This window comes from Shewanella sp. S1-58-MNA-CIBAN-0166 (assembly GCF_040310085.1).
Taxonomy (GTDB): Bacteria; Pseudomonadota; Gammaproteobacteria; order Enterobacterales; family Shewanellaceae; genus Shewanella.
In genome coordinates, this window is record NZ_JBEOPN010000025.1 from 1 (window position 1) to 89,127 (window position 89,127).

Annotated in this window: 69 protein-coding genes, 3 tRNA genes and 1 other RNA gene; 39 read left to right on the forward strand and 34 right to left on the reverse strand. The window is 41.9% G+C overall.

What is annotated here, in order from left to right:
• Nucleotides 1–239: 239 nt before the first annotated feature.
• The 11 genes from AAEY99_RS14935 to AAEY99_RS14985 all read right to left on the reverse strand — a co-directional run bounded on the left by AAEY99_RS14935 (nt 240) and on the right by AAEY99_RS14985 (nt 15,186).
• Nucleotides 240–518 (reverse strand): peptidylprolyl isomerase, encoded by a 279-nt coding sequence (locus AAEY99_RS14935; protein ID WP_101087820.1) that lies wholly within the window; start codon nt 516–518, stop codon nt 240–242.
• 95 nt (nt 519–613) lie between these two features.
• Nucleotides 614–2,443, reverse strand: coding sequence for a DUF885 domain-containing protein (locus AAEY99_RS14940; protein ID WP_351011019.1), 1,830 nt, complete (start codon nt 2,441–2,443; stop codon nt 614–616).
• Between the two features lie 789 nt (nt 2,444–3,232).
• On the reverse strand, nt 3,233–4,480 hold the full coding sequence (locus AAEY99_RS14945; RefSeq protein ID WP_162022715.1) for a tetratricopeptide repeat protein: 1,248 nt from the start codon (nt 4,478–4,480) through the stop codon (nt 3,233–3,235).
• The gene (locus tag AAEY99_RS14950) at nt 4,480–5,100 is read right to left on the reverse strand and encodes an energy transducer TonB (protein ID WP_101087814.1); all 621 of its coding nucleotides are present in this window, start codon (nt 5,098–5,100) and stop codon (nt 4,480–4,482) included. Before AAEY99_RS14950 ends, AAEY99_RS14945 begins: the two co-directional genes overlap by 1 nt.
• A gap of 1 nt (nt 5,101) precedes the next feature.
• The gene (locus AAEY99_RS14955; protein WP_011638073.1) at nt 5,102–5,506 is read right to left on the reverse strand and encodes an ExbD/TolR family protein; all 405 of its coding nucleotides are present in this window, start codon (nt 5,504–5,506) and stop codon (nt 5,102–5,104) included.
• Between the two features lie 13 nt (nt 5,507–5,519).
• Entirely contained in the window at nt 5,520–6,047 is a 528-nt protein-coding gene (locus tag AAEY99_RS14960) for a MotA/TolQ/ExbB proton channel family protein (protein ID WP_011638074.1), read from the reverse strand.
• Nucleotides 6,047–7,402, reverse strand: coding sequence for a MotA/TolQ/ExbB proton channel family protein (locus tag AAEY99_RS14965; RefSeq protein WP_101087812.1), 1,356 nt, complete (start codon nt 7,400–7,402; stop codon nt 6,047–6,049). Before AAEY99_RS14965 ends, AAEY99_RS14960 begins: the two co-directional genes overlap by 1 nt.
• Nucleotides 7,402–8,184, reverse strand: a complete 783-nt coding sequence (locus tag AAEY99_RS14970) for a DUF3450 domain-containing protein (RefSeq protein ID WP_162022714.1) — start codon at nt 8,182–8,184, stop codon at nt 7,402–7,404. The genes AAEY99_RS14965 and AAEY99_RS14970 overlap by 1 nt, the downstream gene beginning before the upstream one ends.
• Nucleotides 8,185–8,568: 384 nt before the next feature.
• Complete coding sequence (locus tag AAEY99_RS14975) at nt 8,569–9,528, reverse strand: class I SAM-dependent methyltransferase (protein WP_351011021.1); 960 nt, start codon at nt 9,526–9,528, stop codon at nt 8,569–8,571.
• A gap of 101 nt (nt 9,529–9,629) precedes the next feature.
• Entirely contained in the window at nt 9,630–12,191 is a 2,562-nt protein-coding gene (locus AAEY99_RS14980) for a TonB-dependent receptor plug domain-containing protein (protein ID WP_351011023.1), read from the reverse strand.
• Nucleotides 12,192–12,765: 574 nt separating this feature from the next.
• On the reverse strand, nt 12,766–15,186 hold the full coding sequence (locus AAEY99_RS14985; RefSeq protein WP_351011025.1) for a DNA polymerase II: 2,421 nt from the start codon (nt 15,184–15,186) through the stop codon (nt 12,766–12,768).
• A gap of 93 nt (nt 15,187–15,279) precedes the next feature.
• Here AAEY99_RS14985 and dinG point away from each other — a divergent pair, with 93 nt between their 5' ends.
• From dinG to AAEY99_RS15015, 6 genes are all read left to right on the forward strand, one after another.
• Entirely contained in the window at nt 15,280–17,355 is a 2,076-nt protein-coding gene (dinG, locus tag AAEY99_RS14990) for an ATP-dependent DNA helicase DinG (protein ID WP_351011027.1), read from the forward strand.
• A gap of 8 nt (nt 17,356–17,363) precedes the next feature.
• A complete protein-coding gene (locus AAEY99_RS14995) occupies nt 17,364–18,137 on the forward strand; it encodes a TSUP family transporter (RefSeq protein WP_162022710.1) in 774 nt (257 codons plus the stop codon).
• Nucleotides 18,134–18,796, forward strand: coding sequence for a primosomal replication protein (locus tag AAEY99_RS15000; RefSeq protein WP_101087800.1), 663 nt, complete (start codon nt 18,134–18,136; stop codon nt 18,794–18,796). Before AAEY99_RS14995 ends, AAEY99_RS15000 begins: the two co-directional genes overlap by 4 nt.
• 9 nt (nt 18,797–18,805) lie before the next feature.
• Nucleotides 18,806–19,516 (forward strand): DUF2057 domain-containing protein, encoded by a 711-nt coding sequence (locus AAEY99_RS15005; RefSeq protein WP_101087798.1) that lies wholly within the window; start codon nt 18,806–18,808, stop codon nt 19,514–19,516.
• Nucleotides 19,516–20,457 carry a histone deacetylase family protein gene (locus tag AAEY99_RS15010; RefSeq protein WP_351011029.1) on the forward strand — a complete coding sequence of 314 codons (942 nt, stop codon included), beginning with the start codon at nt 19,516–19,518 and terminating at the stop codon, nt 20,455–20,457. The genes AAEY99_RS15005 and AAEY99_RS15010 overlap by 1 nt, the downstream gene beginning before the upstream one ends.
• Nucleotides 20,458–20,537: 80 nt before the next feature.
• Complete coding sequence (locus tag AAEY99_RS15015; protein ID WP_101087795.1) at nt 20,538–20,840, forward strand: late competence development ComFB family protein; 303 nt, start codon at nt 20,538–20,540, stop codon at nt 20,838–20,840.
• Between the two features lie 214 nt (nt 20,841–21,054).
• Here the strand turns inward: AAEY99_RS15015 and ffs are convergent.
• An RNA gene (gene ffs, locus AAEY99_RS15020) (signal recognition particle sRNA small type) lies at nt 21,055–21,151 on the reverse strand.
• Between the two features lie 607 nt (nt 21,152–21,758).
• Here ffs and AAEY99_RS15025 point away from each other — a divergent pair.
• The 8 genes from AAEY99_RS15025 (at nt 21,759) to panP (ending at nt 35,447) form a co-directional block, all read left to right on the forward strand.
• Nucleotides 21,759–23,933, forward strand: coding sequence for an OmcA/MtrC family decaheme c-type cytochrome (locus AAEY99_RS15025; RefSeq protein WP_351011031.1), 2,175 nt, complete (start codon nt 21,759–21,761; stop codon nt 23,931–23,933).
• 287 nt (nt 23,934–24,220) lie between these two features.
• Nucleotides 24,221–26,182 carry an OmcA/MtrC family decaheme c-type cytochrome gene (locus AAEY99_RS15030; protein ID WP_351011033.1) on the forward strand — a complete coding sequence of 654 codons (1,962 nt, stop codon included), beginning with the start codon at nt 24,221–24,223 and terminating at the stop codon, nt 26,180–26,182.
• Nucleotides 26,183–26,279: 97 nt separating this feature from the next.
• Complete coding sequence (locus AAEY99_RS15035) at nt 26,280–27,269, forward strand: DmsE family decaheme c-type cytochrome (RefSeq protein WP_101087790.1); 990 nt, start codon at nt 26,280–26,282, stop codon at nt 27,267–27,269.
• A gap of 12 nt (nt 27,270–27,281) precedes the next feature.
• Nucleotides 27,282–29,369 carry an MtrB/PioB family decaheme-associated outer membrane protein gene (locus tag AAEY99_RS15040; RefSeq protein ID WP_351011034.1) on the forward strand — a complete coding sequence of 696 codons (2,088 nt, stop codon included), beginning with the start codon at nt 27,282–27,284 and terminating at the stop codon, nt 29,367–29,369.
• A 370-nt stretch (nt 29,370–29,739) separates the two neighbouring features.
• The gene (locus AAEY99_RS15045; protein ID WP_192116013.1) at nt 29,740–30,897 is read left to right on the forward strand and encodes a sugar diacid recognition domain-containing protein; all 1,158 of its coding nucleotides are present in this window, start codon (nt 29,740–29,742) and stop codon (nt 30,895–30,897) included.
• A 130-nt stretch (nt 30,898–31,027) separates the two neighbouring features.
• The gene (locus tag AAEY99_RS15050) at nt 31,028–32,386 is read left to right on the forward strand and encodes a GntP family permease (RefSeq protein WP_162022704.1); all 1,359 of its coding nucleotides are present in this window, start codon (nt 31,028–31,030) and stop codon (nt 32,384–32,386) included.
• A 20-nt stretch (nt 32,387–32,406) separates the two neighbouring features.
• Nucleotides 32,407–33,576, forward strand: a complete 1,170-nt coding sequence (locus AAEY99_RS15055) for a glycerate kinase (protein ID WP_192116014.1) — start codon at nt 32,407–32,409, stop codon at nt 33,574–33,576.
• 230 nt (nt 33,577–33,806) lie between these two features.
• Complete coding sequence (gene panP, locus AAEY99_RS15060) at nt 33,807–35,447, forward strand: pyridoxal-dependent aspartate 1-decarboxylase PanP (RefSeq protein ID WP_351011036.1); 1,641 nt, start codon at nt 33,807–33,809, stop codon at nt 35,445–35,447.
• 278 nt (nt 35,448–35,725) lie between these two features.
• Here the strand turns inward: panP and AAEY99_RS15065 are convergent.
• The 9 genes from AAEY99_RS15065 to AAEY99_RS15105 all read right to left on the reverse strand — a co-directional run bounded on the left by AAEY99_RS15065 (nt 35,726) and on the right by AAEY99_RS15105 (nt 42,314).
• Nucleotides 35,726–35,811, reverse strand: a tRNA-Leu gene (locus tag AAEY99_RS15065).
• A gap of 49 nt (nt 35,812–35,860) precedes the next feature.
• Nucleotides 35,861–35,934, reverse strand: a tRNA-Cys gene (locus AAEY99_RS15070).
• A gap of 41 nt (nt 35,935–35,975) precedes the next feature.
• A tRNA-Gly gene (locus tag AAEY99_RS15075) sits at nt 35,976–36,051 on the reverse strand.
• A 316-nt stretch (nt 36,052–36,367) separates the two neighbouring features.
• The gene (pgsA, locus tag AAEY99_RS15080; protein WP_011638096.1) at nt 36,368–36,916 is read right to left on the reverse strand and encodes a CDP-diacylglycerol--glycerol-3-phosphate 3-phosphatidyltransferase; all 549 of its coding nucleotides are present in this window, start codon (nt 36,914–36,916) and stop codon (nt 36,368–36,370) included.
• A 44-nt stretch (nt 36,917–36,960) separates the two neighbouring features.
• Nucleotides 36,961–38,793 carry an excinuclease ABC subunit UvrC gene (uvrC, locus tag AAEY99_RS15085; RefSeq protein WP_101087778.1) on the reverse strand — a complete coding sequence of 611 codons (1,833 nt, stop codon included), beginning with the start codon at nt 38,791–38,793 and terminating at the stop codon, nt 36,961–36,963.
• A 44-nt stretch (nt 38,794–38,837) separates the two neighbouring features.
• Nucleotides 38,838–39,482 carry a UvrY/SirA/GacA family response regulator transcription factor gene (uvrY, locus tag AAEY99_RS15090; protein ID WP_011638098.1) on the reverse strand — a complete coding sequence of 215 codons (645 nt, stop codon included), beginning with the start codon at nt 39,480–39,482 and terminating at the stop codon, nt 38,838–38,840.
• Nucleotides 39,483–39,732: 250 nt separating this feature from the next.
• Nucleotides 39,733–40,152 (reverse strand): secondary thiamine-phosphate synthase enzyme YjbQ, encoded by a 420-nt coding sequence (locus AAEY99_RS15095; RefSeq protein ID WP_101087777.1) that lies wholly within the window; start codon nt 40,150–40,152, stop codon nt 39,733–39,735.
• Nucleotides 40,153–41,306: 1,154 nt separating this feature from the next.
• Complete coding sequence (locus AAEY99_RS15100; RefSeq protein WP_351011037.1) at nt 41,307–41,615, reverse strand: Mpo1-like protein; 309 nt, start codon at nt 41,613–41,615, stop codon at nt 41,307–41,309.
• Nucleotides 41,616–41,684: 69 nt separating this feature from the next.
• Nucleotides 41,685–42,314 (reverse strand): GNAT family N-acetyltransferase, encoded by a 630-nt coding sequence (locus AAEY99_RS15105; protein WP_351011038.1) that lies wholly within the window; start codon nt 42,312–42,314, stop codon nt 41,685–41,687.
• Nucleotides 42,315–42,487: 173 nt separating this feature from the next.
• On the opposite strand from AAEY99_RS15105, the gene AAEY99_RS15110 reads away from it, so the two are divergent.
• Complete coding sequence (locus AAEY99_RS15110; protein ID WP_101087772.1) at nt 42,488–42,724, forward strand: DUF2789 domain-containing protein; 237 nt, start codon at nt 42,488–42,490, stop codon at nt 42,722–42,724.
• Between the two features lie 34 nt (nt 42,725–42,758).
• On the opposite strand, the gene AAEY99_RS15115 is transcribed toward AAEY99_RS15110, so the two are convergent.
• Nucleotides 42,759–43,142 carry a DUF3192 domain-containing protein gene (locus AAEY99_RS15115; protein ID WP_101087771.1) on the reverse strand — a complete coding sequence of 128 codons (384 nt, stop codon included), beginning with the start codon at nt 43,140–43,142 and terminating at the stop codon, nt 42,759–42,761.
• A 159-nt stretch (nt 43,143–43,301) separates the two neighbouring features.
• On the opposite strand from AAEY99_RS15115, the gene AAEY99_RS15120 reads away from it, so the two are divergent.
• From AAEY99_RS15120 to AAEY99_RS15130, 3 genes are all read left to right on the forward strand, one after another.
• Nucleotides 43,302–43,667, forward strand: a complete 366-nt coding sequence (locus tag AAEY99_RS15120; RefSeq protein ID WP_350976482.1) for a hypothetical protein — start codon at nt 43,302–43,304, stop codon at nt 43,665–43,667.
• Complete coding sequence (locus AAEY99_RS15125; protein ID WP_101087769.1) at nt 43,668–44,441, forward strand: Zn-ribbon-containing protein; 774 nt, start codon at nt 43,668–43,670, stop codon at nt 44,439–44,441.
• An 89-nt stretch (nt 44,442–44,530) separates the two neighbouring features.
• The gene (locus AAEY99_RS15130) at nt 44,531–47,170 is read left to right on the forward strand and encodes a DEAD/DEAH box helicase (RefSeq protein WP_351011040.1); all 2,640 of its coding nucleotides are present in this window, start codon (nt 44,531–44,533) and stop codon (nt 47,168–47,170) included.
• Between the two features lie 113 nt (nt 47,171–47,283).
• Here the strand turns inward: AAEY99_RS15130 and syd are convergent, their stop codons facing one another.
• The gene (gene syd / locus AAEY99_RS15135; RefSeq protein WP_101087767.1) at nt 47,284–47,934 is read right to left on the reverse strand and encodes a SecY-interacting protein; all 651 of its coding nucleotides are present in this window, start codon (nt 47,932–47,934) and stop codon (nt 47,284–47,286) included.
• 54 nt (nt 47,935–47,988) lie between these two features.
• Here syd and queF point away from each other — a divergent pair, with 54 nt between their 5' ends.
• Nucleotides 47,989–48,846, forward strand: a complete 858-nt coding sequence (gene queF / locus AAEY99_RS15140; protein ID WP_162022696.1) for an NADPH-dependent 7-cyano-7-deazaguanine reductase QueF — start codon at nt 47,989–47,991, stop codon at nt 48,844–48,846.
• A gap of 74 nt (nt 48,847–48,920) precedes the next feature.
• Here queF and AAEY99_RS15145 read toward each other — a convergent pair whose 3' ends face one another.
• A complete protein-coding gene (locus AAEY99_RS15145; protein ID WP_162022695.1) occupies nt 48,921–49,856 on the reverse strand; it encodes a LysR family transcriptional regulator in 936 nt (311 codons plus the stop codon).
• 139 nt (nt 49,857–49,995) lie between these two features.
• Between AAEY99_RS15145 and AAEY99_RS15150 the strand changes: the two genes are divergently transcribed.
• Entirely contained in the window at nt 49,996–51,987 is a 1,992-nt protein-coding gene (locus AAEY99_RS15150; RefSeq protein WP_351011041.1) for an alkyl/aryl-sulfatase, read from the forward strand.
• A gap of 92 nt (nt 51,988–52,079) precedes the next feature.
• On the opposite strand, the gene AAEY99_RS15155 is transcribed toward AAEY99_RS15150, so the two are convergent.
• The gene (locus AAEY99_RS15155) at nt 52,080–53,051 is read right to left on the reverse strand and encodes a 4'-phosphopantetheinyl transferase family protein (RefSeq protein ID WP_351011043.1); all 972 of its coding nucleotides are present in this window, start codon (nt 53,049–53,051) and stop codon (nt 52,080–52,082) included.
• 224 nt (nt 53,052–53,275) lie between these two features.
• Here AAEY99_RS15155 and AAEY99_RS15160 point away from each other — a divergent pair, with 224 nt between their 5' ends.
• The gene (locus AAEY99_RS15160; protein WP_351011045.1) at nt 53,276–54,259 is read left to right on the forward strand and encodes an FAD:protein FMN transferase; all 984 of its coding nucleotides are present in this window, start codon (nt 53,276–53,278) and stop codon (nt 54,257–54,259) included.
• 256 nt (nt 54,260–54,515) lie between these two features.
• Here AAEY99_RS15160 and AAEY99_RS15165 read toward each other — a convergent pair whose 3' ends face one another.
• From AAEY99_RS15165 to AAEY99_RS15180, 4 genes are all read right to left on the reverse strand, one after another.
• Nucleotides 54,516–54,995: a hypothetical protein gene (locus AAEY99_RS15165; protein WP_123777028.1), complete on the reverse strand. Its 480-nt coding sequence runs from the start codon at nt 54,993–54,995 to the stop codon at nt 54,516–54,518.
• Between the two features lie 137 nt (nt 54,996–55,132).
• The gene (locus tag AAEY99_RS15170) at nt 55,133–55,486 is read right to left on the reverse strand and encodes a hypothetical protein (protein WP_335690369.1); all 354 of its coding nucleotides are present in this window, start codon (nt 55,484–55,486) and stop codon (nt 55,133–55,135) included.
• Between the two features lie 717 nt (nt 55,487–56,203).
• The gene (locus tag AAEY99_RS15175) at nt 56,204–57,181 is read right to left on the reverse strand and encodes a transposase (RefSeq protein WP_351011046.1); all 978 of its coding nucleotides are present in this window, start codon (nt 57,179–57,181) and stop codon (nt 56,204–56,206) included.
• Between the two features lie 384 nt (nt 57,182–57,565).
• Entirely contained in the window at nt 57,566–57,916 is a 351-nt protein-coding gene (locus AAEY99_RS15180) for a hypothetical protein (RefSeq protein WP_351011048.1), read from the reverse strand.
• A gap of 479 nt (nt 57,917–58,395) precedes the next feature.
• On the opposite strand from AAEY99_RS15180, the gene AAEY99_RS15185 reads away from it, so the two are divergent.
• Nucleotides 58,396–59,439 carry an IS110-like element ISShfr7 family transposase gene (locus AAEY99_RS15185; protein ID WP_351011050.1) on the forward strand — a complete coding sequence of 348 codons (1,044 nt, stop codon included), beginning with the start codon at nt 58,396–58,398 and terminating at the stop codon, nt 59,437–59,439.
• A 496-nt stretch (nt 59,440–59,935) separates the two neighbouring features.
• On the opposite strand, the gene AAEY99_RS15190 is transcribed toward AAEY99_RS15185, so the two are convergent.
• The 5 genes from AAEY99_RS15190 to AAEY99_RS15210 all read right to left on the reverse strand — a co-directional run bounded on the left by AAEY99_RS15190 (nt 59,936) and on the right by AAEY99_RS15210 (nt 67,123).
• A complete protein-coding gene (locus AAEY99_RS15190; RefSeq protein ID WP_182743842.1) occupies nt 59,936–60,259 on the reverse strand; it encodes a low molecular weight protein tyrosine phosphatase family protein in 324 nt (107 codons plus the stop codon).
• Between the two features lie 111 nt (nt 60,260–60,370).
• Nucleotides 60,371–60,727: a hypothetical protein gene (locus tag AAEY99_RS15195; RefSeq protein ID WP_182743843.1), complete on the reverse strand. Its 357-nt coding sequence runs from the start codon at nt 60,725–60,727 to the stop codon at nt 60,371–60,373.
• A gap of 965 nt (nt 60,728–61,692) precedes the next feature.
• A complete protein-coding gene (locus AAEY99_RS15200) occupies nt 61,693–63,270 on the reverse strand; it encodes a general secretion pathway protein GspF (protein WP_182743844.1) in 1,578 nt (525 codons plus the stop codon).
• A 143-nt stretch (nt 63,271–63,413) separates the two neighbouring features.
• Nucleotides 63,414–65,852 (reverse strand): LamG domain-containing protein, encoded by a 2,439-nt coding sequence (locus tag AAEY99_RS15205; protein ID WP_351011052.1) that lies wholly within the window; start codon nt 65,850–65,852, stop codon nt 63,414–63,416.
• A 2-nt stretch (nt 65,853–65,854) separates the two neighbouring features.
• A complete protein-coding gene (locus AAEY99_RS15210) occupies nt 65,855–67,123 on the reverse strand; it encodes a hypothetical protein (protein ID WP_350996312.1) in 1,269 nt (422 codons plus the stop codon).
• A 304-nt stretch (nt 67,124–67,427) separates the two neighbouring features.
• Between AAEY99_RS15210 and AAEY99_RS15215 the strand changes: the two genes are divergently transcribed.
• From AAEY99_RS15215 to AAEY99_RS15295, 17 genes are all read left to right on the forward strand, one after another.
• The gene (locus AAEY99_RS15215) at nt 67,428–70,085 is read left to right on the forward strand and encodes an HzsA-related protein (protein ID WP_351011053.1); all 2,658 of its coding nucleotides are present in this window, start codon (nt 67,428–67,430) and stop codon (nt 70,083–70,085) included.
• 57 nt (nt 70,086–70,142) lie between these two features.
• Entirely contained in the window at nt 70,143–70,883 is a 741-nt protein-coding gene (locus tag AAEY99_RS15220) for an outer membrane beta-barrel protein (protein WP_162022689.1), read from the forward strand.
• Complete coding sequence (locus tag AAEY99_RS15225) at nt 70,853–71,515, forward strand: outer membrane beta-barrel domain-containing protein (RefSeq protein WP_194956126.1); 663 nt, start codon at nt 70,853–70,855, stop codon at nt 71,513–71,515. The genes AAEY99_RS15220 and AAEY99_RS15225 overlap by 31 nt, the downstream gene beginning before the upstream one ends.
• 77 nt (nt 71,516–71,592) lie before the next feature.
• Nucleotides 71,593–72,096, forward strand: a complete 504-nt coding sequence (locus AAEY99_RS15230; RefSeq protein WP_101087756.1) for a TlpA family protein disulfide reductase — start codon at nt 71,593–71,595, stop codon at nt 72,094–72,096.
• A gap of 4 nt (nt 72,097–72,100) precedes the next feature.
• Complete coding sequence (locus AAEY99_RS15235; protein ID WP_137226525.1) at nt 72,101–72,361, forward strand: DUF4266 domain-containing protein; 261 nt, start codon at nt 72,101–72,103, stop codon at nt 72,359–72,361.
• Nucleotides 72,348–73,502: a DUF3570 domain-containing protein gene (locus AAEY99_RS15240; protein ID WP_351011055.1), complete on the forward strand. Its 1,155-nt coding sequence runs from the start codon at nt 72,348–72,350 to the stop codon at nt 73,500–73,502. The genes AAEY99_RS15235 and AAEY99_RS15240 overlap by 14 nt, the downstream gene beginning before the upstream one ends.
• Before the next feature lie 54 nt (nt 73,503–73,556).
• A complete protein-coding gene (locus AAEY99_RS15245; RefSeq protein ID WP_351011057.1) occupies nt 73,557–74,117 on the forward strand; it encodes an AraC family transcriptional regulator in 561 nt (186 codons plus the stop codon).
• A gap of 6 nt (nt 74,118–74,123) precedes the next feature.
• The gene (locus AAEY99_RS15250; RefSeq protein ID WP_351011059.1) at nt 74,124–76,355 is read left to right on the forward strand and encodes a tetratricopeptide repeat protein; all 2,232 of its coding nucleotides are present in this window, start codon (nt 74,124–74,126) and stop codon (nt 76,353–76,355) included.
• On the forward strand, nt 76,355–79,405 hold the full coding sequence (locus AAEY99_RS15255; protein WP_351011060.1) for a tetratricopeptide repeat protein: 3,051 nt from the start codon (nt 76,355–76,357) through the stop codon (nt 79,403–79,405). The genes AAEY99_RS15250 and AAEY99_RS15255 overlap by 1 nt, the downstream gene beginning before the upstream one ends.
• Nucleotides 79,392–80,186, forward strand: a complete 795-nt coding sequence (locus tag AAEY99_RS15260; protein ID WP_351011062.1) for a tetratricopeptide repeat protein — start codon at nt 79,392–79,394, stop codon at nt 80,184–80,186. Before AAEY99_RS15255 ends, AAEY99_RS15260 begins: the two co-directional genes overlap by 14 nt.
• 1 nt (nt 80,187) lies before the next feature.
• Nucleotides 80,188–80,541 carry a hypothetical protein gene (locus AAEY99_RS15265; RefSeq protein ID WP_351011064.1) on the forward strand — a complete coding sequence of 118 codons (354 nt, stop codon included), beginning with the start codon at nt 80,188–80,190 and terminating at the stop codon, nt 80,539–80,541.
• A 153-nt stretch (nt 80,542–80,694) separates the two neighbouring features.
• Nucleotides 80,695–81,348: a MotA/TolQ/ExbB proton channel family protein gene (locus AAEY99_RS15270; protein WP_162022681.1), complete on the forward strand. Its 654-nt coding sequence runs from the start codon at nt 80,695–80,697 to the stop codon at nt 81,346–81,348.
• Complete coding sequence (locus AAEY99_RS15275) at nt 81,348–81,920, forward strand: biopolymer transporter ExbD (RefSeq protein WP_351011066.1); 573 nt, start codon at nt 81,348–81,350, stop codon at nt 81,918–81,920. Before AAEY99_RS15270 ends, AAEY99_RS15275 begins: the two co-directional genes overlap by 1 nt.
• On the forward strand, nt 81,917–82,450 hold the full coding sequence (locus AAEY99_RS15280) for an ExbD/TolR family protein (protein WP_351011068.1): 534 nt from the start codon (nt 81,917–81,919) through the stop codon (nt 82,448–82,450). Before AAEY99_RS15275 ends, AAEY99_RS15280 begins: the two co-directional genes overlap by 4 nt.
• 1 nt (nt 82,451) lies before the next feature.
• On the forward strand, nt 82,452–83,450 hold the full coding sequence (locus AAEY99_RS15285) for an AgmX/PglI C-terminal domain-containing protein (RefSeq protein WP_351011070.1): 999 nt from the start codon (nt 82,452–82,454) through the stop codon (nt 83,448–83,450).
• A gap of 376 nt (nt 83,451–83,826) precedes the next feature.
• Entirely contained in the window at nt 83,827–84,708 is an 882-nt protein-coding gene (locus tag AAEY99_RS15290) for a COG3415 family protein (protein WP_101087745.1), read from the forward strand.
• Nucleotides 84,692–89,127 (forward strand): beta-ketoacyl synthase N-terminal-like domain-containing protein (locus tag AAEY99_RS15295; protein WP_351011071.1); only part of this gene is annotated, 4,436 nt, incomplete at its 3' end. The genes AAEY99_RS15290 and AAEY99_RS15295, both read left to right, overlap by 17 nt.

Below are 89,127 nucleotides of genomic sequence, written 5' to 3' on the forward strand. Positions count from 1 at the left end.
TAATTCACTTGCTGTAACTTACCGCTCCCTGTTTATTTGTAAATTAATTGAGGCGACAACTATCCTGACACAGGGGGCCTTTATCAAGATGTAAACGTAAAAAAAATGCCCAATCTCTACTGTGCAAATTTCGTAATTTCAGCCGATCACTATAAAGATTTATGTCCATATACCCTCTAGTTTTTTTCAATAAAAATGGCAGCCTAAGCTGCCATTATTTATCACGGACTCAATAATGACTAGCCGCGACTGGTCACTTCAAGTAAATGAAAACCAAATTGAGTTTTTACTGGGCCTTGAACAACATTTAATGGTGCACTAAATACCACTTCGTCAAATTCTTTAACCATCATGCCTGGTCCAAAAGAACCTAACTCGCCACCCTGCGCACCAGATGGGCAAGAAGAATTTGCCTTGGCTACGTCAGCAAAATCAGCACCAGCTTCGATCTGTTGCTTGAGTGATTCGCATTGTTCCTGAGTGCTTACGAGTAAGTGTCTAGCAGTTGCTTGTACCATAATTTGGCTCCTAAAATATAATATAAAATAAAAATGTAACACTAACATAATGACAGAACGATGACATACATAAGTCACCGTCCTTTTTACGGCATTTATTTGGCTAGTTCAGCTTTTATCCAATCAGCAATTTTGTTTTCCATCACCGCCATTGGTAATGATCCTGACGTGAGTAATTGATCATGAAAACCTTTTAAATCAAATTTTTCACCCAAGGCCTTTTCTGCATCCGCTCGTAAGCGCAAAATAGTTAACTGACCGACTTTGTAAGATAGTGCTTGGCCTGGTATGGCCATGTAACGCTCCACTTCTGCAACAATATCAGACTCCGCCATTGGAGAATTGTCTTTCATGTATTGAATAGCTTGTTCACGACTCCAGCCTTTCGCATGAAGTCCTGTATCTACGACTAAGCGCATTGCTCTTAACATTTCATCAGATAACTTGCCGAAATACTGATATGGGTCGTTAAATACGCCCATCTCAATCCCTAAGTACTCTGCATACAACGCCCAACCTTCTTCAAATGCAGTGTAACCCTGGAAGCGCTGAAACTGTGGAACATCAGTTAACTCTTGCTTAATGGCAATCTGAAAATGATGACCGGGAGCAGCTTCGTGCAATGACAAGGTTGTCATACCCCATTTGGGTTGTGCTTTTAAGTTGTAAGTATTGATATAAAAAACACCTGGGCGTGAACCGTCAACTGCTGGTGATTCATACGATGCGCCAGCGGCAGATTTCTCACGAAAACTCTCTACAGGCTTAACAATATAATCAGCTTTGGGCATCACATTAAAATACCGAGGCAATACTTGATTTATATGCTCTTTAATCGTCATATAGCCATCAATTAAATCTTGTCGGTCAGTAAAAAAGTACTGCGGCTCTGAAGATAAAGAAGCAAAAAATGCAGTTAAATCACCTTTAAAACCAACTTGTTCTCTGACCTTGTCCATCTCAGATAGAATGCGTGCAACCTCAGAAAGACCAATTTGATGAATTTCATCCACTGACAAAGTTGTTGTTGTATGGCTATTAGCTAAATGTTGATACCAATCTTTACCATTTGGCAGTCCCCACCAACCATCTGAAGCACGAGAATTGGGTAAATAGACATCTTTTACATAGTCTCGTAACTGAGTCAATGCAGGTAATAGTTCAGAATCAATAAGTTGCGAGTATTCAGTGGTTAATTGTGTTTTTTGCTCAGCAGTAAAGCTTTCTGGCAGTAAATTAATTGGGGAATAAAACAAACTACTCTGTGCATCTGTAACAAGTTGAGCGTCTAACTGAGGAATAATCCGCTCGACAAGCACTCGAGGTAGTACAACTTTACTTGCTATACCTTCATCCATACGTTGCTGTGCAAGTTTAGTCCAGTTAATAAACCCACGTAAGCGGCCTAACCAATTTTGATAATCTTCAACAGTCTTAAATGGTTGAGCACTTTCACCACTGCCCAACTGGACCATAGTAAATACTGTGCTATAAAACTGATTAATAGGTAAGAAGTACTCTGGATAAGTTTCGCCAATAAGCTCCATATTACGATCATAAATAAACATGTCGTAACTCAACTTAAGTGATGCAGGAAGCTTATCAACATCAATCGTTTTAGCTTGACTAAAGTAACGGCTATTTAAATTATGACGAGCCTTTAAATACTCTTCAGTTAATGCTCCACCGAATTGGTCGTTATAGTCATTAACTCCCACAAAGGTGGCGTAAATCGGCTCAAGCTTTAATTGATCATTAAAAAAATTATCAACCATTGTCAAATACTGCTCTGAGGCAGATTGAGGCATAACGGCAGCACTAGGTTCGGCGGGGGTTTCAGGCGTAGATGAGACAGTAGTCGCTTCAGAACAACCTTGAGCGACCAATAATAAGGACACAGTCAATGCCAGCAATGTTTTATTCATTTTTATTATTCCTTAACACAATTTAACTCACGCCTTATTAGCGTGTCGATTTATCTCGATGTAACTCACCTGAGCTCAGGATAAAAACAGTTATCAAACGCTCCTTGTCTGGCTAACTGTTTTATATCGACTTGCAATAGACTAGCTATTGACGCGTCAATACACCTTGTTAGCAAAACAAATGACCAGTTTGATATGACATAGGACAAATGTTGTCATTTTGCCTTACTTATCCAATCTCTTAACCCGAGTCGAGGTTAACTATTTAATCTCGATAAAAATATGATTTAGTTATTACGCTTAAAAAAAACAGGATATGGGGGTTTCATTACCACGTATGAGTATCCTAATTAGAAGTGAATTTATCTCACGCCCAATCACCACTACTCTACACCTGAGCATATTATTAGATAGCACAACATAAGCTCTCACTAACAATGCCCGACCTTGTCTACTTAAGTGTATAAAATACACTTACAATCAGGCTTACTCGTTCTGGATAACGTATTTCTAATATGTAATATCGTTACTATATGCCATACATGACTAAGCAGACATCATCATTTCACTTATTGTATCTTTGCATGGCGGTACATGAAACTAAACTTCATCAAATACACACTATCTAACAATTTATTGATTTCGAATATCAGTCAATACGTTAATTCAATAAGATTCGAGCCATTAATACAGCAAAATTAATAGCCTAAATACAATAAGAATGATGAGAGCATTTTCATGAGAAAATAAAAAAGCCCCTAAAAAGGGGCTTTTTAAATCAAGCTTAGATTAAAGCGTTACGTTGTGAATCCGAGCTTTTTCTTTGATATAAGAAATATAGCTCTTAGCACTGCGTTCAGTCTTTTTATCATTAGCGGCAAGAACTGCACGGTTATAAGCAGACTTATACTTTTTAAGGCTCAAGTATGCTAAAGCTAGCTCAAATTGAGCTTCACCCGGGTTATCAATACCAGCATCAAGTGCTTTTTTAAGCACCGGAATAGCTTCATTGTATTTTTGTTCTAAAGCAAGAATACGACCTTGTTTTAAATACAGTTCACCCTTATTACTAACTGCAGCAGCTTTGCCATAATAGTAAGCAGCTTCTTTTAGCTCTTTAGCATTATGATAAAAACCAGCGAGTGTAGTTAAACTCTTCTCGCTTTCAACAACTAAACCAGACTTCATGTGCTTTTCAAAAATGGTAGCAGCTTTATAAGGCGAACCTTTTTGCGCTAACAATTGAGCCAAACGAGTAATATTACTGTCCGTCTCTAAAAAGCCATTTTTATATGCTAAATCATATGTTGCTAGTGATTTATCATAGTCTTCAGTCATCAAGTAAAACTGAGCTAACTGAACCCAGAGACGTTTATCGTCTTGGAACAAAGGCACCATAGTTTCTAACACTTTTACGGCTTCTTTGTACTTTTTCTGGTTGAAGAAAGCGGTTAACTTCATTTGATACAAGCCTTTATCAGGCGATTCAGCTAAAGTTAAACCTTTGTCAGCAACTTGCAGTACTTTATTCCAATCTTTTAACTCAGTGTAGGCAATACCAATTCGACGATACATTTGCGCATCAGCCTTACAGGTAAAATCCATCCACTTGTAATAATATGGAATCGCTTCTTTAAACTGTTTCTCTTGTAATAACAAATCAGCATACAAACGCATTGTTGCAGCATGATCTGTACCACCAAGAATGTCAGCATCAACAGCAGTCTTTAAATATTTGATTGCTGTCTTCATCTGACCTTTTTCAGCATAGAAGTTACCTAACATACGATCGACATACGCTTTGTCGAAATCGTTTTTAGCATTAGCCTCAAGCAAAATTGCAATCGCTTGGTCTAAATTCCCTTCGGTATATGCTTCAAAAGATTTTTGAACTTTTTTTGCAGCGCTTTCGCCAACAGCACGAGATTGACGTTTGTCAATCTCACACTTTTCCGCAGCAACTACAGAGCTAGACAATAATGCACTTCCGCAGACTGAAAGTAATAACGCTGTAGCGATACTAGTAACTTTACGCATTATCTACCTCCCTTCTCTAGTGTGAAGTCCAGTTGTACTGTCATACCACTTTGTCTTAATGGCTTGCCATCGACAATCTTTGGTTTGTATTTCCATTTTTTCAATGCGCGAATCGCTTCACGATCGAATAAACGCTTAGGTTCAGCTTTGATAACAGAAACGTCATCAACACCACCTAGTTCGTTAATTGTAAAGGTAAGTTGAACCCAACCCTCTTTACCATCACGAGCAGCAGCAATTGGATACTGGGGCTCAATACGAACGATAGGGGTAGCATCACCATCACGGGTCATCATGTTACCAAGCTTGAAACCAGTACTTGGTCCACCAGATTCGATTCCACCCATATTGAACGCCATATTAGTGTCAATATTAGATGATGAATCAGGCGGAGTAGTATCCGGCTTCGGTGGCTGCTCCGGTGGTGGAGGTGGCTTAGGTGTAACCCTTGGTTTTTTCTGTGCCTTCGAATCCTGTTTATCCATCGTAATTTCAATAACAGGGGATTCCACTGAGTCGCCGTTGCGTTGTGCGCCGCCGCCGACCAGGAAAGCCATGAAAGCAAACAGCCCAAAAGTCACTGCAGCACCAATGATTATTGATACGAGTGCTCTTAGCATATTACTCATTCCCCGCTGATACTGAAATTTTATCGATACCTGCAGCTTTAACGTTATCAAGCACTTTAACGACTAAACCATGTAAAGCGTCTTTGTCTGCTTGAATCAGTACGGCTGCTTCAGGTGCTTCCGCCAACATACGTTCTACGTTTGCAGTTACACGTTCGATATCAACCTGACGGTTTTCCATCATAATGACACCAGTTTTACTGATACCAATAAAGATGTTCGCCGAAGGTTTAGACGTAGCCTGTGACGCTTTAGGCTTGTTGTAGTCTAAGCCTGATGGCTTAACAAACGATGTTGTTACAATAAAGAAGATCAGCATGATAAACACGATGTCTAGCATCGGGGTCATATCAATTTGCGCTTCCTCTTCCATAGTGGAATGCTTCTTACGTGCCATGTTCAATCTCTCTCTAGTGGTGAGGCATGCTGTCTTTTAGCTTTTCTAAACTGATTCTCATTTTTGAGTCTAAACGTGTGCTAAAGAAAACACCCGATAGAGCTGCAACCATTCCTGCCATTGTCGGCATTGTGGCCATAGAGATACCAGCGGCCATTAAACGAGCATTACTCGTCCCCTGAACTGCCATCACATCGAATACTGAAATCATACCGGTTACAGTACCTAATAGACCAATCATTGGACAAATGGCTACTAGGGTTTTGATTAACAGCATACGTGCATTCAAATCTTGCTTCGCTTGGGATACCCAAGCTTCACGGATACGGTGAGCATGCCAAGAAGTTGTTTCTTCTCTTGCTTCCCATGAGGCGATAACGGCTTGATGTTGTTTTGGAGATATCCAATTTAGATACCAATAACGTTCAAGCATTAACACCCACATTAGGAATAGCACTGCTGCAACCAGCCAGAGGACATCGCCTCCGGAGGCCATGAAGCCCCTGACGGAATCCCATACGTCCATCAGGATTAGCATCATTAGTCAGCCCTCTTCTCAGCATGTTCTGCAATGATACCGGCACTTTGTTCTTCAAGAACTTGAACAATAGACTTACTACGAGCAACTACGATTGCATGTAATAACATTAGAGGCAATGCAGCGATAAGACCTTGAACAGTCGTAATAAGCGCCATAGAAATACCACCAGCCATCAATTTAGGGTCACCAGTACCGAATAATTGAATAGATTGGAAGGTTGCGATCATACCGGTAACCGTACCCAGTAGACCCATCATAGGAGCGATAGCTGCAATAACTTTGATGATTGAAATACGAGCTTCTAAAGCTGGTGTTTCTTTTAAGATAGCTTCATCAAGTTTTAGCTCAAGCGTTTCAACATCAACATCTTTATTTGACTGGTATACTTTTAGAATACGACCTAAAGCGTTGTTACCAGGGTTTTCGATGTTTTTACGTTGGCTATTAACTTTAGTACCAATGATAGTCAGAGTCACTAAACGCTCAACCGCAATCAACATACCTAATGCTAACAATGCAAGAATGATGTAACCAATCGTTCCACCGGCTTCTAAACGATCTTCTAAACTAGCTTTGTTAGTAAAGATGTTTAGTAACACGCCACGAGCTGGATCGATATAGAAAGGAGCAACACCTGAAGTAGTATTTTCCCACGTATCAACGGCACTAACCTGGTAGCCTTCTGGTTGCTGTGATAATTGTTGAATTAAACCAAGTTCAGGTTTGTAAACAACATATTTACCTTCAGCAGTTAAGTTGAAAGGACCTACACGGTGAATTGCAGTATTTACTACATTGCCATCGATAGCAGTAACATCACCATCAAATTTAACAACTTTACCTGACTCAACCATTTCAAATAACTGTGCTTCCCAAAATTGTTCTAACTCTTCAATTTTAGGCAGTGATTTACGTGCACCCAATTCAGCAATAAAGGTGTCACGACCAGGAAACTGAGCACTGATGTTAGACGCAGCTAACTTACCAGCGAAATCACCGGCTTCACCTTTAACAACACCAAACATTTCACCCAAGTCACCTTGAGCAGTTTTTAAGTCTTCTTCTAACTGAGCAATTTTACGCTCGTTGTCCAAGAATGCTTGGTTCAAATCTTTGCCACGTTGCTTTTCAGCAGACAGGGCATTTTTTTCACGCTTAAGTAATTCAGCTTTATCGCCACGTTCCGCTTGAAACTCTCTTTCACGCTTAGCGTTTGTCTTACCTTCGTTAGCTCGGTCGGCTTTAACTTGCTGTAACAGTTGACCGATAGTTTTTGGTGCATCTGCAGCAGAAACCATACCAGCTGTTAAAGAGAAAGTTGCAGCTACTAGCACTGATGTAATTAACTTCTTCATTATTGTGCAGTCTCCGCAGCAGGGATTGGTAATGCGAATAGGTCTAGAGCGCCTTGCTTACGAGCAATGCGGATACCTTTAGTAATATCACGTAGGTAGCTATCGTCTAACTTATTCCAAGACTTCGCATCTGCGTCGTACATCCATGCTATTTTCTGATCCAAGCTCTGTGCATAAAGTGCAACGCGGCCTAAATTGAAGAAATCAACTAGCACTTCTTTACCGTCTAGATTTAACTTACCGGTATGAACTGCTACAAAGCTACCATACTCACGCTCAATGCTATAAGCATCAAGGATTAGACGGTATTTTTCTGCCAATGTAACTTCAGCAGTATCAAGGATATCTTTTAAATTCTTAACACGATTCTGACGAGTCTCAATGTTAAATGGTAAATCTAAATTTACGAACTGCTCTAAAGCGTCAACCATTTTAAACATTAATGGCACAACACCCTGACGAAGTTTATCCACGCCGTTGATATCAGTTTGAATTAAATCAAGTGAATTTTGTTGATCAGCTACCAAGCCTGCAACGTAATCATTATATGCTTTCAATGACTCACGCTCATCAGCTACGCTGCCATACTCAAAAAGCATGTCTTGTGCTTGGTCAAAATATTTGTCGACTTTCTGTTGTGACGCAGCTGAAGCAGCATTAAGGCTGCTATCTGCTTTTTGAACGTCAGCTAGAGGATCTGCAACAACGAAGTTGCTACCAGCTAAAGCCAGAGCGCCAACAAGTGCAGTAGCGATTTTTGTTCTATTGCTTACCTTGGACATAGTTCCCAACCAATTTGAAGTGAATTAAAAAGTTCAACTTTGCAAAATAACGATGATCTAAAATTGTTAATCAATGTTACTTCAACTAAGCACGTCTTTTTCTTGTGATTGTTAGTTTTTCTTCCCTTTTCTACACCTATTAAAGCGTAGACCCGTTGGCATCATTTCACAAAATGTTGACCTATGTCAACATTTGCAAAGTTTAAAAACTTGTGGAAAGAGCTGTTAGAGGCGTTAATGTTGTCGAAAGGTTAATAAATAAACGTCTTCAACATAAATGTGTCGTAATTTAATGCTAAGAGAAAAATATTACTTGTTTTTATTCAATTAGTTATAAAACGTTGTCAATTCAATAATACAATGTATTTAGCCTTTTCCTCATTACTAAATAAATTTTGAACCATGTAAATACCAACCTAAGACTTCATTTTGTTCATTATTTAATACTTTGAGTTCATTTAATATCATATTATTTTGGTGAAATTTAGCTATAAATGTTGCCAATTTAGTTTCATCAAATGAAGCGTTCACTAACTCAGCTAACCGTAGTCTTAACGTATCCATTTGTATTGTAATAAATTCAATAAATTCTAACTTTTTTGCAACAGGCCAAAATAATCCAGCTTTAAAAAACTGAGCCACGAAACGCATTAAATCACAATCCTGAGCGGCCGACTCATCAAACATGACTAATAATTTAATCAAGCGATTAATTTCTGCTCTAATTTGCTCACATTGAAGGTCTTTCTTAATTCGCTCAACATCTTCTTGATTGCTGATATTGCCCATGGCATTTGCCATTTTAGCTAAACAATTAATTAATAAATTGACTTCTGCTTTATCAATTAACGTCAAAATCCTTCTATTACGGTTAAGGATCATTGAACGTTTATGATGACAAACAATAACAAATTGGCCATCGTCCTTTAATACTCTAGCCGCTTCTTCAAGTGACTGCTCGACATTTGAATACTCAAAACCAAATTGAGATATATAAAGGTCAACGGAGTTGGGTTCAAAAGGAAGTTGTTCGCAGCGAGTATTAGACATTAAGGCTATGTCTATATTTTGATTGTTGTTACTTACTGAGTTGGCTAAAGTAACCTCTGCTAAATCAACACCAATAACCTTACCCGTTAGCTCACCTTTTGATAACCCATCTCGTAATAACAGCGGTAACGAACCATTACCCGTGCCAACATCAACTACCAAAAAGCCTTCTGTAAGAGCGCTAAATACCGGTTGCCAAATATTTTTCAATATACCCTGATAATTACCTGGTAACGCCTCACCGAATGAAGTTGTGTGTCCTTGCTGCCAATATTCACTCCAGTGACTATTCATTTACACTCCCCTCTTAACAACAACATATTGCTACATAATATACCAAGTAAAAAGGCTCCCGAGGGAGCCTTTCTTATATCTAATTAATAACTAATCAGAATTTAGAACTTAAGTGTATAACTTGCACGATATTCACGACCGTAGTTGTTATACAGGTCAGGATTATCAAATGTACCTACAGAACTTAACACAGGATCTTCATCTGTTAGGTTGTTGATACCTAGTAGTAATTGGCCATAGTTACCAGCATCATCTTCATAAGTAGACGATGTATAGTTCATGTTCCAAGATACTCTATGGTCGCCCATACTGTAATTAGTTGTAAATACAGACTTGTAGTCTGGTTGACCATTCCAACCTGAAGTATCTACAGAATCAGAACCACCTTCAACTTCTTCGATATAATCTAGCACAAAACTGTTGTTCCAGTTAAAGCCGATATCACCGATTGCAGTTTCAAACTTTGCGTTTAAAGCAACATCAATACCAGTAATTTCTAGCTTATCACCGTTACCGTAACCAGTACCAACTTCTAGTGCACGACCTAATGAACCATCTGCGCCATTTGGAGCACGTTCAACATAGAAGGTATCACTTGTTGCTAGGTCACCTTTAGCTATACCACGCATTACATTTGTGATACTACGACGGCTAATTACGTCATCAATATTTAAGTTATAGTAATCAACCTTAATACCGATATCATCAACGATATCCCATGCAACACCTAAGTTAATATATTCAGATGTTTCAGGGCCTAACTCTTTGTTGGCACTGATATAAGTATCATATTGTTTTTCACTACAATCAAGGTCTGAAATTGCTGGTATAGCGGATTGACAGAATGGGTAATCGGTACCATCGTCAGCACTGAATGTAGTAGCTGCGTACAACTGATCTAATGATGGTGCACGGAATGCTTCTGAGTAAGACGCACGCACAACAACGTTCTCTAGCGCTTGCCAACGAACTGATGCTTTAGGCGCAACATTGTCACCAAAATCACTGTAGTCATCGTAACGAGCTGCAAGGTTTAATTCAATATCATCTGTTAACGGTAGAACCGCTTCATAGAACATTGCCCATACTTGACGATCGCCACCTGCAGAGTTACCTGCACTACCACCAATTAAGCCTGCTTCAGACTGTGCGTCATACACTTCGCTAAACTGTTGGTCGAAATATTCCATACCAACGTAATGTGCAACTGCACCACCTGGTAATTCGAATGCATCAAAACCAATACCAGCACTGTACTGATCAAAAGTAGCACGGCCTTGTGTTAAGGTTGTAGCTTTCATGTTATTGACGCCGGCTTCAGAGCCTAAATCAATATCATTAGCTTGGTTATAAGCAAGACCTGCATAGCTTAGGTAGTACTCACCGATAGACTTGTTATCGGCGATATTGTGGTGGTAGTAAACTTCCCACTCAGCATCATTAAACGCACTGATAGTACCGCGTAAGCCTGTTAGGTAATCTTGGTTGTAATCGTCTACGTTACCGTCACGAGTACCAATACCCACCCAACGGAAATAACCTGTTGTTTCTTCACCGTATGGGTTATTTGGGTTATCTGCTGACATACCATTCCAAGCGGCTGCTGGAGGAGCATAACGACCAGTAGAGTTACCTTGAGTAACCATTACTCGGCTAAACCATTCGATGTCTTCTGCAATTTCATAGTTAGCATCAACATATACTGTGTTACGTTCTGTAGATGCTTTGTTATAAGAAACGTTCGCAAACGCATACATACAGTAAGTTGACCCTGGGCTCCAATCGTTGTCAGCTTTAACTGTTTGGAATACATTTGAACCGTATTCTGATTCTAAGTCATCACATAATAGTGATGCTTGTGCACCAGAAAAGTCAGGAGCCGCTACAGTAGCACCATAGATACTCCAACCAGCAGTTTCTTCGTAAGCTTGGATTTCACCATCGCCATTGAAGTCTGTCATGCTCGCCGCAGTATATGGACGATCTGCGTCTGAAATACCTTTACGGTCTTGATGGTCGAATGAGAAAGTAATGTTACCTTTATCCATTTGATAACCAGCAACAACCGAGAATTCTTTACTTGTTAGGCCGCCGTCTTGGTCGCGTGAGCCACCGCCAACGTTGAATTCAAGACCTTGGTAATTCTTTTTCATGATGATGTTAACAACACCAGCAATTGCATCAGAACCATAAGTAGAAGATGCGCCGTCAGTAAGAATGTCGATACGTTCTACTGCAGCCATAGGAATAGCGTTCAAGTTAGCAGATGCACCACCTAGCGTTGGTGAACCTGGGAAACGCTTACCATCAATAAGTACTAAAGTACGGCTCGAGCCTGCACCACGTAAGTTGATAGTTGCTTGAGATTGTGCAGAACTACCTGAACGCTCAGAGAATGATCCGAAAGAGTTCAAGTTACTGTTACGAAGTGCATCAGCAACTGTAAAGTTACCTTCCATCTTCATATCTTCAGTTGTAATGGTCGTAATTGGCGAAGCGCCTTCAAGGTCAGAACGCTTAATGCGCGAACCAGTAACCTCAATACGTTCTACTTTTGCGCCATCTTCATCAGCAGCAAAAACTGCTGGCGAAGCAAATGCAGCTGCTGCTGCACCACTGATCAGTGCTAAACGCACCGACTTAGCTAATACGTTCTTATGCATTGTCTATCTCCCTGGACTTTTTTATGTCTTTCTTATAATGCTAACAACCTTTTTAGGTGTTAGTTCAATGAGGGGATGCAACAAAAAACAATCACAACCTCTCAACTACAGGTGCAATAAAATCACATTTGAAACAACTAATCAACATTTGAAGTGTCGTAAGCGCAAAAGTTAATCAAATGTAACAACTTTAACTGTTAAGAAATATGAACAGGTAATTTTTTTTAACTTTATAAACAATAAGTTAAAGTTGTTTAGTTATTGTCGAAACAACATACCAAGTCTAAAGTTAAAAACTTAACCTATTGTTTTAAATAACTATTAACATGGAGAAGGTAGTTTTTTATTACTTCTGGTAAACATAAAAATGTTAAGTGTTAATAAATAAGGCTATGTAAGTAATTGCTTAACATTAATCGTCTAGATAAATCTTCGTAGATTGGGTTTGCGAGGTTTGTGCGTCATCAAATAATGCTTGATTGCCTTTACTGAATTAAGAACGTAAGGACACGAAGAAAAACAAGCAATGTTAATTAACATTGAAAACTTAAGATTGGGGTGTTGGTAAGTTAACTTATAGCAATAGAAGTTGATTATTCACCAGTGAGTCAAAGCTATGGCCACACAGTTGCAGAATGGGCTCCGCGATAGGTTGAATTTGTTTACAAATATAGTATTCATAATCAATATTTTGTGGTTTTGCTTCTATGGCTTGTGCACCAGTGAGTGTCATTATATATCGAATCTGTTGTCCTTTTCGGGTAACACTTACGTCACCGAGTAGTTCGGCAAGCTGTTTTGCGGCTTTAACATGGGGTGACGACTTTGCGGTATAATCTTCAACATTGCGTCTTAATCGCTTTTTAAAAATAAGTTCATTATCTCGAGCACCGCACTTAATTGCCGCCAGCTCGTTACTCAAATAATCAATAACATCCTCGCCCTTGAAAAACAATTCATATAAATGGTACTGCATCCTTCTTGCAATAGGGCTCCAGTCACTCCTCACCTGCTCCATACCTTTAAAGGTTAGAGTTAATTGTTGCTGATCATTTGACACTGCGCCGACATAACGCTTTTTACTGCCTTCATCCGAGCCCCTTAAGGTAGGCATAATAAATTGTTCAAAGTGGGTTTCAAACTCCAGCTCAAGATAACTGTCTAATTGATATTCTTCTGCGCACCATGCAAGCCAACGTTCGGTTATTGATACAGAAAGATGTTTTCCAACCGCTTGGATATCTTTAATCCCATGATTATCTCCTAACCAGACAAAGGTAGAATCGGTGTCACCATAAATCACTTGATAACCGCACTCTTCTATCCATTGCTTAGTGAGTTTCATAATTTGATGACCGCGCATGGTAATCGAACTGGCTAACTTAGCATCATGAAATACACAACCTCGAGAGCCTAATACGCCATACAATGAGTTCATAATAATTTTTATCGCTTGCGATAACGGCGCATTTTTATCTCGTTTGGCCAGTTCTCTTTGCTCTGCAAGGCTGGCAACTAATGCAGGTAAAATAGGCGATTGCCGACTAAATTGAGCACCTAAATATCCAGCCACTGTCGTTGCATCACCTTTTACTTCACTCGCGTAGAGTCCTTCAACTAAGCCTTTAGGATCGATAAGAAATGTCCTAATAATCGACGGATATAGACTTTTAAAATCTAATACTAAAACATCTTTATAATAACCCGGTATAGAGGACATAACATATCCGCCAGGGCTTTCTAAACCTTGGCTCGCGGGTTGTGCGGGGGCCACAAAGCCACTTCGATGTAAGTGAGGTAAATACAAATGATAAAATGCAGCAATCGATGCACCCACGCGGCCGAACTCCAAGCCCGTTAACTTGGCGCGTTCAAGAGCAAAATCTAACAACTGTGTTTTTTCAAAAATATCCCACACTAGTCGGCAGTCGGTAATATTATAAAAAGCCAATGCATTTTTATCTTGTTCAAATAAATGAGTAATTTCTTGGCCACGATTTTCAACATGATCAATGGCTTTACCTTCGGCTAATAACTGCCTCGATACCGATTCTAACGAAAAACTATCAAACTGATAAAACGCCGCTTTAAGCCAATCAATACCATCCAAAACCACACGCCCAGGTAAAGATAATGTTTCCGGCCGATATTTGTCAGCCACTTTCCAGCTCAGTTCGCTATTACCTCTACCAATTAATAATGGAATTTGATGTAAAACACAGCGTTTGAACAACAAGGCTAAATCAAAGGTCACTACTGCCCAGCCAATAATAATATCGGGGTCATAGTCGCTAAACCACGCTATTAAATGATGTATCAGTTCAATCTCATTTTTTACCCAAACAATGAAGTCATGACATTCTGCTTGCGGTTCGCCCACCATATACACACATTGATAATCGGCACCATATAAACCAACCGAATAAAGTTCACCCGTAAAACTGCACTCAAAATCCAGTGAAACCATCTTCAAAGGGATATCAACAAGTTCGTTGGCGGGCATTTTTCTAGCCCGATTAATCGATAACAAAGGAATCGTTGAAGTTGAATTACGCTGTTGATAATGCCCTGAACACTCAATATCTAAGGCAATAAAACGTTCTATAAGGTAGCGTTGCTCAGACCTAATATCGGCTTCAAATAAAGTAATACCGATATCATTAGCTATGCGACTGAGTAATTTCAATTGGGTATTTGATTTAAGATACAAGGCACTGATAGGTTCATGTGCAAAGCTCATCAATGATATCGACTCAGCCTTAAGGGTAAAGCCGACTTTTTGACTTAATTGATTAACATCTTGCTGACGGCAGAAACAGATCACTTCACTGTGATACAGCTCTGCTAATACAGGTCCTTGAGCGGTTTTAATATAATATTGAAGGACTAATTGTCCATGCCGATAAATAGCATGACGAGTTAATACTCGTCCCTTTACATGATTATTGGTCGTTGGATTATCTGTCGGCGTCACAACGGGTTTGAATTCCGGCACAAGTTTACTCAATTTGATTTATTACTTCGTGGCATGCTAATTCACTGTTATTATGTACAGCATAATTCAGTCTATGTAGAAATCATACTTCCTATGCTACCGGATAACATAAAAAGTCAAATTCGCACCATTTATAAAAAAATTGCCGCATCTATGCCGCAATTTCGTTCTCGTCGCGAACAAAACTATATGGTAGCGGAAATATCAAAAACCTTAGCAGGCGAGTATGACAAAGACCGTCGTATCATTGTGGTTGAAGCGGGTACCGGCATTGGTAAATCTTTGTCTTATATCTTAGGGGCAATCCCTTTAGCCATCTCGAGTAAAAAGAAAGTCTGTATTGCCACTGCAACCGTGGCACTTCAAGAACAATTACTCCACAAAGATCTACCTCATTTTTTACAACAGTCTGGTATTGATTTTAAATTTGGTTTGGTAAAAGGTCGTCAGCGTTACGTATGTTTAGCCAAACTTGAAGCCATGATAGGGGCACAAGACAGCTCACAAATAGCCATATGGCAAACTAAACCCGACCAAAGTCAAATTAACGAATTACAAAAATTGCATCAAGATTTTCATCAAAAACGCTGGAATGGTGAAATTGATACTTTAAAACACCCTATTCCTGATTTCTTGTGGCAACAAATTTGCTGTGATAAACACAGCTGTCATCGTCAAGTATCGGCACACCATAATTGCCCGTTTCATAAAGCTCGTGAAGATGTGGACACTTGGGATGTACTCATTGTTAACCACAGTCTGTTATTTGCCGATTTAGAACTTGGCGGCGGCGTCATTTTACCAGAACCAGAAGACATGTTTTATGTTATCGACGAAGCTCATCACTTACCGATAGTTGCCAGAGATTTCTCCAGTGCTCAAGCCACACTTCGAGGAGCATGTGATTGGTTAGAAAAAGCATCGAAAACCTGTTCTAAGTTACAAAATCAACTCAAAACCACTCATATTATTGCCCCTGTACAGGCCATGCTTGACCACACCACAGAGTTAACCAATTTACTGACCCAGGTTGCTCACTTTTGTGATACCCAACCACAGTTATTCGCTAACCCTGAATCCAGGCTTCGTTTTGAACATGGCCAATTACCACAATCGTTATTAATACAGGCAGAAAATCTGGCCACTGCATCAGGTTCCGCGGTAAAGCAATTTAATAAAGTGGTATCAGTGTTAAATGAAGCAATCAAAGATGGTGAAGTGCCTAAACATCAGTCGGAAGGGTTGTTATCAGAAACAGGTTTTATTTTACAGCGGCTAGATAACTTACATAAGTTATGGAAGATGATGGCCAAAGAAGACAGTAAAAAAGGCGCACCCATGGCGCGTTGGGCTGAATTAATTACCGGTAAACAACAAGATTATTTATTTTGCTCATCGCCTATAGAAGTTGGCTTTATGCTTGAATCTATGTTGTGGCAAAAAGCCGCTGGCGTGGTGTTGTGCAGTGCAACGCTTCGAGCCTTAAACAGCTTCAACCATTTTGCTCATCAAGTAGGCCTGTCAATGAATGATGGCAGCCGATTTTTAGCATTATTATCCCCTTTCGATTACGAAAATAATGCGACTTTATTTATACCTCAAATGGTTTGCGAACCTACGGACGAAAATTACACCACCGAACTTGCACAACATATTGTGACACTTATCGATGGTGAAATGGCCACATTAGTGCTGTTTGCATCCTATTGGCAAATGGATAAAGTAGTTGAGCTCGTCGAAGGTAAAATCCCCAAAGACCAGCTTTTTGTTCAAGGCGCTATTCCACGTCAACAAATATTAGAACAGCACAAAAAACGCTGTGATGAAGGTCTACCCAGTGTCATTTTCGGTACTGGCAGCTTTTCTGAAGGCCTCGATTTACCGGGCGATTACTTAACAAACTTAATCATTACCAAACTTCCGTTTGCTGTCCCGACCTCACCAGTAGAACAAGCTCACGCGGAATACTTAAAAGTAAAAGGCGGTAATCCATTTTTACAGCTGACAATTCCTGATGCTTCACGTAAATTAGTCCAAAGTTGTGGCCGACTGTTACGAAAAGAGCAAGATTATGGCCGAGTGACCATTTTAGACCGTCGTTTAGTCACTAAACGTTATGGCAAATCATTAATTGATGCCCTTCCTCCTTTTAGACGTGTTATTGAATAGGTATTGAGTTGGATTTATTATTAGACCCTAGCCATTGGGCTATATTAGCGGTCATAGGTATATTTGCGGGTTTTATTGATGCCATAGTTGGCGGTGGTGGGCTTCTGTCTATTCCAGCATTACTCACCGTCGGTATTCCGCCACATTTAGCATTAGGAACCAATAAATTAGCCGCTTGTTTTGGTTCTCTTACTTCGAGTTACACCTTTTATAAACAGCATTTATTTAACCCTGCATTATGGAAAACGTGTTTTTTTGCCACGTTGGTTGGGTCGATTGCAGGTTGTGGTTTAGTATTTCTGATTGACCCACAATGGCTAGACAAAATATTACCACTACTCATAATTAGTATCGCTGTTTATACCTTATTTAGCCCAAAAGCGATGGGTGACAAAAATATAATGGCCCCAAAATATCGTTCACCAAAATACAAACAAATTAGCCAAGGATTTGTTTTAGGTGGATACGATGGTTTTGCAGGACCAGGTATTGGTGCTTTTTGGACGGTATCGTCTATCTCGCTGTATAAACTCCCTCTGTTGCACAGCTGTGGATTAGCGAGAGTCATGACCGCGGTGAGTAACATCACAGCACTCATTATCTTTGCATCCATGGGTCAAGTACAATGGATGCTCGGCTTGTGGATGGGGGTATGCATGATGGCAGGTTCATTTATCGGCGCCAGAAGTGCGATTCGATTTGGAATACCTTTTATTAAACCAATATTCATTATTATGGTATTGTCGATTGCAGTCCATCTTACGTGGAGTGCATGGGTATGAACACCCAACAATTGCTATCAATGTTAAAACAACAGCTCGCTAAACTTGAGCAAGACGCATTAATACACGACCAGAATTTGGCGCCTTCGCAACGACAGTCTTTACAAGAAATTGAACGATTTAACAGTCAGCTATTTGCCCAACAAGGAGCCCAACTAAGCCCTTGTATCACTCAGTTACGTCAAGATATTAAACAACTTGAAAAACAACTTTACCTTAAGTTGGGCAGTAATGTTATCCAACTCAGTTGTGATCGTATTCAAGACCGATTTAGTGCATTACGCAGAGCATTGCTAACCACTCACATCAACCTTAAATCCGAACAACAGCGCAAAGCCAGTAATCGAGCCCGATATGCAAAAAAACAACAACAAGCAATACAAGACAGCGGATTTGGTTGGATAGCCAGCAATGTGATGCAAAATAGCCATCAACTCTACGCTGAACTCAATAAACATTTAAATTGGGCAAAAAAAATAGAGCAAAAAATACAACAAATGGAAGCAACTCTTGAATTCTGTCATAGTGATGACAAAATAAAACTGCAAAATGATATTCTGTCTATGCATCGCCGTTTAGGAAAGTGCAAACAAGCAACCAGTTATATTGAAGAGCGTATTCAACTTTTTGAACGACCTCGCCAAAGTTACCCACGTTAAGGAGCAACAATGAAATCTTTATTTACCACAAGTGCGCTTTTGGCATTTTTAACATCATCATCCGTCTTAGCAGCGAATTTAACCATTCCAATGTCTTTTGAGTACCTAGCGCTTGATGGTGCAGAAGTTGAAACCAGTATGTTCAATCATCAATCGGATTTAGCGTTAACCAATGGCACCCATAAAATTGCAGTCCGTTATCATGATGTGGTTGATGATTCCTTTAGTGACAGTCAATCTTTTGTAAAATCGACACCTTTAATTGTGACGTTAACGGTTGATGGCGATCATCAATATCTATTACAACCCGCTGACGGTGACGTTATCAAGAATCCAAAAGCATTCGCTAAAAAACCACAAATCAACATTAAACGCCAAGATAATGCAGCGGTAACTTACAGTGTAGAACAAACTAATTTTACTGAAGAGTCATTTATTACTAGCCTGTTTAACAATAAAAACCAACATGATATTGAAACCTTATCGGCTTCAGCTACAGGTAACGGCAGTCAACCAATACAAGCATTAGCAGTCAAATCAGATATTGAATCTGCTACGATGAGTGCACCAGTTATTGCAACTGTACCAGTAACGGTGCCAGCAACAACGGCGCAAAAGCCGACTCCAGCACAAGCAGAACAAATGCTCCAATATTGGTGGTTACAAGCCGATGACAAAACCCGTAAAGAATTTATGGGCTGGGCAATAAAACAACTGTAATGTCTCTATCGATCCCTTTTGTTTACCACGCCAGCTATTCACAGCTGGCGTTACCTAGCACCCATCGTTTTCCAACCACTAAATATCACAATTTATACCAGCACGCGCTCAAACAACAATTATTGTTTGAGCAATATCGCCATACGCCTACACCGATATCGAAAGATACGCTCTATACAGTGCATTGCCCGCAATATGTCGAGCAATTTATCAATGGTGCCTTATACCATAAAGCCCAAAGACGTATTGGTTTTCCATGGAGCCAAGAGTTAGTTACCCGCACTTTACACGCCGTAAATGGTACCCGTTTATGTGCTGAATTAGCGCTTAAACATGGAATTGCAGTTCACTTAACCGGTGGTTATCATCATGCGCACTATGATTTTGGCAGTGGTTTTTGCATTTTCAATGATTTAGTTATCGCGGCGAGATCAGCCATTGACTCAGGTAAAGCGGATAAGGTACTCATTTTTGATTGTGATGTTCATCAAGGTGATGGAACCGCGACACTCACTCAAGGCAGCCCAGATATTATTAGTTGCTCGATCCACTGTGCACAGAATTTCCCGTCCAGAAAGCAACAATCTGATCACGATATCGCTCTGGATAAAGGGTGTACCGATAAACAATATCTTGAACACATACAACAAATATTACCTTACTTGATACGCATCCATCAGCCAGATCTGATCATCTATGATGCTGGGGTCGATATTCATCAACATGATGACCTTGGATATTTCGCCATTTCGAATCAAGGTATTCTCGCTAGAGATAAACAGGTAATATCGATAGCACAAATGCATAGCATCCCACTTGCAGCAGTAATAGGGGGAGGCTATAGTCGTAATGAAGCAGAATTAACCATTCGACATAGCCAATTGTTAATTGCTGCCAATGAAATCTGGTCACCACAGTGTCAGGCAATACAAAACCAATAACACTGCGTCACTAAATTAAACAAACATCTCGACATTGAAGCATATGTCGATAAAACAAACTGTCTCAATGGAGCGTAATAATGCAATTAGAGATCCGAAACTATTATGAAGTTCTATTAATGGAAATGCTGCGAGATGAAGGTCTAATGGAAGAGTTGCCAGAAGAATACTTAGCGGATTTATGCTGCGTCACGCTGAATCAGTTACCCGTCAGGTACATTCGCCATTTAGTTGATACTTATTTCTTCGAAAATTATCAAGAATTAAAACAGATGAAAACAGAGATAAGCGAAGCACTAGAACGTTCGAGACAATTCCTCAAAGCAAATTTGCAAAAACGCTTAAAAGAAGAAGCTGAAATCGCAGCAGAACAACAACAGTAATTTCACCGGCATTAGCTGATGCTTGCCATTAACTGATGTTTTGCCGGATATTGAATGAATATATTCTAGTAAGCACTGGTTATGGTAATTCCATGAATAATTTATTCATACAATACGGCTGTTTTTTGATTGGAATTTTTTGGTTAAAATATTTTGGTTGCAATACTTTGTTGGAATTAATGCGGTGAAAATCATACGGGGAATATTGGAGGTTCCCCTAGAGCCACACCCCGGCACACGAGTCACTTGCTGCGGTTGCTCCCTTCCAGGCCTGGCCGAGTTCACAAGTTATCGTTGCGGGGGGACCCTAGGGTCACCATTGACTTCTGAACCATATAATACAAAGCTTATGTCTCAGAACGGGGCGATTATCCCCTAACCCATTGGCTGGATCAAGCCTTTATCCTAATAAGTTTTCAATCCTCTACCTAACTGCGCAATACTTAACCTTAACAGGGAATACTAGATGGGATAAGGGATGGGTTAACCGACATAAATCGATCTATTCACAAGCCAAGTATGCCAAACACACTATTTATGTTGCCCATAATACGAATTCAGACGTGAATCATTAATCTATTGAACATAAATACATAGCCAGATGAAATAGAAAAACAGTGGTGAGATAATCGTTTATGACGTCGAGCACAAGTCACTTATGCAGGTTCACATCACTTAGCGTATTCAAGAATATGCTAATAACGGTATTAACACTTTGGAACTATCCTATTTATTTCAGTAATACCGGCAAATCTTCATCAAACAACGTTACCCATAAAGGAATAGTCAGATCTCAGTCACAACTCTAGACATAATTCAATGAGTAAGTGGCCAAGGTTAGCTAACATTAGATTTGAATAAAATCCGCACACTTATAACCAGTAGTGAATGCGAGATAACAAAAAATGCAGGGAATACATGATGAAGACAATAACAGTTAGTCCCGCTGCAAAAGCGGTATTGAGTGCAGGGCTTATTGCTCTAGCGCTATCGGGTTGTGGAGGCAGTGATGGTACTAATGGCGAAGATGGGCCAGATGGTATTATTGGTGTAAACATTGATGCGACATCTACCCTAAAAGCGACCTTTACCGATGCAACCGTAGTCGATGGAAAAGTCAGTGTTGACTTTATTCTTAAAAATGCCAATGGTGTTGCGGTATTGGGACTAACAAAAGATCATGACCTTCGTTTTGGTATCGCTCAATTAACCCCGGTTACTGAAATGGTCGGTGCTGATGGCGCTAAAGTCGAAGTCGACCGTGGTTATCAATGGCAGTCTTATATCAATACAACCAAGCAACCTAATGCAAGTTGGATCCCTGCTGATGAAACCAATATTGCTCCTTCTGCGCAATTTCAAGCTGAAGTGGAGGCTGCTTCAAAATGTGCCGACTGCTTAGTTGATAATCTAGATGGCTCATACTCATACACATTTCAAACCAATATTGCTCAAGTCATAGAGCCGTTAAGCATCACTTACCAAGCTGATGACACCCAGCGCATTACATTGGAATTAAAACAGCCGTTAATTACAGCTAATGCTCATTACGATTTTCAACCTTCGACTGGCTTAACCGAAGATATTGCATCACGCGACGTTGTCTCGATTAATGCTTGTTATACCTGCCATCAACCAGAAAGCTTAGCATTGCACGGCGGTCGTCGAATCGATCTTGAAAACTGTGCATCATGTCATACCGCAACATCTGGCGATCCTGAAACCGGTAACAGTGTTGATTTCACCTACATGATCCACGCTATTCATAAAGGCCAAGACCGCGTAACCAGCACTGCCGATGGCGATGTAGCCGCACCTTATAAAGTGATTGGCTATGGCGGTGGAATACACAATTACGGTAACGTGATGTATCCACAAAAACCTGCTGCCGATTGCAGTGCATGTCACGTAGAAGGCGCAAACGCTCCCAAAGATGCTGGCCTGTTTAATGCCAATAAAAGTGATACCGCTTGTATTGCATGTCACACAGAATTAGCGTCTCAACAACATGTTGGTGTCGGCACAAATTGTACGTCATGCCATGTTGAAGAAGGCTATGGTCGCAGTGCAAAAGAAGCGCATGGCGATGTCATGAAAGCCTATAACGAAACCCAAGCGATGAACGCCGTATTCAGCGACGTAATAGTTACTGCTGATGGGAAATTCAGTACTACGGTTAAATTTACCGATGCTTCAGCTAATGTTATTGCAGCGGAATTTATCGACCAAGGTAGCCGCATCGTTATGGCGTGGGACAGCGACAAAAACTATCCTGAGTATCAAGATGCCAGTTACAGTAATCGTCGTCTTAAATTAAGTGAAGGTACCGCCAACACAGATAATAGCTGGACCTTAGTTTGGGATAAGATCACCTTACCAACAGATTATGTGGGTAAAACATTTGAGCTATGGTCAGCAGTTACAGCCTGTTTTAACCATGGTGGTTACGGCAGACCGGAAGTTAAACTAACGGCTTGTAGTACTGATGATGTCCAGAAAGTGGAAATTAAAAGTAGCCCATTCCATTTTGTTATGGCTGCAAGTGCAATAGACACTAGCCAAACCACTGCTACACGTAGAAACATTATCAACACAGAAAGCTGCCAAGGTTGCCATAACCAAGAGGTGTATCACTATGACAATGGTGTCAATTGCCAAACCTGTCATACCGCTGATAAGACCCTTAGGAGTGATGACACTTACCCTGGTGGCAAAAAATCGACCAGCTTTGCCTTTAAAGCACACAGCGCTGAAGGTCATTACCTCAAATATGCCGGTGTTGAATCTGGAACCGTGTTGAAAACCGATTGTAAAACCTGTCATACCGCTGATGGGATCCAACTTGGTAGAGCCACTGACAGAGTATGGCGTTATGGCGATATCGAGACTGGCGCTGATGTATGGATGTCATCAGATACTGGAGCATGTTTAAGTTGTCATCAAAAATATCGTACTGATGCCACCGTGTCACATATTGAATCTAACGGCGGTATAGTCGATGGAGTAAGTGAGGAAGATGCTCGTAATCGTGCATCGGAAATATGTTCTACCTGTCATACCGTAGATCGCGTCACTAAAACACATGGTTTTTAAGCTACACAAATAAACAACCTTGGCGTTTTATCCATCAAAGACCTTAGTTTATAACTAAGGTCTTTTTGTTATCCGAACAATCTTCCCCCGCTAAACTGCGCATATTATATACCCCTTTATTAATAGGCTGATCATCATCACACAATTACGTTCGTTTTAAAGACGAGTTGCTGTTTGTAACGTAATCTTAGTGTTGGGAAAATTAATTCCAACATCAACTTAACTGAATAAGATAATTGCAGAACATACTGCCAGTGAGTTAGATGGATGACCTTTGCAGGGAAAATATGATGAATAAAAAATACATAAAAAAGGCATTGTTACTTGCTATGTCAGCATCAATGACACTGGTAGGTTGTGGCGGAGGCGATGATGGTGTTGCTGGTAATCCAGGAAATCCTGGTGGAGAGCCTGCTGAAGCGATTAAAACGCTAAACTTAGATATCACCAAAGTTACCTATCAAGACAGCAAACCGACTATTGAAGTATTTGCGACCAATGAAAAAGATCTCCCTGTAGCGGGTCTTAAAGACTTTGAAATTAAAAAAGTCGTCCAACTCATTCCAGCTGGTGCAAGCGGTGCGGGTAATTCAGCCCAATGGCAATTTATTGGCTCCGAAAAAGCCTTTACCGACCATGGTAACGGCAATTACAGTTTCACCGTCAATGTTGAAGGGTTTAATTCAGAGCTAACCCAACGTTATAACGTGATTGCTAGTGCATCAACCTTGCAAGACGGCGTTACCGGAGTCCCGCGTACTGAAATCACCGAAGATTTTGACGGCGAAGGATTCGAGGCTAAATACACTAAAAACATCGTCAGTGGTGCTACTTGTAATACCTGCCATGCAGAAGGCGAAAGCATTTATCATAGCTACACTGATTTAGAAACCTGTACATCATGCCATACCAATGAATTGGCTATTGAAAAAGGCAAGGTTCAGGATGAGTTCAGTCACTTAATTCATAATGTTCATAACAATGCCAAAATGTATGGCCGCAACTTGGACAAGAGTGCAGAAGCAGCGCATGCGATAGTGCAAGATAATTGCACCACTTGTCATGTTAATTCAGAACAACTGAGCGAATCGAACAACTGGTCTCGAATTCCAACCATGGAAGCCTGTTCAAGTTGTCATACCGACATTGACTTTAAAACGGGTCAAGGTCATCCGCAACAAGTCGATAATTCAAATTGTATAGCTTGTCATAATGCAAGTTGGACAGAAGAGTTGCACACGACTTCGTATACTCAGAAAAAAACATTTATCGATTTATACGGCATGACAGCAACATTAACGGCTAATAAATCAAGCGCTGAAGACAAATCAGCGACCTTATCGGTAACAATTTTAGATGCTAACGGTACGGCTATTGACGTAACAAACTTAGTCAGCAAAATTCAACGAGTTGAAACCATTACTAACGTCGGACCTAACTTCCCAATTATGGGATATAACCCTAGCCCAGGAAGCGGTTTAGCCAAAATCAGTAAAGACTTTATCAAAGCGGGTCTGTTACAAGCCGATGTAGTCATTGAATCAGGTAACTTAGTCTATAACATTGCATCACTGCCATTTGGCGCAGGCGACACAGATACCGCCTTTAGCTTTATTGGTCTTGAAATGTGTAACGATGGTATTCAAGCCATTGATTGTGTCGACGGCGTAGCAACTACCAGCATGAAAGCCGAGTTCACAGTAGGCACTTTCTCTGGTAATGCGCCTAGCTATCGTCACACTGACTCGGTCAATTTTGGTTCATGTGATAATTGCCATGGAGATACTTTTGAGTTGCATAAAGGCCACCATGCTGGTTTTGTGATGTCAGAACAATTAGCTCGTGAGCTTAATGGCGAAGTCACCATAGGTTTGGATGGTTGTGTGGCTTGTCATACGCCAGATGGCACTTATGCTTCTGGTGCTAATCAAGGCGCCATTGAAATGAAATTGCACAGTGTTCATGGTGAGCAAGGCATTATCAAAGACTGTACTCAGTGTCACAACGACTTTAATCTTGATGCATTCAAAGTTAAAGGTGCACTTGCTACGTCGCAAGGCCTTTATACAACACCTATCACTGCAACGTGCGCATCTTGTCATGGCTTTGACACGATTTCGCAGCATGCACAAAGTCAAGGTGCGGTTATTAATGGTAGCTATCAAGAAGCCAATGATGCTGCGCAGTTAGAAACCTGTTTCTTCTGCCATGCACCCACCATTGAAAACCACACACAAGTGAAGCTTTAATTTGTCCATTGAGAGAGAAGCCCTGCTTCTCTCTCATGCTATGGCTTACGTAATCAACTTGTTGATCATCAAAATGGACAAATTAGGAAGTCTACTTATGAAGACCACACATTCAATAAATACCTTATTTTTAGCCCTGCTCTGCCTTACTGCATCGACGCTGTTTATGTCGAGTCATGTACAGGCGGCAAAGTGGGATGCCAGCATGACACCGGCAGAAGTTGAAGCAACACTCGATAAAAAATTCGCCGAAGGAAAATACTCACCAAAGGGTGCCGACACTTGTTTGATGTGTCATAAAAAATCAGAAAAGGTCATGGATTTATTCAAAGGTGCTCATGGCGCAATTGATTCATCAAAAAGTCCAATGGCTGGATTACAGTGCGAAGCGTGTCACGGCCCACTAGGTTCACATAATCGTGGTGGTAAAGAGCCAATGATTACCTTTGGCCCAACTTCAACACTCGCTGCAGACAAGCAAAACAGTGTGTGCATGAGCTGTCATCTCGACGACAAACGCGTGGCATGGGACAGTAGTCATCACGCCAATGCCGATGTGGCATGTGCATCTTGTCATAGCATACATGCTGAACATGACCCAATACTGTCAAAACAAACAGAAGTCGAAGTATGTACCACTTGTCACACCAGACAAAAAGCTGACATGAACAAGCGCACCAGTCATCCAATGAAATGGAATCAAATGACCTGTAGCGACTGTCATAATCCACATGGCAGTTTGAGCGATTCAGATCTTGTTCAGCCAACAGTCAATGAAACGTGTTATTCATGTCACGCTGAGAAACGCGGCCCAAAGCTGTGGGAGCATGCACCCGTAACCGAAAATTGCGTCAATTGCCATAATCCACACGGTTCTGTGAACGATGCAATGCTCAAAACTCGTGCGCCACAACTGTGTCAGCAATGTCATGCGAGTGACAATCACACCAGCAACGCTTATCTAGGTAACACTGATATGGGTTCAACAGTAAATGGTAATGCCTTTACTGGTGGTCGCAGCTGCTTAAATTGTCATAGTCAGGTGCATGGTTCAAACCATCCGTCTGGTAAGTTACTGCAGCGCTAAGGAGATTATATTATGAATACCAAATTGAACCTCATTACCTTAGCGTTACTCACTAGTACCAGCTTTAGCCTGATGGCTGATGGTTATGGCCTAGCAAATGCTAAAACCGACAATATTAAATATGATGCTTGGAATTGTAAGGCTTGTGCTGTCGAAACAGGTACCACAGGAACTGTCGGGGTTGGTATTGGTTACAACAGCGAAGACGATATTAACTCAGCCAACGCATTTAATAGCAGTAATCAAACAGCGGGCAAAGTGGATGCCGATATAAAGTATCGAGGTGACAATGGCTACCAAGCAAAAGTCGTCGCAAATAATATGGGCATGGACAATGGCCGTATGGAAATAGATGTCGGTAAACTTGGATTGTATCGCCTCAATCTAGGTTATCGCTCCATCGCTACGTATCAGAGCAATAATGCCTTAAGTCCTTACCAGAATATCGGCAGCGATAATCTTACTTTAGCGGATAATTGGGTAACGGCAGGTTCAAGCTCAGACATGCCAATGCTTTATAGCAGTTTAACCCCATTTGAATTGTCGCTTAAACGTGAACGTGCCGGTCTAGGATTTGAATATCAAACAGAATCACTGTTCACAACCTACGTTAATTTTCAGCGTGAAGAGAAAACCGGAACCAAAGTTGCCTCTGGCAGTTTTTTCAACCAGTCAATGATGTTAGCGGAGCCGGTTGATTACACCACCGACATCTTAAACGCTGGGATTAAACTCCGTGGTGATCACTGGTTTACCAGCATAAACTACAATGGTTCAGTGTTTAGCAATAACCACCAGCAGCTTGGTTTTGACAGCGCCTTTAACCCTACGTTTGGGGCGCAAAGTCGTGGTTATATGGCGCTAGACCCAGATAACGAGGCCCATACTATTTCGCTAATGGGCCAATATAACGATTCCATTACCAGCTTAAGTGGCCGTTTACTCATGGGCCAAATGACCCAAGATCAGCAATTAACTAGCATAGGTTATGGCTATTCATTACCGGCAGATTCTATTGATGCAAAAGTTGATATCACCGGCATGACACTTAAAGCGGTGACTAAGCTCAGCCGAGCATGGCGTCTCACTGGCAGTTATGATTATAACGACAGAGAAAACAACACCCAAATCGAACAATGGACTCAAATTAGCATTAACGATGTTACCGGCAAAGTGCGGTATAACACGCCATACGATCTCACTACCCATAGCGCTAAATTATCCACTGACTATCGTATCAACCATGGTTTAAAACTCGATGCGGGTTATGATTTCAAACGAGATGAACGCAGTAATCAAGGCAGAGAAACCACTGACGATAATAACGTCTGGGCACGTTTACGCGTCAATAGTTTTGACATGTGGGATATGTGGCTTAAAGGTAGTTTGAGCAAGAGAGATGGTTCAGAATATAAAGCATCAGAATCGTCATCTGCAGAACAAAATCCGTTGCTACGTCGATACTATTTGGCCGACCGTGACCGCACTCAAATAGAGGCGCGTATTAATCATAGCCCTATTGATAACTTGAACGTCGATTTTGGGGTTCGCTATGCATATGATGACTATACAAATACGCAAATAGGTTTAACTGAATCAAAAGACACAAACTACGATATTAATCTGAGCTACATGATTAATGACGATATGAATGTTAATACATTTTATAACCATCAAATCATCAAATCGGCTCAATCTGGCAGCGCCAATTTAAGTATAGCGACTTGGCAAGCCGATATTGAAGACACTGTCGATGTTGTTGGAGCAGGCTTAAGCTACAACAATTTAATGGACAGTCGTTTGCGCTTAGGTTTGGATTATACCTACTCAGACTCAGACAGTAACACCCAAGTAAGACAAGGTATTAGTGGCGATTACGGTGACTATTTTGCCAAAGTGCATAACATTAATGTGTATGCACAATATCAAGCCACCGAAAAAATGGCCTTGCGTATAGACTACAAAATGGAAAAATACCTTGATAATGATGACGCCAATGATATTGAGCCAGATACCATTTGGAATGTCATGAGTTTAGGTAATTTACAGCATGACTACACTGCACACATGATCATGCTCAACGTGAGTTATAGTCTGTAAGTGATATCACGGTAATATAACCAAGTCGATCACATTAAAAATGACGCCAACCTTATCTAGGTTGGCGTTTTTATATCATTTGATTTAATGACCTTTAGACACAAAAACGGTCGCTAGCATCCTATTGTATAAAAAACTTGCAATTACACCGGATTTAACATTATATTAACAAGGTGAATAGCTTGTTATTGAAGTTTGGGCAAATGGATGTGCCCCCCATTTTATGTTGCTCATCTTTCCTCCCCTATTGCTTGTTAAAGACCATTGCTTGTTTTTTAAATTTCCAATGCATTTAAGCACCAACCTCCTCCCAATACTTAGCTAACATCAGGTATCATTCAGTACCGATATTGATTGCCCAGAGAAATTCATGTTTCAAATTGATACACTAATTGCCACTAAAATTGTCGACCGAACCATGAAAATTATTGGTCATAATATCAATGTTATGAATGCTCAAGCAGTGATATTAGGTTCAGGCGATATCGATCGGATTGGCACTGTACATGAGGGGGCACTATTAGCTATCAGCCAAAATCGCAATGTTGAAATAAGCCAAGCCATCGCTTCAAACTTACATGGCGTCAAACCTGGGCTAAATTTGCCATTGCATTACCAAGGTCAAGTGGTTGGCGTTATCGGTATCACTGGCGAGCCAGACACATTAAGCCACTATGGTGAACTGCTTAAGATGACAGCAGAGATGATTGTCGAGCAAGCAAATTTGCAAGAGCAATTACAGTGGCAGAATCGTCAAAAAGAGGAGTTTATTTCGCAACTCATTCATGCCAATGAGCAAGACTTACCTTCTTTACAACAATGGGCATTGCAATTAGGTGTCGATTTAAGCGTACCGCGAGTGGCCGCCATTATCGAACTTGATAACAAAAACCCATTATATCAACAAGACAATCAAGCATTAAAACAAGTACTGTATTTATTACAAAATCCTGTACGCGATAACTTAATTGCGATGACATCACTCACTCAATTAGTTATTTTAAAGCCGGCTTTTTTAGATGGTAAGCAATTTGACCCTGAGCTTGAAAACCAACGCATCAACAAATTACTCAAACGCTTACCCGCCAATATGCAACTTAGCCTGCATATTTCATTGGGGCATTATTTCAGTGGTGAATTAGGCATTAGTTACTCCTATCGCACCGCCAAAGAAACGTTAGATATTGGAAAAAGATTACATCCAACAAAAACCAAATATTTATACCAAGACTACAGCTTACAAGTACTGTTATCAGGGTTACGGCAACACTGGCGAGGTAATGCGCTTGCTGGGCCTTACATGAAACTGATTGCAGTTGACAATAACCAACAATTGCAAAAAACACTTGCCGCTTATCTAGAACACATGGGAGACATCCAAGCCTGTGCTAACAGTTTGTTTATCCATCGAAACACACTGCGTTACCGATTAGATAAAATTCAAACTATCACCAATATTGATTTACACAGTTTTAATGGATTACTGAGTTTATATTTAGGTCAGTTAATTCACCAACCTAACACTTAATTGTGCATCAGCACAAAAATAGTATTAACTCATAGATTTATTAGTGCAAGCGCACAAAGTAATTTATAGGTAATGGTTTACTATGATGAATACTAAACCACCCCCTACAATAATAAATAACGAGTACTCTATGGGACTAATATTGATCTTAATCGGCGTGATAGCCTTTATCGTCATCGCCACCTCTAAATTTAAACTACACCCTTTTTTAACCCTCATTTTAGCCTCATTTCTCACCGCATTTGCCTATGGTTTACCCAGCAATGAAATTGCCAAAACCATCACTGGCGGTTTCGGTGGTATTTTAGGTTACATCGGCTTAGTCATTGTGCTCGGTACGATTATTGGCACCATTCTCGAAAAAAGTGGTGCAGCCATAACTATGGCAGATGTGGTCATTAAACTGTTTGGCCAACGATTCCCAACGTTAACTATGTCAATGATTGGCTACTTAGTGTCGATCCCTGTTTTTTGTGATTCAGGTTTTGTGATTTTAAATTCATTAAAACAGTCAATGGCAAACCGGATGAAAGTGTCTCAAGTTGCCATGAGCGTCGCCCTAGCAACTGGGTTATACGCAACTCATACCTTTGTGCCGCCAACCCCAGGTCCTATCGCTGCAGCGGGTAATCTTGGTCTTGAATCACAACTTGGACTCGTTATTGCTGTCGGTGTGTTTGTTGCTGCCATTGCCGCTTTTGCCGGTATGTTGTGGGCCAATCGTTTTGCCAATGAGCAGCCAGACGGAGAAGGCGCCGAAGAACTGAATCTGCAGCAAGAAGATTTTGATGATCTAAAGAAAACCTATGGCGAATTACCTAGCCCTACCAAAGCATTTGCGCCTATTTTTGTACCTATCATTTTAATCTGCTTAGGCTCGGTGGCTAACTTCCCTTCAAAACCATTAGGTGAACAAGGCTTATTCGATTTATTAGTGTTCTTGGGCCAACCTGTTAACGCCTTAATGATCGGCCTATTTCTGTCGTTATCGCTGTTAAAAAGCAACCAAAAAATCAAAGAGTTTAGCGATCGTATCAGCCAAGGTTTAGTGGTATCAGCACCTATTTTATTGATCACCGGTGCTGGCGGTGCATTTGGCGCGGTATTAAAAGCCACTGAGATTGGTGCATTTCTGGGTAGTAGCTTGTCCGCTTTAGGTGTGGGTATTTTTATGCCGTTTATCGTGGCCGCGGCACTCAAATCAGCACAAGGTTCATCTACGGTGGCATTAGTCGCTACCTCAGCATTAGTGGCACCATTACTAGGAGATATTGGTTTAGCCTCAGAAATGGGCCGAGTGTTAACCGTAATGGCAATTGGTGCGGGTGCGATGACCGTCTCACATGCAAACGATAGCTTCTTCTGGGTGGTGACTCAATTTAGCCGCATGAGCGTCAAACAAGCGTATCGGGCCCAAACAATGGCCACCTTAATCCAGGGAGTCACGGCGATGATTACCGTTTATCTACTAAGCTTATTTTTACTGTAAATTATTAATCAGAGTCTTATATGAAAATTGTTATTGCACCCGATTCATTTAAAGAAAGCCTAAGCGCCCTAGAAGTGGCTAATGCCATTGAGAATGGATTTAAACAGGTATTCCCAAACGCGCAATATTGTAAAGTGCCAATGGCCGACGGCGGTGAAGGTACAGTACAAGCTATGGTCGATGCCACCCAAGGACAGATTATTAATCTCACTGTCACAGGGCCTTTAGGTTTACCTGTTAACGCATTTTATGGCGTGCTAGGACAACTTGATGAGGATGGAAACCAAACTGCAATAATCGAAATGGCTGCCGCATCAGGTTTACATCTGGTGCCATCCACTCAACGTAATCCATTATTAACCACCAGTTTTGGTACTGGTGAGTTGATTGCCGACGCATTAGACAGAGGCATAAGACACATCATTTTAGGCCTAGGTGGCAGTGCAACTAATGATGCAGGCGCAGGCATGATGCAGGCCTTAGGAGTCCAACTAAGTGATATAAACAATACTCCATTACCTTTTGGTGGAGCTGCCCTCGCCGAATTACATTACATCGACATGCAATCATGCCATCCAGCCATTAAGGAGTGCGTAATTGAAGTTGCGTGCGATGTCGATAATCCATTATGCGGGCCACGAGGCGCCAGTGCTATTTTTGGTCCACAAAAAGGGGCTACTACTGAGATGGTTGAGCAACTTGATCTCGCTTTGGGGCATTTTGCTCATATCATTAACCAACACCTTAACCAGTCAATTGATGGACACTGTCAATTACACCCTGGTGCTGGGGCTGCTGGCGGTATGGGATTTGGCGTAATGACAATGTTAAATGCAACCTTAAAACCTGGGGTCGATATTGTCACTAAAAGCGTTAAGTTGGCACAACATTGTCTCAATGCTGATCTGGTTATTACCGGTGAAGGTCGAATAGACGGTCAAACCGTGTTTGGTAAAACCCCTATGGGAGTATTGAATGTCGCCAAACAACTTAATATTCCGGTTATCGGTATTTCAGGATGCCTTGGTGAAAATGCAGATGCTATTTTAGCCGAAGGCATGCATGCTATTTTTCCTATCATTCCTGCGTTGCAGCCCTTAGAGCAAGTATTGTCTGAAGCCCAGGTTAATCTAACCAATACCGCGCGCAACATTGCGGCAATGATGTCACTTTCATTTGCAGACAAGTAATCTAATCCAGCACAAATGCCTTATCGCATTTGTGCTGGATTATTCATATCAACATCATTCATATTCTGAATTAACGCAGCTAATCCGCAGTAATAACACGATAAATACTTGAAGCGAAACCAGCCATACAGTAAAGTTAGCACCCTCATTTCATCCTGAAGGTGTAGCGTTAATCGTAAAGCACCCGTCAATGCTATCAGGATGAAGTTTTCATCATTACGGCAAGCAAAATGACCTCGAAAATCACCCGTCAAGCAAACGCTTCAGAAGACAGCTTACTGCGAATTTTTACCGCCCCTGAAGATTCAACCTCGACGTTGAGCATTATTGAGCAAAAGCTATCTCAAGACCTTGCAGGTTTTTTAGGTAATAGCATCGCCGCACTGGAAAAACCGCTGTCAGAAATAGAAACTGACTTTAGCGCCTATCAGATACCGACCGATCCCAAGTTCGTTTCTGATTATGCCGACGAAATCATGCAAAACCTAGTCGCTCATTCAGTCCATACTTCAGCACCCAGTTTTATTGGACACATGACCTCGGCATTGCCTTATTTCGTGTTACCACTGTCAAAAATGATGGTGGGTCTAAATCAAAATTTAGTCAAAATTGAAACATCGAAAGCCTTTACCCCATTAGAGCGCCAAGTGTTAGGCATGATGCATCATTTGGTGTATCAACAATCTGATGATTTCTATCATCAATGGATGCACAGTGCTAACCACTCACTCGGGGCATTTTGCTCAGGTGGCACCGTTGCCAATATCACCGCACTGTGGATTGCCCGAAACCGGCTGTTACAACCACGCGGCGAATTTAAAGGCGTCACCCGCGAAGGAATGACGAAAGCATTGCGTTTTTATGGTTATGATGACCTTGCTATTTTAGTGTCCGATCGCGGTCATTACTCTTTGGGCAAAACTGCCGACTTGTTGGGTATTGGCCGAGATAACATCATTAGCATCCCAACAGATGAGCATCATAAAGTCGATGTTGCTGCCATGCGTGATGCAGCAGAAAAGCTGGCACAACAAAATATAAAAGTCATGGCCATTGTTGGTATCGCGGGTACAACTGAAACAGGCAATGTGGATCCCTTAACTGAATTAGCAGTGTTAGCCAGCGAGCTAAATTGTCATTTCCATGTAGATGCGGCATGGGGCGGCGCAAGTTTATTGTCCAAAAAATATAGCCATTTACTAAAAGGCATCGAGTTAGCTGACTCCGTTACTATCGATGCCCATAAGCAAATGTATGTTCCAATGGGCGCCGGTATGGTGTTATTTAAAGACCCTGAACTGGCGCAAGCCATAGTGCATCATGCTGAATATATTCTACGGGTGGGTTCAAAAGACCTAGGCAGTCAAACGCTGGAAGGTTCGCGACCTGGAGTGGCAATGCTCGTGCATGCTTGTCTTCAAATTATTGGCCGCGATGGCTATGAAATCCTCATTAATAACAGCCTAGAAAAAGCCCGTTACTTTGCCTCAATCATCGACCAACATCCTGATTTTGAGTTAGTCACTGAGCCTGAGTTATGTTTGCTGACCTATCGTTATGTACCAAAATCGGTGCAAGCCATACTTACTACAGCTCTAGCCAACCAAGATAGCGTTTTAGTTGCATCAATCAATGAACTACTCGATGGACTGACGCAATTTATTCAAAAGCATCAACGCGAACAAGGCAAATCGTTTGTGTCACGCACACGTATTAAGCCAGCAAAATACTTACGTCAACAAACGACAGTATTTCGCGTGGTACTCGCCAATCCGTTGACCAGTCATCAAATATTGCATGATGTGCTCACCGAACAAATCGATATTGCAGCTTTAGACAGTGAGTATTTACCACAGCTGTTGGCGTTGTAGAGCACAGGCTCATCAATAACTTCGATGTTTATAGCTTGTTAGCTACCTTCTCGTCATCCCGGCAGTGTTTTTAAGCCGGGATCCAGGTGTTTTCTTTGTACTTTTGTACTCATGGCCGTAGGCCATATCCACAAAAATGCCACATCTGATGTTCAACAACAGCGTCAGGGATTTCATCTTTATTCTTTATCATTAAATTACAGACGTAAAAAAGCCCCAACTAATGTTGAGGCTTTTTTACACCATTCTTTATTACAAAGAATTACGTATGTAAATGATGGTACCCGAGGCCGGACTTGAACCGGCACGCTTATTCAGCGAGGGATTTTAAATCCCTTGTGTCTACCGATTCCACCACTCGGGCAAAGTGTTGTTTTAACCGTTACTTAACGTAACCATTAAACGCAATTTTGTGGAGGCGCGACCCGGAGTCGAACCGAGATAGACGGATTTGCAATCCGTAGCATAGCCATTCTGCCATCGCGCCATCTTTAACCAAATTCAAATCCATCGGATAAGATAAGAAATTGGAGCGACATATCGGGTTCGAACCGATGACCTATACCTTGGCAAGGTATCGCTCTACCAACTGAGCTAATGTCGCTTATTCAATCGTTTCAACACGTTATTAAATCTGCGAGAAAGGTATCGTCTTTCAACCTATCCAACTGAGCTAATGTCGCGTATTCAATCATTTTAATGCTTTATTATATTAGTAAGAAAGATTTCATATTTCAGCCTATCAAACTAAACTAATGTCGCATTAATCGTGTTAGTTAACATAAAACCCTAAGGCTTGTTGTTGACTCATCACTTGTCTACGGGGAGGCATTCTACCGAATTAACCTCGTGTGTCAATTATTGATTTACGCAATTTTGACTGTTTGCGCACTAAATAATCTTATTGAACTATTATTACGCTATTCTGCCGTTAAATCTTTCCAAGCTGCTGAAATGTAACTCATCATCGACCAGAACGTCAGTGCTGCGGCAATATAAAACAAGCCGTAAGCGACATCAGTTAGCCAAGGTGTGGGTTTCCAAATCAATCCAATAATTGCGATCATTTGCGTGGCAGTTTTATATTTACCAATCCAAGACACGGCAACTACGCCACGTTTGCCTATTTCGGCCATCCATTCACGCAAGGCTGAAATAACAATTTCGCGACCAATCATAAATAACGCTGCTAAGGTTAAGTACACATTGTCATTTTGTTGAACCAACAGCACTAATGCAGTCGACACCATGACTTTATCTGCAACTGGATCCAAAAAAGCGCCAAATCGGGTTAGTTGACCAAGTTTACGCGCAGCATAACCGTCTAACCAATCGGTCAAAGCGGCCAACCAAAAAATAAATGCCGAAACAAATGGTGCCCATGGATATGGTAAATAAAATACCGCTATAAATACGGGTAACAAAGCAATACGGAATAATGTCAGTGCAATAGGTAAGTTAAACGGCATAAAAAGACCAATTTGTCAGAAGCAGCGCCAATCTTGCCTTAATTTTAGCCCCCTCGCAATGCATCATGAATTGTTTGTGCCATTTCTAAGCTAATTCCGGGTACTTTTGTCAATTCAGCCACGCTAGCGCCCTTCACTTCTTGAATTCCGCCTAAATGTTGCAACAAAGCTTTACGCCTTTTAGGGCCCACACCTGCGATGGATTCTAAGGTAGAAGTATTGCGAGTTTTCTGACGTTTATTACGGTGTCCGGTAATCGCAAAGCGATGTGACTCATCGCGAATGTGCAACATTAAGTGAAATGCAGGCGAATCACTGGGAATATCGAAAGCTTGTTCACTGCCACCAACAATAAAGGTTTCAAGGCCTGCTTTGCGACCCTCACCTTTAGTCACGCAAATGAGTAATGGTGGATTATCAATATTGACACACTTTTCATCGACAATCGTTTGCGCCACTCTTAACTGGCCAATACCACCATCAATGAAGACTAAATCAGGCACTTTGCCATTGTTGTCGATTTTATCAAATCGACGGCTTATTGCCTGTTCCATCGCGGCATAATCATCACCACCGGTAATACCGGTAATATTGTAACGGCGATAATCGGCTTTATGCGGCCCTTCTCGATTAAACACCACACACGATGCCACAGTGCTTTCGCCCATAGTATGACTGATATCAAAACATTCCATCCGCTTAATCGGTTCATTAAGTTCAAGTGCTTCTTCAAGTAATTGAAAACGTTGTTCAACAGTATTCTTATGTGACAGTCTGGTCGCGACGGCATTACTCGCGTTAGTCATGGCAAGACGTAAAAAATTAGCTCTGTCGCCTCTTACTTGCGTTTTTAACTCAAACTTTTTATCTAATGCGTGTTCTATCGACGCTTCTAATTCTTTTATACCGTCAAAGTGATGGCTGAGAATGACTTCTTTTGGAATAGTGCGCTGAATATCGGCATTAAGGTAAAACTGGCCCAAGAATGATGACAACACTTCTTCAATTTCAGTTTCTGCGGGTACTGAAGGATAATAGCTGCGACTACCAAAAATTTTACCATCGCGAATAAACAATAGATGAAAACAGGCAATACCTGAGGCGTAATCGACGCCGATGACATCCATATCGCCTTTATGATTTGACACTTCTTGCTGTTCTGCCACGCGCCTTAATGCGGTAATTTGGTCACGATACTGTGCCGCACGCTCATATTCCATATCAATTGCAGCAGTCTCCATTTTGGCCACCAGCTGTGATATGACTTGTTTGTCTTTTCCGCGTAAAAATAAACCGGCTAATTTGACCTGTTCGCTGTATTCCTCATCACTGACAATCCCCACACAAGGCGCACTACAACGATCTAATTGATACTGTAAACAAGGCCGAGATCTGGATTTATAATATAAGTCATCGCATTGACGGATTGGAAACAGCTTTTGCATTAAATGCAAACTCTCACGGACTGCACCACCATTAGGGTATGGGCCAAAATAATGACCTTTTTCACGTTTTGGACCACGATGATAAGCAAGTCGAGGGTGCTTATGGCCGCTCAAAAGAATATACGGATAAGATTTATCATCACGCAACAGCACGTTGTATTTGGGCATGTACTGTTTGATGTAATCGTTTTCGAGCAATAACGCATCAGTTTCGCTGTGCGTAACGGTCACATCAATATGATCGATATGCGAAACCAGCGCCTGAGTTTTAACATTGGCGATATTGACTCTAAAATACGAGCTTAAGCGTTTTTTGAGATCTTTGGCTTTACCAACATAAATAACCTGTTGGTGTTTATCGTACATTCGATAAACACCAGGCGCTGAGGTGACATGTTTTAAAAAAGATTTGGCGTTAAAACCACTTGGCATGATTAAAGCTACTTAATGCGTTGCGAGGAATACATTATTCCTGACTAGAATGAACCTGTATCGAGCATTTTGTAACGGATAGCTAAACGGGTCAACTCAACGTCACCGCCGATCCCCAGTTTGGCAAATAGTCGATAACGATAGCTATTGACAGTTTTAGGGCTTAAATTTAATTTTTCAGAAATATCATTAACCTTTTCACCATTGGTTATCATCATCATGATTTGCAATTCACGTTCAGACAAACTGCTAAATGGATTCTCGTCAGAGTGGTTGAATTGGCTTAGCGCCATCTGTTGCGCAATTTCTGGCGACAAATAACGTTGACCACGAGCCACTTGAGTAATGGCACGCAATACTTCTGGCGATGTGGAACCTTTGGTTAAGTAACCAGAAGCACCTGCCTGCATCACTTTGGTCGGAAAAGGGTCTTCTGTTTGTACGGTTAACACAATAATTTTAGCGTCTGGCTGATAGCGTAAAATCTTACGGGTGGCTTCTAATCCCCCCATACCAGGCATATTCATGTCCATTAAAATGACATCCGCTTCATTTTGTCGAGACCACTGTACGGCTGTTTCTCCATCAGGTGCTTCACCGATGACTTTAATACCGCGTTCATCTTCCAAAATGCGACGAATACCCGTTCTCACGAGTTCATGGTCGTCAACCAAATATACAGATATCACGTAAACCCACCTATTATTATGCGTAATTCATTTTTGAATTTTAGGGCCGTTTTTATATATAAAACATTTATATGTAAAATCTTATCGTAAAAAAACACCGGTAACATTGCATATTTTACACATCTCATTTATCTGCTTGAATTTAGCATCTTTACATTTACTGACACAAGCAAAGTCAATTATTAACGTGAGAAATGAATGTAAAATAGGCAATTTTGTTACCTTAGCATTGCAATTTAACCTTTTTAAATCATTCACCCTGCAAGGTGATAATAATTGTGCGCGCCGAAGCATGGTCCCGATGCTCACATAAATATAAACCTTGCCAAATACCCAAGTTCAAACGACCATGGGTAATCGGAATTGACTGACTAGCCCCAATCAGGGTCGACTTGATATGCGCAGGCATATCATCGGCACCTTCATAAGTATGCTGGAAGTATGGCGCACCTTCTGGTGCGAGTACATTAAAATGCCGTTCCAAATCGCCACGAACAGTAGGATCAGCATTTTCGTTTATCGCCAGCGATGCTGAAGTATGCTGAATAAACACATGCAATAAGCCAACATTGATACCTCCTAGCTCTGGCAGCCGTGCTATCACTTCATCAGTAATTAAATGAAATCCTCGTCTTTTAGAGTTAAGTGTCATCTCTCGTTGTAACCACATCAAATAAATCCCTCTTCAAGCGACACGCACAGATGAATAAACCATTAAGCAACAACATGCAGAACGAAATACAAAGCATACATCAGAGCAGTGTTAAGACTGAAAAAAATGAGGCTATTGTCACACAATTTACTCACTATTTACCGAACAATTAACCGATTAATATCAATTTCACTGTTCATAGAGTAGTTACATCCTTAGCAATATAAGAACATCTAAAAGAATATCCGAAAGAACATCATTAGATTTAACAATTATTACTTTACAAACAATAATATAGGGGAATTTATTTTTGTATACTTTTGGATTGATTATGAAATGTAGATAATAAAGGCTAGGTTTGCAAAGATTTAAACGGTCTATATATATTCACCATTAATGCTAACTAAACAGAAAAATGATCATAAATTGGCATCTGCATAACTTTAAGCACTGTGCTTTAAGGGTAACGAAGCATACATCATCGTAACCAATACATTATTCTAAGGCTGGATAATTTCCGCCAGAAAGCAAAAAGGCACAACCTTAAGTTATAAGGTTGTGCCCGTTAACACTTTTGTCAGCAATCCGGCTGAAATTTGCTCCCTGCACCATCCATGTAAACATGCTTCCTGCAGTCCTTTTCCCTGTTCTCATTTCCTTGTCTATTTGTGTAACACAAACAAACGCATGAGTTTCATTCCTTTGAACAGCCTATCCGTTGGCTGAGCGGTAAATCTATTCAATCCGTTGAATTATCCCAGCTGCATCCTGCAGCCCTATCCTTTTTTTCCTTGTGTCGACTATTTACTGTCTTCACCCATCCTTGATTCGGCTATCCATTTGCCGAGCTTATGCCCTAATCCGTGAGCGTGTCCTAGTATCATCCTTAATATTCTTAAGCATCATTAGTCTTATTTCTCATCCTAAGAAAACCAACTGATGACCCGCTTTCGATAACTACATTCTAGCCAAAATAAACGCCGATAAAAGTCACTCAACTCCATTTAAATACACATCCCACATGTCAGTAAATCGTTAGAAAAATGTAATTACCTGATTTTAAAAGATTAACAATAATTTATAACGTTAAACACTGACAACTTTAGATAAGATCCCTTACACACTTGTAGGATATTGCTTACAAAAGCGTGAGCAAGTTAATACTTCCAGGGTTATTTGCGCCATAAACGCTTTATCATTTGACCAAACATGACCCAATCTGCCCATAAGCTGTATAGCGGATAAGTGAATGTTGCGGGGCGATTTTTTTCAAATATAAAATGCCCTAACCATGCAAAACCATAACCGACTACCGGCAACCACAATAACTGCCACCAATGTTGGTTAATCAAAGTGTTAATAATGATCACTAAAATAATGCTACTGCCAATGTAATGCAGTCTTCGACAAACGGGATCTTGATGTTGCGACAGATAAAATGGATAAAACTCTGCAAATGAAGAATAACGCTTAGGTTCCATTACTCACTCCTTATTAACAACTCGCTAATGGTATGCTCTGTTAGTATTAGATTATTTTCATTTTAGACACTATGCCTTACTGTAAAACAATATTTCACCTTCAATATTGCCAATACTCACAGTGGCAATGCTGACAAATTCTTGTTTCACGAATGCTTGATGGTGCGAAGAGTTACTCACAAATACCCCAATGCCATCAAGCCCAGGTTGCTCATCACACCAACTCAATACCGCTTGAATTAACTTGGCACCATAACCTTTTTGCTGCTCATTGGGGGATAAGGCAATAAATTGCAAAACCCCGCATTTTTGCGAAGGAAGATGTTCTAAAATGCAGGTCTCTTTTTGCATTAACCCTTGAGTTGATTTCCATCCTGTACCCAACATCATTTTAAAACGCCAATGCCAATAACGCCCCTCACCCAAAGGTACTTGTTGCGTAATCACACAGGCAACTCCAATTAAACGGTCACCGTCAAATAAGCCAATTAAAGGTTGTTCTTGTTGCCACAGTTCATTTAACTCTTCACGAATCGCCGCGCGAAGTTTCTGTTCGTATTGTTGATTGTCATCTTGCCCAAGTACCTCGATAAAATAGGGATCATCATGATAAGCGTTATAAAGAATAGAAGCTGCGACTCGTAAGTCTTCTGCCGTCAAATATACTGCACGTGAAGTTTCCAAGGTGTTATTGTCCATTATTATTCCTTGTTGGTTAACTCGCTAAACTTAACTTAACAAGTTTGAAACATTGTACAAGTTTTGTTTACCCATTTTACCTGTTAGCGATTGTGAGTGTCAGTTGTTTGCAATTTATCTCATCAAGACGGATACTAAAATTGTTTATCTAACCATCATAAGGAATGCGCCAAATGGACACTACATCAAATGATTTAAGTCACTTATTTAAGCAATTAGGTTTGCCTCACGATCAAGAGGGAATCGACGACTTTGTTATCCAAAACAAACTGGATAAACACACATTAATTACTGATGCCGATTGCTGGAATTCAGGTCAAAAAGCATTTTTAAAAGAGGCATTATTACAAGACGCCCAATGGTCAGAAGTGATTGACCAATTGGACGTGATGATGCGAGCTAAATTGTAATTAACACTTAATGTCGGATAACCTCACTCGGCAATTAGTGCTGTCTGTAGGCGGTATCACCCCAGCCCACTAAAACGTCATCTTTGAACACAATTGGCGTGCATTCATCTTTGGTTGTTTTACCATCGCCTTCTGCCCATTGGGTACGATAAAACAACACTTTGATGGATTGCTCTGCATTATTTTGAGCCGACTTGGTATAAGCTTCACTAAAATCAGCCGTTCCCATTAAGGTTGTGACTTGATCACTGCTCATTCCCATAGACAATTTGCTCAACAGATCACGATTTTTATCTTGTTGCACTTGCCAATAATCAGCACTTTTACCCGATTCATGGTCTCCGACACTAATAACACAACCACTTAATGCTAGTGATGTAGCGCCAATTAATGCCGCTGCGATAAGTTTTAATTTCATGTTGCATCCTTTTTGTTAAAATAAAATCCGCATTGTATTTACAGATCCTTTAAGCCAAAATCGTGCCATAAAATAATATACTGATTTATATAGCTTTATGTTTTAACTCAACAAGAATTAGTTAATCTCACTATATGGAATTAAGGAATTAAACCAACAATGAGTCCAATTGAACAAGTACTTGCCGCAGCAAAATCAATTGCTAACAATGGGCATACGCCCAGCTTGGCCCTGATAAAAAGTCGTTTAGGCAATAGCATTCCGATGCCTACCCTTATCCAAGGTTTACAACAATTTAAGGCGCTGCCTAAATCTGAGTGGCAACATTTACCGGAATTAGCAGACATTCCATCAATAGCCGATGTCTCATCACATGATCAACCCGATCTTACTCAAGTGATCCAACAGGTTATGACCCTACAACAACACATTAGTCAGCTAACCCAACGAGTTACTGAGTTAGAAAACCAATTACAAAATAATATGACTCAAAGCTACATAATCAATAATAAGGCTGAGCAGTAGATGTTTGTCACCGAACTACGCTTTGAATGTTTTGCCGATACGACAATTGATACGGTAGAGAAAGCCATTAACGCTTTTCTTGAAGCCTTACGAGCTAATGGACAAATTTTAGGACGTGAATTTGCGGTCGCCTTTAATGACGGTGAATTTAGAGTTCGTTTGCTGTTACCTGAAAAAACCAGCTTAGCTAACCGCCACAGTAGCCCATGGGTAAAAGTGGCCTTAGCAGGCCTAACTGCAGCTAAGCTATTGGCCCCTAGAGAGAAATTCATCGGCCAAGACATTAACTCCGAAGCCAGCAATACCGATACGCCTTCATGGCAACTGCTGTATACCAGTTATGTGCATATGTGTTCGCCACTGCGTAATGGCGATAACCTGTTACCAATACCTCTTTATCAGCTGCCTGCTACTTTTAATGGCGATCACAAACGCATCATAAAATGGCAAACAGAGTGGCAAGCATGCGATGAACTGCAAATGGCCGCAGCCACTAAAGCAGAGTTTGCAGCTTTGGATGAGATCACTCGAGCGGATAGTGACTTATTTAGACGCGGTTGGGATTTACGTGGCCGGATAGAATATTTAACTAATATCCCCACCTATTATTACTTATACCGTGTGGGCGGCGAATCATTGCAAGCAGAGCTAGCTCGCCCCTGCCCACGCTGTGGATCTAAAGATTGGAAGCTAGATGAGCCACTTTTAGACATGTTTCATTTTCGCTGCGAGCCTTGCCGTATTGTGTCTAATTTGTCTTGGGATCATCAATAAATGGAATTGTGCCATTGAGTTATCAGCAGATTATTTCCTACTACAAAGATTGTTATAAGGAAGATAGCGCCTCCATCAATCTTTGGAATGTGAACAAGTTTAAACAAGAAGATCGTCTCATTCTTGAAGGGCAAGATGAACTAGGCACTGGTTTTTTACCTCGTTTGCCTATCCCGCAAGAATTTGCTGAGCCAATGCTTAAACGAGTGGCGATGTATCAAAGAGAAAGAATACTGCTGTACGCACGATTTCTATTTGTCGGTAAAGTAACCATAAAAGGTGAGCTCAAAACGGTTGTCTCACCGCTGCTGTTTAATGAAGCCACCATTGAACAACAAAACAATAATTTCTATTTTTCAGCCCAAACAGAAGACACTGAAATCAATGAAGCCCTGCTGCAACAATTGCTACCAGAAGATAATGAGCTTTCAGAAGATCTCATCAATGAAGATATACATTCACCATCTTTTTGGACCTCATACTTTAGCAGTAATCAAATTGACATAAACTCACTAGAGTTATTGCAATATCCCAGGCTTGCTGGGCACCAAGACATTAAAAAAGCATTAACCCAAGACACTCCCCGCTTATTACCTATTTCGATGCTACTTTTTGTCGAGAGGTCATCGAGCAGTCGCGGTGTACTTCACGAATTAGAAAGTATCATTAGCGCTAACGAACAATCAGCTCCTATTTGTAAACTGTTTAACCAAACGTTTGAAAAACGTGCTGTAAGACTCAGAGCCCCAACACTTAAATATGACTTTTTACCGGGGTTATTATCTACGCCACAAAAGAAAGTTATTCATATCGCTGCCAATGCCGATTTAGGCTGCGTATCTGGTCCGCCAGGAACGGGCAAGAGCTACACCATTGCTGCTGTTGCTGCCGAACATATGGCGCGCGGTGAGTCGGTGCTTATTGTGGCCAATAATGACGTAGCCCTTGATGTGATTGCAGATAAATTGGCGAGTAATTTTAACTTGGGCGACGTGTCTATTCGCGCAGGACAAAAAGTATTTTTAAAACAATTAAAAGACTATACCGCCGACTTACTCGCAGGATACTTTAGCGATGACTTAAGCCAAAACCCACAAGCATGTGAAGACGAACTGAATAAGCTGCAACGATTACTGATAAAACTGGAAAAACGTTTCCTGGCGTTCAGTCGCAGGTCTATTCGCCGTGGTTTGCACCTACATAAACTTCAAGCACAACAATCAACATGGCTAAAACGGGTTTATTTGTTTTTTACCCAAGGGTCAATAAACCAATGGCATCATCAATGGGATGCGTTAAACACCATTAATAAACACACTGTTACGCGGGAAACACTGGCAGCTGAATATCTTAATGCACTAAAAAAGAATAACTTAAACACATTAGTTAATCAGCACCGTAAATCGCTACAGGCTTTTAACAAAGCGATTCGCAGTAGAACGTCCAGTAAACAACTCGCGTTATTTGAAAAAATAGAATACGCCACATTATTTGCCGCATTTCCCATCTGGCTAGCAAGCTTAAACAGCCTACACAGAGTATTGCCGCTTAATCGCGAAATGTTTGATTTAGTGATTATTGACGAGGCAACACAATGTAACATTAGCAGTTGCTTACCTGCGCTATACCGTGCAAAACGTGTATTGATTGTTGGCGACACGAAGCAATTAAAACATTATTCCTTTTTAGCCAGAAGCAAACAAACTCAATTGCTTGCCAAAAATAATGTGCCCGAAAGCAGCCCAGGAGCCATCAGTTATCGAGATAACTCCATCTTAGATTTAGCACTAAAAACATTAGCTAGCGGGCAAGAGTTGGCCTTTTTAGATGAACACTTTAGAAGTAAGCCTGAGCTGATTCATTTTAGTAACCAGTCTTTTTATCAATCTAAATTAAAAATCATGCAACACCGACCCTGCACCAGTTCAGGCCATTTGCACCTTCATCGTATCGCCGGTACTCGTGATACATCGGGCGTTAACCAGCAAGAAGCCCTAAGTCTATTAGCAGAGATCCAACATCAAATAACACAAGATGTCCAAACAGGCATCACTCATAGTATTGGGATTATCTCGCCTTTTAGCGCACAGGCTGAATATATCGCCACATTGATTGAGCAGAAGATCCCTCAAACAGATGTCATTAAACACAGCATACGTGCAGCCACGCCGTTTGGGTTTCAAGGCGAAGAGCGGAATATCATGCTGATTTCGTTTGCGATTGATAACGACAGTAAACGTGCGGCTGCTTATTTAAATAAAGCGGATGTGTTTAACGTCACCATTACCAGGGCACGTCAAAAGCAGTTGATATATTTGTCTATGGACGACTCGTTATTACCAGAACACAACCTGTTACGCCAATATGTTACTTCTATAACAACCTTTAATGCCAAACACAGCGTGACCTCAGAGATAGACACATTTCAGCAAGAGCTTATTGAGGCGTTAACACAGTACAATATTGATACTTGGCCTGGGTATACCATTGCCGGTACCGAAATAGACCTATTGTGTCGTTATGCAGACAAATACCTTGCTGTTGATCTTATTGGTTTTCCTGGGCCTTGGGCTAACTTTTTTGAGCTAACAACCTACAAATTATTTAAACGGGCTGGCGTTGAAGTATTGCCCATAAGCTACGGATTGTGGATTGTTGATAAACAAGCGTGCATAGACAAAATAACTCAGACACTAAAGTGTGGAGAAAATAACCTAAGCGAAGCGTAAAGGAGGATGTTACGAGGAAGATGAGTGTTTGAATGTTCGTGTTTGAATGCTTGTGTTTGCATGCAATGAACGCATTAAAGCACCATAAAATGGCACTTCAATGCTTGATGCGGTTACTTTTTGCGTAACAAATAATCCCACATGGTTTTAATGCGTTGCCAAATTCCTGGATGATCTACCGTATGAGGTAATTCCTCGACGGGTTTTGATGGCGGTTTGATCATCGGCGATATTTGCTCTAAAAACGCCGTTAATGATTCGGCTAATTTAGTGCGCTGTTTTTCACCTGGAATTTCAATCCACACGCTGCCATCATCATTGTTTACCGTCAGCATTTCGTCGTCATCACCTAGCACACCGATAAACCAAGTTGCTGGTTGTTTGAGCTTTTTCTTCATGATCAAATGACCAATTACATTTTGTTGCAAATTTTCGAAGTCATCTTGATTCCATGCTTGGAGTAATTCACCGTCGCCAAATGATGCAGTAAACGGTAATGGCGCGGAAAAATACTGGCCATAAAATGCATGAATATCTTGGTGTAATTGAATATTTAATGCATGCTCCACGTTACTAAAGTCAGCGACATTGTCACGTTTAATGGGCTGCCAGAACACAGTATCATCAGTGTCCGCATTAAAGGTGCCTTGAATACATATTGAGTCTTCGCCCAAAGGATAATAGCGCGGAAATTCAGATAGCGTATCTTGATAAGATTTAAGATAGTTTTTTATAAAGCAATCTAATGCAGATGAACAAGACACTTAAGCCACTCGTAGTTTATAATAAAACCATATTTTGACACGGAAACCGATTAGATGACACACAATCACGACCCTTATAGTGATGCAGCAGCATTAAAAGGCCTAACATTAGGCCAAGCAACTGCTTATCAAGCTGAGTATGACGCGTCACTGCTGCAAGGGGTTCCACGTAAACTTAACCGAGATGCTATTGAATTAAGTGGTCAACTCCCTTTTCACGGTACCGATATTTGGACCGGATATGAATTGTCTTGGCTTAATGCTAAAGGCAAGCCTGTTGTTGCCATTTTGGAAGTTCAGTTAGATATCAACAGTGTCAATTTGATTGAATCTAAATCTTTTAAACTGTACTTAAATAGTTTTAACCAAACTAAGTTTGACAGTGTCGAAGCCGTACAAGAAACGTTAAGCCGCGATTTAATCGCTTGTGCCCAAGGTGACCTGACCGTCAAAGTCATCGAACCAAAGCATTTTAATCTTGAACGTATTATTGATTTACCGGGTACTTGTATTGATGACTTGGATATTGAAGTCGACGAATACGCATTTAATCCCGATCATTTAATCGGTGGTACAGATCCTGACAAAAACGTGGCTGAAACACTGAATTCAAATTTATTGAAGTCTAATTGTTTAATCACCTCTCAGCCAGACTGGGGCAGCGTGATGATCCGTTATCAAGGCCCTAAAATTGATCGTGAAAAACTGCTGCGCTATTTAATCTCATTTCGCCAGCATAACGAGTTTCACGAACAGTGCGTTGAGCGTATTTTTGTCGACTTAAAAAAATACTGCCAGTGCACTAAGTTAACCGTTTACGCACGTTATACGCGTCGTGGTGGCTTAGACATCAACCCGTACCGCAGCGACTTTGAAAACCCACCTGAATCAAATCGCCTTGCGAGACAATAATCGCCATCACATATAGCGATATTAACAAAAAGCCAATCTCTCTAAGATTGGCTTTTTGATTAATGTTCCATGCATTATGAACAACCATATGCATCATGCATCAGTTTTTCAATTATTTCCCTTAACCAAATACATGACTTATCTAATGCATGTTTTGTCGGCCAAATGCTGTATAAATTTATTGGCCGAGTCTTAAAAGGTAATTCAAGCAAGGTTAGTTTAAACAGTTGCGCATAGCTTTGGGTAAAAGTATATGGCGCTATGCCTATGGCATTCGACTTACTGATTAACGACAACATACTCAAAATAGACGACTGCTCACTGTATAAAGTGCGCTGCGGTAATGGATCATTAGAAATGATATCTGCAACACGCATATTATCGCGATGTAGACGATACATAACGTGCTCGGCGGCAAAAAAATCATCGCTGCTGACATGGTTTTTTATCACTGGATGATGTTGACGTACCACACAAATAATCCGCTCTTGGGCGACCTTTTTAAAACTAAACATTTTTAGTTTTGGCGGCATAATATCCACTACCAAATCTACTTTTTGCATTTGTAAGTCTTGAAACTGTTCCGCCTCTAATACTGGTGAATTACGTAGCACCACTCTGACAGACAAATTAGCTAATGCTGTATCTAATTGCGGTTGTAATAAATCGATAACTGCTTCATTGGCATAAATGGTAAAAACTCTTCTAGAGGTACTGGGATCGAACGCTTTAACTCCCATCAAAGTTTGTTCAATGGTATCTAGCATTGGCTGAACAGTATTAAATATATGTAACCCTGTTGCTGTAGGTTCAATACCACGACCAACACGAATAAATAATTCACAACCCAGTGTGTTTTTAAGACGGCTAATCGCATTGCTCACAGACGACTGCGTCAACCCTAACTGTTCTGCTGCGCGGGTGATTGATGATTGCTGGCATACAGTACAAAAAACTCGCAGTAAATTTAAATCCAATGCTGGCAATTTATTGGCAAACGCATCGCTCATACTCATTCCTTTTAGGTCAAATACATTCATAGAAAAAATGTTTTATCACCATTTCACTATAGTTATTTTTTGGTATTTAACCACTAAGATAGTTTCATCAACGTTAAAACATTTATCTTTAACTATATGAGGACTTACCATGAAAAAATCTATCATCGCACTATCAATGATTTCGACCCTGTCACTCAATGCTTTAGCCGCTCAGCATGAACACGACCACTTAAGTGTCGATTACCAGGGAAAAGAAGCGACTCCAGCAACGGCAGCCCACAATACCGAGGTAGCCAAAATGCTTAACTTTAATGACAAAAATGCGTTCACCCGTTTCAACCAAAATAGAATTGCCGAGTTTGATCAAGCCACCGCAGATATTCTGCGTGCAGAATTTAGCTTTATCAGTGATAAATATCCTGACTCAGTTAACCCGTCACTATATCGCCAAGCACAGCTTAATATGGTCTCGAACGGATTATATAAAGTCACCGATGGCATATATCAAATTCGTGGTACTGACTTGTCAAATATGACCTTAATTCGCGGTAAAACCGGTTGGATTGTTTATGATGTGTTATTAACCAAAGAAGCGGCGCAGCAATCTATCAAATTTGCTTTTGAACACCTTCCTGAAGGGAATACATTACCGATTGTTGCAATGATTTATTCACATAGCCATGCTGACCACTTTGGCGGAGCCAGGGGGATTCAAGAGCTATATCCTGATGTAAAAGTGTACGGGTCAAACAATATTACAACCGAAGTGGTTGCCGAAAACGTACTCGCAGGCAACGCTATGAGCCGTCGAGCCAGCTACCAATATGGAGCAACTTTGGGCAAACATGATCATGGTATTGTTGACGCTGCGCTTGCTAAAGGTTTATCCAAAGGTGAAATTACCTACGTAAAACCCGACTACGAACTTAATCAAAAAGATAAATGGGAAACCTTAACTGTCGATGGACTTGAAATGGTGTTTATGGATGCCTCAGGAACAGAAGCTGCCAGCGAAATGGTCACTTATATTCCTTCAATGAAAGCCTTATGGAGCGGGGAATTAACCTACGATGGTATGCACAATATCTATACTTTACGCGGCGCAAAAGTACGCGATGCATTAAAATGGTCAAAAGACATTAACCAGATGATCAATTCATTTGGTCAAGATGTTGAAGTGCTATTCGCATCGCATTCAGCACCAGTATGGGGTAACAATGAAGTAAATCAATACCTTAAAATGCAACGCGACAATTATGGTTTAGTTCATAACCAATCACTGCGATTAGCTAATCAAGGCGTAGTATTACAAGATATTGGTGACGCCATTATGGACACCATTCCACAGCAGGTAAAAGATCAATGGTACACCAATGGTTATCATGGCACTTACAGTCATAATGCTAAAGCTGTTTATAACATGTATTTAGGCTACTTTGACATGAACCCAGCTAACTTAAACCCATTGCCAACGCAACAAGAAGCGACAAAATTTGTCGAGTACATGGGCGGCGCCAACAACGTTGTCGCAAAGGCCAAAGCAGACTTTAGCCAAGGTCAATACCGTTTTGTAGCTACAGCGCTTAACAAAGTGGTTATGGCAGATCCAAGTAACCAAAGTGCTCGAGATCTACTAGCCGACACCTACGAGCAACTAGGTTATCAAGCTGAAGGGGCTGGTTGGAGAAACATCTATTTAACCGGTACTCAAGAGTTAAGAATAGGAATTCAGCCAGGCACACCTAAATCAGCCTCTGCAGATGTATTGAGCGAAATGGATATGCCGACTTTATTTGACTTTTTAGCCGTAAAAATAGATAGCATTGCCGCAGATAAACTGGGCGATATTAGTTTAAATGTGGTGACTAAAGCCGATAAGACGGAAGTTGAAAGCACCATATTTGTAGAGCTTAGTCATGGTAATTTGAACAATATTGTTGTTAATAAACTTCAAAAAGCTGATGCAACGTTAACCATTGCCAAAGCGGATGTTGTCAGTATTTTATTAGGTCAAACCACGTTAACGCAATTAATTGAACAAGGTGATGCCAGTATGACTGGCGACAAACAAGCCTTTGGGAAAATTGCCTCGACCTTAGTACAATTCAATGACAAATTTGAAATTGTACCGTTAAAATAATTACCAAATCGTACCATCTTCTTGGTCTTGGTCTTTATCTTGGCTTTAGTCTTAGCCGAAGCATTGCTTCGGCTAAGTCATCAACGGTTCCATCAACCCAACAAATCATCAAAGCTTAATTGGGCACACGATAAGGTGTTGTAAATGGAGTAAGGCTCAATTACCACGTTAGAAACAGCTGAGTTAGCCAACCCCAAAGTCACCGCAAAACGGTATTCATTATCGAGTCTTCCCATCACCGTTTGCCAACTAAAATCGGTTGCGGCAGGCTGTTTGCTATCGGTAAAATTCAGTTTTACCGGTTTAAGTAACTCAATTGACTGACTGTGATTATCAGCCCGTTGCAACGGGATATTGCACAGCTCTGCCTGGCTAAAATCAACACTAAATGACTTAAGTGATAACGCTAATCCCAGTCCGCGTGCTTTTATGTAGGATTCTTTTACAGCCCATAAATCAAAAAATCGTTGTCGTTGTAATACCTCGGGCAATTGCAATAAGGTGTTGGTTTCTGTTTGAGTAAAATAGTGATTCAAAATGGGCACTATGTCGGTACTGCTTCGCTGTCGTTCAATATCGACACCAAAGCAAATATCTTGCTCAGGATTGTATACCCACTCGTTACTCGCTCCATCAATCGTTGGCTCAGTTTTTTCTTCAGCATTGGGTGCTATCAATACTCCAATCATTAGCCATTGACCACTGTGGCTTAAATTGAAATGCAGCCCAGTTTGCGCCAACAAATCTTGTGTCAGTGCAGGCTTACCTTTAGCGCCGTAAATAAAACGCCATTGTTGAGGCGTTAATGCACTGTGCAGCGATAATACAGCCCGAAGCGCTAAGCGCACTTGCAACGCATTATGACGCGCCGACACGCTTTTATAACGACCAACCTTGGCCAGTTCATCATCACTTAACCAACCTAAGGCTAAACCCACTTCATAATCAGCTGGTGATAACGCCCCATTAAGTGGCACAAAATAAACATAAGGCTGAGAAAGCCCAGTTGATCGAGTGTCTGGTCGAGTAGCTGAATGATTAGTGAGTTGAGTTATTGAAGACATGACCGACATAAAAAACACATAACACTCTGTTAAACGATAATACGGCTAAACTACCTCAATAAGCTCGATGCCGCGAGAATTTTGTCAAATATCACCCATGTAGCGAGTGATGCAAATAAGCATTTTCAGCATCAAAAAAGTTATTTTCGCTTTTACTGTTGATGATTGGCACTATTTCATCAACAATCACCGCTATCACCACAACATAGAAAGCTTATACATTCATGCGCACAGTCAGCCTAGTCATTATATTATTGTTATCGGTACTCAGTTCAAATGCTGCGTTTGCTCAATGGCACCAAAAGAGTTTTGATGTCATGGGAACGCTGGCACATGTTGAGTTTTGGCTACCTGACAATGCCGAAGCATCAACGGCAGATGGCTTAATTGCCGCGGTAGAGCAAGAAATGCAGCGCATTGATCAAACAATGAGTCCTTATATCACCACTAGCGAACTCAGTATCATTAACCGCGATGCAGCCAAAAAACCCGTGACCATCAGCCCAGAGCTATTTGATTTACTCACCGACGCGCAAGACATTGCCAAATTAACCAATGGCATGTTTGATATCACCTACGCCTCAGTAGGTTACCAATACGATTATCGTAAGCATCAAAAGCCCGACCAAGCAGCCATTAACACCGCATTAAAAGCAATAAACTACCAAGCAGTAATACTCGATAAGTCCACCTCTTCAGTTCGTTTTGCTAATGCTGATGTCAAAATTGATTTAGGCGGCATAGCCAAAGGGCATGCGGTCAAAAATTGTATTTCGATATTAAAAGACGCAGGCATAGAACATGCTCTTATCAGCGCTGGCGGCGACACCACATTACTCGGCGATCGCATCGGACGCCCTTGGTTTGTCGGTATAAAACACCCTAGGGCAGACGACAAAACCGCGGTGCAATTACCATTAAGTGACGAGTCGATTTCAACCTCTGGCGATTACGAGCGTTACTTTATCGAAGACGGCGTGCGCTATCATCACATTATTAATCCCAAAACTGGCGACTCAGCACGCAATGTTGTCAGCGTGTCGATTATCGGTAAAAATCCAACTTTTGTGGATGCCCTGTCCACCGCCATCTTTGTCATGGGATTACAACAAGGCATGGCGCTGATTAATCAATTACCAGAATACGAAGCAATCATTATCGACAATCAACAAACGTTACATGTATCGACGGGATTACAACAAGATTAATCATTAACAATCTTCTCGTCGTCCCGGTAATGCTTTTGAGCCGGGATCCAGGTGGTTATTTTGATTTGTACTTATGTACTTATGTACTTATGTACTTATGGCCTGCGGCCACTAACGTCGTGGCGCTTCGCCCACACCAGACCAAGAGGAAACCAACGGTTGTTCCCTCTTTCTATTCATAAAAGAATTGGCCCAGCCGCCAATCACCGGAAGGTCCATATATGGCTATGTTAATTTTTCGGGGTTTAGTCGTTTGTTAATGTTCCGATAGCCACTTGATAGATTCTTCTTGCATTAGGGCTCCTATTTCAACAACACCATAATTGTCATTTACTTCCAAATCATCTCTAGCGTAATACAACCCATATAGATGCTCGATGCCTACATTATCACCAACATATTTAGTCACATTTTCATGTAGATCAAAATTATCAATATCATTGAGCAGCTGCCTAAATTGAATGAATGGGTCGATTTTTTCACTAGCAATTAACTTTAAGTGATGTTTGATTATTAAATGAATTGAATCATCAAATGAAGGAAGTTGAGCAATCAGTTTTTCAAAAAGAGGTGAAACGATATCCCAACATTTAGGTTCTGCATCAATGATACCCAGTAACCCGTCAGAATAGATGCCACTGTTTAACTTATAATTTGCATAATTGACCAAATCATCAGTATCACAAGCACCAGCCACATACTTTGCTATAAAGTAATTTTCGTTCTCTTCATTCATCTTAAATTTGAAAACTCAATCTTAAGTAACACTAACGCCAGCCTAACACGCAATGTGTTGGCGTGTTTTTTTGCGTTGTTTTGCCAATACCATGAAAACTAATCATTGTCGGAGTTTAGGCGTTTGTTATATGAAAACTACTTCTTTTTAAAGAGTTTTTCGACTAAATACCTTACATTATCAGATGCAATAAAAATAGCCTGAAATAATTGCACTGAGAATATACCGTAAATGCCTGCTACCCCAGCGGTATAAACAAGCCCATACTTAAAACCATAAAATGCACATAAGAATAAACTTGAAACGAATATAGCTGGCAGTGTGTATAAATGAGGCTTGTTGTCGATAGTCATTACCGTCACTAAACCTAAAACGAAGCATGAACACAACGAAATCATAAGTCCGATGTTTGATGAATCTATTTTAGAAACTCCAATTACAATCCCGAGAATTGAACCAATGATAAGTGATTTGATTAGGTTACCGCGCATAAGCCCCTTTGCATATAACGAGACTGTAGAATAAATCTCGCAGCCAAATTTAATTGAGATTAATCAGATTAATCATGCCACCCATTTTTATGGCATGTGGTGTTGGGATAAAAGTGCCACTCATTGCCCGAGGTTATTTAGCTACATCCATGCGACCGAATATCAATAATAACTTGCAGTTATCAACCCCCTAGCAACGAAGAGATTGAAACTCGAGTGCAAGCGCGGCTGTGACCGTCCATGACATGGACGTCATGGCCGAGCTTACAAGGATGTACTCGCAGCGTGTCACAGAAGCGTTTGCACTTGAGGCGATTTTGCCGCATCCATGCGAGCTAGCGAGATATCAAAAAGGTTTTAATACGCCAGTACAAAATTCTGGCCTAAAAACATTCACTACACTATCGGTTGAAACGCAGTTAACGAATCGAGCATAGTGGCATTACCTAATCCTTGTCCTGGGGCAACTGAGGTAAATCACCCATTCTTATGCCACCCATTCTTGTGATAATTAACATAACTGCTTTTAGGTTTGATAGCGATAATATTCTGCACGATTCAAATGTATAAATTGAATGGGAATTATCAACAAACTGAGCGCTAAATGGAAAATAGTGAACAATGCGGCAAATCCAACACAGCACTAGTGGCTTGATTGATATCAAGCTGGCAATCAGGTTATTTTTTTAGTGTTAGTTCTAGTTTTGAAGTTAAGCCTTAAGCACACAACCAGCGTTGGCAGTTTGATGCACCTTGTCTTCGCTTTCGCTCTAGATGTTCGCAATATTCCGTTAATGCAGGTAAAGACCCTACTGCACCTTTGAATAATGAACCAAACTCAGTAGCGATTTTTAGCCAGTTGTCAGCAGGAATATTTAGTCTATTGAGAATATCTTGGCTAGTTGAGCTAATTGCACCGCGTTTATCTTCTCGAATAATTCGCCCAGTATCTTCCACCAGCACAATATAGTCTTTAACGCTGAACATCAGTCCATTAGGCATATCCTGACGCTCATTACCAACAAAAGCCAATAACGCTGTTGGTTGCTCACCTTTTATCGCTGAGGTTATTCGCCGTTGAATACTGGTGTAGTCTGAGGTTTCTGGAGTTACAGCCATCTTGGCGCGGATAGGATTCAAGTCAACATAAGCCATACAACTTAGCACTGCAGCTTCGTCTAATAATGCTTGGGATTTAAACCGCCCTTCCCAGAATCTGCCAGTGCACTTATCTTCTTTATTGGCCATTCGAGCAATCGGCTCACTCAAGGAGCGCATAAACCAACTAATATCAACCAAGCGCTGTCGGTATTGGGTAATGCAATCATTCACAGTGTTAAATTCAAATTCGTTTAAGTCTTCCCCCTTAACAAACTTTTGCGTCAGTAAGGTGCCTTTAAAACCTTTATGCCACTGTACCAGCACCTCTTTATCTGACCAGTGCTTAGCTTTGTCAGCATCAACTTTTATCACTACATGTAAATGGTTACTCATCACCGCATAAGCACAGATATCAATAGCAAAGATGGTAGCCAGTTCAAGAATTCGAGAATCCACCCAATCTCGACGATGTTCAAAGTTTTCGCCTGTCGAATTATCAATCCCGCAAAGAAAAGCCTTGCGTACCACACGCGAGCAACAGTGATAATAAGGTGTGTCATCTAAGCTAACGATAGTTTGTCTTGGTCTGGCCATCTTCAATTACCATTTTTAAAGGGTAAATAAAGCGTAGTTCATTGCTTGTTATTTAGCCACCAATCCTGGGTGGCCATGCTAATTCCATGCTAATTCCAAAGGAGTTAATTTTTTAGCCACCAATCCTGGGTGGCCATGCTAATTCGCCATGCTAATTCCAAAGGAGTTAATTTAAGATACTGAAAGTATAGCGTTAAAAAATTAGCAGAGGGGCTAAGGGAGCTTGCTGACTACAGAAAATTAGCACGATAACTATCACATCAAACAGCGCGTTTTCTCGAGCTGTTAATTACATAATAAAGAGTCACTCTCAGGTGTTCGGGCTTGTTCAACACTTGGGATAAGGACGCGGCTTCGCGCGGCCTATCCTTATTAGTTATATGCTTACGTACACCATTCACCCAAAGCATCGGATGACGAAAAACCATGCATCATTATTTCATTAGTCGAATCACCGAAGCCAAGTGCAAATTCATTTTCATCTGCTAACGTAAGTAACCAGCTATCACCATCATGTGCGATTGCCCAAACCTCAGAAGATAAATACTTTTCGTAATCGTATTCTGGAAAGCATGCACTAGTAATTTTAACAATCACAGGCTCAATTACATTACTTAGCAACTTAACCGCTTGCTCTTCAATAAATTTATCACTATCTACAGTTTTAGGAGCAATAACTTGAGCACCATTTAATAGGGATAACTTTATTTTGGAGATTGCTTCAACTTTATTCATAGCACCTGCATATAACGTTTTAGTATTTATGCGTTGCGCTGTTTGCAAAGCATAAATCGCTTGTTGGACTTGGCCGTTGCCGAGTCCAGGTTAATTGGTACGCTTTATGCTATAGGAATTTGCTTTTTTTGATGCTGGCTCTGAGCTGTAGAGCAGTTTTGAACGGGTAATATGGCTTGGTTTGTACGTATTTCATTGAAATTCCCTTGTCATTATGGTGTTCCATCACATCTTTTTTAAGTCTAACTGATTCGATGAGGTTAATACACTCGATTGAGTCAGCATTTGGCTCCGCGCAGCGGCTTAGTTCAACGCCGGCAACAGCGGTGAGTTGAACTGGCGGTTTTTGTGCGGCCCTTTGCACAAAAAGTGACAGTTTGACGAGTCCGTTGCTTGCCCTTGATACTCATTGAGCCTCCTCCCTAGCAAGCCGCATCAGCGGTATGCTTAAGGTGACTAAACCAACAGGAGAAAACTCAATGAGATTTTATAATAACTCACATCCATACTACTGTGGTATCGATTTACATGCACGCTTACTTTATGCCTGCATCATTGATTCTAAAGGGGAAGTTGTTGTTCATAAAAAGATAGGTGCCAGCAAAGATGACTTATTACTCATACTCGAACCTTATATCGGTAATGTGATTGTCGGCGTTGAGTGCATGCATTGTTGGTATTGGGTGTCAGACTGGTGTGCTGAACTGGGCATTGATTTCATCTTAGGCCATGCGCTGTATATGAAGGCCATTCACGGCGGTAAAACCAAAAATGATAAAGTCGATTCCTTTAAAATTGCCTCATTACTGCGTGGTGGTAACTTTCCTATAGCTTATGATTATCCAAGCGAAATGCGCGCTGCCCGTGACCTATTACGTCGACGAATGAAAATTGTTCGTCACGGTGCCATGCTCAAAGGTCATGTGGTTAACACCAACAGCCAATACAACTTACCCGCGACTGAGTTAAATCTTAAAAACATTTCTGCAAGACAAAAGCTTCGTGAGCAGTATCAAGACCCTATCGTGCAGCGCAACATTGATTTAGATATGGCGCTACTTGATTGCTATGCCAAAGAACTCGCTCAAGTTGAATGGTTCATTGAAAAACAAGCCAAAAATCATAATCCAGTGTATCTAGAACTACTTAAAACTGTACCAGGTATTGGCAAGATTCTGTCACTGACAATTTTGTATGAAATCGGTGATATCTGCCGATTTGAGTCAGTACAAAAGTTTGCGTCATACTCTCGATTGGTCAAATGCAAAGCGGAGTCAGCCGGTAAAACCTACGGCACAAATGGCAATAAAATCGGTAATGCTCATTTGAAATGGGCATTCTCCGAAGCAGCGGTGCTTTACCTACGTGGTAATGACAAAGCACGTAACTACCTTAATCGATTACAAAAACGAATGAGTAAAGCAAAAGCGTTGTCTGCACTGGCACATAAGCTTGGCCGCTGCGTCTATTTCATGCTGAAGAACAAAACGGTGTTTGATGAACAACGATTCTTAAAAGGATAAGTCGCGCAATAAGGTGAGCTGAACGTCTAACTAGATACTCTTAAAAAGAGAAGCGAGCATGACCGTGAATGATGTGGCTAATGAAGCAATGACTTCTCACCATCATCACTATGCCAAATGCTATTTAAGCTACATCGCCTTGATTAGACACCTTATTGGCGCGCATTAATGAATACAATCAACAAAGTCGTTTACACCCTAAATGAGCCTGAAACTAACTGTGCAAAAAGCACCTCTGACTTGAATAGTGCCATCTTAGGGTTAACCGATAAATGTCTAGTGCCCCTGATATTTCAACGGATTGAAAAGAGTCAGGCAGCGATAAGATCGCACTAAGAGAGCCTCTATATGTGTTTGCTGTAAACGATGATTTGACAGCTAAATGACAGACGAAGTAGATGAATTTGTTGATTGATTTTAATTTGACTGCAAAAGCAGTCAAATAAGTTAGGCTCGCCTATTGACTGGTGGAAGGCTCATATGTGTTATGTGATTTTTATTGAACAAGTGACGGCACTTTTGATTGTAATATCTCGATCAGTTTTTCATCCATATATTCATAATCATCTGGTATGTCTAAAGAGATTACTTTCTGATCTTTTATTGCTCGACCAAACTTGCTGCTTAATTTCTTTTTATGAGCCTTTTCCATAACGAAAATATAATCAGCCCACTCAATATCCTCAAGACTTACATGAACCTCAGCATCGTTACTAACACCTGCGGAATAAACTTCCCAGTCATCTACGTTGCTGAAGATAGCTTCTGCCGTAGGACTTCTTAGCTTATTCTTACTGCATAGAAACAATACGTTCTTCACTGAGCCTCCAAGAACACATAACGCCGCCATATGGGGCGCAAAAATGCTTGGCTATACTTTGCGACGAAGGAGCGCAGCCAAGCGTTTTGCGTCCCTGCCATAATGGCCTTGTTATAGCTGCCATCGCTTTGGATAGATGCCTTTAAAAGCGATATTGATAAGCTCTTGCTTATCGATATGTCCTTTTTTGAACTTCATTCCATAAAAAATGAAAGCAAATAATACGCAAAATACATATAAAGAAAAGCAAAGAACTAAAAGGCACACAGTGAACATCATCAATACTGTGCCACTATCATAGCTACGAATTGGTACATCTGACTGAATCCCAAAGCTTGAGGCTATAGCAAAAAACAACGGATATGCTACCGAAAACCCAATCAGACAACCAAAACCACCAATCTTTGCAGACTGCGAGTAAAAGTAAGGTTTTAATTTTCTTTGGCTATTGATAGCTCGAATTAGCACAACCACTTCCCTAGGATGTATAACAGCTTATTAAAGGGCCAAATAAATTTAAAGTCGGCCATTTAAGTTATTGATTAATATCATCCTACATTTGCTATCTTGTTGAAGTAAAGTAATTAAATGTATCTAACAGACAAAAACAAACCGAGCTTGTGCGTAAAGTAGAATTTGCCTTCACTTTACAAAAAACTAAAGATAACAATATCAGATAATTACGTTTTTCATATTGATAAACCGATAAAACTAAAGAACGACTTTTAATCATTCTTTAGCGTAAATCGATGAAAAACTATTATACCTGTACATAAAATTAGTACATGCCACATAAAAGTGTGCCTGCTGATTTTTCTTTAATTCTTTTGATTTTCACATGCGAAGCATGTGGCTTTTGGGGTTAAGGGGTATCCCCTTGCCCGAGTTTATCTCCCATTGGAATACACCTTGGTACAGAAATGATCAAACTTTATGATAAACGCACAGATGGCCGAGCATACAAAGATTGTACTTGCAGCATGTCACAGAAGTGTTTGCACTTGAGGTAATTCTGTCACATCCATTGTGAACCAACATCAACAATCACTAACAGTTGTCAATCCGTCAGCAACGAAGAAATAGAGCCTCGAGTATAAGCGCGGCTGTGACCGTCCATGACATGGACGTCATGGCCGAGCTTACAAGGATGTACTCGCTGCGTGTCACAGAAGCGTTTGCCCTTGAGGTGATTAGGCCACATCCATGAGCCAATATCCTCTGCACTTTTGTGTCGAAACACAGCCAGCAACAAAGAAATAGAGCCTCGAGTATAAGCGCGGCAGTGACCGGCCATGACATGGACGTCATGGCCGAGCTTACAAAGATGTACTCGCAGCGTGTCACAGAAGCGTTTTTACTTGAGGTGGTTCTGTCGTATCCATGCGAGCACAATATAAACAATATCCTTTGTTCCTCCTCCACAAAGGGTATAACTACACTATTGGTTGAAACGCGGTTAATGAATCAAGCATGGTTGCATTGCCTAATCCTTGTCCTGGGGCAACTGAGGTAAATTGGCTTTGTTCGCCATGTAGAGCCATATAATTTAGCAATACGGTTTCTACCAACAAGTTAACGTTATTGGCCGACGGGGCTGACGCGGTATCAACGGATGCATCGCTGCGCATAAAACCAATTTGTTGTTTTCTGGCCATTTGGTCGGCGCTGCCTCCCATTAATTGTGGTTTGCCAGACGGATTGTAAACCAAAAAGAATGACGCGCCTGTTGATGAGTTATCGCCAGTCCATTCGCCTTTACCACGCCCTTCCATGGAGTCATCGATACGGCCATTACTGGCAACAGAGCCATCACTGAATACGTATAACATTAACGGCATATTACGACGTGAAGCATATTCTAAACACGCGCCCATGCAGCGACCAGCTCGTAAGTCTCTTAACTCACCTGTGGCACGCTCGCCTGTGTGATAGTCAAACCCACCCATGGTGACCGTGCCCGCACCAGAAAAGCCATTAACCACTAACTTCATAATGGACGCGGTTTTTTGGAACTCAGACTCAGAGTCAAATTCATTAATCCCAAATATGCCACCAGGACCGACAATATCAGGGTCTAACAATGGGTTTAATGTTGATGGGTCGCCAAAACGGTCGGCAAGATCGGCACTTTTAACATAACCACAATTAACCAAATCTTTAATCACATCACCGCGGGTAACTTGCGTGTTCACTGCCGCCATTTTTTGCGCGCTAATACGTTGAATACTTTCCATTACGGCCACAGCATCACGTTGCGACAATAAACTGAATAAATCACCTACATCCACTAAACCCGTTACGTCTGAAGGGCGATCAATTTTAGTGGGCCGTTTGCTTAAATCGATAAAGTTGGTGGGCGCCATTGAATTGCCGCCGGAATCTGAGTTACGTGAGCCCACTAACGGCATTAACGAACCGTTCGCCCCTGCTGCCGCAATGGCATACATAGGATTGTGTGGATTATTACCCGTGTCATTATCTGAGCGATTGGGGATCACAGCACCGTTGATACGTGATGCGGTATCAGATGATACTTTCTCTAAAATTCCGCGTAAAAAAGCCGAGTCAGAGTGAAATGCCAATCCTAAATCAGTATTAATAAAATCAGACATTCCCGCATTGGGATTAGCAATTGACGGAGCCATATCACCAGGTAAACCCAGCTTGTTATAACCGGCCGTAGATAAGAAATCTTGCTGGCCACCTGCGCCGCCAACCAACACATTAGAGCCCGCTATATTGGCACCACCGGCTAAATCGAAACTAATAAACGGAATTTTGCCCGCCCCTTGTACGCTTATGCCGCAAGAGTCTCTTAGTGCTTCAAGATCGGGGGATAGCGCCGCATGAGCATTGTTAGGGTTAGCAAACAGGCTAAATAACGATAAACCAGCAACTGCGGCGCCGCCTTTGTACAAGCCTGTCGAAATAAAATCTCGTCGAGTCATCGGCTTACTATGGTCAGCAAACAACAATGGACTGTCTGGATGAAGGTGCTTAGGTCTAGTCATTGTTGAATCCCTTTTGTGCCCGTATTACGGCTATATCAGTTGCATGGGTTAATCGTGAAAACGTCAATCCAGCAACCGTTTGCCTTGACTGCTGTACGGTTGATGCTATCAATCGCTGTAAATATCGTTTCATACTGTCGCCCCTATTGCACTAGCATCACGGCACTGGCCAATACCGCAGCACAACTAGACTTAGCGATAGTACGGGTGCGCTCTGCAGTACAGGTGCCACTACAAACCGACAGACCGCTCACTAAGCTATCAAGTTCATTGTAAACCGAACTTTGACTTGGCTGACTGGCTAACGATAACGGCATAAGTTGGTTAATTAACGGGTTCAATAAATTGGCGCGCTCAGTGGTATTTAACGCCACACTAGGTACGGCAGTAAAGTCCACATCTGGGAACCAATTACTGCGAATCGTGTTGTCTTCAATCGCAGTATCACAATAGGCAATGGCAAGCTGGGTGATGCCCATTTGCTGCGCAGAGATAAAGGTTTCGATATTTTCAAGACTCGGTAATTGACGTTTAACTAACTGATAGGTGTTAAATACTTTAGTCGATTGTTGGTCAACGCCCGTGAGCATACTCATACTGTGATTGATTTCAGCAAAGTTACGCACACCGACTTGAGCCGATTGAGTGGTTGCTGGCACCTCGGCAGGGGTAACAAATACCCCAGGTAACACTACATTGGTGTGTTCGCCTAATTGTTCAAAGGTTAAGAAAAACTCATCCAGATTAGCGCCTTTTTCAAGGGCGATAATAGTACCCAATGCTGAGATAGAAAACGGCTCTGCAATCGCTTGAGCTGCCGATACTGATAAATCGAGATTCGCGTATGACTGGCCTTGAGCACTTTCTTTACCGTTAATACCGATACGTAAGCCTTTTAACGCAAAGCTGTCTGCTACTGGCGTACCGTCAATGTTCACAATGGCAGCATTACTAAACAAATAGCTGTAGTTATCAAACTGACTGACTTCAAACATGACGTAGGTATTGGGAAGATCAATTAAATGACTAATCGAGAAAAGTAAAAAGAACTTTTCACCCACTCCAACATTATAATTTTGCTGTACTTGCTCAGGTGCGAGTACCCGATTATAAATGGCTAATAAGCGAATATCGCCTTGCCATACATGCTGGTTTGACGCTTCTCTACCCAAAATAAGCGCGAAGCTGTCGTCCCAATTGGCAAGTGGCGAAATGTCTTCATCGACCACATCAATCAATTGACCATTAACGTAAATACTGCGGCCAGTGGTGGCATTGTAAGTCATCACTACATGCTGCAATGTGGCTTGTAATACCTCATCCGCATCTGGTGTACTTAATGCTGGCTCGCCATTGGTACTAGATGCTTGAGTGCGCAGCATAAAGTCATAGTTATATTGAGTTTGGCCTAAGGTAAAATTACGTGCGCTGTCTCCCGCAGAATAGGTCACTATTCTGGCTGGACCTTCTTGAGTTACGTTATTGGGAGTGACCCAGGCTTCAATAGAAAACTCACCTGTTGCGGTAATTAAATCATGCAATTTTTTGCTGTTAGCGGTACTCGCCTGCGCTTTACCGTTAGTAAACGACAAGCCCCAACTGCCCAACCAATCTACATCACCGGTTAAGGTCAAATTAGCGGCTGGAGATATGCCTGAGGTGTCATAAGCAATGCTGCCCTCACCTGTTTTAAATTGATATAAAGCAATTACGTCAGTTTCAAAACGGCCACCACTTGAGGCGGTAATGCCATCGGTTAAACGTAATGACTTTGACACCACCATGTCTGGTGAAATCTCATCAAGTTCAATGCCATCACTGAGCGCCATAATCGCATCGCGCATTTCAATGCTATCGTCTACACAATTGCTCCAGCAGTTATGAAACTCCGAACCTAAACGCACCACAAGCCTTGATTGCGCTGGGTCGTCTAAGTTAATCACTCCTTTGGCGGCTTCATAAGCTTGGCTCACATCGGTGCTGGCAAAAAATGGCGACTGGGGAGATTGTGCTGCTTCATTATGGCAAGACACACAATATTGATTCACTATGGGATAAACGTGCTGACTGAATAAACTGCTGTCATCAGGGAAGTTTTTACTAGAACCTGGATCACGAATAACCGGTGCAGTCAGCTCAATAGTATTGACCGTACTAACACGCTCATCGGCCCATAACTTGATCCATTGGGTCATGGTTTCACCACAAGCTGAATCACTTGCGAGCCAACAATTGTGTCCACCAGCGACTTTACTGACTAAACGTGAAGCTTTAGGGTCGGTTAAGTCAACCAATGGATTCGTGGCAGCATAAGCATCGTTAACGTTATTTCGACTGGCAAAATAAGGCGCTTGATTACCTTCTGTATGGCACGCACCGCATTTGTCTTGGGTTGAGATGTTATCCCACAACGATGCTTTGTATTTTTGAATATCAGCCGTTGCTGCTGCAGGGCCGGTATACACGTCAGATTGTGGCGTTTGTTGCGCAGGCGGATTCTTTTCAACATCCCCGCCACCACAAGCAGAAAGCCCGATGATTAATGAGGCAATAACAAGGCCTTTAGCCATTAAATATTTCACGGTTATTCTCCCATACAGTAGTTGCCAACTTCAGCAAAAACGCGCTTAAGTTGGTAAGAGTTCTGTTTAAAAGAAGCCGTAGTAGCACTAATTTGTGCAATATCAGCTTGGCTTTCTGCGTCTCGTAAACACACAGTTTTAAACACCTTTTTAACTTGGCATTGGGCGAAGGCATTACTGTTTGCCAGCTCTTGGCCTAAGGATTTAGCCCCACTACCTTGACCAGACAAACTGTTATCCCAACCCAATTTTTGATTAGGGCCTTCGCGCCAGTAATTGTTCCATCTATCGTTTGGTGTGGCATAGCCAAAAGGAAAACTGGTTGAATTGATATGATACTTACCTTGCACTCGTGTGCCGGTGGCGGGGTCGGTTTGACCGCTGGTGTTGTAAGCTATTGCTCCAGCTTCACCCGTTGGATCTTGGTCACGGTTAAACTCATATTCATAAAAAGCAAACGCTTGCGCCAGTGGATCCATACCACTGTGACAACTTGAGCAGTTATTGATAAATAAACGGCTGTCTCCACCAGGGCTGCGGCTGACATCTTGTCGAATACGATCGGTTGGGCGGGTGTTGTCTTTTAATGGCTCTAAATCGGTACACAAATGATTCATTAAGGTAAAACGAAACATCGCGCGGTTAGTGCCTAAATAGAAAAACTCTTTCGCAGCGGCGCGGCTAGTTAACACCCCTGCAGTTGCATCTGCAGGTAATCCATTCACACTCGATTGAGTGGTGCGCTCTAAGCCATCTTTTAAATCAATAAATTGGTCTTCTAATGCCTGATAATGGTCATTATTGTTGCGATTGTAGCCGGGTAAATTTAAACTATTCTTACCCACATACACCATGTCGGCTTGCAGAATATCTCTAAAATCAACATCGTCTCTAACCGCACCAATCACAGTGGCTGAATAGTCATTTAACGGCGCAAAAATGTCTTGATCAATATTGGTCCACGGTGTGGCGAATAATTTCAACGTCGTAGAATAAAATGCCGGTGTTTCCATTGCGAGGTAGGCGGCTTCGATGGGTTTGCCGTCATCAAGTAATGCTGCCATATTTTGCAATGTGGTTTCGGAAGCTGGAACCCCAGCTATGCGGTCATGCAATTGTTTTGCTTGCTCTAAGCTGGCAGCAACCACATTGGCCGACAAAAGGCTCAATACACCAAGTGCTAATACACTCATAAACGGCTTAAAATGCATCGTTTTTCCATAATAAGATAATAAGCTGAAGCTTTTTACCGTACGAAGTCGTTGCTTCATACTGTCTCCTTGTTAGCACTTGACTGCCTGGTATTGAACTGAAATTGATATTTGGACATGATAAAAATCGAATGGTGCTGATTAAATCATTCAACGGCTCACATTAAAAGTTTTTATTTTGTTAATTTTTTTGACACTTGCAGCCAATAACTTGGCGCCAAAAAAGCGTCTTGCCGTGTCAAAATAAAGTATTCAAATATTTAATAAAAAATGTTGAAACACTGGGCCTAGAAAGCAATAATGTCAGCCGCAATAGGGTTTTGCTATGATACTCACAAAAATAATAAATCGTTAAGGAAAACAAATGAGGCCGACTTTGGGCTATAACATTATGATGTTTACGGTAATTACATTGTTATTGGGATGTAACACCGAAACAGCAATTAAAGATCAACAGCCTGATCCCGTTCTTGTTGAATATCCTGTGGCTTATATTGAGCGTAATTTAACTGCGGTCGATCAAAATCCTGCACAATTTGAAGATCTTAATCCAGGCCATTTTAATCCTGGCGCGCAACTGCTAATTAAAAGAAATGCATTTGCAGACTCTCCAGCAACCAATTTAACGACAACATTGTTTGGCACTGATCAGCTTATTGATATTCGCGATTTGTCGGTGTCAGATGGTGGTCAACAACTGCTTATGGCCATTCGCGCACCTGAAATCGACGGTGTTGACGACGATGAACAACCTAAATGGAACATCTGGCGTTATACGGTAGCAAGCCAAATCTTAGAACGAATCATCAGCAGTGACATAACGGCAGAGCAAGGCGATGATTTAATGCCGGCGTTTTTGCCCGATGGCAGAATTATATTTGCCTCAAGCAGGCAGCGTTTATCTCGGGCAATTTTGCTTGATGAAGGTAAACCACAATACACAGCATTAGATGAAAGCCGTGCTAATGAAACCTTTAACATCCATGTAATGGACCCAGACGGCAGCGCCATTAAGCAGTTAACCTTTAACTTAAGCCATGACTTTTACCCATTGGTTCTGCAAAGCGGAAAGATTTTATACAGCCGCTGGGATCGAATGGGCGGCGACCACGGAATTAACCTGTACCGTATGAATCCAGACGGAACAGAAAACGAATTAGTATTTGGCTGGCATTCGCATCAATTGACCCTTGACGGCCAAACCGAAGCGATTGATTTTATCAAGCCACAACAATTAGCTAGCGGCGAAATATTGATGTTGCTTTCATCACAGGACGACACCAGGATTCAAAAACGTCCGGTGCTGATTAATATTGACGACTACATTGATGCCCAGCAAGCCACTGCCAATTCTGGCGCGCAAGGCGAAGCGATTACAGACGCCACGTTATCAGAATTTAAATTCTCATTTTCTGCCGCATTATCAGAAACAGGTAGAATCAATCATTTATACCCACTACCCGATAACAGCCAGCGCTTTTTAATGAGTTGGGATTTGTGTCGTGTTGTTGTAAATGACATCGTCCGCGCCTGCGGTCAACTCACCGCGGAGCAACTCGCTGACGACAATCTGATTCAAGCCGATCCCTTATACGAGCTGTGGCTACTCAACAATGCCAACAACACCCAACAATTGGTGGCCACAACAGCTCAAGGGACGGTGCTAACCGAATCGGTGGTGATGCAACCTAGCGCACAACCAAAAACCTTTATCGCGGACAAGGTCGTCGGCAACGAACTTGATTCACAGCTAAGTCAAGAATTGGCTGGTTCTATCCACATTCGCAGCGTATATGACTTTGATGGTATCGACACCACTGCCAACGTAGGTGGTATTAGCCGTTTAAGTGACCCATCGCAAACACCCGCAGCCAACTTACCGGCTCGCTTTTTACGGATTGTGCGTGGTGTTCCCATGCCACCCGACGATGTTAGAGACATTGCCAATACCGATTTTGGCCGCAGTAATAACCAACTCATGCGCGAAATTGTCGGTTATAGCCCAATTCAACCCGATGGTTCAGTCAAAATAAAAGTGCCTGCTAATGTCCCATTGGCCATCAGTGTGTTAGATATCAATGGTCAGCGTATTGGCGGACGCCACAATCAATGGATCACCTTAACGCCGGGTGAAACCCTAGAATGTACCGGCTGTCATACTGCTAACAGTCAACTGCCTCATGGCCGACTCGACGCCCAAGCCCCTAGCATTAATACCGGAGCCGCGGGTGGTTCTGCCTACCCTAATGCCACGAGTAATATCATTCCTGCGCAAGGACAAACCATGGCCGAAGCCAATGAAATGGTCAATGGCCTTGCCGAGCTTAGCGACAGTATTAAATATCAAGATATTTGGACTAACCCAGTATTGTCTGCCGTTAATCCAAATGTTGAATACAGTTACAGTAATTTGGCCACACCGGCGCCTAATGGCAGCGAATGCTTTGACAATTGGACTCCCTATTGCCGCATTCAAATCAATTATGTTGAACATATTCAACCGCTGTGGGACTTAGCTCGACCCGTTATAGACGCAACAACTCAAATAATCGTTGCCGATAACACTTGTACCAATTGCCATAATATCGTCGATGCCGATGGCGCGGTGCAAGTGCCTGCGGGACAGTTGTCGTTAATCAATTCACCTTCAAGCGATCAAGCTGCACACTTAACCTCATACCGTGAACTGTTTTTTAACGATGTTGAGCAAGAAGAAGTCGATGGTATTTTAATCGACAAATTAGTTGAAGTGCTTGATGCCGATGGCAACGTAGTTTATCAAGTAGACAGTAATGGTGAGCTTATTCTTGACGCTGACGGTAACCCTATCCCGGTGTTAACCACAGTCAATGTGCCGGCAATTTTATCGACTAATGGCGCGCGTTCAAGTAACACATTTTTTGAGGTGATGAATAACACCACCCATCAAAATATGCTGTCGGCCGATGAGCTCAAATTACTTAACGAATGGTTAGACATTGGCGCGCAATATTACAACACGCCATTTTACTCACAGGACTAACAAAGCATGCCACAAGCAAAACCATAGGTTTGCTTCATGACTTTGCGATAGGGAATTATGCAAACATATTTACGAAACACCTTTTTGCTACTGACAATACTGTGTTTAAGCCCCGTATTACAGGCCGACGATAACCCAAGTTTGCGGATCGATGTGCCCTTTATTGAGCTGCATTCAGGACCAAGTGATGGCTATCCAGTGGTTTCAGTTATCGAGCAAAACGAAATGGTAACGGTGTTGCTTAAGCGAACGTCTTGGTTAAAAGTACTAAACAAACGTGGCGTTGAAGGCTGGTTTCATGAAGATAACCTAAAGGGTTTATCCCAAGATGGCCAAGCTATAAATGCTAACTTGATAACAGAACAAGACGTCATCAATCGCCAAATTGAAGCCGGTGTCATGTACGGCGATTTAGAAGGTGCCAACTTCTACAATATTTATGCGGGCTATGCATTTACCCCAGTATTTAGCGCTGAAATATCAGCAGGTAAAGCACTGGGGAGTATTTCAGACAGTGACGTATTTGAAGTCATGCTGTTTAGCCAACTTTTACCCGAGTTAATTGTCGTGCCATACATTGGCGTTGGCGCGGGGATCATTAATACCGAACCCCATAGTGTGTTAGCCGACACCGAAGCGCGCCGCAGCACCATAATGAGTGCGGCAGCTGGCATTAAATATCACCTTGCACGTAACTTTTTATTACGGGCCGAATATAAACTCTCGTTAGCCTTAACCGACCGAGATGAAAATGAAGAGATCCAAACATGGAAAATAGGATTCAGCGTATTTTTTTAGTGCCTTTGTTCACTGCTAGTACTTTAGCGTTGACCGCATTAATGCCAAGCTCAGCAGCATTTGCCGCAGACGATACCCCTAATACCGTCAAAGCCGATGTAGAACGTCGCACTGTGCTTGATGATGTTATCGATACTGAAAACGTTGAAGTGGGTATTCAAGGCGGTATTTTGTCGATTGAAGATTTTGAATCAAACCCTTGGATAAGTGCGCATGTGGGTTATCACATCAGCGAACATTTTTATGTCAAAGCGCGTTATGCCCAAGCCAAAGCGGGTGAAACCAGTTTTGAAAAATTGTCTAATGCGGCGCCATTGTTAACTGATGCTGAGCGCGAGTTAACTTACTACGGCTTAAACATTGGTTATAACCTACTGCCTGGTGAGATCTTTTTCAGCAAAGACACAGTGTTTAACAGTGTGTTTTCGATTGAATTAGGTGGCGGCAGTACCGAGTTTGCCGGTGACGAGCAATTTACCGTCAACCTGACTGCAAACTACCGAGTGTTTTTAACCGACTGGATTGCATGGGATTTAAGCATGAGTGATTACCTGTTTAATACCGAGGTCACTGGCGCATCTAAAACAACCCATAACCTGAATTTTGCTACGGGTGTGTCGTTCTATTTTTAATCCACCTCGATAGTGGTCGTTAAAAGAGACCATAGAATATTCGAGTAGCAAAAGTGAAAAACCAATAAGGAAATACAATGTTGTTCAGTCGATTTAGTGGTAAATGTCTTATTGCATTAGGTGCAATATTGTTGTCGATGCAGGTACAGGCGCTCACGCTTGGCCAAGCTGCACCCGACTTCACCTTAAAAAACCAGCAAGGGACTAACCTCAATTTAGCCGAGCAACGTGGCGAGATTATCTTGATCAACTTTTGGGCATCTTGGTGTGGACCATGCCGTAAAGAAATGCCGATTTTGCAAAAATTACAAGACAAGTATCAAGACCTCGGCGTTCAAGTCTGGGGCATTAATGTTGAACAAGAAAACCAAGCAGGCAAAGACTTTCTAGCCGATCTTGATTTACGTTTCCCAATATTTTTCGACCAAACCAATTCTTTGTCTAAGACCTATCAAGTTGAAGCCATGCCAACCACAGTGATTATTGATCGCGATGGTAATGTGCGCTTTGTATTTCAAGGCTATAAAGACGGCTTTGATAAAAAGTATGCTGCCGCTATTAAACAGCTGATTAGGGAGTAAATTGATGAAAAAAACCTTATCTCCTCGTATCACTGCTTTATCGCTTAATTGCATTGCGCTATTAAGCTTAATTACTTTGAGTGGCTGCACGAGTATGGGCATTGAGCCTTGGGTTAAACCTTACGAGCGTCAAAATTTAGCCGACCCCATCATGCGCTTAAATCGCCATCCAAGTGCCAGCATGCATATGGCTCACGTACTTGAAGGTCGTGAATCGGCCCGTGGCGCTGAAGGAACCGGAGGTGGTGGTTGTGGCTGTAACTAATTTGCTCAATAAAAGCATTAAGCTATTCACGGCATTACTTGTCAGTATGACGTGCTTGTCTGCCCAAGCTGCAGTGCTCGATCCTGATCGCGCTGACGTGTTGTATCACAGCTACGAAGGCGGCGGCATGACCATTGATGGCCCGTCAGTGTTACTCAGAAAAAAGACCTCTGAATCGGTCGCATTTACCGCATATTATTATTTAGACAGTATTTCATCCGCATCTGTGGACGTTATCAGCACTGCCAGTGCGTACACAGAAAAGCGTAACGAAGGACAATTTGGGGTTGAATACCTGCATGACAAAACCTTGATGTCGTTTAACCTGCGTCAAAGTGATGAAGACGATTATTTAGCCCAATCATTTAGCATCAATGTGTCACAAGACACCTTTGGCGATTTAACCAATTTAAATCTGGGTTTGTCTTATGGCGATAATGAGATTCGCCGCAATGGTGACGACCAGTTTGAAGAGCAAAGCGAGCAATATCGGATTCGCGCTGGCATCAATCAAGTATTAACCCGCAACCTTACCGCAAGCTTTAACGTTGAAGCTATAGCAGACAGTGGTTATTTAAATAACCCATACCGCACAGTGAGATACATAGACAACAGCGTTCCATCTGGTGTGGCTTATCAGGCAGAAGTGTACCCAGAAACCCGCAACTCGTTTGCAGCAAAGTTCTCGGCCAGTTACTTTTTACCTTATCGCGCAGCCTTGTTTTTTCATTACCGCCACTTTAACGACAGCTGGGAAATCACCGCCAGTGATGTAGAGCTTGGATATCGACATCCACTAGGCAACAGTATCGAATTAGAATTTAAAGTGCGTTATTACCAGCAAACTCAAGCTGAATTTTACAGTGACTTGTTTCCTTATCGCGACGCGCAAAACTACCTTGCACGCGACAAAGAACTCAGTGACTTTAGCGACATCACTTACGGGATAGGCATTACCTATCAATTACCCGCCTCGGTATCGTTTGGCGACACGCGTTCAGAAGCATCGCTGCAATGGGATTATATTGACTTTCAATACAATAACTTTAGAGACCCTACCGCAGATGGCGGAGTGGGCAACGAACCGTTTTATGGGTTCTCTGCCAATGTCATCCGCGCTTTTGTCAGCGTGTATTTTTAATTGATCGCCCTAAATATTGATACTTTTAACAACGTAATTGCCAAGGCCATAACTATGACTACCGACCGTAAATGGGGTGCTTTTTTAACGCGGTTATTCGCAGCAACGTTACTGATTGCTGGTTTATTTGCATCACCAGCCCAAGCTGAAGATACCAAACAAGGCAATGGTGCATTAGCCAGCGAGCTTGAAGACATTAAAAGCCAAGTACTAAAACTCAATCGCGATCTATTTATTTTAGAAGAAGATTTATTGTTTCCTGCCAGCACCCAAATCGCGGTTTTTGTGTCGGTTGATGTGGGCCGATTTCTCAAACTCGACAGTGTTGAGTTAAAAATTGACGACAATAATGTTAGCGGTTTTTTATATACCGAACGTCAACGCAAAGCATTAGAGCAAGGTGGAATTCAGCGTATTTACCTGGGTAATCTTAAAATGGGCCCTCACCTGCTAACCGCAATATTTACTGGCAATGATGCCGAAGGTCGTACAGTGCAACGGGCCATTAGCCATAATTTTGATAAAACCGATGAAACAGTAATGATAGAACTCAAAGTCGAAGACAGTGAATCAAGCTATCGGGCTGATATCAAAGTCGAACAGTGGGTATTGTAAACAACAATGGCCGTTAACACTCAATCATTTAGCCTTATGCTAGCTCACATCAGTAACCCACTCACACGAGTTTTGGGCTGTGCAGCCATGCTATGCAGTTGCTTAACCCTCTTGCACACTACCGAGCTTCAAGCGGCAGAAAAATCAATAAAAAACTCTGTAAGTGCATCTGCGCCTAAAACCGATCTAGAAGATAAATTTTACCGCCAAGCATTGTACTTTTATTTTGCTGGCGATTATGGCGCAGCATTGAGGCAAATTAGCCTCAACCGTCAACGCAAAGAGATCTATTCTGATCGCAGCCAATTGTTCGAAGCCGGACTACAAGTGTCGATTGGCTTGCACGAGCAAGCCACCCAAACCTTGGCACAATTTGAACAACAACAAGCAAATACTTCGACCCAAACCACAGCGAATAACAGTACTAATACCAATAGCAGCAAAACGAAGTCAGCCACATCGCCAACTGAATTATTATTAATCGCTTTGTTACAGCTCAGCGAACAACAAATTGAACACGGCGACATTGATACAGCCAAACTTACGCTAGGCAGAATTACCACATTACTGCCCGATTATGTCGAGCAGTATCATGTATTAAACCAATTAGCTTATTGGCCAGATACGCCGCCATTAACCGCGCAAGTACAGCAACAATCAACATCAGAAGATGACCAGCCACCAGCGAGTTCATCTGTCGCTTACATCGCCTTAAACCAGGCGTTGTTGCACATGAAGCAGCAACAATACAGTGCGGCACAACCTATATTAATTGAGCTTAAAAGCCAACAATGGCAGCCACCCAAGATTAATTTTTGGCAGCAAGTGTTTAACCCTTTTGTAGAGCCCGACATTTTTGACGATAACGATGAGTTATTGCCAGAAGTTAAAGACGCCTTGTTGCAACAACAGGCCATCAATGATTATGCAAAGTTACTGTTGGCACAGTTGTATGTCGCCAATAAACAATACGATTTAGCCTATAACGAACTGAGCGATTTTCCTGAGCAAAGTCCTTATGCTGAATCCGCTTTGTTTTTATTTGCCTACTCGGCCCAGCAACAACAGCACTATGACATGTCGTTTAAGTTGCTATCGCTATTGCAGCAGCAATACCCCTACTCAAATTTAGCCTGGCAAGCCGCGTTGTTAACGGCAAAACAAGTCAGTGAGCAGCAATCTTTAGCACAAGGATTAACCTTGTATCAGCAAGCTGAACAACTGTATTTACAAAAAATTGTCGAGATAAAAGGGTTTGCAGAAACAGTTAGCACCATTAGCAATGTCACCGACTTTGCCAGTAAGACAGTAGATCAACAAACACCTTCCTTGGCAACCAAGTCTGACGCGTTAGAGCTTATCCTTACCGAGCGTTTTAGCACTGATTCGCCTTGGCTAAAAAAAGCCTTAAATGATCCGCAATTAGCGACCGATTATCACACCTTATTAAGCCTTGATTTACTTAGCGACAATGTGCAAAAACAACAGATTAACAGTCAATGGTTAAAGGACACCTTAGCCCTCAACACCGAGCGCCAAGCCCGCGTCATTGAACAACAAAAACAGCTCGCCTACACAGAGATGATTAATACGCTAGACGAGCAAAAACAACGTATTGCTAAGATTATTCACCAAGCTGAAGCAGAGCAAAATGGGCAAGTGTTTGCCGACCCAAGCCAGCAACAGTGGATAGACCGTATTGATGCCAGCCAAGCCAGGTTAACTACATTGGCGACTCAACGTAATATCGACGACGAACAACAACGACTTGATAGGATTAAAGGGGTGTTGCAGTGGCAATTACAGCAAACATTGCCACAACGACTTTGGCAGCATAAAAAAAGCCTGAAGCAATTAACAACACAACTTGAACAGCTTGAACGACAAGCCAATCGATTTAGTGCATTGTCGAGTAACACCCGCTTGTTATCTGACTTTGAGTTACGTCAACAACAAACCCAAACCGACATTAACAGCACGAACGTTAATATTACCGGACTGCGTGATAAAACCGACCGAGATATTCGTGGCAAAATGAGCATTTTTATCCAGCAACAACAATATACGTTACAGCAACTACTGCTCACCACTCGCCACCAAATGGCCAATGTATTAGAACAAATGTCACAAGCAGACACTGCGCCAATCAATCCCTTCTCAGCAAACGAATCGGCGGTAAACAAATCGACTGAAAGTGATTCCACTGTAGTTGAGTCAGCTGCACAAGGAGCGCGCTAATGTCAGTATCGGCTTATTTATCAGGCGCATTAATCTTAATCAGTGGTATTGCATTATCGGGGTGCTTTAGCAGTGGCCAGGCTGATTATGCTCAACAAGCTAAACGCACTAGCTTAGGCGATTTGGCCAACAAACGCAGCAGCGAAACGGTGGCGAGTGTTGAAATGAGCCAAACTCAACGCAGTGCCAAGTTGGCTAATATTTATCAGCAATTGCTGACACTTGAACCCGATCCTGAAATCCGGACGCACGTTGAATATCGCTTAGCGCAAATCAATACCGAATCATTTGAAGCCCAGTCTTATGCAGACCTCGATGATGAGTCGCAACCAGACAGTCAAGTGCTAGCTCAGTTGACTCAAAACGATGCGGCACTGCAAAAATTAGTTAACGAATATCAACAATTATTACAGCGTTATCCGCAACGACCTGAAAACGAACACATACAATATCAATTAGCTAAAGCGCTCGATTTACAGGGTAAATTGGATGCGAGTTTGGCTGAAGTTGAATCATTACTGCGACACTATCCGCAGACAATGTATCTTGCCGAGCTTAACTTTAGACGCGGTGAAATCTATTACAACTTACAGAATTACTCTGCAGCCATTACAGCATATCAGCAAGTATTGACCGCTAATGATAATCAAAAATACCAACTGAACAGTTTATATATGCTCGGCTGGTCCGAATTTAAACTCAATCGACTTGCCAATGCCGACAAAGCATTCTTGCAAGTGTTTGAAGCCTTAGTGGCCGGCCAGCAAAGTAATCGTGATATTGCAAACTTAACCTCCGACAACTTTGCTTTTGAAAAGCTCGGCAGCCGCGCGCAAAATTTGGCGATTGATACTCAAAGAGTATTGAGCATTTCTTTAAGCCAACAACTGCAATCTCAGTCGTTAGTTTCCTTAGTTAACGCGAATCAATCCTTGCCGAATATCAACTTATATCAGCATGTATTATTTGCCAATTTGGCCCAATTTTTACTCGACAAAAAACTCGACTACGATGCAGAACTAACTTATCAGGCATACATCGATTTGGCGCCAGACAATATCTGGGCAGCTCGCTATTCGCTAAATTTGCTCGACCTTTATCAGCGTCAAGGCAAGTTTGCCGCCATGCATCAGCTGAAAAATGACTATGTTAATCAATATGGTCTTAGCAGCACTTTTTGGGTAAATGCCAGCACAGCGCAGCAAGCAGAGTTATTACCACAACTGCTTAGCTTTAGTGACGAGCATAGCCGCCGTTTGTATGCCGATGCACAAACTCAGCAAGGTGCACAACGAATTAGCGCTTTCGCACAGGCTGCCAGCGCATTAAACACCTATTTACAATTGGCCAAATTACCTCAAGCCAGCACGTTACTCACTAGAGATATTCTTAATGACGAGTACTTGTTTGCTGACGCCAATTTTGAAGCAAAACAATATCAGCAAGCGCTTGCCAGTTATTACGCCATTGCCTATGACACCACAGCAACGTCGGCAGCCTTGCGTAAGATACAACAGCAATCGGCTTACGCAACAACCGTCACCATACGCGAAATCATTTCGCAACATGATCAAAGCCAACAAAAACAAAGTGGTCAAAGTAATACTGATGATTACACTACACTCATTTCACAACGTAATCAGCTAGATAAAGACTTTATCAATCAGTATCCATCTGACGAGCGTGCCTTACAGCTCGCCAGTAACGCCGCCCAATATTCGTTTGATGCTAAAAACTACACCGACCTTAAATACTTTACTGATTTTGTATTACAAGCCCACGCCATTCACACGATCAATAATGCGGTAAGCTCAGTGCAAACTGCCACGCCGTTGTCAGACGCTGCCCGTAAGCAAGTGCAGTTTGTCAGCCAGCTTTATGCCAATAGCTTGTATCAGCAAGAGCAATACGCGCAAGCTGAAGAGGGTTACATTTTAGCGCTGCAGTACACAGACAAGAGCACTGACTCGTGGTCAGAAATGCGTAACCTGTTGGCTTCAAGCATTTATTTCCAAGCGCAAGCCGTTAAACAAACCGAGCCAGAATTAGCCGTAAGCCAGTTATTACGCGTTGCTCAAGCGGTGCCCGAATCAAAATATGCGGTTAATGCCGAACTCGATGCAGCAAACTTATTGCTGGAACAACAACGCTGGCAAGAAGCGGTCGACGTATTAAAACCGTTTCAGCAACGTTATCCACACCATGAGTTTAGCGCGGTCATTCCAGCTAAATTAGCTCAATCCTATGAAGCACTAGCCCAATGGGATTTAGCCGCCGAGCAGCTTTTGATCATTGTCGCCAATGAAAAGCCCGGCGCATTAAAGCGTGAAGCTCAATACACTGCGGCGGAGTATTATTTAAAAGCAGGCGATAACAGTAGCGCACTCAGCACCTTTAGAACTTATGCTAAAACCTACCCACAACCGTTTGATGTAGCACAAGAGGTTCGCTTTAAAATGAGTGAGTTTTACCGCCAAAGCGGTGAAGCTAATAAGCAATATTACTGGTTTAGACAAATCCTAAGCTTTGATCGCAAACAATTGCAGCAAGATGCGAATGCCATTCAAGCTCGTCAAATTGAACTTGCCTCTATCGCAGCATTTTCCTTGGGTGAAGCTGAACAACGCAGTTTTGCGGCAATTAAACTCAACGCACCTTTGCAAAAAAGCTTGAAGCGCAAACAAGATACGATGAAAAAAGCCATTGGTTATTATCAACAAGTGCTCGACTTTCAATTAGCCAAATACGTTCCCCATGCAACATACAACCTTGCAGAAATGTATCGCCAACTTGCGAGCGACATGATGAGCTCACAACGCCCTGGCGATTTAGATGAATTAGCCTTGGAAGAGTACGAGATTTTACTCGAAGAGCTGGCTTATCCATTTGAAGAGAAAGCCATCGAAATTCACATCAGCAATACCCAAAGAGCATGGGATGATATTGTTGATCAATGGATTGAAAAAAGCTTTAAGCGCTTGGCACAAATGTCCCCTGCCCTTTATCAAAAACAAGAGTTAACGCATGAGGTTATCGATGCTATCCATTAAGTCATTATTTACCTCATCGACACCGAAACTGGCACTATTCGCGCTAGTAAGCCTTATGCTGTTACCCGGTTGTAGTACGTCACCTAGCGGCACTAACGCCAACAAGCAAACTACTACGGACCCAAGCCTAAAGGGTATGGACAAAGACATTGTCGACTTAGTTAGCCTCAATACAAAAAGTGTCAATAACAGCACCAGTATCAGTGCTGGCTCAACAGATAACCGTAATGTGTATCTTGAACAAGCCTCACAGCGGTTAGCCGATGTGCCCACATCGGTATTGAGTCAATATCAGCAAGCTATTAGCCAAATGAAAAACCAGCAATGGCAAGCGGCGAATAGTTTGTTTGATAAAGTGATTGCTGCAGAGCCTCAATTGTCGGGCGCCTATGTCAATAAAGCCATCATAGCGATAAATCAGCAGCAATTAGATCAAGCCGATGCACTGCTCGCAAAAGCGATTGCGGTTAATAACAGCAATCCTTATGCGCACCAAATTAAAGCTAATATCGCAAGGCGACAAGGCCAGTATGCTCAGGCTGAGCAAGGTTATTTAACGGCGCTAACTCTGTGGCCTCAATACCCACAAGCGCAATTAAATTTGGCGATCTTATTAGAGTTATATCGCGGTAAGTTGTTGCAAGCCCGCCAATACTACCTGGCGTATTTGGCTAACCAGCCAAATGATGAACAAGCCAAACGTTGGCTCGCTGGCGTAGAAATAAAAATTCAACGCGCAGGATTAACATTACCACCCGACAATGCTAATGGAGCAGGCTAAGATGACCATGCAAAAAATATTTCAGGCAACGTGTCGTCTTGGTGCATTGCCGTTGTTTTTAGCCACTTGTTTACTGAGTGTCTCAGCTCAGGCTACGGCCAATGATGACACTGAAAAGCAACAAGCGGTGAAACCTGCGAGCAACAAACCTGTCGTTATTCAAAGCCAAGTGACGGGCTCACAAGAGCAACCCAAAGTGCTTTATATTATGCCATGGCAAGGGATCAATAATCCGATAGACATTAACAACGAAGGCATGCGACTGACGCTGCCTGAGTTTAGGCCTATCAATCCAAAAGTATTTCGACAACAAGTCAGGGATTTTGCCAACGGCACACCAGAAAATAATCAATAAACACCCTGTAATAAGCTTTTAAATAAGCCATTAAATAAGCCATTAAATAAGCAACATGCTAGCCAAAAACTGAGTAATACCTAACAAAAACAATTGAACACCTGTAGCCATTAACGCCAGTGTTCAATACGACAATAAGAGAAGGAACATCACATGAGTTTTACCGACCATATCATTGCGTTTTTACAAAATGGCGGCCCATTTATCTACCCTATCGCCTTAGTGTTAGTGGTCGGTTTGGCCATTACCATTGAGCGCTGGTTATATTTAAGCTCTGCACATCGTAGTAACCAGCAAGCTTTTGCGCTGATTAAAAATGCCTTAAAAACAGGTGATATCAATACCATTAGTCAGCATGCACAAAACCATAAAGCGCCTGTGTTTGACGTGTTGCAGTCTGGTATTGCCCGTATATCAAGTGCAAGTCGCCGTGAAGACGTAGAATACGCCATGGAAGAAACCGTGATGGAATACATGTTACGCCTTGAAAAGCGTACGCCATTTATAGCAACGCTCGCTAACATCGCCACCTTATTGGGTCTATTAGGTACCATTATGGGCTTAATCGCAGCATTCTCGGCAGTGGCTAGCGCCGATCCAGCTGAAAAAGCCAACTTATTGTCTTCTAGTATTTCGGTTGCGATGAACACCACCGCATTTGGTTTGATTACCGCCATTCCGCTGATTTTATTTCACTCAAGCCTACAGACTAAAACGGCAACCATCGTTGACTCAATTGAAATGGCAGGCATCAAACTGCTCAATTCATTGTCATTTAACAAGCAAACGGATAACAACCGAGGCTAATGAGTATGAGACGCCGTCGTCGCCCTATTACCCAAGACGCAGAACTGGATATCACCTCATTCATGAATTTGATGATTGTGTTAGTGCCAGTACTTCTGCTGAGCTTGGTGTTCTCACAAGTGCGTATTTTGAATCTGCAATTGCCGGTATTGTCTGAAGCTGAGCAAGCACAAGATGATCAAGAACCTAAAATACTCGAATTGGTGATAACCCCAGCTCGCTTAGCACTAAACTACCCAGCCGGCATGTCACTTAAACATTTTGAACTGACTGATAAAGGTTATGATTTCGCCGCGTTGTCTGTTTATCTACAAGACTTAAAGCTGACATTTCAACAACAAGGTATTGAAAAAAATGACATAGTATTGTTACTCGACCCAGCGGTTGACTATCAAACCATCGTGTCTGCCATGGACACGGTGCGATCATTTAAAGCGGTAGTGGCAGCCAATTTGGTTGATGCTGAATTGTTTCCGATGATCTCATTAGGTGATGCACCTGCCGTTAATGATGCAGACATCGCCACACCGGCGCAGACCACTATTGGAAAACCAGTAGGAGCTAAGCCATGATGAAGCAATCGGCAAGAAGCCGCAGATTAGCTAAACACCACAAACGCTTAAAAGCTGGCAGTAAGCTCAACCTTGTTGCATTAATGGATATTTTTACCATTTTGGTGTTTTTCTTAATTGTGAATCAATCTGAAGTGCGAGTACTGCAAAATATCGAAAAAATCAGTTTGCCCGTGTCTGTTGCAGATGTACTGCCAGTTGAAAACCTGGTGATTACAGTGTTTACCAACACCGTATTAGTGCAAGAGCGCCCTATATGGCAAAAAGGTACTGATGAAATAGGCTTAACCGAACAACAAAATCCTGAGTTTATTAATGCCTTAACCAACGAATTGACCTATCAAGCCAGTAAACGCAGCGAGCTTAGCGAAACCGAGCAACAAAATGGCCGGGCAGTAACCATTATTGGCGATGCATCAACACCTTATGTGGTGCTTAAGCAAATTATGGCTGCTTGTGCTGCAACCGGTTACCGAGATATTTCGTTGGCGGTTGAACAACAAGCAAAACAAGCTAATGGTGAGGGCTAATATGACAACAGCAACCTTACACCATCACCAAACCAATCAGAGCTTTAATGATTTAGGCGACTTATTTAAACCCAGTAAACAAGACAAACTGTTTAAACAGATTTTGTGGTTGTTGCTGTTAGTTTATGTCGTCTTTGCGGTCGTAGTGCCCATGCTTGAACAAATTGAACTTCCACGTGAAGTAAAAGAGCAAGTACCACCGCAATTAGCCAAAATCATCTTGCAAGAAAAGCAATTACCGCCACCGGCCAAACCAGAAGAGAGGCCAGAGGTGAAACCGTCTGAACCATTGCCTGAACCGGAGCCTGCACCACCAGATGAAAAAGTACCAGAAAAACCTGTTGAACAAGCTGTAAAACCTCAAGTTGTTCAACCAGTAACACGTGACGCTGCAAAACAGAAAGCCAGCACATCAGGCTTAGCTGCCATGAAAGATGAGCTTTTTTCAATGCGCGAAGCATTTGATATTAAACCTACAGCGCAACGCAAACTTGACCAAACCACGTCTCAAGAAGTCAAAGTAAAACGTGATTTATTAGCTGGTGCGGCCAATAAACAAACTGACAGCTTGGCAAAATCAACTATCAGTAAAACTGTTGCTGCTGGGTCGTTAACAGGCAACGAAACCCAACAAATTCGCTTAGCAAAAGAGGAAGTATTAGCAAGCCAAGGTGCCTCTGCAGAAAAAGCCAGTCAAGCTAGCCAAGGTGGACAACGTTCTGAAGCAGCATTAAGACGAACATTAGAGGCCAATAAATCGCGGCTTTATTCGTTGTACAATCGTGCACTTCGAAAAGATCCGTTTTTAAAAGGCAAAGTGATGTTTGAAATTGTCATACAACCCAATGGCAACATCAGCAAGGTAACGATTAAATCAAGCGAACTCAATAACCCCAAGTTAGAGCGTCAATTAACCTTGGTATTACGTTCAATCAGCTTCCCAGCAGAAAAAGTCGCGCTAATGACCACCATCTGGGCCATAGACTTCTTCCCGAGTTGATGGGCATAAACCTTAGTATGTCGATTGATCAAAAAAAGCAGGTAATGAGAAAACTCGTTACCTGCTTTTTATTTGGGGCAATATATCAAATGATTAACTGACAACATAATCGCCAAAACAAGGTAAATTCAGTGCAATTTTAGATCTAGAGATGCCTTGACATATTTCTCAGATAATCATTTTTTACACCTCATATCTTGTTTTCAGTCTCGGGTGATTGTATCGGAGTGAAACCTCAGGTAATCTGCTTTGTGTTAAAAAAAGTATAAATGGATATTTAGACTAATTTTTTATCTTCTTTAAGTATGACTTAAGTAAGTATCGGTAAGTTTAAATGCGCTAAAGTCCCAATAGATTATTTGGAATCCCGGTCTAGATGACAAAAAAGATAACCACACATTTAGAATCTGGTCTATTTAAGGGTAAGCCTCGCCCAAAAACGGTCCAACACCGTAATGCGACGACAACACCTGAAATGCGTCAATTTATTCAGCAATCCGATTACAGCGTCAGTCAATTATCCAAAATCCTCAATATCAGCGAAGCTACAGTACGTAAGTGGCGTAAACGTGACTCAATCGATAACACCCCAAATACCCCGCACAAACTCAACACGACACTATCTCCGATGGAAGAGTACGTGATGCTGGGTTTGCGTTATCAATTAAAAATGCCTTTAGATAGGCTATTAAAAGTCACCCAAGAATTTATCAACCCCAATGTCTCTCGCTCCGGTCTTGCCCGCTGCTTAAAGCGTTTTGGGGTCTCTAAACTAGACGAATTTGACAGCCCTTTTGTGCCAGAAAAATTCTTCAATCAGCTGCCTATTACTCAAGGCGCCGATATTCAAACCTATACCGTTAACCCGCAGACATTAGCCGACACTTTAGCCCTGCCGAGTCCAGATCCAGACAACGTAGTGCAAGTAGTGTCGTTAAGTATTCCGCCTCAATTAACGAAGCAACAAGCCTATTCTGTTTTGCTTGGAGTCGATTTTAAGTCTGACTGGGTTTACCTCGATATTTATCAAGACAGCCATACCCAAGCGAGTAATCGCTATATAACGCATGTCTTAAAGCACGGACCATTTCATTTACGTAAGTTATTGGTTCGCAATTATCACACTTTTCTTGCTCGATTTCCTGGAGCAGGTCAACCAGCCGCAGTATCCACTAGCACCATTGATGCAGCTGGATCCCAACACCAGATAACTGAACCTCAGTTATCAAACGGAGACTCATATGAGCCAATCCAGTAATAAAGATAAGCGTTTAAACAAACGCTTAAAAGACATGCCTGTCGCGATTGTCGGCATGGCGAGTATTTTTGCTAACTCACGTTACCTAAACAAGTTTTGGGATTTAATCAGCGAAAAAATTGATGCGATTATCGACGTTCCAGAAAGCCATTGGAATGCTGAAGATTACTACAATGCCGATAAATCAATGGCCGATAAAAGTTACTGTAAACGCGGTGGTTTTTTACCTGAAGTCGATTTCAATCCAATGGAATTTGGCTTGCCCCCTAATATCCTCGAACTAACAGACACCTCACAACTTTTATCGTTAGTGGTCGCCAAAGAAGTGCTAGCTGATGCAGGTATTGATGCACAGTACGATACCGATCGCATCGGTATTACACTAGGCGTCGGCGGTGGTCAAAAAATTAATCACAGTCTCAGCGGTCGCTTGCAGTACCCAATACTCAAAAAAGTATTTAAAAATAGTGGTCTAAGTGATGAAGACACTGAGATGTTGATCAAAAAGTTTCAGGATCAATATATTCACTGGGAAGAGAACTCATTTCCAGGTTCACTCGGCAATGTGATTGCTGGGCGTATCGCTAACCGCTTTGATCTAGGCGGCATGAATTGCGTGGTTGACGCAGCTTGTGCAGGTTCTTTAGCGGCAATGCGCATGGCGATTACAGAGTTAGTTGAAGGCCGCAGTGACATGATGCTCACTGGTGGTGTGTGTACCGATAACTCGCCTTCCATGTACATGAGCTTTTCAAAAACACCGGCATTTACCACTAATGACACCATTCAACCTTTCGATATCGATTCTAAAGGTATGATGATTGGTGAAGGTATTGGCATGATGGCGCTTAAACGTCTTGATGATGCTGAGCGTGATGGTGACCGAATTTATGCTGTTATCAAAGGTATTGGCTCATCATCAGACGGTAAGTTTAAAAGTATCTACGCACCGCGCCCAGAAGGCCAGGCAAAAGCATTAAGACGCGCTTATGACGACGCAGGTTTTGCGCCGCACACTGTTGGCTTAATTGAAGCCCATGGTACTGGTACTGCAGCTGGTGATGTCGCGGAGTTCAATGGTTTAAAATCAGTGTTTGCCGACGGTAATGACGCTCAACAGCACATTGCTCTTGGGTCAGTTAAATCACAAGTTGGCCACACTAAATCAACAGCAGGAACCGCTGGAGTGATTAAAGCAGCGCTGGCTTTACATCATAAAGTGTTGCCGCCGACCATTAACGTCAGCAAGCCGAATCCTAAATTAAACATTCAGGACTCGCCATTTTATTTAAACACCGAAACCCGTCCATGGTTGCCAAGAGCAGACAATACCCCGCGCCGCGCGGGTATTAGTGCCTTTGGTTTTGGCGGCACCAACTTCCACATTGTGTTGGAAGAATATCGTCAAGAACATGTTCGAGGCGATAAATATCGTCAACGTTCAGTGCCACAAAGCCTATTGATCCACGCTGAAAGCAAAGCCGCATTACAGGCTCAATTAACTGCCCTGCAAACTGAAATTAAGGCTGTTGATACCACACAACAAAATCGCCAAGAAATTGTGTTAGCCGATTTTGGTAAACGTTTTGCCTTAAATACTATTGCCCCTAACGCGGCACGTATAGGTTTAGTGGTTGCTTCGTTAGCAGACTTAACCATTCAGCTGACTCAGGCGCTGGCGCAGTTAAGCTCAAATACTGCCGACTGCTGGCAGTTGCCTTCTGGCACCAGTTATCGCGCGGCTGCATTGATTCATCCTGAAGCGGCAAGCCATAGAGTGGCAGCACTATTTGCAGGACAAGGGGCACAATATCTGAACATGGGCGCCGATTTAGCCTGTTTGTATCCAGAAATGCGTCAGCAACTGATGCAAGCAGATAAGGTGTTTGCCCAACATAAACAAACACCACTATCGCAAATTATGTACCCAAATCCTGCTTTTGAAGCCGAAGATATTGCCGCGCAACAGGCTGCATTAACCAATACCGCCAATGCCCAAAGTGCTATTGGTGCGGTGAGCATGGGCCAATATGCATTATTGACTCAAGCAGGTTTTAAAGCTGATATGGTTGCCGGCCATAGTTTTGGTGAACTGTCAGCATTATGTGCGGCAGGCGTTATTAGCCAAGCTGATTATTATCAATTGGCCTTTGCTCGTGGCCAAGCAATGGCGGCTACACCTAAAGATCAAGACGCTGGGGTAATGTACGCCATTATTGTCCCCGCTCAATCTGTTGACAACGGTGTTGAAAAGCTTGAACAGTGCATTAGTGCATTTGAAGGCGTCAAGGTGGCTAATTACAATGCACCAACCCAACTGGTTATTGCAGGCCCAACAGCGTCATGTACCCTAGCGGCACAAGCTATCACCACTGAACTTGGTTTTAAAGCAATCGCCCTGCCGGTTTCTGGTGCGTTCCACACTCCATTAGTGGCACATGCGCAGCAGCCGTTTGCTGCGGCAATCAATAAGATTAAGTTTGCTAAGCCAAAACTAAGCCTTTATGCCAATGGCACAGGTAAAGCACATCCTAACGATGCTAAAGCAATCCAAGCAGCATTTAGTGAACATATGTTGCAATCGGTTCGTTTTAGCGAGCAACTAAACGCCATGTATGATGCGGGTGCTCGAGTATTTGTTGAGTTTGGCCCTAAAAACATCCTCCAAAAATTGGTGGAGGCTACCCTAGGTAATAAAGCAGAATCAGTCAGTGTAGTGAGCTTGAACCCAAATCCTAAAGGCAATAGTGACACTCAACTGCGCCAAGCAGCGTGTCAGCTTGCGGTATTAGGGGTGGCATTAACTGAGGTTGATCCTTATCAAGCGCCTATCGCTGAGCTTGCCAAAGTGTCACCGATGAACGTTAAGTTAACCGCGAGTAATTATATTAGTCCGGCCACTCAAGCCAAAATGCAAAAGTCATTGCAAACCGGCACCGTTACCAGCCAGACAGTGGAAGTGCCTGTCGAGAAAGTTGTGGAAAGAATTGTGGAAAAAGAAGTCATTAAAACTGAATATATTGAAGTGCCAGCAACATCCGCTCCAGCTCAAGCGCCAGCATCTGCAACAACGGCACCTTTAACGGCAACAGCTCCTATCGCTAAAGCTCAACCAGTTAGCTCAAGTGTGTCAGCGTCGACCGATAGTATCGGTGCATTTTTTGCTGCGCAGCAACAAACCGCTGAATTACATCAGCAGTTTTTAGCCATACCACAGCAATATGGCGACACGTTTGCTCACCTGATGACAGCCCAAGCGCAAATGGCGTCATCGGGATTAGCCATTCCAGAAAGCTTGCAACGTTCGATGGAGATGTTCCACCAGCATCAAGCACAAACATTGCAAAGTCATACTCAATTCTTAACGTTGCAAGCACAAGCAAGCCAAGCTGCGTTAGCCATGTTGCAAGGGCAAACACCAATGCCAATGGCGGCTTCTGCACCTGTATCGCTACCTGCTGCATCAGTACAGCCTGCTTTTGTGCAGTCAAACCACATAACTCAAGCAGCAATACCTTCGCCAGTGGTAGCCCCCGTTGCTCCAGCTCAGGTTCAAACCGCTCAAGCGGTTCAACCTCAACCGACAGCCAGTATACCTGTTCAAGCTCCTGTGGCTCAGCAAGTTAGCTCAGCAGCGGTTTCTGCACCAACAGCCGGACTAACACAGCAACAAGTGTTAGACACTATGCTCAATGTGGTCGCAGACAAAACCGGTTACCCAACAGAAATGCTTGAACTTGGCATGGACATGGAAGCAGATTTAGGTATCGATTCAATCAAGCGGGTAGAAATTCTCGGCACAGTACAAGATGAGCTTCCAGGCTTACCAGAACTGAGCCCAGAAGATTTAGCCGAGTGTCGCACCTTGGGCGAAATCGTTAGCTACATGCAAACTAAACTGCCTGCGGCAAACACAACTACTGTAGCGTCAACAGGATCAACATCGGTAGTTACTGCAGCACCAGCATCAACGGGCTTAACCGCTGAAAACGTTCAGCGCACCATGTTAGCTGTGGTTGCCGACAAAACCGGTTACCCAACTGAAATGCTTGAACTTGGCATGGACATGGAAGCTGATTTAGGTATCGATTCAATCAAGCGCGTTGAGATTTTAGGCACAGTGCAAGATGAGCTTCCAGGTTTACCTGAACTGAGCCCAGAAGATTTAGCTGAGTGTCGCACCTTGGGTGAAATCGTTAGCTACATGCAAACTAAACTGCCTGCTGCCAGCACAGTGGCTGCAGCTTCAATTGCATCTGCATCTGCATCTGCAGCGCCAACAACGGGCTTAACCGCTGAAAATGTCCAGCGCACCATGTTAGCTGTGGTTGCCGATAAAACCGGTTACCCAACGGAAATGCTTGAACTGGGCATGGACATGGAAGCAGACCTTGGTATCGACTCAATCAAACGTGTTGA

What these genes read in the sequence shown, in the direction of transcription:
- AAEY99_RS14935 (WP_101087820.1), bottom strand. Translation starts at nt 518, where the DNA reads ATGGTACAAGCAACTGCTAGACACTTACTCGTAAGCACTCAGGAACAA.
- AAEY99_RS14940 (WP_351011019.1), bottom strand. Translation starts at nt 2,443, where the DNA reads ATGAATAAAACATTGCTGGCATTGACTGTGTCCTTATTATTGGTCGCT.
- AAEY99_RS14945 (WP_162022715.1), bottom strand. Translation starts at nt 4,480, where the DNA reads ATGCGTAAAGTTACTAGTATCGCTACAGCGTTATTACTTTCAGTCTGC.
- AAEY99_RS14950 (WP_101087814.1), bottom strand. Translation starts at nt 5,100, where the DNA reads ATGCTAAGAGCACTCGTATCAATAATCATTGGTGCTGCAGTGACTTTT.
- AAEY99_RS14955 (WP_011638073.1), bottom strand. Translation starts at nt 5,506, where the DNA reads ATGGCACGTAAGAAGCATTCCACTATGGAAGAGGAAGCGCAAATTGAT.
- AAEY99_RS14960 (WP_011638074.1), bottom strand. Translation starts at nt 6,047, where the DNA reads ATGATGCTAATCCTGATGGACGTATGGGATTCCGTCAGGGGCTTCATG.
- AAEY99_RS14965 (WP_101087812.1), bottom strand. Translation starts at nt 7,402, where the DNA reads ATGAAGAAGTTAATTACATCAGTGCTAGTAGCTGCAACTTTCTCTTTA.
- AAEY99_RS14970 (WP_162022714.1), bottom strand. Translation starts at nt 8,184, where the DNA reads ATGTCCAAGGTAAGCAATAGAACAAAAATCGCTACTGCACTTGTTGGC.
- AAEY99_RS14975 (WP_351011021.1), bottom strand. Translation starts at nt 9,528, where the DNA reads ATGAATAGTCACTGGAGTGAATATTGGCAGCAAGGACACACAACTTCA.
- AAEY99_RS14980 (WP_351011023.1), bottom strand. Translation starts at nt 12,191, where the DNA reads ATGCATAAGAACGTATTAGCTAAGTCGGTGCGTTTAGCACTGATCAGT.
- dinG (WP_351011027.1), top strand. Translation starts at nt 15,280, where the DNA reads ATGCTACCGGATAACATAAAAAGTCAAATTCGCACCATTTATAAAAAA.
- AAEY99_RS15000 (WP_101087800.1), top strand. Translation starts at nt 18,134, where the DNA reads ATGAACACCCAACAATTGCTATCAATGTTAAAACAACAGCTCGCTAAA.
- AAEY99_RS15005 (WP_101087798.1), top strand. Translation starts at nt 18,806, where the DNA reads ATGAAATCTTTATTTACCACAAGTGCGCTTTTGGCATTTTTAACATCA.
- AAEY99_RS15010 (WP_351011029.1), top strand. Translation starts at nt 19,516, where the DNA reads ATGTCTCTATCGATCCCTTTTGTTTACCACGCCAGCTATTCACAGCTG.
- AAEY99_RS15015 (WP_101087795.1), top strand. Translation starts at nt 20,538, where the DNA reads ATGCAATTAGAGATCCGAAACTATTATGAAGTTCTATTAATGGAAATG.
- AAEY99_RS15025 (WP_351011031.1), top strand. Translation starts at nt 21,759, where the DNA reads ATGATGAAGACAATAACAGTTAGTCCCGCTGCAAAAGCGGTATTGAGT.
- AAEY99_RS15030 (WP_351011033.1), top strand. Translation starts at nt 24,221, where the DNA reads ATGATGAATAAAAAATACATAAAAAAGGCATTGTTACTTGCTATGTCA.
- AAEY99_RS15035 (WP_101087790.1), top strand. Translation starts at nt 26,280, where the DNA reads ATGAAGACCACACATTCAATAAATACCTTATTTTTAGCCCTGCTCTGC.
- AAEY99_RS15040 (WP_351011034.1), top strand. Translation starts at nt 27,282, where the DNA reads ATGAATACCAAATTGAACCTCATTACCTTAGCGTTACTCACTAGTACC.
- AAEY99_RS15045 (WP_192116013.1), top strand. Translation starts at nt 29,740, where the DNA reads ATGTTTCAAATTGATACACTAATTGCCACTAAAATTGTCGACCGAACC.
- AAEY99_RS15050 (WP_162022704.1), top strand. Translation starts at nt 31,028, where the DNA reads ATGGGACTAATATTGATCTTAATCGGCGTGATAGCCTTTATCGTCATC.
- AAEY99_RS15055 (WP_192116014.1), top strand. Translation starts at nt 32,407, where the DNA reads ATGAAAATTGTTATTGCACCCGATTCATTTAAAGAAAGCCTAAGCGCC.
- panP (WP_351011036.1), top strand. Translation starts at nt 33,807, where the DNA reads ATGACCTCGAAAATCACCCGTCAAGCAAACGCTTCAGAAGACAGCTTA.
- pgsA (WP_011638096.1), bottom strand. Translation starts at nt 36,916, where the DNA reads ATGCCGTTTAACTTACCTATTGCACTGACATTATTCCGTATTGCTTTG.
- uvrC (WP_101087778.1), bottom strand. Translation starts at nt 38,793, where the DNA reads ATGCCAAGTGGTTTTAACGCCAAATCTTTTTTAAAACATGTCACCTCA.
- AAEY99_RS15095 (WP_101087777.1), bottom strand. Translation starts at nt 40,152, where the DNA reads ATGTGGTTACAACGAGAGATGACACTTAACTCTAAAAGACGAGGATTT.
- AAEY99_RS15100 (WP_351011037.1), bottom strand. Translation starts at nt 41,615, where the DNA reads ATGGAACCTAAGCGTTATTCTTCATTTGCAGAGTTTTATCCATTTTAT.
- AAEY99_RS15105 (WP_351011038.1), bottom strand. Translation starts at nt 42,314, where the DNA reads ATGGACAATAACACCTTGGAAACTTCACGTGCAGTATATTTGACGGCA.
- AAEY99_RS15110 (WP_101087772.1), top strand. Translation starts at nt 42,488, where the DNA reads ATGGACACTACATCAAATGATTTAAGTCACTTATTTAAGCAATTAGGT.
- AAEY99_RS15115 (WP_101087771.1), bottom strand. Translation starts at nt 43,142, where the DNA reads ATGAAATTAAAACTTATCGCAGCGGCATTAATTGGCGCTACATCACTA.
- AAEY99_RS15120 (WP_350976482.1), top strand. Translation starts at nt 43,302, where the DNA reads ATGAGTCCAATTGAACAAGTACTTGCCGCAGCAAAATCAATTGCTAAC.
- AAEY99_RS15125 (WP_101087769.1), top strand. Translation starts at nt 43,668, where the DNA reads ATGTTTGTCACCGAACTACGCTTTGAATGTTTTGCCGATACGACAATT.
- queF (WP_162022696.1), top strand. Translation starts at nt 47,989, where the DNA reads ATGACACACAATCACGACCCTTATAGTGATGCAGCAGCATTAAAAGGC.
- AAEY99_RS15145 (WP_162022695.1), bottom strand. Translation starts at nt 49,856, where the DNA reads ATGAGCGATGCGTTTGCCAATAAATTGCCAGCATTGGATTTAAATTTA.
- AAEY99_RS15150 (WP_351011041.1), top strand. Translation starts at nt 49,996, where the DNA reads ATGAAAAAATCTATCATCGCACTATCAATGATTTCGACCCTGTCACTC.
- AAEY99_RS15155 (WP_351011043.1), bottom strand. Translation starts at nt 53,051, where the DNA reads ATGTCTTCAATAACTCAACTCACTAATCATTCAGCTACTCGACCAGAC.
- AAEY99_RS15160 (WP_351011045.1), top strand. Translation starts at nt 53,276, where the DNA reads ATGCGCACAGTCAGCCTAGTCATTATATTATTGTTATCGGTACTCAGT.
- AAEY99_RS15165 (WP_123777028.1), bottom strand. Translation starts at nt 54,995, where the DNA reads ATGAATGAAGAGAACGAAAATTACTTTATAGCAAAGTATGTGGCTGGT.
- AAEY99_RS15170 (WP_335690369.1), bottom strand. Translation starts at nt 55,486, where the DNA reads ATGCGCGGTAACCTAATCAAATCACTTATCATTGGTTCAATTCTCGGG.
- AAEY99_RS15175 (WP_351011046.1), bottom strand. Translation starts at nt 57,181, where the DNA reads ATGGCCAGACCAAGACAAACTATCGTTAGCTTAGATGACACACCTTAT.
- AAEY99_RS15180 (WP_351011048.1), bottom strand. Translation starts at nt 57,916, where the DNA reads ATGAATAAAGTTGAAGCAATCTCCAAAATAAAGTTATCCCTATTAAAT.
- AAEY99_RS15185 (WP_351011050.1), top strand. Translation starts at nt 58,396, where the DNA reads ATGAGATTTTATAATAACTCACATCCATACTACTGTGGTATCGATTTA.
- AAEY99_RS15200 (WP_182743844.1), bottom strand. Translation starts at nt 63,270, where the DNA reads ATGACTAGACCTAAGCACCTTCATCCAGACAGTCCATTGTTGTTTGCT.
- AAEY99_RS15210 (WP_350996312.1), bottom strand. Translation starts at nt 67,123, where the DNA reads ATGAAGCAACGACTTCGTACGGTAAAAAGCTTCAGCTTATTATCTTAT.
- AAEY99_RS15215 (WP_351011053.1), top strand. Translation starts at nt 67,428, where the DNA reads ATGAGGCCGACTTTGGGCTATAACATTATGATGTTTACGGTAATTACA.
- AAEY99_RS15220 (WP_162022689.1), top strand. Translation starts at nt 70,143, where the DNA reads ATGCAAACATATTTACGAAACACCTTTTTGCTACTGACAATACTGTGT.
- AAEY99_RS15225 (WP_194956126.1), top strand. Translation starts at nt 70,853, where the DNA reads ATGGAAAATAGGATTCAGCGTATTTTTTTAGTGCCTTTGTTCACTGCT.
- AAEY99_RS15230 (WP_101087756.1), top strand. Translation starts at nt 71,593, where the DNA reads ATGTTGTTCAGTCGATTTAGTGGTAAATGTCTTATTGCATTAGGTGCA.
- AAEY99_RS15235 (WP_137226525.1), top strand. Translation starts at nt 72,101, where the DNA reads ATGAAAAAAACCTTATCTCCTCGTATCACTGCTTTATCGCTTAATTGC.
- AAEY99_RS15245 (WP_351011057.1), top strand. Translation starts at nt 73,557, where the DNA reads ATGACTACCGACCGTAAATGGGGTGCTTTTTTAACGCGGTTATTCGCA.
- AAEY99_RS15250 (WP_351011059.1), top strand. Translation starts at nt 74,124, where the DNA reads ATGGCCGTTAACACTCAATCATTTAGCCTTATGCTAGCTCACATCAGT.
- AAEY99_RS15255 (WP_351011060.1), top strand. Translation starts at nt 76,355, where the DNA reads ATGTCAGTATCGGCTTATTTATCAGGCGCATTAATCTTAATCAGTGGT.
- AAEY99_RS15260 (WP_351011062.1), top strand. Translation starts at nt 79,392, where the DNA reads ATGCTATCCATTAAGTCATTATTTACCTCATCGACACCGAAACTGGCA.
- AAEY99_RS15265 (WP_351011064.1), top strand. Translation starts at nt 80,188, where the DNA reads ATGACCATGCAAAAAATATTTCAGGCAACGTGTCGTCTTGGTGCATTG.
- AAEY99_RS15270 (WP_162022681.1), top strand. Translation starts at nt 80,695, where the DNA reads ATGAGTTTTACCGACCATATCATTGCGTTTTTACAAAATGGCGGCCCA.
- AAEY99_RS15275 (WP_351011066.1), top strand. Translation starts at nt 81,348, where the DNA reads ATGAGTATGAGACGCCGTCGTCGCCCTATTACCCAAGACGCAGAACTG.
- AAEY99_RS15280 (WP_351011068.1), top strand. Translation starts at nt 81,917, where the DNA reads ATGATGAAGCAATCGGCAAGAAGCCGCAGATTAGCTAAACACCACAAA.
- AAEY99_RS15285 (WP_351011070.1), top strand. Translation starts at nt 82,452, where the DNA reads ATGACAACAGCAACCTTACACCATCACCAAACCAATCAGAGCTTTAAT.
- AAEY99_RS15290 (WP_101087745.1), top strand. Translation starts at nt 83,827, where the DNA reads ATGACAAAAAAGATAACCACACATTTAGAATCTGGTCTATTTAAGGGT.